The sequence below is a fragment of the Pseudomonas lini genome (assembly GCF_030812475.1).
In the GTDB taxonomy this organism is placed as follows: Bacteria; Pseudomonadota; Gammaproteobacteria; order Pseudomonadales; family Pseudomonadaceae; genus Aquipseudomonas; species Aquipseudomonas lini_A.
Window position 1 is genome coordinate 1 of sequence record NZ_JAUSSR010000010.1, and the last position, 115,343, is coordinate 115,343.

A 115,343-nucleotide genomic window follows, 5' to 3' on the forward strand; every position below is an offset into this window, starting at 1 on the left:
ATTGGTGCCCAGAAGAAGACTCGAACTTCCACGACCTTGCGGTCACCAGCACCTGAAGCTGGCGTGTCTACCAATTTCACCATCTGGGCAGTATCGACAACGCTAGTGCGTCGTCGATGGCGCGCACTATACGGAGCGTCTTTTTAACTGTAAACCCCTGGCATCAAAAAAACCTGTATTTTTTTACCAGTGGCATTTAAATCAGCTTCGCGGTGTCGATTAAGGGCTTTAGACAGGCTGTCATAGCCTGAAATTTCCCGTTTCATTAAGCCTATGCCAAACTAACCCGCATATAGACAAGGTGAAAACTCTCTAATGGCCGATTGGCAGTCCCTCGATCCCGAGGCCGCTCGTGAAGCGGAAAAATATGAAAACCCTATTCCTAGCCGCGAACTGATCCTTCAGCACCTTGCTGATCGGGGTTCGCCTGCTAACCGCGAGCAGCTGGTCGAAGAGTTTGGTCTGACCACGGAAGACCAGATCGAAGCCCTGCGCCGCCGCCTGCGCGCCATGGAGCGCGACGCTCAACTCATCTATACCCGTCGCGGCACTTATGCGCCGGTGGACAAGCTCGACCTGATCCTGGGACGCATCAGCGGTCACCGTGACGGCTTCGGCTTCCTGGTCCCGGACGACGGCAGTGACGACCTGTTCATGAGCCCGGCGCAAATGCGCCTGGTGTTCGACGGCGACCGTGCCCTGGCCCGTGTTTCCGGCCTGGACCGACGCGGTCGCCGTGAAGGCATGATCGTCGAAGTGGTCTCCCGCGCTCACGAGACCATCGTTGGTCGCTACTTTGAGGAGGGCGGCATCGGTTTCGTGGTGGCGGACAATCCGAAGATCCAGCAGGAAGTGCTGGTGACGCCGGGCCGCAATGCCAACGCCAAGATCGGTCAGTTCGTCGAAGTGAAGATCACTCACTGGCCGACGCCACGCTTCCAGCCGCAAGGCGACGTGGTTGAAGTCGTGGGCAACTACATGGCGCCGGGCATGGAAATCGACGTTGCCCTGCGTACGTACGACATTCCTCACGTCTGGCCTGAGGCTGTGCTGAAAGAAGCCGCCAAGCTCAAGCCGGAAGTCGAAGAGAAGGACAAAGAGAAGCGCATCGACCTGCGTCATCTGCCGTTCGTGACCATCGACGGTGAAGATGCTCGCGACTTCGACGATGCGGTCTACTGCGAAGCCAAGCCGGGCAAGCTGCGCCTGTTCTCCGGTGGCTGGAAGTTGTACGTGGCGATTGCCGACGTTTCCAGCTACGTGAAAATCGGTTCGGCCCTGGATAACGAATCCCAGGTTCGCGGCAACTCGGTGTACTTCCCCGAGCGCGTGATTCCGATGCTGCCGGAGCAGTTGTCCAACGGCCTGTGCTCGCTGAACCCGCACGTCGATCGCCTGGCCATGGTTTGCGAGATGACCATCTCCAAATCCGGCGAGATGACCGACTACTGCTTCTACGAGGCCGTGATCCACTCCCACGCGCGCCTGACCTACAACAAGGTCAGTGCCATGCTGGAAACGCCGAAACTCACCGAGGCGCGTCAGCTTCGTGGCGAGTACAACGACGTTCTGCCGCACCTCAAGCAGCTTTACGCGCTGTACAAAGTGCTGCTGGCCGCTCGTCACGTGCGTGGCGCGATCGATTTCGAAACCCAGGAAACCCGGATCATCTTCGGCACCGAGCGCAAGATCGCCGAGATCCGTCCGACCGTTCGCAACGACGCCCACAAGCTGATCGAGGAATGCATGCTGGCGGCCAACGTGGCCACCGCCGAATTCCTGAAAAAGCACGAGATTCCTGCGCTGTATCGCGTTCACGATGGTCCGCCACCGGAACGCCTGGAAAAATTGCGCGCATTCCTCGGCGAGCTCGGCCTGTCCCTGCACAAAGGCAAGGACGGCCCGTCGCCGAAGGATTACCAGGCACTGCTGGCGAGCATCAAGGACCGTCCGGATTTCCATCTGATCCAGACCGTGATGCTGCGTTCGTTGAGCCAGGCGGTCTACAGCGCCGACAACCAGGGCCACTTCGGCCTGAATTACGAAGCCTATACCCACTTCACCTCGCCGATCCGTCGCTACCCGGACTTGCTCACGCACCGGGCGATCCGCAGCGTCATCCATTCGAAAATGAACACCCCGCACGTTCGCCGTGCCGGTGCGATGACCATTCCGAAGGCGCGCATCTATCCGTACGACGAAGCGATCCTGGAGCAGCTCGGCGAACAGTGCTCGATGAGCGAGCGCCGCGCCGACGAAGCCACCCGCGATGTGGTGAACTGGCTCAAGTGCGAGTTCATGAAAGATCGTGTGGGCGAGTCGTTCCCGGGTGTGATCACCGCCGTGACCGGTTTCGGCCTGTTCGTCGAGCTGACCGATATCTACGTCGAAGGCCTGGTGCACGTCACCGCGCTGCCGGGCGATTACTACCATTTCGATCCTGTGCATCACCGCCTCGCCGGTGAGCGTACCGGCCGCAGCTTCCGACTTGGCGATACTGTTGAAGTGCGCGTGATGCGTGTTGACCTCGACGAGCGCAAGATCGACTTCGAGATGGCTGAAAAGACCATCAGCGCGCCGATCGGTCGCAAGAAACGCGGGACTGAAAAAAACGAGCCGGCTACCCAATCGGCTGCTAAAACCGCAGCAGAGCCGGCACCGGCGAAAACCGGTCGTCGCCCTGCCAAGGAAAAGGCTGTCGAAGCCTATCGCCCGAGCGACGCGGCGGCGAAAAATGCCGAGCTGCGTAAAAGCCGCGAAATGAAGCAGGCATTGTTGTCTGAAGCAAAAAGCGGCGGTAAAGCGGCGTCTGGGGGAAAGACCGGACGGTCGGCGCCTGACAAGGCCCCCGGCGGCAAGCCAGCAAAACCGAGCAAACACCGTAAAGGCCCGCCCAAGGCGGGTTCCGCTCCAGCTGCCAAAAGCGGCGGGGTACGTAAACCTAAGGCCAAGCCATGAGTCAGTTGGAAAAGATCTACGGCGTGCATGCGGTAGAAGCGTTGCTGCGTCACCACCCCAAGCGCGTCAAGCAGATCTGGTTGGCCGAAGGCCGCAGCGATCCGCGGGTTCAGACGCTGATCGAGCTGGCCAGCGAAAATCGCGTAGCAGTCGGCAATGCTGAACGTCGTGAGCTCGATGCCTGGGTCGAAGGCGTGCACCAGGGCGTGGTCGCGGAAGTGAGCCCGAGCCAGGTCTGGGGCGAAGCAATGCTCGACGAGCTGCTCGACCGCACCGAAGGCGCACCGTTGCTGCTGGTGCTCGACGGCGTGACCGACCCGCACAACCTCGGCGCTTGCCTGCGTTCGGCCGATGCGGCGGGTGCGCTTGCGGTGATCGTGCCCAAGGACAAGTCGGCGACCTTGACCCCGACGGTACGTAAGGTCGCGTGTGGTGCAGCAGAAGTCATTCCTTTGGTGGCCGTGACCAACCTGGCGCGCACCCTGGAGAAGCTAAAGCAGCGCGGATTGTGGGTCGTCGGTACGGCGGGCGAGGCTGAGCAGAGCCTGTATCAGCACGACATGACCGGCCCGACCATCCTGATCATGGGGGCGGAAGGCAGCGGCATGCGTCGCCTGACTCGCGATCTTTGCGACTATCTGGTGCACCTGCCGATGGCGGGCAGTGTCAGCAGTCTCAACGTATCCGTGGCAACCGGCGTGTGCCTGTTCGAGGCGCAGCGCCAGCGCAGCGTCAAGGCCGCCGGAACCGCCAAGAAGTCCTGATTGAAACACCCACCTGTAGGAGCTGGCTTGCCAGCGAAGGCGTCCTCAAGTACGCCATCGCCAGCAAGCCGGCTCCTACAGGTACGAGGTCAATGGTGATTGTTCAAATAATCACCAATTGCCTTGCACCTCTCCCGTCCCTTCTCTACAATTGCGCCCCTTGCTGTGACGGCAGGCACGCATGTGTCTATCGCAAGCAAGTCCATAAGTGTCATTCACTCCTTGTCTGACCGCTTTTGAGCGGCAGGCTACAACCCGTAAGGAGCATTCATGCGTCATTACGAAATCATCTTTTTGGTCCACCCGGATCAAAGCGAGCAAGTCGGCGGCATGGTTGAGCGTTACACCAAGCTGATCGAAGAAGACGGCGGCAAAATCCACCGTCTGGAAGATTGGGGCCGTCGTCAACTGGCCTATGCAATCAATAATGTTCACAAGGCTCACTACGTGATGCTGAACGTTGAGTGCACTGGCAAGGCCCTGGCCGAGCTGGAAGACAACTTCCGCTACAACGATGCAGTGATCCGTAACCTGGTCATCCGTCGCGAAGAAGCCGTTACCGGCCAATCCGAGATGCTCAAGGCTGAAGAAAACCGCAGTGAGCGCCGTGAGCGTCGCGACCGTCCTGAGCACTCCGACAGCGCCGATGGCGTTGATGGTGATGACAGCGACAACAGCGATAACGCTGACGAGTAATCCACGGACCTTTTGAGGAGCCTATTACATGGCACGTTTCTTCCGTCGTCGTAAATTCTGCCGCTTCACCGCTGAAGACGTGAAAGAGATCGATTACAAAGATCTCAACACCCTGAAAGCTTATGTATCCGAGACCGGCAAAATCGTTCCAAGCCGCATCACCGGTACCAAAGCACGTTATCAGCGTCAGCTGGCCACCGCTATCAAGCGCGCCCGCTTCCTGGCCCTGCTGGCCTACACCGACAGCCACGGCCGCTGAGACCGGGCAGTCGACACGTAGCAAAGGATTGAAAGCATGCGTGCCATAGCTGAGTTCATCATGCGCGGCCGTATGCAGGCCACTCTGGTAGTGGCTGGATGCGCGGCATTGCCGTTGTTGTATTGGTTGGGTGCTGCCGCTGGATGCTTCGTGCTCCTGCGGCGCGGATGGAAGGACGCCTCGAGCGTTCTTGCCCTGGGATTGCTGCCGGCGTTGATCTGGTGGCTTTACGCCGATGACCCACGCTCACTTCTGGTGCTGCTGGGGTCTTGGAGCCTTGCGTTGGTTTTGCGCGCAAGCGAGTCCTGGAACCGCGTGCTGCTGGTCAGCATAGCGATGGGAGTGGTGTTTTCAGTGGTGCTGGGGACGGCTTTTGGTCCCCAGATCGAGATGCTGGCGCAGGCTTTGATAAAAGTCATGCCGTCGCTACTCGGCGATGTCTACCAGAAGTTGTCGGTAGACGAGCAAGCGCATTTTGCGTCCCTGATTGCACCGGTCCTGACCGGCCTGATTGCGGCCTTGTTGCAAATCGTCAGTGTGCTGAGCCTGATTGTCGGGCGCTACTGGCAGGCGTTGTTGTACAACCCGGGTGGTTTTGGTCGCGAGTTTCGCGCCACACGCTTCCCGCTTGGGCTGGCGATGTTGCTGCTGGCGTTCATGCTTCTGGGACCGAACCTCGGTCCGCAGATGGCCATGTTGACGCCGTTGTGCAGTGTACCGCTGGTGTTCGCCGGGCTGGCCCTGATTCATGGGCTGGTGGCGCAAAAGCGACTGGCCAGGTTCTGGCTGGTGGGGTTGTACGTCACGCTGTTGCTGTTCATGCAGCTGATCTATCCGTTGCTGGTGGTCTTGGCCATCGTCGACAGCCTGATTGATTTTCGCGGTCGTTCGACGCCGAAAGACGTCGATAGCGCGAACGGTGAAGGTTAAAAGTTAAGAGGATTTTCACATGCAACTGATCCTTCTGGAAAAAGTCACCAATCTGGGCAACCTGGGTGACAAAGTGAACGTTAAGGCTGGTTATGGTCGTAACTACCTGCTGCCTTACGGCAAAGCTACCGCTGCGACCGCTGCCAACCTGGCTGCGTTCGAAGAGCGTCGCGCTGAGCTGGAAAAAGCCGCAGCAGATCGTAAAACTTCGGCTGAAAGCCGCGCTGCCCAACTGGCTGAGCTGGAAGTGACTATCACTGCCACCGCTGGCGACGAAGGCAAGCTGTTCGGTTCGATCGGTACTCACGACATCGCCGATGCACTGACCGCCTCTGGCGTTGAAGTTGCAAAAAGCGAAGTTCGTCTGCCGAACGGCACTATCCGCAACGTAGGCGAATTCGACGTAGCCGTGCACCTGCACGCCGAAGTTGAAGCCACCGTACGCGTTGTCGTGGTAGCAGCTTAAGCAGCACTTGTCGGCTGGCACCCTCGGGTGCTTGCCGGTAACATCGGGCACGATCCTGTTTACAGGTCGTGCCCTTTGTCTTTCTGCAGTTCCTGTTTTTCACACCCTGCTTTTCTAATATAACCAAGTGGCCATGAACGATATCTCCGCTCCCGAGCAATATGACCTGCAAACCGCGTCGCTGAAGGTGCCTCCGCATTCCATCGAGGCCGAACAGGCCGTGCTCGGTGGTCTGATGCTGGACAACAACGCCTGGGAACGCGTGCTTGATCAAGTCTCCGACGGCGATTTCTATCGGCATGACCACCGTTTGATCTTCCGTGCAATTGCCAAACTGGCCGACCGGAACTCGCCGATCGACGTCGTGACCCTTGCCGAGCAATTGGACAAGGAAGGTCAGACTTCGCAAGTCGGTGGTCTTGGTTACCTCGGCGAGCTGGCGAAAAACACGCCGTCCGTCGCCAACATCAAGGCCTATGCGCAGATCGTTCGCGCGCGGGCGACCCTGCGACAACTGATCGGCATCGCTACCGAGATCGCCGACAGCGCCTTCAATCCGGAAGGCCGCACCGCGGAAGAGATTCTCGACGAAGCCGAGCGGCAGATCTTCCAGATCGCCGAGGCTCGGCCAAAAACCGGCGGCCCGGTGAGCGTGAATGACCTGCTGACCAAGGCCATCGACCGCATCGACACCTTGTTCAACACTGACAACGCCATTACCGGTTTGTCCACCGGCTACACCGACCTCGACGGGATGACCAGCGGCCTGCAGCCGTCCGACCTGATCATCGTTGCCGGCCGTCCGTCCATGGGTAAAACCACCTTTGCGATGAACCTGGTGGAAAACGCCGTACTGCGCAGTGACAAGGCCGTGCTGGTTTACTCACTGGAGATGCCAGGCGAATCGCTGATCATGCGTATGTTGTCGTCCCTCGGCCGCATCGACCAGACCAAGGTCCGGGCCGGTCGCCTGGACGACGACGATTGGCCGCGCCTGACCTCGGCGGTCAACCTGCTCAACGATCGCAAGCTGTTCATCGACGACACGGCCGGCATCAGCCCTTCGGAAATGCGCGCGCGGACCCGGCGCCTGGTGCGTGAACATGGCGACATCGCCCTGATCATGATCGACTACCTGCAATTAATGCAGATACCGGGTTCCGGCGGTGATAACCGGACCAACGAGATTTCCGAAATTTCTCGCTCCTTGAAGGCATTGGCCAAGGAATTCAACTGCCCGGTCGTGGCGCTGTCCCAGCTCAACCGCTCTCTGGAGCAACGGCCGAACAAACGCCCGATCAACTCCGACCTACGGGAATCGGGAGCGATCGAGCAGGATGCCGACGTGATCATGTTCGTGTACCGGGATGAGGTGTATCACCCGGAAACCGAGCATAAAGGCATCGCCGAGATCATCATCGGCAAACAGCGGAACGGCCCGATCGGTACGTCGCGGCTGGCATTTATCGGTAAGTACACCCGCTTCGAGAATCTGGCGCCGGGTAGTTACAACTTCGACGACGAGTGACGGCTGGCCGGGATCACCCGGCCAGCCGCACCCAGGCGTGATTCACGTTTTAATCCGTTTGGGCAGAGGCCTCGTCGCCAGCGGGGTTGCTGGCAGAAGGCTCCTCGTTCGGTGAGCGAGGTTGAAGTTCTTGCCGCGTCAGCGCCTGAATCAATGTCGCTTCTTCAATCGCAAGCAGTGCCTGCAGATCATTGGTCTGAGCTTTATATTCCGCCTCTGTGAGTTGCTGTTGCGAAGCCCGGCTGTCCAGAATTGCTTGTTGATCCTGAAAGGGCTGGCGGCAATCTTCGAATTTCTTCAGGTATTTGTGGGTGATGTAGTCCTGCCAGAGATCCAGGGCTACCAGGGCCTGAAACTCTTCGGGTGAGTCGTCCAGCGCAACGATCTTTCTATACGCGGCATCCAGCATTGCAGGGGTCACATCCGCCATGCCGATATAGTTGAGTGCCTCGGGTTGAAACGGCAATTGGAGCCGGTCCTTGAGACCGAAACGGTAGGCCATCACCATTTCGTGTGGATCGTGTATACGATTACGATGGTGTCTCTTCTGCTGCGCGGAAGTCGCGGGATTGTTGATTATCGCCCTGCTCGACTCGAGGTCTGCCGCCGCGATATCGTCGACATGCCTTAACCGGAACAGGCTTCTGGAGAAGCTCACCAGCGGCGTGCCGTTCAATTCATTCCTGGCCTGGGTGCGCGCTCTGTGCGTAGCGGTCAGGATTTGCAGGTCTGTGAAGGTGGCAGCGGCAAGATCGGTGCAGCCCGCTTCGCATGCGCGATCAAACACTTCCCTGCGCATGACAAGGGACTCGGGATTGTCTTCGGTAATGGCGTCGATCACATCCCAGACCTGTCGCCGAAAATCCTGATGACGGGTGCGGCTCTGAATGATGTTGAAGAAGCCGTCTGAGCCCTGATCTTCACGTAACGTTCGCCATTGCGCTCTTCTGACTAATGTCTGGTCGGGGGGTAATCCCTCGGTCCAGCTGGCTTTCGAGTAAATCCAGATCCTGAGCGCGTCGGGCCAGTTTCGCTTCTGCTTCATCACCCAGTCCGATGAAAAACGCCCTGGCCTCTTGCGTGTTCTTGTCCGGGTAAAGCCGCTGCACCATGGCTATCTCGGGCCTATCACCATCAAGCCTGAACGCGCCGGTCAGGGCGTTCGTGTTCAGTTCGGGATGATCGGCAGCCACGCGCTGCCAGTATGCTTCAAGCTTTTTCCAATAGCCGGCAGGGAAGGAATTGCCTTCAAGCAGCGTGACGCTGTTGATTCGGGCGTACGCTTTGAATGGATCGGCCGAGGGGTCGAGTATTGCCGCCGGAACCTCACGCAGTCGGTTGTTGCGCAAGTCCAGGCGTTTTAATCTGGTCTGATTTTGCAAACCCGTTGGCCATTGATCCAGTTGCGCATTGTTCAGGTTCAGCGTCTCGAGTTCGGACAGGCCGGCGAAATCAGGCGTTTTGCCCAGTGGATTACCCGACAGGTCAATGTTCTGCAGTTTGCTGAGTGTGCTCAGTTTTGCGGCCGTTTGCTCATTGAGCTGAATAAGGTTCGAACTCAGATCCAATGTGCTCAGGTTGGACATTTCAGCTACTGCTGCGGGCAGGTTATCCAGGGTGGAGCGGGTCACAGCCAAACGTTCCAGGCCGGAGAAGCCCGAGAGGAATGTGTTGGCGCTGTCTGACCAGGTGACGGCGTCCAGCTCCAACGCCCGGACATGGCTGAAATCCGCTTTCAACGCCGGAAGTGGTTCATTTCCGAGGGCAAGCCTGAGCGTTGAGCCGGTCTGCTGGCGCCAACAGCGCTTTATCTCTTCGGCAACTCGTAGCGTCGAGTCTTTCGCTGTTCCGAAAGCCGATGAAGTGGTGGATTGTTTGATCCAGGACTTCAGTTCGGCCTTGAGCGTGTTGTACTCGGTTTCGCGGCGGGTCAAACGGCCTCTGACGTCGTCTCCCAGTGATCGGATAAAGTCGCTGATCTGATCATCGGTGTGATCCGGGAACAACTTTCTGGCTCGGGATTCAGCGCCGCGCAGTCGACTGAAAGCCGAGGAAAGCCTGTCCAGCAGTCCCGGACGAGCCGGCTGATCGGCATCGCCACGCATCATCCCGCCTGCACCGGCCACCCCGGTTCCCACCCAGCCCTGTACGGCATCGAAAACAATCGGTTCCGACCTTCCCGGGCGTGTCGGGACATACCGGTTACGGTTGTCGATGGCCACGGGATCTTCACTACGGACGATGCGCATCACGGCCGCCAATGGAGTTGACGCGTCAAGGTCATGCAGTACCTGATAGGCGTGGTTGTCGATCTCTACGTACAGTTTGCCGTCGAACCGATGAAGCCCGTCGCTGCCGGGTTCTGCGTCGCTGAAATCCAGGCCCGTGCGAAAAGCCGCCAGGCGGGTGTCGGTCAACGGGAAGGTGATCGGTTCGAAATCTTCAAGCTTGTGCCACCGCCCGCTATGGGGATCGCGCAGCAGCACCGGTCCGGAGGCGGTCAATTCGCTGGGAAGTCTGGCGCGGTACAGTCCCGTTTCCGGATCCGTCCCGACCAGTGCGACGCCGCCATCGGCCAGGTCAACGTACCGGCGTCCCTTGTGAATCCTCAAGCCATCGGCGTTAACGTCCGGCAACCCTGTCGCAGTGCTGAGCCGGTAACGCTCCAGCGACTGATTGACCGGCGTCAGGGGGGCAACGCTGGTCATTGTTCCAATGGTTTCGTGAACCGTTACCACCGGTGCCGGCGTGATTGCGTCAAGGTCGGGATCTCCGTTTGTTCTGCCCGGCCGCGCCGGATTGCCATCAGGGCGCAAGGTCGGCGAGCCAAAGTCGATGCGGGGCGCAATGTCGGGGCGCGGTGTGCTCACGTCCGACGGTTGATTTGGGTGAATGTGGACATCGGCGGAGCCGTTGCCTCTAGTGGGAGGTTTTGGTGACATGGGTTTTCATCCTTGAAAAGTTGCCGCATCAGCGCCCATCAATGGTTTGCTGAACTGCGTTTGGGCTTCATTGCCCATTTTGGTTTATTGAGGGTCAGGGGTTGCGGCGCAGCGGCGGCTCGAAGAGCGCGACATCCAGAAAAACGCCGGCTGGCGCTCCCGCCGGCCCGCCGCAATTGCTTCACGACGCCAGCTCGAAGATCTTCTGTGCCGTCCGGCCATCAATCGTTTCGCGCCAGATGGCCACGTGTGGCAGTCCAGCCTGTTCATCCCGGCGCTGGGATTCAATGCCCCGTCCGGCCTGCTCGAGCGTTTTGAGATGCCCCCCCTTTACCTTGAAGTTCAACGCTGGGCTGTCCTGCTTGTCATATTTAAAATGGGCCTCCCAAAGAGGCTCGCCGGTGTGCGCGTCGTTCAACCTGTAGATGTCCAGAAAGTGTTTGTCCTTGCCCTTGCCCCGCTGCAGCCGAACGTGGGTCTGTCTGACGCTGAGGTGTTCGTGGCTGATCAAATACGCCAGTCGGCCCGCGCTCAGACAGGATTTGTCCTTGTAGAGCCGGATGCGAATGTTCTCGCCTTCGCTTCTCAGGCGCTGACTGTCTTGCGTCAGGCGCTGGACGAGCACGCCGATGTTGTGCCCGGTCGGATTTGGAGCCTGTTCGAGCTGTCGGGCCAGGTCGTCGAGCGCTTCGGCCTTGCTACCGAGAAACTCGACGATGTTGGTGGCATTGATTTTTCCCCGCTCATCTTGCCAGGCGCTTCTCAGGTACGATTCGGACTGATCCAGGTGTTGGCTGGCTTCGGCCATGAGCGCGGTCAGGGGCTTGTTTTGTGCAAATTGTACCCGGCGCCATTCTCCCTCCCTGCGTTCGTAGGTTCGCAAGACCCGGGCCGGGTTGTTGGGATCCAAGACATCGATCACCTCTTCGTTCGTCACGGTCCGACGCGGTTGACCAACACTGACTTTGTCGACCCCGTGGTGTTTGACGCGAAAGATTCGTCTGGGCGTCGGTGCCGGCCCGCTTCTGTCTTGTGCAGGGATGAAGTCGAAATCAATGGGCTGCTCGTGCGCCGGTAGCGCCGAGGTGTGTTCCAGATCTCGGTGAAAACGCGCCATCTGGTTCTCAAGTGCGTTTTCGAAGACCTGTATGGCCTCTGCAATTTCGCGCCGGGAGTTGGCCTGAAGTGAGTCTGCCGGGAGGTCCAGGTTCTCGTACGAGGACCTGATTGCCCCGCTTTGGTCGAGCAGGCCGGTCAACGCCGCGATGCGAGCGGCCTCGGGAATGCTCTCGATCCCTCGGAATGCGGACGCAGCCTCAATAAAAGAGTGCGCCAGTTGTACCGCTTCGGAGTCACTGTTGCCTGGGTCCTCCGTCAGCAGTCGGCTTCGGGCTTCGACCCAGCCGGAGGTTACTTCATGAATCTCCTTCGGGTCATAACCCAGTTCAGCCAGCTCGAGCTCCGAGGAGCGCGAGCTGGACCGGATTTCATTTGCAACTTGCTGGACCTTTTCCAGAATGTTGCGTTTATTCATCAGGTGTTCGGCGATGGCTTGATAGGCAGTCGCCGAGTCATTGATTGGCTGAATCTCCAGCATTTTGCGGGCATCGCTGACAACAATGAGACGGTTGTAACCCGCGACTTTAAATTCCCGAAGTTCATGCAGTTCGTTTCTATAGACGCCATTTGCTTTAACAAGAATCAACCAGTCGCGTTCGTTCACGTACTTGGTGGCCAGATTTTCCAGCAAAGCGAGTTCTCTGCGAATTTGCACTTCCAGGAGTATCAGAGCGGTTCTTTCACCTTCTGTACCGATTGCTCTCTCCCAGCTGGACGTCAGTGTGAGTCTCCTCTGCCTGGTCGCCTCCAGCATGCGGGCCTCTGTTTGCAATTGGCCGATCGGTTCGGCGAATTGCTTTTGCAATGAGCTATTCAGTCCCGTCGGCATCCCGCCCGCGCCGCCCACACGGGTTCCCACCCAACCATTTTGCCGATCAAAAACAACAGGCTCCGACCTTCCCGGGCGCGTCGCAACGAAAATGTTGTTATCGTCCAGGGAAACGGGATCTTCTGCCCGGACGATGCGCATCACTGAAGCCCACGGCGATGTTGCCCCAGGATCATGCAGGACCTGATAGGCGTGGTTCTGAATGACCACGTAGAGTTTGCCATCCAGTCGATACAGCCCGTCGCTGCCCGGTTCGACTCCTGTGAAGTCCAGGGGGGTGCGAAAAGCCTTCAGGCGGGTCTCGGTCAATGGGTAGGTCGTTGGCGTGGTGACATCAAACGGATGCCAGATTCTGCTCTCGGGATTGCGCACGAGCACCGGGCCAGAAGGGGTCAGCTCGTTCGGCAGTCTGGCCCGGTACAGGCCGGTTTCCGGATCCTTTGCGACATGCACGATGCCGCCGGGGACGTCGACGTACTGGCGGCCCTTGAAGATTCTGAAACCCTGAGCGTCGGCATCCGGAAGATGGGCTGAAGCGGTGATCCAATAAAGCTCCAGCGGACGTTGCGCAGGCGTTGGAGTCGTTTCAGACACGGAAGATGTCTCGCTGACCGTTATGGGCGGCGCCGGCGTAATTGCATCAAGGTCGGCGTCCTCCGGTGTTCTGCCTGTCCCCGTGGGTTCCGGATGTCTCCCGGTTGACAGGACAAAATCGACATGTGGCACAGTGTCAGGGTGCGGTGTGTGCTCGTTCGAGGGGCGCGTGGGGCGGGTGTGAATATCAACTGTGGTTGTGCCTCTGGGAGGCGGTTTTGGTGACATGACTTTTTCATCCTTGAATGGTTTTCGCATCAGCACCTGTAAACGGAGGCTGAAGGGGCATTTGGCGTCATTGCCGGTTTTTCGCTTCGCGGATTTGCAAAGCGTGTAAGTATTCAGGTCCGGTTCGGGTTGTATGCGGCATCGGATCAAATAGAAACCGACCACTGTCGTCGGAATTGGTCAAATTTTGTGCTATATTCCGCGCCCGCGATTTTTCATCTCAACACCGGTCATCGACATGCAAGCAGCCAAGCCGTTATTTGACTATCCAAAATATTGGGCCGAATGTTTCGGGCCAGCGCCATTCCTGCCAATGAGCAGGGAGGAGATGGATCAGCTCGGCTGGGATTCATGCGACATCATCATCGTCACCGGTGATGCCTACGTCGATCACCCGTCGTTCGGCATGGCAATCATTGGCCGGTTGCTGGAGTCCCAGGGCTTCCGCGTCGGGATCATTGCCCAGCCGAACTGGCAGTCCAAAGACGACTTCATGAAGCTCGGCGAGCCGAACCTGTTTTTCGGTGTCGCGGCCGGCAACATGGACTCGATGATCAACCGCTACACCGCCGACAAGAAAATCCGTTCCGATGACGCCTACACCCCCGGTGGCATGGCGGGCAAACGTCCGGACCGTGCGAGCCTGGTTTACAGCCAGCGCTGCAAGGAAGCCTACAAGAACGTGCCGATCGTGCTCGGTGGCATCGAAGCTTCCCTGCGCCGCATCGCCCACTACGATTACTGGCAGGACCGGGTGCGCAACTCGATCCTGATCGACGCCTGCGCCGACATCCTGCTCTACGGCAACGCCGAGCGTGCGATCGTCGAAGTTGCCCAGCGTCTGTCCTACGGTCACAAGATCGAAGATATCACCGACGTGCGCGGCACCGCATTCATTCGTCGCGACACGCCGAAAGACTGGTACGAAGTCGATTCCACGCGCATCGATCGTCCGGGCAAGATCGACAAGATCATCAACCCGTACGTGAATACCCAAGACACCCAGGCCTGCGCCATCGAGCAGGAAAAGGGTCCGCTTGAAGATCCGGAAGAAGCCAAAGTCGTTCAGATCCTGGCCAGCCCGAAGATGACGCGAGACAAGACCGTGATTCGTCTGCCGTCGGTTGAGAAGGTCCGTGGCGACGCCGTTCTGTATGCCCACGCCAACCGCGTGCTGCACCTGGAAACCAACCCGGGCAACGCCCGTGCGCTGGTGCAGAAGCATGGCGAAGTCGACGTCTGGTTCAACCCGCCGCCGATTCCGATGACCACCGAAGAAATGGACTACGTGTTCGGCATGCCCTATGCGCGCATCCCGCACCCGGCGTACGGCAAGGAAAAGATTCCTGCCTACGACATGATCCGTTTTTCGGTGAACATCATGCGTGGCTGCTTCGGCGGCTGCACCTTCTGCTCGATCACCGAGCACGAAGGCCGGATCATCCAGAACCGTTCCGAAGAGTCGATCATTCGCGAAATCGAAGAGATCCGTGACAAGGTCCCAGGTTTCACCGGCGTCATTTCCGACCTCGGCGGCCCGACCGCGAACATGTACCGCATCGCCTGCAAGACCCCGGAAATCGAATCGGCGTGCCGCAAGCCGTCGTGCGTGTTCCCGGGTATCTGCCCGAACCTGAACACAGATCACTCGTCGCTGATCCAGCTTTATCGCAGCGCCCGTGCCTTGCCGGGCGTGAAGAAGATCCTGATCGCTTCCGGCCTGCGCTACGACCTCGCGGTCGAGTCGCCGGAATACGTCAAGGAACTGGTGACCCACCACGTTGGTGGTTACCTGAAGATCGCCCCGGAACATACCGAGGAAGGTCCGCTCAACCAGATGATGAAACCGGGCATCGGCAGCTATGACAAGTTCAAGCGCATGTTCGAGAAGTACTCCAAGGAAGCCGGGAAAGAGCAGTACCTGATTCCATATTTCATCGCCGCCCACCCGGGCACTACCGATGAAGACATGATGAACCTGGCTCTGTGGCTCAAGGGCAACGGCTTCCGCGCCGATCAGGTGCAGGCGTTCTACCCGTCGCCGATGGCCACCGCCACCGCGATGTATCACTCGGGCAAGAACCCGTTGCGCAAAGTGACGTACAAGAGCGACGCGGTGACCATCGTCAAGAGCGAAGAGCAGCGTCGTCTGCACAAGGCCTTCTTGCGTTACCACGACCCGAAAGGCTGGCCGATGTTGCGTGAAGCGCTGACCCGCATGGGCCGCGCCGACCTGATCGGGCCGGGCAAGAACCAGTTGATCCCGCTGCACCAGCCAGCGACCGACAGCTACCAGAGTGCCCGGCGCAAGAACTCGACGCCGGCCGGAAGCCACAAGGTCGCGGGCGAGAAGACCACCAAAATCCTGACCCAGCACACTGGTCTGCCACCCCGTGCCAGCGATGGCGGTAACCCGTGGGACAAGCGTGAACAGGCCAAGGCTGCGGCGTTCGCCCGCAATCAGCAGGCGGCCAAGGAGCGTAAGGATGCGGCTAAAGGCAAGGGGCCAAAGCCTGCGCGCAAGCCGGTCGTACCGCGCTAAGCCTCGTTTGAGCTGAACAGAACGCCAACCTTCGGGTTGGCGTTCTGCGTTATGGAGCTAATGGTGATCCCTTGTAGGAGCTGGCTTGCCAGCGAAGGCGTCCTCACTCGCGCCAAAAGCTTCGCTGCGGTGCGGCGATCCGACAAGCCAGCTCCTACAAGTCCTATGTTGAGGCAACCGGCCCCTTCGCGGGCAAGCCCGCTCCCACAGTGTTTCGAGGTGTACCCAAATTTAATGGTCGCAGCAGATCCCTGTGGGAGCGGTTATACGGGGATCCGACTTGCCCGCGACGGGCCCGAAATTGGTGGCGACAATTCAACTGAACGCCACAAATCCGTGCAACGCTGTCAAACCAATTTCCCGCATCGCCCGATTTTGGTGCTGTACTGCCTCAAGCAATCGAAGAAAGCGCCAGCGCCGCTGGATGGCATAAGTCTTGCGCCGCTTTCGATAACGTCCAGGCTCGCAGGAGGCACGCCGTGTCGATTCATGTCGCATTGCATCACGTTACGCATTACCGCTACGACCGCGCTGTCGAACTCGGACCGCAGATCGTTCGCCTGCGTCCGGCCGCCCACAGTCGCACGCGAATTCTGTCCTACGCGCTCAAGGTCTCGCCCGGGCAGCACTTCATCAACTGGCAGCAGGACCCCCAGGGCAATTACCTGGCGCGCTTGGTGTTTCCTGAGAAAACCGCTGAGCTGCGGATCGAGGTCGACCTGCTGGCCGAGATGGCAGTGTTCAATCCGTTCGACTTCTTCCTCGAGCCCTACGCGGAAAAGATCCCGTTCACCTACGCGGCGGACGAGCGCAAGGAATTGGCGCCGTACCTGGAAACCTTGCCCCTGACCCCGAAATTCCAGGCTTATCTGCAGGGCATCGACCGCACACCACTGCCCAGCGTGGATTTCCTTGTTGCGCTCAATCAGCGTCTGAGCGAAGACATCGGCTACCTGATCCGCATGGAGCCGGGCGTGCAGACCCCGGAATACACCCTCGAACAGGCCTCAGGCTCCTGCCGCGACTCGGCGTGGCTGCTGGTGCAGTTGCTGCGCAATCTTGGCCTGGCGGCGCGTTTCGTCTCCGGCTACCTGATCCAGCTCACCGCTGACGTCAAAAGCCTCGACGGCCCGTCGGGCACTGACGTGGACTTCACCGACCTGCACGCCTGGTGCGAGGTCTATCTGCCCGGTGCGGGCTGGATCGGCCTGGACGCCACCTCCGGGCTGTTCGCCGGCGAAGGACACATTCCGTTGGCCTGTAGTCCCGATCCGGGCTCTGCGGCACCGATCAGTGGCCTGGTGGAGCCGTGCGAGTGCGAATTCACCCACGAAATGTCCGTGGAGCGAATCTGGGAAGCGCCGCGGGTGACCAAGCCCTACACCGAAGATCAATGGTTGGCGATCCAGGCGTTGGGGAGGCAGATCGATGCCGACCTGCTGGACGGTGACGTTCGCCTGACCATGGGCGGCGAGCCGACCTTTGTGTCCATCGATGACCCCGACGGCGCCGAGTGGAACACCGCCGCGCTCGGGCCGGACAAGCGTCGGCTGTCCGCCGAACTGTTCCAGCGCATGCGCAGGCACTATGCGCCCCAAGGCCTGGTGCATTTCGGCCAGGGCAAGTGGTACCCCGGCGAACAATTGCCGCGCTGGTCGTTGAACTGCTACTGGCGCCGCGATGGTGTGCCGATCTGGCACAACAGCGCCTTGATCGCTGATGAGCAGGAAGACTACGGTGCCGATAGTGAGTTGGCCGGGCGTTTTCTGGCGAGTGTCGCCGAGCGCCTGAAAATTCCGACACGCTTTGTGTTTCCGGCCTACGAAGACAATTTCTATTACCTCTGGCGCGAGGGGGCTTTGCCGCAGAACGTCAGCGCCGAAGACTCACGCCTGGAAGAACCACTGGAGCGTGCGCGACTGCGCAAAGTCTTCAGTCAGGGCCTGGACAAGATCATTGGCCAGGTCCTTCCCCTGGCGCGCACAGCCAAGGGCGATCAATGGCAGAGCGGGCGCTGGTATCTGCGTGACGAACACTGCCGGCTGGTACCGGGGGATTCGCCGCTGGGCTATCGCCTGCCCCTCGGCTCGCAGCCTTGGGTGAAAGCGGCAGAGTATCCGTTCATCAACCCCAATGATCCGAACCAGGATTTCCCGCCGCTGCCTGAAACCACGCAGCTGCGCAGCCATGGCGACCCTGCGGTGGCTGACGAGCGCGTGCCCGGGATCGACGAGTCCGCAGACTGGCTGACCCGTACGGCATTTTGCGCCGAGGCGAGGGAAGGCCGGCTGTACCTGTTCATGCCACCGCTGGAACGGGTCGAGGATTACCTGGAACTGGTCAGCGCCATCGAGGCCACGGCTGAAGAGCTGCATTGCCCGGTGTTGCTGGAAGGCTATGAGCCTCCGAGCGATCCGCGCCTGAGCAACTTCCGGATTACGCCGGACCCAGGCGTCATCGAGGTCAATGTGCAGCCGTCCGCCACCTGGGATGAGCTGGTCGAACGCACCGAATTTCTTTACGAAGAGGCACGCCAGACTCGACTGACCACAGAAAAATTCATGATCGATGGGCGGCACACCGGCACCGGTGGCGGTAACCATTTCGTCCTGGGTGGCGCGACACCGGCTGACTCTCCGTTTTTGCGCCGTCCCGATCTGCTGCGCAGCCTGATCAGCTATTGGCATAACCATCCGTCCTTGTCCTACCTGTTTTCCGGACTGTTCATCGGCCCGACGTCCCAGGCGCCGCGTGTCGATGAGGCGCGCAACGACGCGTTGTACGAGCTGGAAATCGCTTTTGCACAAATGCCCGAACCGGGCGAGGAGTGCGCGCCATGGCTGGTGGATCGGCTGTTGCGCAACCTGCTGATCGATGTCACCGGCAACACGCATCGCGCTGAATTCTGTGTCGACAAGCTGTATTCGCCGGACGGCGCTACGGGACGCCTTGGACTGCTGGAACTGCGCGCCTTCGAAATGCCGCCGCATGCACGCATGAGCCTGGCGCAACAGCTGTTGTTGCGGGCGTTGGTGGCGAAGTTCTGGCGCGAGCCTTATGCGCCGCCGAAGCTGGCGCGCTGGGGCACCGAACTGCACGACCGATTTTTGTTGCCGCACTTTATCGAGCAGGATTTCGCCGATGTGATGGTCGATCTCAATGCTGCCGGCTATCCCGTGCGGGCCGAGTGGTTTGCAGCGCATCTGGAGTTCCGTTTTCCCAAGGTCGGTGATTACGCGGTCAGCGGTATCGAGCTGGAAGTACGCCAGGCGCTTGAGCCTTGGCATGTGCTGGGCGAGGAGGGTGCGGTCGGTGGCACGGTGCGCTACGTGGATTCGTCCCTGGAGCGCTTGCAGGTCAAGCTCACGGGCTTGCCGCCCCAGCGTTATCTGCTGACCTGCAATGGCATTCCCGTGCCATTGCAGCCTACCGGTCGGGTTGGCGAGTTTGTGGCAGGCGTGCGTTTTCGCGCCTGGCAACCGGCCAACTGCCTGCAGCCCACCATCCCGGTTCATGCGCCACTGGTGTTCGACCTGCTCGATACCTGGATGCAACGCTCGCTGGGCGGCTGCCAGTACCATGTCGCCCATCCGGGCGGGCGCAACTACGACAGCTTGCCGGTGAACGCCAACGAGGCCGAGAGCCGGCGGATGGCGCGTTTCTTCCGCATCGGACACACGCCGGGGAAACTTCCTGTACCGAATGTGGAAATTAACGACGAGCTACCGATGACGCTCGATTTGCGACGTTTCTAAATCGTACGCGACGCTCGGATTTTTCGTCTATCCGGGCGTCATGAGCCTGCGTTAGTCTGACCGTTCCTGCTGTCTGCCGAGCTTTCCATGCCTGATCTGCTTGACCGCTACCCGCTGACGGCGGGCACTTATCACGAACTGCTTGATGGCAGTGGAGCCGTGCGCCCGCACTGGCGACGGCTGTTCGAGCAATTGCAACGCAGCACACCCGCGCAGTTGGTGCAGCGTCAGGCGTTGCTGACCCGGCAGATCCAGGAAAACGGCGTGACCTACAATGTCTATGCCGACCCCAAGGGGGCTGACCGGCCGTGGGAACTCGACCTGCTGCCCCATGTCATTGCGGCTGACGAGTGGGAGCAATTGTCGGCTGGCATAGCGCAACGGGCGCGCTTGCTCAATGCCGTGCTGGCGGATCTCTATGGTCCGCAACGCTTGATCGCCGAGGGGCTGCTACCCGCCGAACTGGTATTTGGCCATAACAACTTCCTCTGGCCCTGCCAGGGCATTACACCACCCAACGGGGCCTTTCTGCATCTGTACGCGGTGGATCTGGCGCGCACGCCCGATGGTCGTTGGTGGGTGACGGCGGATCGGACCCAGGCGCCGTCCGGGGCTGGTTATGCTCTGGAAAATCGCACCATCGTGTCTCGGGCCTTTCCCGAGTTGTACCGTGATCTGAAGGTGCAGCATCTGGCCGGGTTCTTCCGCACGCTTCAGGAAACCCTGGCCCGTCAGGCGCCGAGCGATGATCAAGCGCCGTTGGTGGTGTTGCTGACGCCAGGACGATTCAACGAAAGCTATTTCGAGCACCTGTACCTGGCGCGTCAGCTGGGTTATCCATTGGTGGAGGGCGGTGACCTCACGGTGCGGGATGCCACCGTCTACCTGAAAACCTTGAGCGGCCTGCGCCGGGTGCACGCAATCATGCGCCGGCTGGATGATGACTTCTGCGATCCGCTGGAATTGCGTACCGACTCGGCGCTTGGCGTGCCAGGCCTGCTCGAGGCCGTGCGGCAAGGGCGAGTGCTGGTGGCCAACGCCCTCGGCAGTGGCGTGCTGGAGTCGCCGGGGTTGCTGGGCTTTCTGCCGAGGATCAATCAATTCCTGTTCGGTGAAGCCTTGATCCTGCCTTCCATTGCCACCTGGTGGTGCGGAGAAGCGCCAGTGCTGGCCCAGGCCTTGGAAAAATTACCGGAGCTGTTGATCAAACCGGCATTCCCATCCCAGAGCTTCACTCCGGTGTTTGGTCGTGATTTGAGTGAAAAACAGCGCCAGGACCTCGCCGAGCGTATGCAGGCACGGCCTTACGCCTATGTGGCGCAAGAACTGGCGCAGCTTTCTCAGGCACCGGTCTGGCAGGCTGAAGACGGACAGTTGCAACCCCGTGCCATTGGCATGCGCGTATATGCCGTAGCCAGCCGCGATGGGTATCGGGTGCTGCCCGGTGGCCTGACCCGGGTGGCCGCCGACGCCGACGCCGAAGAGGTGTCGATGCAGCGCGGCGGTGCGAGCAAGGACACTTGGGTGTTGGGGGATCGCCCACCCAGCGGCGAACAATGGAAAACCCGACGCAACATCGGGGTGCGCGATCTGGTGCGGCTCGATCCGTATCTGCCGTCACGGGTGGTGGAAAACCTGTTCTGGTTCGGCCGTTACTGCGAGCGTTGCGATGGCAGCGCACGGTTGCTGCGGATCATGCTGGCGCATTATGTCGACGGTGACGATCCCCAGGCCTTGCAGGCGGCAGTCGATCTTGGCGAGCGCCTGAATCTGTTGCCGGATGAAGGTGAGTTGCCGGAGCGCTTGTTGGCGGCGCTGCTCGGCGATGACTGGCCGTTCAGCCTGCGCTCCAACCTGCAGCGTTTGCAGTGGGCGGCCTCCCAGGTGCGGGGCAAGCTCTCCCGGGAAAACTGGCAGGCGCTGGTGGAATTGCAGCGCGAAGCCATGGCGCTGGAAACCGATGAAGCGGATTTTGGCGAGCTGCTGGATTTTCTCAACCGTCTCGTGATGTCCTTGGCGGCGTTGTCCGGTTTCGCCCTGGACGACATGACACGGGACGAAGGCTGGCGCTTCCTGATGATCGGTCGTCGGATCGAGCGCCTGCAATTTCTCAGCAGCAGCCTCGCCGCATTTCTGCGGGGTGCCGGCGCCTTCGACCAGGCCGGGCTGGAATGGCTGCTGGAGCTGGGAAACAGCAGCATCACCTACCGTTCGCGGTATCTCGCGGTGGCGCAATTGATACCGGTCCTGGACCTGTTGCTGCTGGATGAACAAAACCCCCATGCGGTGCTGTTCCAGCTGAAGCTGGTGACTCGCACCCTGAAGCGCTTGAACAATGACTTTGGCGTACCTCGTGAAGCAGCCCTGCCGCAATTGGTGGACCGCCTGGCGCGTTTTGATCTGGGGTGCCTGGAGAATTCGCTGTTTGGTGAATCCAGCCTTCGCGCCGCCCTCAATGGTCTGGCTGATTTGCTTCAAGAGATCGCCGATATCAGCGGGCAAATGTCGGATCGCCTGGCCTTGCGCCATTTCGCCCATGTCGATGATGTCAGCCAGCGCACGGTGTCCGTCTGATGAACGCCCATTACCGGATTCTCCACGACACCCATTACCAGTACGACAGCCCGGTCTCCCTGGCCCAGCAACTGGCTCACTTGTGGCCGCGAGCCTGTGCCTGGCAGCGTTGCACCGAGCAGCAATTGCAAATCAGTCCGGACCCGACTACGCGCCGGGACGAACTGGACGTATTCGGCAATCCCCTGACCCGGCTGGCGTTCGAGCGGCCCCACGATGAATTGCTGGTCAATGCCCGGCTCACCGTTGAAGTGCTGGCGCGGCCTGCGCTCGATTTCAATCAATCTCCCGCATGGGAGCAAACGCGCAATGCGCTGACCTACAGCAGTCAGCCGCTGTCTCCTGAACTGCTGGATGCCTGCCGTTTTCGTTTTGAATCGCCTTATGTGCATTTGAAGCGCAACTTCGTCGAATTCTCGCAAAGTTGCTTTCCCCAGGGGCGGCCGCTGTTAATTGGCGTACAGGCCCTGATGGAAAAAATCTTCAGCGAATTCACCTTCGACGCCGAAGCAACCCAAGTAGCGACGCCATTGGTGGAAGTGCTGGAGCGTCGGCGGGGGGTTTGTCAGGATTTCGCGCACCTGATGCTCGCCTGCGTGCGCTCTCGTGGATTAGCGGCGCGGTACATCAGCGGTTACCTGCTGACCCAGCCACCGCCGGGGCAGCCGCGATTGATCGGCGCCGATGCATCCCACGCCTGGGTCTCGGTATTTTGCCCGGTGCTGGGCTGGGTCGATTTCGATCCGACCAACAATGTGCAGCCGGCGCTGGAACACATCACCCTGGCCTGGGGCCGGGATTTTTCCGATGTTTCTCCGTTGCGCGGGGTAATTCTGGGGGGCGGCAACCATGATCCGGAGGTTAGGGTTACCGTGATGCCCTTGGAATAACAGGGATTCAGTTGATGGGAACGTACTTGCAGAGCGTACCGACCCTATCAGATCTGATAGCTAGGCACCTCCATACAGCCAAGTGATACTGGCCCCAGAGTTGAGATATTTCAGGGAGCCATGTTCATGCCGAAGAACGAAGACGCACTGCTCTGCACCTACCATTACGATCCACTGGGCAGGCTGGTCGCTAGTACGCTTGCGCAGGACGACAGCTCCGAGCGCTTTTACATGAAAGACCGTTTATCCACCGAAATCCAAGGCACGGTGCGGCAGTCGATCATGCAGCACGGAGAGCAGCTGTTGGCGCAGCAATTGCACGAGAGCAACAACGTGGAAACCAGCTTGCTTGCCACTGATCAGCATCGTTCGGTGCTGAATGTCGTGGATACAACCGAAAGCCATTCCCTCCAGTACACCCCCTACGGTCATCGTACGTTGGAGAACGGTTTGCTCAGCCTGCTCTGTTTTAACGGAGAACGACCTGATCCGGTGACAGGGCATTATTTGTTAGGCAAGGGCTATCGGGCGTTTAGCCCGGTGTTAATGAGGTTCAACAGCGCGGACACCTGGAGTCCGTTCGGAAAGGGGGGATTGAATTGTTATGCTTATTGTCTAGGGGATCCGGTCAATTACGATGATCCGACAGGGCACATGCGTCGGTTCTTGAAATTCGTGCGCAGGTCGCGGTCTCGATCTCCCAGTCCGCCGAGAACACCGGTGCCGGCAGATCAGGTCACCCGTAGCGCAAGAGGCCAAACGCATGGCGGCGCTTGGGAACCAGCGCAGAGAGTTCCACGGGGAAGGGGTAACACTGCGGGATTACCCCATACAAGTGGTGTACCTAAGCCAGCTGATCAAAGGGCTGCCCGCGAGGCGCAAAGGGAACGTGCAGAGTTTAGAAGGCTCGTTAGGCGTGCGAATGCCTCTTTACCCGATATGCCGCCTGTGGCGCGGAGCATGTCGCCCGAAAATCAGATTCATGCACCGAGTGCACCACCGCTACAGCAAATGAATGAGATGGGCGTAAATCCGCCTCGTTATACGGATGTAGTCGCCACTTTACATAGCTCTGAGGCGGCTCCACCGTCCTATGAGAGGGTAATGCTGGAGCCCTACAAAATCGCGGCCGCAGCGAGAAAACATCCTTTGCCTTCTGACAGTAATCGTCAGATCAGGGACAGCTGATCGATCAGGCTTTGTTCCTGGCTGAAAAAACTCAGGGTCAGCAGCCGCGCTGCCAACCCTGGACACAGATCCGGTGGGCCTGATCAGATCATCCGGCCCTGAGGGTCTCAGGCGTCGGGCGCCTGATCTTTCGGTGTTTCGGTTTCGTCTGTAGCCACTTCGCCTTCGGCATCCGGGTTCAGTGCTGCTGCTTCTTCTTCAGCGGTAGCTTTCTTGCGCTGAAGCTTTTCCTCTTTCTTCTGCTCCTTGGCCAAGTCTCTTTGACGTTTGGCGAAGGAATAATTGGGTTTAGCCATGGGCGATCCTCTGGGGTCGAAGGTGAGGTTGAGCGGCGCGTATTCTGCCTTGTATCGATGCCGAGCCGTTAGCTGGGTTTTTGCTCTGTCCACTTTGGCACTATTGTCGGCTGCCAGGCATCCAGGGCATCGAGCAGGGTTTGCGGCGATTCGCTCACTTGCAGCATGTCACGGTGCGCCTCGCGAACGAAGCCTTCGCCGACGATATGATCAAGAAAACCGGTCAGTTTGCTGTAGAAACCGTTCACTTCCAGCAAGCCTAGCGGTTTGCCGTGATAGCCGAGCTGGCCCCAGGTCCAGACTTCGAACAGTTCCTCCAGGGTGCCCAGGCCGCCAGGCAGGGCGATGAAGGCGTCGCTGAGCTCGGCCATCCGCGCCTTGCGTGCGTGCATGCCGTCGACCACTTCCAGGCGGGTCAGGCCGCTGTGGCCGATTTCCTTGTCCATGAGGCTTTGCGGGATGATCCCGATCACTTCACCACCGGCCGCCAGCGCAGCATCGGCGACGACGCCCATCAGCCCGACGGCGCCACCGCCATAGACCAGTGTCAGCTTGCGCTCGGCCAGTGCTCGCCCGAGGGCGATAGCTGCTTCACGATAAGCCGGGTGAGTGCCGGTACTGGCACCGCAAAATACACAAACGGACGCTAAAGACATGCCTTGCTCCACGATCAGAATGATCACAGAGTAACGGCAGGCGAGCGGCGCTCCAAGGTCTAAACGTCGCGATCAGGTGTTTCACAGGTGCCGCTGGCGCCACAGGCATAAGCGGCGAGCAAACTGCGCAACAGGCTGTTAAGGGACATGACAGGCGCTCCAGATGAGGGATGACGGACTGATGATAGGGCCGGACCAGACGTCTGGCTGGTAGATTGTCTCGATAGGTGTCATAGCCCGAAAGTTGTATACAATTTTTGATTCAGGTCATAGGAACTTGCGAAGTTTTCAGGCAGTCTTCTGTTCATTCGCACTTTTGTTAACCCTGCCTTGGAGATTCACCATGTTTGCCAAACTTGTTGCGGTATCCCTGCTGACACTGGCCAGCAGCCAATTGATGGCTGCCGAGTGCAAGGTCACTGTCGACTCCACCGATCAGATGTCCTTTAGCACCAAGGCCATTGAAATCGACAAGAGCTGCAAGACATTCACCGTCGAGCTGACCCATTCCGGCAGCTTGCCGAAAAACGTCATGGGTCATAACTGGGTGCTGAGTAAAGAGGCTGATATGCAGCCGATCGCTACCGATGGCCTGGCGGCCGGCATCGACAAGAACTACCTGAAAGAAGGTGATGCCCGCATCATCGCCCACACCAAACTCATCGGCGCCAAGGAAACCGACTCGGTGACCTTCGATGTGGCGAAGCTCAATGCTGGCGAGAAGTACGGATTCTTCTGCTCGTTCCCGGGCCATATCTCGATGATGAAAGGGACTGTTACCCTGAAGTAATCGAATCGAGACATAAAAAAAGCGTCCCTCGAAGGACGCTTTTTTGTGCCTGACATTTGACCGAGTCATCGTTCTTCGCGGGCAAGCCACGCTCCCACATGATTTGTGTCGTGCCCATTACCGGCGTCCGACAACAAATCCTGTGGGAGCGGGCTTGCCCGCGAAGGCGTCGGCACAGACGCCGACGTTCTTATGGTGCGAACGGCATCACTCGCTTGTGATGAGTCTTTTTGTACGTATTGCAAATGATCTTGAATGCTTCTTCGCGCACCGGCTCGCCGTGCAGGAACGCGTCGATCTCGGCGTAAGTCACACCATGGGACGCTTCGTCCGGCTTGCCCGGTGACAGGTCTTCAAGGTCGGCGGTCGGGATTTTTTCCACCAGTGACTCCGGCGCGCCGAAGCTGCGAGCGATGTCCCGAACCTGATTTTTCACCAGGCCACTCAACGGTGCCAGGTCACACGCGCCGTCACCGAATTTGGTGAAGAAGCCCATCACCGCTTCCGCCGCGTGGTCGGTGCCGATCACCAGCCCATGTGCTGCGCCGGCAATGGTGTATTGGGCGACCATGCGCATCCGCGCCTTGGTATTGCCGAGTACGAAATCCACCGATACCGCTTGCTTGCCTTCGAACGCTGCCACTTCACTGGCCAGGGCCTTGACCGCCGGGCCGATGTTGACCGTGTGGCGTTCGTCCGGAGCAATGAAATCCAGCGAGGCCTGGGCGTCGTGCTCATCGAACTGGGTCTGGTACGGCAGGCGCACGGCGATGAACTTGTAGCTGTCGTCGCCGGTGCGTGTGCGCAGCTCGCGCATGGCGCGCTGGGCCAGCAGCCCGGCGGTCAGGGAATCGACACCGCCGCTGATGCCGAGCACCAGCGTCTTGAGGCCGGAATTGACCAGGCAATCCTGGATGAAGGTGATCCGTCGGGCGACTTCGGCCTCAAGGGCGGCCTGGTCGGCGAACGGCGGTTGAACCTTGAGCTGCTCAGCAATCTCACGCTGTTCGGCTTGCATGAATTCACTCCTTGCTTGAAATGCCTGCCGTACTGGAAAGGGCGGCAGGTACCTGGAAAACGTGTCGCAAATAGGCGACGAAATTCGGATCTTTGCAATGGGTCTTGCCTGGCTCGTCGGAGATCTTCGCCACCGGCTGGCCGTTGCAGGCGGCCATTTTAAGCACGATGCTCATCGGTTCGACACCCGGAATATCACACGTCAGGTTGGTGCCGATACCGAAGCTGACATTGATCCGACCACGTAGCGCCCGGAAAATCTCAAGGGACTTGGGCAGCGTCAGACTGTCGGAGAACACCAGCGTCTTGCTCATCGGATCGATGCCCAGCTGGTGATAATGAGCAATGGCCTTTTCCGCCCAGAGCACAGGATCACCGGAGTCGTGGCGCAAGCCGTCGAAGAGTTTGGCGAAATACAGGTCGAAATCACTGAGGAAGGCATCGGTGGTGATGCAGTCGGTCAGGGCGATGCCGAGCAGGCCGCGATATTCACGGACCCAGCAATCGAGGGCGGCGATCTGGCTGTCGATCAGTCGCGGCCCAAGTTGCTGATGGGCCATGATCCACTCGTGGGCCATGGTGCCCAGCGGTTTCATGTCCAGCTCACGCGACAGGTGCACGTTGCTGGTGCCGACGAAGCGCCCGGGGAAATCGTGTTTGAGCACGTTCACCACTTCTTCCTGCACGCGGAACGAGAAGCGCCGGCGCGTACCGAAATCGGCGACCTGCAATTCGGATAATTCATCGCTGCCGGCATTGGCGGTCAGCCAGTCGAACTTGCGATAGAGCTGCTCGCGCGCCTGCTCCAGGACGATTTCCCTGTAGCGATAGCGGTTTCGCACTTCACTGACGATCGCCAGCAGTGGCACTTCGAACAGGATCACATGCAGCCATGGTCCACGCAGGCGGATGAACAGTTCGCCGTTTTCAATCCCCGTATGGACGTAGCGCAGGTTGAAGCGGAACAACCCGAGGAAACGCAGGAAATCCGGTTTCATGAAGCTGATGCGCTCCATGAAACTCAACTGATCGGCACTCAGGCTCAACTCGGCCAGGCGCTCTATCTGGAAGCGGATCTCCGCCAGGTAAGGGCGCAGATCTTCACTGTTTCGGCAACGGAACTCCCATTCGACTTCCACATTCGGGTAGTTGTGCAGCACCGCCTGCATCATCGTCAGTTTGTAGAAGTCGGTGTCGAGCAGGTTCTGCACGATGCGATCGGCAAACACACTCTCGCTCATAATGGGGTTCTCCAGGCTGGCCGCGGCCTGCGGCAGCGACGTTGCAGCTGTTTCAATGAATGGGGCTAGTGGCGCATATCGGTGGTGAGGATTGCCAGCGATTTTTTAGACCGCAGCAGATCCTTGTGGGAGCGAGCTTGCTCGCGATGGCGGTATTTCATTCAATATCAATATTGACTGACCCACCGCCATCGCGAGCAAGCTCGCTCCCACAGGGGCTGGGGGCAACCCTAAATAGATGACATTTGCGGACTATCAATCTGCTCCAACATCCACTTCACAAAATCCCGCACTTTCGGCACATCCGCCGCATGCTCCGGGTACGCCAGGTAATAGGCATCGGTACTGGGCATCGCGTGCTTCCAGGGTATGACCAGCTTGCCGTCGGCCAATTCCTCTTCCACCAGAAACTTCGGCAACAGCGCCACACCGCAGCCGACCTGGGCAGCGCGGATGCACATGTAGAAGGTTTCGAAGCGTGGGCCGTGGTAACTGTGTTCGGTATGGTAGCCCTGGCTGTCGAACCAGTCATGCCAGGCCTGGGGGCGGGAGGCGTTTTGCAGCAGGACCAGGTCGGTGAGCTGCGTAGGATCGGTGAATGGCGTGTCCGGCAGGCTGCCTGGTGCACACACAGGAACAAGCTCTTCGCTGAACAGCTTCAGGCATTCGGTGCCGGGGCGCGAACCCTGGCCAAAATAGAAAGCCAGGTCGCTGCGACCCTGCAGCAGATCGTCGGCTTCCTGTTCGCTGCACAGGTCCAGGTGGATCGACGGGTGGCGCAGGCGCCAGCCTTTCAACCGTGGCACCAACCAGCGAGCGCCGAAGGTCGGAGGCGTGGAGACGCGCAGGACTTCGGTTTCACCGCCGTAGGAGCGCAGGTAATGGGTCGACATCTCGACTTGGGTGAGGATTTTTCGTACTTCTACCAGGTACAAATCTCCGGCCGGGGTCATTTGCAGGCGGCGGCGTACCCGACGGAACAGTAGGTGCTGCAATAACTCTTCGAGTTGCGCGACCTGTTTACTCACCGCGCTCTGGGTGAGGTTCAGCTCTTCTGCGGCCCGGGTGAAACTCAAATGCCGGGTCACAGCCTCGAAACACTGCAGTGCGGTGATCGACGGCAGATAGCGTTTGTTCAGCATGGGCGGTCCTTTCTTCTTGTCTCTTTATTGCCAGCAATGCACAGCATGAATAAACGGAATGATATCTCTCTTAAAGGTCGTTTGTTGAGTAACCTCGGGGGCGCTAAAACTACAGGTCTGATCAGTCGTGATTTTCCGGCTGCCCACTTTCTGTTTTTTGCTTGAGGAGTGACCCATGGTTGCCGCATTGCTTGATCGTCTTGGTGTGAACCCGGCCCTGTATCAGAACGGCAAAGTGCCGGTGCATTCGCCAATCGATGGCAGCCGCATCGCCGCCGTGAACTGGGAAGGCGCCGCCGAAGTCGAGCAGCACATCAGTCGCGCAGATCATGCGTTCGAACTGTGGCGCAAAGTCCCGGCGCCGCGCCGTGGCGAACTGGTGCGTCAACTGGGCGACATCCTGCGTGAGTACAAGGCCGACCTCGGCGAGCTGGTGTCCTGGGAGGCCGGCAAGATCACCCAGGAAGGCCTGGGTGAAGTTCAGGAAATGATCGACATCTGCGATTTCGCCGTCGGCCTGTCCCGCCAGCTGTACGGCTTGACCATCGCTTCCGAGCGTCCAGGCCACCACATGCGCGAAACCTGGCACCCCCTGGGCATTGTCGGCGTGATCAGCGCGTTCAACTTCCCGGTCGCGGTCTGGGCCTGGAACACCACGCTGGCGCTGGTCTGCGGTAACCCGGTGATCTGGAAACCGTCGGAGAAAACCCCGCTGACCGCCCTGGCTTGCCAGGCGCTTTTCGACCGCGTGCTGAAAAACTTCAGCGACGCACCCCCGCACCTGAGCCAAGTGATCATTGGCGGTCGCGATGCCGGCGAAGCGCTGGTCGATGACCCGCGTGTCGCCCTGATCAGCGCCACCGGCAGCACCCGCATGGGTAGCGAAGTGGCACCGAAGATCGCCGCACGTTTTGCCCGCAGCATTCTCGAACTGGGCGGCAACAACGCGATGATCCTCGGCCCGAGCGCCGACCTGGACATGGCCGTGCGTGCGATCCTGTTCAGCGCCGTCGGCACCGCGGGCCAGCGTTGCACCACGCTGCGTCGCCTGATTGCCCATGAATCGGTGAAGGAAGAAATCGTCACCCGACTCAAGGCCGCTTACTCCAAAGTGCGCATCGGCAACCCGCTGGAAGGCAACCTGATTGGTCCGCTGATCGATAAACACAGCTTCGAAAACATGCAGGACGCACTGGAACAGGCCTTGAGTGAAGGTGGCCGGGTATTCGGTGGCAAGCGCCAGCTGGAAGATAAGTTCCCTGGTGCCTATTACGTCTCGCCGGCGATCGTTGAAATGCCGGAGCAGAGCGATGTGGTGTGCAGCGAAACCTTCGCACCGATCCTGTACGTGATCGGTTACAACGATTTCGAAGAGGCGCTGCGCCTGAACAATGCCGTGCCACAGGGCCTGTCATCGTGCATCTTCACCACTGACGTGCGTGAAGCCGAGCGGTTCATGTCGGCAGTGGGCAGCGACTGCGGCATCGCCAACGTCAATATCGGCCCGAGCGGCGCGGAAATCGGCGGCGCGTTCGGTGGCGAAAAAGAAACCGGCGGTGGTCGTGAATCGGGCTCCGATGCATGGCGCGGCTATATGCGTCGTCAGACCAATACCGTGAACTATTCCCTGGAGCTGCCGTTGGCTCAGGGCATTACGTTCGACTGATCGGTGATCCCCTGTAGGAGCGAGCCTGCTCGCGATGGACTTAAGAACGCCGCGTTTAGCCAGTAAACACGCGTTATCGTTAACGACCATCGCGAGCAGGCTCGCTCCCACATTTGAAGTGTGTGTTGGTTAGGTTTCGGTTGGAGTCTGGCAATGCCGTTACACGAAGAGTGTCTGTGGGAAAAACTGACGCCGCAAAGGCCGGACAATTCGGCGCTCAAGGGCGAAGTGAGGGTCGATGTCTGTGTCATTGGCGCCGGTTTCACCGGTTTGTCGGCGGCGGTGCATCTGCTGGAACAAGGTAAAAGTGTCTGCGTGCTGGAAGCCCATCGTGCCGGTCATGGCGGTTCCGGACGCAATGTCGGGCTGGTCAACGCCGGGATGTGGATTCCACCGGACGAGATCGAAGAAGGGTTTGGCGAAGCGGTGGGCAGTCAGCTCAATCGCATGCTCGGTGCGGCACCGTCCCTGGTGTTCAGCCTGGTCGACAAATACAACATCGATTGCCAGTTGCGCCGCGAAGGCACGCTGCACATGGCGCACAACGCTCGCGGCGAGGCAGACCTGCGCAGCCGTGAACAACAATGGAAGCGTCGCGGCGCGCCGGTGGAACTGTTGACCGGTCAAGCCTGCGAACAAGCGACGGGCACCAAAAAGATCGCCGCCGCACTGCTCGATCGGCGTGCCGGCACCCTCAACCCGATGGCCTACACCTGCGGCCTGGCCAACGCGGCCATCGGCCTTGGCGGTCAATTGTTCGATCATTCCCCGGTGACCCGACTCGAACGTCAGGGCCAGCGCTGGTCGGTGCAGACGGCCCAGGGTTCGGTGCTTGCCGAGCAAGTGGTGATTGCCTCCAATGCTTACACCGAAGGCGACTGGACCGAGTTGCGGCGCAATTTCTTCCCCGGTTACTACTATCAGGTGGCTTCGGTCCCACTGACCGAGGACGCGGCGCAACACATTCTTCCCGGTGGCCAAGGTTCCTGGGATACCCGCCAGGTCCTCAGCAGTATTCGTCGGGACAAGGACGGACGCCTGTTGCTGGGCAGTCTGGGCAACGGCAATAAGAAGCCGACCTGGTTTCTCAAGGCCTGGGCCGACCGGGTTCAGCAGCACTATTTTCCCTTCCTGAAAACGGTGGAGTGGGAGTGCACCTGGACCGGCTGCATCGCTTTCACCCCGGACCATTTGATGCGTCTGTTCGAGCCGGCGCCCGGACTGGTGGCTGTCACTGGCTACAACGGGCGGGGGGTGACCACGGGTACGGTCGTCGGCAAAGCCTTTGCCGATTACTTGTGTAACGGAAATCCTGATGCTTTGCCGATTCCGTTCGCGCCGATGCAGCCATTGGCGGGGGCAGGATTGCGCAGCTGCCTGTACGAGGCCGGCTTTTCGCTGTATCACGCAGGCCAGTGCCTGCGGATCGTTATTTGATTGTTGAAATATGTTGCTGAAAGCGGCGATTTTGCGCGCAGCGACTAGCCTGTAGTGGTGCGGGTTGTAGCAGTTGCGCACCGGCAGTGTGCACTTCGGTGACGCACGTTGTTACAGGCTGGTTGCACTTCGTTTGTCGCCGCGGTTGCAATGATGGCGCATGCGGGTTGCGCCTTTGAAAATAATTGGTTTCACCTCCCGCGGTTTAGACGGTTGCACACCCAATGAAAATGGGATCGAAACAGTCGAAAGAACAATAAGGTAGCGGCTTTTCTCAGAATAAAAAAACCGATGGCACGGCCCTTGCTCTGAGCATTCGGAGAAGTCGCAGTGCCAACTAAAAAAACCATGGAGCACCACCTCATGTCCCAGACGTTTTACAAAAAAGGCTTTCTGGCCCTCGCAGTGGCAGCTGCGTTGGGTGTTTCTGCGTTTGCACAGGCTGACGTAAAAATTGGTGTGGCGGGTCCGATGACAGGTGCCAACGCGGCATTTGGCGAGCAGTACATGAAGGGTGCACAGGCGGCGGCCGATGCGGTCAACGCAGCGGGCGGCGTCAATGGGGAAAAAATCGTACTGGTCAAGGGCGACGACGCCTGCGAACCGAAACAGGCTGTGACGGTCGCCAAGGACCTGACCAACCAGAAAGTCGTTGGCGTGGTCGGTCACTTCTGCTCCTCGTCGACCATCCCGGCTTCCGAGATCTACGATGAAGCGGGCATCATTGCGATCACTCCAGGTTCGACCAACCCGGCGGTAACCGAGCGCGGACTGAGCGCCATGTTCCGTATGTGCGGGCGTGACGACCAGCAAGGCATCGTGGCCGGCGACTACATTGTCGACGTGCTCAAGGGCAAGAAAGTCGTGGTCCTGCACGACAAGGATACCTACGGCCAAGGCCTGGCGGACGCTACCAAGGCCCAGCTGGAAAAACGCGGCGTGAAGCCGGTGCTGTATGAAGGCCTGACCCGGGGCGAGAAAGATTTCAGCACCATCGTCACCAAGATCCGCGGCGCTGGCGCCGACGTCGTCTACTTCGGCGGTCTGCACCCGGAAGCCGGTCCTCTGGTGCGTCAACTGCGTGAGCAAGGTCTCAAGGACGTCAAGTTCATGTCCGACGACGGCATCGTGACCGACGAACTGGTGACCACCGCTGGCGGTCCGCAATTCGTCGACGGCGTGCTGATGACCTTCGGCGCCGACCCACGCATGCTGCCAGACAGCAAGACCGTGGTGGATGAGTTCCGCAAGAAGGGCACCGAGCCTGAAGGCTACACCCTGTACGCCTATGCTTCGGTCCAGACCTTGGCCGCTGCCTTCAACGGCGCCAAGTCCAACAACGGCGAGAAAGCCGCCGAGTGGCTGAAGAGAAACCCGGTCAAGACCGTGATGGGCGAGAAGACCTGGGACGCCAAGGGCGACCTGAAAGTCTCCGACTACGTGGTTTACCAGTGGGACAAGGACGGCAAATACCACCAGCTGGAAAAACAGAAGTAAGGGCTGACTCGATCGGCTGATCCCCACAGATCCCCTGTAGGAGCGAGCTTGCTCGCGAAAAACGTCAACGATAACGCGTACTTGCTGATTAAACGCATTGTCCTCGGGTTCTTCGCGAGCAAGCTCGCTCCTACAGGGGGCGGTGGCGGCCAGGCCGATCGCGACTGACATTGCTCATCTGTATTTTCCTTAGAAGAACCGCACACCCCCCACAGGTGTGCAGGTTCTCACTGCGTGAGATTGCGTTATGGATGGTATTTTCCTGCAGCAACTGGTCAACGGTCTGACCCTCGGGTCGGTCTATGGCCTGATTGCCATCGGCTACACAATGGTCTATGGCATCATCGGCATGATCAACTTCGCCCACGGCGAGGTTTACATGATTTCCGCTTACCTCGCGGCAATCAGTCTGGCTCTGCTGGCATACTTCGGTATTGAATCCTTCCCCCTGCTGATGCTTGGCACACTGGTCTTCACCATCATCGTCACGGCGGTGTATGGCTGGGTCATCGAGCGCGTCGCCTACAAACCGCTGCGCAATTCAACCCGACTGGCCCCGCTGATCAGCGCCATCGGTATTTCCCTGATCCTGCAAAACTATGCACAGATCGCTCAAGGCGCCCGGCAACAAGGCGTGCCCACACTGCTGACCGGCGCATGGCGAGTGGAAGTCGGGACCGGCTTCGTCCAGCTCACCTACACCAAGATCTTCATTCTGGTCGCAGCGTTTGCCGGGATGGCCCTGCTGACCTACGTCATCAAGTACACCAAGCTCGGCCGCATGTGCCGCGCCACCCAGCAAGACCGCAAGATGGCCTCGATCCTGGGGATCAACACCGATCGCGTGATTTCCTACGTGTTCATCATCGGTGCGGGGATGGCGGCCCTGGCCGGCGTGCTGATCACCATGAACTACGGCACATTCGACTTCTACGCCGGCTTCATCATCGGCATCAAGGCGTTCACCGCCGCGGTGCTGGGCGGGATCGGTTCGCTGCCCGGGGCAATGCTCGGCGGGATCATTCTCGGGATCTCCGAGTCGCTGTTCTCCGGATTGGTCAACTCGGACTACAAAGACGTCTTCAGCTTCTCGCTGCTCGTTCTCGTTCTGGTCTTTCGGCCCCAAGGCCTGCTCGGCCGTCCTCTTGTGTCGAAGGTGTAAGCGATGTCTTCAACCACTAAAAAAACCATTGATCTGAAAAGAAGCCTGGTTGACGCGATTCTTGCCGGTCTCGTGGCCCTGATTGTGTTCGGCCCGATTGTCGGCGTGGTCCTGGACGGCTACGGCTTCAACCTGGAAACGACCCGGGTGGCATGGATTGTCGCCATCGTCATGGCCGGCCGCTTTGCCCTGAGCCTGTTCCTGCAAACCCCCAAGGGCCTGAGAATCCTCGAGGGCTTTGAAAGCACCGGCTCCGGGGTGCATGTATTGCCTCCTGACTACAAATCCCGGTTGCGCTGGATCATTCCGGTGTTGATCGTCGTCGCCGTGGTGTTCCCGTTTTTCTCCAACTCCTACCTGCTGGGCGTGGTCATCCTCGGGCTGATCTACGTGCTGCTGGGCCTGGGGCTGAACATCGTGGTCGGCCTGGCCGGCTTGCTCGACCTGGGTTACGTGGCGTTCTACGCCATCGGAGCCTACGGACTGGCGCTGGGTTATCAATACCTGGGGCTGGGTTTCTGGACGGTGCTGCCGCTGGCGGCGATAACGGCTGGCCTGGCCGGTTGCATCCTGGGTTTCCCGGTGCTGCGACTGCACGGTGACTACCTGGCGATCGTGACCCTGGGCTTTGGTGAAATCATCCGCCTGATCCTCAATAACTGGCTATCCCTGACCGGCGGCCCGAACGGGATGGCGGCGCCGTTGCCGACCTTCTTCGGCCTCGAGTTCGGTAAACGAGCGAAGGAGGGGGGAGTTCCGTTCCATGAGTTTTTCGGCATCGCCTATAACCCGGACGTGAAGTATTACTTCATTTATGCGGTGTTGTTCCTGGTGGTATTGGCCGTGCTGTACGTCAAACATCGCTTGACCCGCATGCCGGTCGGCCGCGCCTGGGAAGCCTTGCGCGAAGACGAAATCGCTTGCCGTTCCATGGGCCTGAACCACGTACTGGTCAAGCTCTCGGCGTTCACCATCGGCGCATCGACGGCTGGCCTGGCCGGCGTGTTCTTCGCCACCTATCAAGGCTTCGTCAATCCAACCTCGTTCACCTTCTTCGAATCGGCACTGATCCTTGCCATTGTAGTACTGGGCGGCATGGGCTCGACCATTGGCGTGGTCATCGCCGCATTCGTGCTGACCGTGGCCCCTGAACTGTTGCGCGGCTTCGCCGAATACCGCGTATTGCTGTTCGGCATCCTGATGGTGTTGATGATGATCTGGCGACCGCGCGGCCTGATTCGGATCAGCCGTACCGGTGTGACCCCGCGTAAAGGAGTAGCGCCATGAGCGAAGTCGTACTCTCGGTCGAGAAATTGATGATGCACTTCGGCGGCATCAAGGCGTTGAGCGATGTCAGCCTCAAGGTGCACCGCAACTCGATCTTCGCCCTGATCGGCCCCAACGGTGCCGGCAAGACCACCGTGTTCAACTGCCTGACCGGGTTCTACAAGGCCTCTGGCGGCAAGATCGAACTCAATACCCGTGGCGAGCGAACCGACGTGATCCAGCTGTTGGGCGAATCATTCAAAGCCGTCGATTTCGTTTCACCGAAAAGCTTTATCACTCGGCTGCGCTTCAAGATGTTTGGCGGTACCCACCTGGTTAACCGGGCGGGCCTGGCGCGCACGTTCCAGAACATTCGCCTGTTCAAGGAAATGTCGGTGCTGGAAAACCTGCTGGTCGCCCAGCACATGTGGGTCAACCGCAACCTGATGGCCGGTATCCTCAACACCAAGGGCTACCGCAAGGCCGAAAGCGATGCGCTGGACCATGCGTTCTACTGGCTGGAAGTGGTGGACCTGGTGGACTGCGCCAACCGTCTGGCCGGCGAGCTGTCCTATGGGCAACAACGCCGCCTGGAAATCGCCCGGGCCATGTGCACCCGGCCACAGATCATCTGTCTCGACGAACCGGCCGCCGGCCTCAACCCTCAGGAAACCGAAGCGCTGAGCGCGATGCTCCGGCTGCTGCGTGACGAGCACGATCTGACCGTGGTGCTGATCGAACATGACATGGGCATGGTAATGAGCATTTCCGATCACATCGTGGTATTGGACCACGGCATCGTCATCGCCGAAGGCGGGCCTGAAGCCATTCGCAACGATCCCAAGGTCATTGCCGCCTACCTGGGCGCCGACGAAGAGGAGGTGGTATGACTCAACCCATCCTCGAGCTCAAGGAACTGGACGTGTTTTACGGGCCGATCCAGGCCCTGAAGAAAGTATCGCTGCACATCAACGAAGGGGAAACCGTCAGCCTGATCGGCTCCAACGGCGCTGGAAAATCGACCTTGCTGATGTCGATTTTCGGTCAGCCGCGGGCGTCAGGCGGGGAGATCGTCTATCAAGGGGTGGACATCACCCACAAATCGTCCCATTACATCGCTTCCCACGGCATTGCCCAGTCGCCGGAAGGTCGCCGGGTGTTCCCTGACATGACAGTCGAGGAAAATCTGCTGATGGGCACCATCCCGATCGGTGACAAGTACGCCACCGAAGACATGCAGCGCATGTTCGAGCTGTTTCCACGGCTCAAGGAGCGGCGCACTCAGCGGGCCATGACCATGTCCGGTGGCGAGCAGCAAATGCTGGCCATCGCCCGGGCGCTGATGAGCCGGCCGAAATTGCTGTTGCTCGATGAACCGAGCCTGGGGCTGGCGCCGATCGTGGTGAAACAGATCTTCGCCACTCTGCGGGAGCTGGCGAAGACCGGCATGACCATCTTCCTGGTCGAGCAGAACGCCAACCACGCCCTCAAGCTGTCGGACCGGGCCTATGTGATGGTCAACGGCGAGATCCGCATCACCGGTACCGGCAAGGAGCTGCTGGTCAACGAGGAGGTGCGTAACGCTTATCTGGGCGGGCACTGAGTTCCCCTGCTGTAAAAAACAGGCCCCGACGAGCAATCGCCGGGGTTTTTTTACGTCCTCAAACACCGCAAATTCCTTGTGGGAGCGGGCTTGCTCGCGAAGGCGGTGTTTCAGCCACTTTGATGCTGGATGTGCTGCCGTCTTCGCGAGCAAGCCCACTCCCAGAAGGATCTCCATGTGCTTTTTGGAAATTGTGGAAAACAATATTCACGACCTCCCAAAGCGCGACATAAAGTCGCTGCAAATAGTTGTTTTGTCACAGTTTTGACTTGTCCCCGTTTGCTGTGGAACTGGCTGTGAATAACGTGGGAGTAGGTGGCTGAAAGCCTTTGAAAACGCGGCCTGCAGCGATGTGGTTGTTTTTTGATCAGTCGTTTTTGTCGGGCGTGAAGCCGCCGTTGTCAACCTTTTTAATGATGGCGAAAGCGGGTCGAAATCATAGAAGGCAGCCTGTGGATAAGTCTGTGACTAAACTCTGGAAAGACCCGGCTGGAGGCCGTAGTTACTGGCTTGGCGCCATCGTTGGTTTTACCTGAATCGTGCAAATTGCCTTAGCGCTGCACGGGAGGGCGGCCAGGGTCAAGCGGAAAAATTTCAAAACTGCTCTTAAAGCCTTGTGCACAGCGGGTTTCAGCTTTTTCACTTGCCCCCTGAATGTGTGGATGGGGTTGTGGATAAGGTGCGTGCACATGGCTGTAACCCAAGCAGGGCAAGGCTTAGCCATGATTGATCAGTTTTCATCCAAAAACGCGATCTCGTGTTGCCGGTGGAAGCCGGTCGGGGCATGCTGCCAGCTGATTTTTTCTATCTCACTGGCTGCCCGTCAGCCGAAGCAAGGAGAACACGATGTCCAACACCCTGTTTATTACCGGCGCGACCTCCGGTTTTGGTGAGGCTTGCGCCCGTCGTTTTGCCGACGCCGGCTGGAAACTGGTGCTGACAGGCCGTCGTGAAGAGCGCCTCCACGCCCTGTGCGCCGAGCTGTCGAAGCAGACAGAGGTCCATGGCCTGGTGCTCGACGTGCGTGATCGCAAGGCCATGGAGGATGCGATAGCCAATTTGCCGCCTGCGTTCGCTAAACTGCGCGGGCTGATCAACAACGCCGGCCTGGCCTTGGGCGTCGACCCTGCACCCAAGTGCGACCTCGACGATTGGGACACCATGGTCGACACCAACATCAAAGGCTTGATGTACAGCACTCGCCTGCTGTTACCGCGCCTGATCGCCCATGGCCGTGGCGCCGGGATCGTCAACCTTGGCTCCGTCGCGGGTAACTACCCATATCCGGGCAGTCACGTGTATGGCGCGAGCAAGGCGTTTGTCAAACAGTTCTCCCTGAACCTGCGTTGTGACCTGCAAGGAACAGGCGTGCGCGTCAGTAATATCGAGCCGGGCCTGTGCGAGAGCGAGTTCTCGCTGGTGCGTTTCGCGGGTGACCAGGATCGTTACAACGCGACCTACGCCGGTGCCGAGCCGATCCAGCCACAAGACATCGCCGATACGATCTTCTGGGTCCTGAACGCCCCGGCGCATATCAACATCAATAGCCTGGAGCTGATGCCGGTGAGCCAGAGCTGGAGCGGGTTTGCCATCGAGCGTAATGCTGACAAGGCGTAAGACCGTGTAACGGCCAATCGCGGGCAAGCCACGCTCCCACAGGTTTTATGTCGAATCGCCTTTGCGCGAACGACACAAACCCTGTGGGAACGGGCTTGCCCGCGATTGCGATCTGGCAGTCAGCCCAGATAGTCGACCAGCCCGCGATAGCAGGTCGCCAAGTGATAAGGCGTAGTCGAAGGCATGTCCTGCCGACTCACTTCACCCTGCTCATCCCGACACTCATACCAGCCGCCTGCATGCAGATGGCGCTGCTGCAATGCCTGTAACTGCTGTAGCACTGCATCCTCGCCGTTCGGGCGCAGGGTCAGGGCTCGCAGGTATTCAGCCTGGGCCCAGATTCGTTGGGTGCCATCCTTGGAGTGCCCATCCAGGTCGAGCATCGCCCGCACTGCGCCAGTGTGTGGATCAACGCCCAGTCGCTCGGTGAACGCGAAAGCGCGTTCCAGCGACGTGTGCAGTGCCGAGCCGCGCAGTAACGGTGAAGACTCCAGCAGGAAATACCACTCGAACTGATGTCCCGGTTCAAACCAGTTATCCACAGACCCCAACGGTTTTTCCATCAACACATCGTGTTGCGGATCAACGAAACGCTTGTGCATGGCTGTGCATAAATCGACGAGCGCGTCTTGCATGGCATTGTCCGGGCGCACCGACAACGCGGCAAGGAAAGCTTCGGCCAGGTGCATCAGCGGATTCTGCAGCGGCCCGGTGTTAAGCGACGACCAATCGCGATCGAGGCTGGCTTCGTGCAGGCCGTCACCCGTGGCGAAATGCTGCGCAATCACTTGCAATGTTGCGTTGAGTACCGATTCCACCTGCGGCTCGCGGACCTTGTCCCAGTAATGAGCGCAGGCGAACAGGATGAATGCGTGGGTGTAGAGGTCTTTGCGCTGATCCAGCGGCGTCCCCTGCGGATCGATGCTGTAGAACCAGCCACCGTATTCGGCATCGTGAAAATGCTGCTGCAAGGAGTGAAACAATGCCGCGGCACGTTCTTGCGCGTCTGGCACCTGGCCGATCAGGCTGGAAAACAGATACAACTGCCGCGCGCAGGCCATGGCCCGGTAGCGTTGAGGTGGCAGCGGTTGATGACTGGCGTCCAGCGCCTCATAGGGCAACCCTAACTCGGGGTTCCAGCCGGGTCCTTGCCAGAGCGGCACGATGACATCCTGAAAATGCTGTTGCACCGAGGCGAACAGCGCGGTCAATTCAGGTTGGAAGGCGGAGCGGGGAGGATGCGGCATTGGCTGGCGTCGTCACGGCAGGGTTGATTGCGCGACATGTTAGCAGGCCTGAGAGATGCGGTGTCTGTAAGGCCGCCTTCGCGAGCAAGCCCGCTCCCAGAGTGGAACTGTGAACGCAGGACAAATGTGGGAGCCTTCCACAGTGGAGCTGTGAGCGCAGGACAAATGTGGGAGCCTTCCACAGTGGAGCTGTGAGCGCAGGACAAATGTGGGAGCCTTCCACAGTGGAACTGTGTACATAGAACAATTGTGGGAGCGGGCTTGCTCGCGAAGAGGCTATAACAGGCGATACAAAAATCAGCCTGCCAGCAACCACACACCAGCCGCCGCCGAACCCGCACCCGCCAGTCGAACCAAGGGTGCCGCCGCTTGAGGCAACACCCGCACCACTGCATAACCCGCCGCGTGCAAAGCCGCCGTCGCGACTACAAACCCCGCCGCATACGCCCAGGGACTCGACATCTCCGGCAACTCCAACCCATGCGCCACACCATGGAACAGCGCAAACAATGCCGTTGCACCCATCGCCAGGCTCAACGGCGGACGTACCGCCAAAGCAACCGCCAGCCCCAACGCAAGCACTGTCGCTGCAATCCCGTTTTCCAGCGCCGGCAAGTTCAGCCCTTCAAAACCCAAGAGTCCACCCAACAGCATGGTGCCGACGAAGGTGCACGGCAACGCCCACCGCGCAGTGCCTTTCTGCTGCGCGGCCCACAGTCCGACTGCAACCATCGCCAACAAGTGGTCGAGGCCGCCGATCGGGTGGGTGATGCCAGCGATCCAGCCATTATCGCCATGACCCGGGTGGGCGAAGGCAACGGCAGGAGTGAGCAGCAGGGCCATGGCGCCCAGAATGCGTTTAAGTGTCATGGATCAGCTTCCTTGTTAATAACAGTTGGCGAGATCAGGCCGCGGTCAGCAAGCCCTGGCGTTCGATGAAGGCGATGATTTCCTCCAGGCCCAGGCCGGTTTTCTGGTTGCTGAACACAAACGGCTTGCCGTTGCGCATGCGCTTGGTGTCGCTGTCCATCATCTCCAGCGACGCGCCTACCAGCGGTGCGAGATCGATTTTATTTATCACCAGCAGATCGGACTTGCAGATCCCCGGTCCGCCCTTGCGCGGTAGCTTGTCGCCAGCCGACACGTCGATCACGTAGATGGTCAGGTCGGACAGTTCCGGGCTGAACGTCGCCGAAAGATTGTCACCACCGGACTCCACCAGAATCAGGTCGAGCCCGGGAAAGCGGCGGTTCAGTTGATCCACGGCCTCCAGGTTGATCGACGCATCTTCGCGGATCGCCGTATGCGGGCAGCCGCCGGTTTCCACACCTATGATCCGTTCCGGTGCCAGGGCCTCGTTGCGCACCAGAAAGTCGGCGTCTTCGCGGGTGTAGATGTCGTTGGTCACCACGGCCAGGTTGTATCGGTCGCGCAAGGCCAGGCACAGGGCCAGGGTCAGCGCCGTTTTACCTGAACCGACCGGACCGCCAATGCCGACACGCAGAGGTTGTGTGTTCATGTGATTCTCCAGATTGAAAGGCCCTAGGAACGGAACAGGCGGCTGTACTGGCGCTCATGGGCCATGCACGCCAACGACAGGCCGAAAGCGGCGCTGCCACAGTGTCCGGGGTTGATTCGGGTAGCGTCTTGCTGAGCCTGTTGCAGCAATGGCAGCAGTTCGCTGGTCAGGCGTTGTGCGGCTTGCTGGCCCAGGGGCAGGGTTTTCATCAACACCGCCAGCTGGTTTTCCAGCCAGCTCCAGAGCCATGCCGCCAGCGCGTCTTGCGCATTGATGTGCCACGCGCGAGCGGCCAGCGCCCAACCGAGGGCCAGGTGCGGTTCCGGCTGTTGGTCGAGAAAGGCGCGGGCCGGGGCATCCAGTTCCGGCAAGCCATTGAGCAGTTGCTGCAAGGAATAACCCATTTGCCGGCTTTCCTGGTGCAACTCACGAGTTTCCCGGCTGGCGCGGTGTTCTTCACAACGTTGTAGCAAGTCGGCCCAGTTTTCGTCGGTCGCGGCCGTGCAATGGGCGAGCAGGAGCGGCGCTTCGAAGCGTGCCAGATTCAGCAGCAGTTGATCGCTGATCCAGCGTCGCGCACTCTGGGGATCATTGACGCGGCCGTTATCCACTGCCTTTTCCAGGCCTTGGGAATAGCTGTAGCCACCAATCGGCAACTGCGGACTGGCCAGACGCAGCAGTGCCCAGGCTGGATTCATGAACGCACGCCGAACTGGTGCAGTTTCGGCGGATAATTGAAATCTTCGTCGCCATGGCGTGAATGATGATGGCCACCGCCGTAGGCGCCGTGTTCCGGCTGGAACGGCGCTTCGCTGGCCTCGACCCTGGCCCCCAGTTGTTCGAGCATGGCCTTGAGCACATAGTCATCGAGCAGGCGCAGCCAGCCATCCCCGACTTGCAGGGCCACGTGGCGATTTCCCAGGTGATAGGCGGCGCGGGTCAGTTCAAAAGCATTGGCGCAGGTGACGTGCAGCAGTTGTTCGGCCCGGGCGCGGACACGGACGATGCGCCCGTCTTCGGCCTGCAGACATTCGCCGTCATACAGCGGCGGTTGACCTCGCTCCAAAAACAATCCGACGTCTTCACCGTCAGCACTGAAACAGCGCAGGCGGCTTTTGCTGCGGGCTTCGAAGGTCAGATGCAACTCGGCGGCCCAAACGGGTTGAGGGTCGATTCTGCGATGAATCACCAGCATCGGAAGGCTTCCAGCAATGAACGATAGTCAGGGCTAGAGCAAGGGGCTTGCCAATGAAGCGATGTGTAGGAAAAAGGCGCCAAAGCCTGTAAGACTTTTGGATGCGGCCCAGAGATTTGATTTCATTTGGTGCGGTGGAGGAGTGCAATGCACCAATTTGCAGCGCACATGGAAAGCTCGACCATAAACCACGGATCTACTCGGTACTTCCCAAACCCTGCCAATGTTTCAATCCGATAAAGATGAACCTCAGCTGCTGGGTGATCTTCGCTTGCGGTGTCAGGTGTTCGGGCAGCGCCTGCGCCGGCGGATCAATGATGTCCGGCAGTGTCGCAAACACACTCTTGACGATCAGGTCGGCCATTACGCCAAGGGCGGCGATGTCCAGATGCTGCAATTTCGGCATCAGCGACAAATCGGCTGCCAGGTCCGAGCTGATGTCTTCGCGCAAACGACCGATGGCCAAGCGCACCGGCAATGAGCCACCATATTGCTCGCGGGCCAGAAACAGGAATTGCGACCGGTTTGCTGACACCACGTCGAGAAAGATTCGCACAGAGGCGTCAATGATGCCGCCCATGACGAATTCGTTGTGGCGCACCAGGCGGATGGTTTCGCGGAACGTCTGACCGACTTCACTGACCAGCACCAAACCCAATTCATCCATGTCGGCGAAATGCCGGTAGAAACCGGTTGGCACGATGCCGGCGGTCCGTGCCACTTCGCGCAGGCTCAGGCTGCCGAATCCTCGGCCGCATTCCATCAAGTGGCGGGCAGCGTCCATCAGGGCGTGGCGGGTCTGTTGTTTTTGTTCGGCGCGGGGCAGCATCGCAGGGCGTTTTCTGGACAGGGACAGCGACGCACTCTAGCAAATCGTCTTTGCCTGCGTCGAACGACTATCGGGTGATCATGGGGGAAATGCGGCGTGAGCAAGGTGAAACACTATAAAGTCAAAAGCCCAATCCGTGGATTGGGCTTTTTTTCAGGGCCGCCATGGGCTTAGCTCAAGGCGCTGTTGCGTTCGATGACGCGGTCACCACCACCTTCAGCCAGGGTCTGGCCTTGTGGGGTGCGGTCGGAACCGTCAGCCGCCAGGGTCTGGCCTTGTGGGGTGCGATCGGAACCGTCAGCCGCCAGGGTCTGGCCTTGTGGGGTGCGGTCGGAACCGTCGGCCGCCAGGGTCTGGCCTTGTGGGGTGCGATCGGAACCGTCAGCCGCCAGGGTCTGGCCTTGTGGGGTGCGGTCGGAACCGTCAGCCGCCAGGGTCTGGCCTTGTGGGGTGCGATCGGAACCGTCAGCCGCCAGGGTCTGACCTTGTGGTGTACGGTCCGAGCCGTCTTGAGTGATCAGGCCTTTTTCTTTCAGGCGATCATTGCCACCTTCGGCGACGGTTTGGCTGAATACCGAATGGCTGGATTTCACTTGCGGAGTAGCCTGGTCGGCCGCCGGCAGGGCAAAAGCAGTGCTGGCCAGCATTGAGAGGGTAAGGCTAAGCAGTAATTGACGTTTCATGATTGGATGCTCCGTAGGAGGGCGATAAAGTGGGTACGAAGGCAATGCTACTCTCGATAAGTCGATATAAAAGTTCATAAACGCAATGGTAATAATCAATGGAATTGATTGTTCGTTGAAAAGGCTCTAGATCGGGTGTTTCCGAAGGACGGTTTTGCACCGGGGTGGGTATTTTCGACTCACTCGCGTCACGCAAAAGTGCGGGTGCGGTAACGCTGAAGCGGGAGTACGTCAGTGGTCGAACGGCTATTTGTGTGCGAATCAGACTTTCCATTAAACCTGGGGCCGGTTTTTCAGTCGTAGATCTCATGGCAGGCCGGTTCTGGCCTAACGTTTCACACGTGCGTCGCAGTCAGGGCGCTCAGTCGTATCAGGAGCTCTGTGCAATGACGCGCACTCGTAAAATTCTTCTCTGGACGGTCGCCAGCCTTGTTGTCCTGCTGGCCCTACTGGTTCTGGTCATCGCGTTCTTCGATTGGAACCGGATCAAACCGCCACTCAATGCCAAAGTATCTGAAGAGCTGCACCGCCCGTTCGCCATCAATGGCAACCTGGCGGTCATCTGGCAGCGCGAACCCGACGAAGGCGGCTGGCGGGCTTGGGTGCCGTGGCCGCATGTAGTGGCCGAGGACTTGAGCCTGGGCAACCCGGACTGGTCGAAGCAACCGCAGATGGTCACTCTCAGGCGCGTCGAACTGCGCATCTCACCCTTGGCTTTGTTGGCACAACGGGTGGTGATCCCGCGCATCGACCTCACCGAACCCTCTGCCGAGCTGCAGCGCCTGGCTGACGGCCGCGCCAACTGGACATTCAAGTTCGATCCCAAGGATCCGGACGCCGAGCCATCGAACTGGGTGGTGGACATTGGCGCGATCGGCTTTGACAAGGGTCACGTCACCCTCGACGACCGGAGCCTGAAGACCCGGCTCGACCTGATCATCGACCCGCTGGGCAAACCGATTCCATTCAGCGATATCGTTGGCGACAAGGCGGCGAAAACCGCGCAGGAGAAGGGTGGCGCACCCCAGGATTACGCGTTCGCCCTGAAGGTCAAAGGCCAATACCACAACCAGAGCGTGGCGGGCGAAGGCAAGATTGGCGGCCTGCTGGCCCTGCAGGATGCGGCCAGGCCGTTTCCGCTTCAGGCTCAGGTCAGGATCGCCGACACCCATGTCGAGCTGGCCGGTACGCTGACCGACCCACTGAACCTGGGGGCGCTGGACTTGCGGCTGAAACTGGCCGGTACCAGTCTCGGCAATCTGTATCCGTTGACCGGCGTCACCCTGCCGGATACGCCACCCTATGCCACAGACGGCCATTTGATCGCCAAGCTGCATGAGCCTGGTGGCGCCGTGTTCCGCTATGAGGAATTCAACGGCAAGATCGGCGCAAGCGACATTCAGGGCAGCCTGGCCTACGTCGCCAGCCAGCCACGGCCGAAACTCAGCGGCTCGCTGGTGTCCAACCAATTGCTGTTTGCCGACCTGGCGCCATTGATTGGTGCAGATTCGAACGCCAAGCAAAAAGCCCGTGGCGGGGAAAGCAAGCAACCGGCGGACAAAGCATTGCCGGTCGAAGAGTTCAAGACCGAGCGCTGGCGCGACATGGATGCCGACGTCGAATTCACCGGCAAGCGCATCGTCCACAGCGAAAGGCTGCCGTTCAATGACCTTTATACCCATTTGGTGCTGACGGACGGCGTGCTCAGTCTGGAACCCCTGCGTTTCGGTGTGGCGGGTGGCAAGCTGGATGCGCAGATTCGCCTCAACGGACACACTGAGCCGCTGGAAGGCCAGGCGAAACTCACTGCTCGCGGATTCAAGCTCAAACAGTTGTTTCCCACGTTCGAGCCGATGAAAACCAGTTTCGGTGAACTCAATGGTGATGCCGATATAACCGGTCGTGGCAACTCTGTAGCGAAATTGCTGGCGACTTCCAATGGCAACCTGAAAATGCTGATCAATGACGGCGCCATCAGTCGCGAATTGATGGAACTGGCCGGGCTGAATGTCGGTAACTATGTGGTCGGCAAGATCTTTGGCGACAAGGAAGTGAAGATCAACTGCGCGGCAGCCGACTTCGACATCAAGACCGGTCTGGCGAGCATTCGGCTGTTTGTCTTCGATACCGAGAACGCGATTATCTATATCGATGGCACGGCGAATATGGCAACCGAGCAACTGGACCTGACCATCTCCCCGGAATCCAAGGGCTGGCGTTTGATCTCGTTGCGTTCGCCGCTGTACGTGCGGGGCAAGTTCATCAAACCGGATGCTGGTGTGAAACCCGTGCCACTGTTACTGCGTGGTGCCGGGATGGTTGCGCTGGGTGTCATTGCCGCGCCGGCGGCGGGACTGCTGGCATTGATAGCGCCGAGTGGGGGCGAGCCTAACCAGTGCGCACCGTTGCTGGAGCAGATGAAGGCGGGCAAGGCGCCGAAGACAGTCAAGGGGTAAACAGGCTCTGTAGCCTGTCTGTTGTTCGCAATGGATGGGCCGCGCCTTGGGTCTATATGCGGATTTTTCGAACGTCAAAGGAACCACTCCTTATTACGGCTTCGTTGATTAGTCTGATTGACGTTGATCCAATAACTGGCGTTCAGGTAATAATGTGACACGCATGAAGTTTGGTAAGTGAAATGCAGGCTGGTAAATTGCCATTGTCAGCCGGACGGCTGGTCTAAAAATACCCCATATGGATTTGGAGATTTATATGAACATGTTAGTGCCGAGCATCGCAGAAAGCCGAGCTTTTTTTGATAATACGCAACTCTTGCCTTCAGTAAAAAAATTACCTGGCATCAGGTCTTTCTCTGGATCAAGTGAGTTGGCAGTGGCCAAGTCTGACCTGCTGTTGGGCGAGAGTGTGCCGGCCGCAATCGGCTTTACCGATAATATCGACGAAGATAAAAAGCAAGCGGCGGCGGATAGCATTCATTTTGCCGAGCGCTACGCTGATTCTTATTCGGATAAAGATGAAAAGCCAATGGAGTGGCATGGGAAGTACGCTCAAGCACTGAAGCATTGTGGCTGGTCATTGACTAATCATAAATACCAGGATCAGGTGAGCAAGCAAACAGCCATCACCATGGATGCCATTGTACTGGATATCATCAAGATAACGGCTGGCAGGAATGCTCCAGCGCTAACGAATTTGTTGAAGGCTAGCTTTGATAAAATTAAAGGCGATGAGGAGCTTCTTACACTTTTCGATAACAATAGTTCGAAAGCTAAGGACAAGGACTTTAGGCTAATACCCTGCTTGCAATCGCCTGGAGGTACGGCAATCGCCACGCTTGTTGCGTTTGATTGTCAGCTTTCGACGTCGCAAGGTGGTGCCTGGTTCTGGAAATGGAAATTAAGTAATGTGAGAATGAAGCGAGTGGCGTCTGTAATGGAGCTTAATATGGCCCAGCATGAGCGCAGGCGAGATCAGATTATCGAGCTGCTGGATCAAAACTCGGATGATTTTTTCAAAGGCGTTAAATTGAAATAACTCTGTTGCTAATCGGGATGAGCAGTTGGCCTCCCGATTCTGAGCTGATCGAGAAGGATAGTACTATGGATAAGGATATCGTTTTATCAGTGGCAGGAAATTTTTCTTCTGTTTCTGTTGAGCTCGCTGAAGTATGGAGAAAAGACGTAATTGATTCAATGTTGTTTGCGCGATTGTATGCGGACTCAAATGTAGACAGGTTTGCCCAGCCGCAACAGTGGTATAAATATCACTCCGAAGCGATGAGCAAGTCGAAGTGGGAAGTTGGAAGTCACCGGTTTTCCAGTTTTGAGTCGGGCGAAAATACTTCCTTTGTCCTGAAACAGCTTATTCGGAACAGGTTAAGCCTGGACTTGGCCCAGGCGAAGCAATACGAACGGCTGATGAACTGTTTTCAACAAGCCTCTGCCTCAGAGTTAATCGCCTCATCTGCGGTAAAGCATGCGCTGGACTACCAAGGCGAGGACCAAATTTCTACGGTTTCAACCATTGCTCTGCAAGTCAGCTTGGTGGTGCGAGGGCCTGCTTTATACACTGGATTTGTCTGCTTCAAGACTGGTCAAGCGGTTTGCGATAATCTTTTCAACCAGGAATTCAAAAGTGAGCTGGTTTCAGGTGAGGTCATTGTTGGAGTCACCAAGCTTGTGCTGAATAAGTCAAGCTATGAAAGAGCCCGGATGCGAGAGAAAATTCTTGGCAGTCTTCCTGAAATGACTGCTCCGCTAGTAGTGAATCTCTTCGCTGATGACGAGCCTCACTGCAGTAGCTGAATTGGCACGTCGATGAGGTGCGAGACATGACTGCCCTTCTGAAAAGCCAATAGTGTTGGATTAGTCCAACGGTCTTTTCGTATTGTAAGGAATGCAGCCTTATGGCGTTATTTATGCGCAACAAGGCTGCGTGGCCGTTACAGATCTTTCAAAATATCAGCCATGTCATCCGCATGCTCTTCTTCCTGGGCCAGGATGTCTTCGAAGATACGGCGGGTAGTAGGGTCTTGTTCGCCAATGTACTGAATAATCTCGCGGTAGCTGTCGATGGCAATGCGCTCGGCGACCAGGTCTTCATAGACCATTTCCTTGAGCGAATTGCCGGCCACGTACTGGGCGTGGGAGTTTTTCGACAGCAGGTCGGGGTTGAATTCGGGTTCACCACCCAGTTGCACGATACGTTCGGCCAGGCGGTCGGCGTGTTCGGCTTCCTGGGTCGCGTGCTCGAGGAATTCGTCGGCGGCCACGTGGGCCTTGAGGCCGTTGGCCATGAAGTAATGGCGCTTGTAGCGCAACACACAGACCAGTTCGGTGGCCAGCGATTCGTTGAGCAGGCGCAGTACTTCTTCGCGGTCGGCGCTGTAGCTTTCGGTAACTGCGCCGTTTTCGACGTTCTTGCGGGCACGCTCGCGCAGGGTAGTGACATCAGACAAATGCATATCGCTCATCTCGATCTCCTGGAGGCTAATCCGTTTTGCGCCACGCCTCTTGGGACGTGATCGCTACTTAAGCTGTGAGTGATGGGCGCAGCGAAAAGTTTTATGCAAATGATCAATCGCAAAATCCGGTGAGGCAGATGTCATAGACTGGTCGTCGAATTGTCACCTTCGATGTCGACGCTTGGCGGAGGTATTGCATCGCGCCTTGCTTCGTCTCACCGATCACAAGGATGTTTGCCCATGTCGCAAGGTTCTGCCACGCGCTATCCGTTGGTCCTGGTTCCGGGAATGCTCGGGTTTATCCGTCTGTTGCTCTATCCGTACTGGTACGGAATTGTTTCGGCGCTGCGCCGGGATGGGGCAACGGTGATTGCGGTGCAGGTCTCGCCGCTTAACTCGACCGAGGTGCGCGGTGAGCAGCTGCTGGCGCGGATCGAGGAAATTGTGCGCGAAACCGGCGCCGAGAAAGTCAACCTCATCGGCCATAGTCAGGGCTCACTCACCGCCCGATATGCCGCCGCCAAACGCCCCGATCGAGTCGCCTCGGTCACGTCGGTGGCGGGGCCCAATCACGGTTCTGAGCTGGCGGATCACTTGCACAAGCATTACCCGGCAGACAGTGCCAAGGGTCGCCTGCTCGCTGTGTTGCTGCGGCTGATCGATGCTTTGATGAGCTTGCTGGAAACCGGCTATCGCGGGCCGAAGCTGCCAATGGATATCCCGGCCTCGCATCAATCGCTGACCACTGAAGGCGTGGCACTGTTCAATCAGCGTTATCCACAGGGGTTGCCGCTGACCTGGGGCGGGCAGGGCCCTGAAGAGGTCAATGGCGTGCGTTATTACTCCTGGTCCGGGACCTTGCAACCGGGGAAAACCGATCGGGGCGCCAACCTGTTTGACGGGACCAACCGAAGCTGCCGCTTGTTTGCCAGAACCTTTGTGCGCGAAGCCGGGCATTGCGACGGGATGGTCGGGCGATACAGTTCGCATCTCGGGACGGTGATTGGCGATGAGTACCCGCTGGATCACTTCGATATCGTCAATCAGTCGCTGGGATTGGTGGGCAAGGGCGCGCAACCGGTACGATTGTTTGTCGAGCATGCGGCGCGGTTGAAAGCGGCCGGAGTTTAGCAGTACGACCGAGTTATCTTTCTTCGTCGGATCGCCGCCCGGAGCCGGCTCGCTCCCGCAAAAATGGATGGCGAACACAAAATCGGTGGCGACCGAGACCCATGTGGGAGCGAGCCTGCTCGCGAATGACGTCAGATCAGGCGGTACGAGCCCTACGACCCAATACGGTGGTCCAGCGTTCCGAAACGATCACTCCGGCCAGGGTCAGCACCCCACCCACCAGGTGGTACATCGCCAATTGCTCTTGCAGTACCGCCGTTGCAATCAGTGCCGTCATCAATGGCAGCAGATTGAAAAACAGTGTGGTCCGGCTTGGCCCCAGGCGAACCACCGCCTGCATCCACGCCAGCGGCGCAATCATCGAGGCGAGCAGGCAGGCGTACAACACCAGCGGAATGTTCTGCAGGGTCGGGCCGATTTTCGGCGAGGCGATGAACAGTGGAAACAACACGACAACTGCCACCAGCACCTGCAAATACAACAACACCAGCGGCGGCAAGCGCAATTGCCACTTTTTCAGCAGGGTGCTGTAGATCGCATAGGCCAGGGTGGCGATCAGCATCATCGCATCGCCCAGATTGACGCCATGTTCCAGCAATGCCGCGAGGTTGCCCGAGGAGATAACCACCACCACACCGGCAAACGATAGTACCGCCCCGGCCAATGCCCCGGCAGTCAGGCGCTGGCCCAGGCTGACGATGGCCATGACCAGCGACATCAGCGGCATCAGTGACAAGATGATCCCCATGTTGGTGGCCGAGGTCAGCGTCGCGGCGAAATACGCCAGGCTTTGATAGACCGCCATGCCTAACACGCCAAGGATGAAGATCTTGCCCAGGTTCGGGCGGATCGCCGGCCAATGGGTGATAACCGGTTTGAGCATAAATGGCGTGAACAGGATCCCGGCCAGCAGCCAGCGATAGAAGCCGATCTCGGCGGGGAAGATCGATCCAGCCGACATTTTGGTGATCACGGTGTTACCGGCCCAAATGAAAATGGCCAGCAGTGGATAAGCGTATTGCATGGGGAAAACCATAACGTTGATGAGGGGGGATTATCGCCTGTCTGGATGCAAGCCTATACTTCGATCCAGACAACCTGCCCCTGATGACGGACACCATGAACAGCAAACACATCGACTTGCTGGATTTCAAAGAACTGCCGTCGCCGGTGTACTTTCGTTACGCCGACTTTGATGCGCACCGCTACGCCTCGGCTCACCGCCATCCCTGGGGCACGCTGGAATATTCGGCCCACGGCGTGCTGCACATGGAAATCGGCGGCAGCCGTTTCATGTCACCGCCGCAATACGCAGTGTGGGTGCCGCCGCAGACCGAGCACAGTTTCTGCAGCAATCAGCCAGTGAATTATCGTGCGGTCTGCCTGGCTCCGATCTTGTGCCATAACCTGCCGCAACAGGCTTGTACGCTGGCGATAAACGATATTCTCAAAGCGATTCTCAAGGATTTTGCCACCCGGGATGTAAAAATTCCCGAGAATGAAGCTGACAAGCGACTGGCCCAAGTGCTGGTGGACCAGCTGCAACTGGCTCCGGTGCATGAGTGTTACTTGCCCTATGCCAGCAGCCCCGGATTGCTCGGGATACTGGAATCCTTGCAGGCGGAGCCGGGTGACAATCGACCGTTGGTGCATTGGGCGGGTCAAATTCACGTCAGCGAACGGACCCTGGCGCGGCAGTTCGTGCGCGAGTTGGGCATGAGTTTTGGCGAGTGGCGCCAGCGTTTGCGCTTTCTGACGGCGATTGAAGCGCTGGACAGCCATCGCAGCATCCAGGAAATCGCATTCGATATGGGCTATAGCACCGGGTCGGCGTTTATCGCAATGTTTCAGCGCCAGGCCGGATGCACGCCGGAGCAATATCGACGCAGCCATCTGGAGAGCCGGTGAAGGTGTAACAGGTATTGTCTACACTGCAAAACGAGCCCGCGCCCCTCGTTGCGGCAACCAGGAGAAAACTCCATGAAGATGTTGCATGTCCCTTTGTTGATGATCGGTGTACTGATGTGCGCCCAAGGGTTCGCCGCCACTGACCAGCAGAACAAGATGACCACCTGCAACGCCGACGCCACCGCGAAAAGCCTCAAGGGCGATGAGCGCAAGGCCTTCATGAGCACTTGCCTAAAAGCTGCGCCGGCAGCGGATGCCGCCAAACCCATGACTCCCCAGCAAGAAAAGATGAAAACCTGCAACGCCGATGCCGCGACTAAAGCCCTCAAGGGTGATGAGCGCAAGGCGTTCATGAGTGACTGCCTGAAGAAAAAATAATGAATGGGGTCATGCCTGGGATAGGGAATTTATGGGGCTGTAAGGGCCCCTTCGCGAGCAAACCCGCTCCCACATTTGACCGAGTTCCTCCAGATGAAATGCGATCGAATGTGGGAGCGGGCTTGCTCGCGAAGGGGCCGGCACGGGCGCCGCATAAAGCCGCCTGGGCACCCGACAACTGTCGACCCACACAATCCCTAGTGCTGTCACCGGAACGCTGGCAGACTGCCAATCCTTTTACGCCGTTCGTTTTGAGGCTGTATGCCAACGTTTTCTCAACGCCAAGTCTTGCTGGTAATCAGTTGGGTCATCATCTTCGGTGGGCTGCTGCTGGTTCTGCCGTTGCGGCTGCTGCCCAGCCTGCTGGCGGGGTTGCTGGTGTTCGAACTGGTCAACATGCTCACCCCGCAACTGCAACGGCTGATCGAAGGCCGGCGTGCACGTTGGCTGGCGGTGGCGTTGCTGGGCACATTAGTGGTGAGTGTGCTGGCGTTGATCTTCGCCGGGGCCATCAGCTTCCTGTTACACGAGGCGGAAAACCCTGGCGCTTCCCTCGACAAGTTCATGGGCGTGGTCGACCGGGCGCGCGGGCAACTGCCGCCGTTCATCGATGCCTATCTGCCCGCCAGTGCCGCCGAATTCCGCGTGGCGATCGGCGAGTGGATGAGCAAGCACCTGAGTGACTTGCAACTGGTGGGCAAGGACGCGGCGCACATGTTCGTGACGCTGCTGATCGGCATGGTGCTGGGGGCGATCATCGCCTTGCAGCGGATACCGGATGTGACCAAGCGCAAGCCTCTGGCCGCCGCACTGTTCGATCGTTTGCACCTGCTGGTCCAGGCATTTCGCAACATCGTATTCGCCCAGATCAAGATCTCCCTGCTCAATACCTTCTTCACCGGGATTTTTCTGGCAGTGGTCCTGCCAATGTTCGGCATCAAGCTGCCGCTGACCAAGACCCTGATCGTGCTGACCTTCCTGCTCGGCTTGTTGCCGGTGATCGGCAACCTGATGTCGAATACCCTGATCACCATTGTCGGTTTGTCGCTGTCGATCTGGGTAGCGGTAGCAGCGCTGGGTTACCTGATCGTTATCCACAAGCTCGAATACTTTCTCAATGCACGCATCGTCGGCGGGCAGATCAGTGCCAAGTCGTGGGAGTTGCTCCTGGCAATGCTGGTGTTCGAGGCCGCGTTCGGCCTGCCGGGGGTCGTGGCGGGGCCGATTTATTACGCGTATTTGAAGAGTGAGTTGAAGCAGGTGGGGATGGTTTGATCAGGTAGAGATGTATTGCCTGATCTGACGCTATCGCGGGCAAGCCGCGCTCCCACAGGATTCGTGTCGTTCGCTGCATTGGGTACGACACAAATCCTGTGGGAGCGTGGGTTGCCCGCGATGGGCGCGACGCGGTTCAGGATTAGTCCATGTTGCCGTAACGCTTCATGGCCTCAATCGCCAAACCGCTGCCGATGCTGCCAAAAATGTTCCCTTCCACATGCCGCGCATTCGGCAACATCGCCGACACACTGTTGCGCAGCGCCGGAATCCCGCTAGAGCCACCGGTGAAGAAAACCGTATCTACCTGATCGACCCGCACATTCGCATCGTTGAGCAATTGCGTGACGCTGTTGCGCACGCGCTCGAGCAGATTATCGATGGCCGATTCGAACAGCGCCCGGCTCAATTCCACGCTAAGTCCAGGCTCGATGCGGTCCAGCGGCACATGGCGGCTATGGGCGTGGGTCAGCTGGATCTTGGTTTCTTCCACTTCCATGGCCAGCCAATGCCCGGCGCGCTGCTCGATCAGCTTGAACAGCCGGTCGATGCCGCCCGTGTCTTCGATGTCGTAACGCATGCTGCCCAGGGCCAGGGTCGACTTCTGCGAGTACACCGAGTTGATGGTGTGCCAGGTCGCCAGGTTCATGTGGTGGCTGGTGGGCATGTAGGCGCCGCTCTTCATGCGGCTGCCGTAGCCGAACAGCGGCATCAAGCCCTGCAGGCTCAGTTGCTTGTCGAAATCGGTCCCGCCGATGTGCACGCCGCCAGTGGCGAGGATGTCATCATGACGGTTGTCGTGGTTGCGGCGCTCGGGCGACAGGCGAACCAGCGAGAAGTCGGAGGTACCACCGCCGATGTCGACAATCAGTACCAGCTCTTCCTTTTCGATGGTCGACTCATAGTCGAACGCCGCCGCAATCGGTTCGTACTGGAACGACACATCCTTGAAGCCGATGGCGCGGGCCACATCCACCAAGGTGTTTTCCGCTTCCTGGTCGGCCATTTCGTCGTCGTCGACGAAGAACACCGGACGACCCAGCACCACCTCGTCGAACTCCCGACCGGCGGCCGTTTCCGCGCGCTTCTTCAATTGGCCGATAAACAGCCCGAGCAGGTCCTTGAACGGCATCGCAGTGCCGAGGACGCTGGTATCGTGCTTGATCAGCTTGGACCCCAGCAGGCTCTTGAGCGAGCGCATCAAGCGGCCTTCATAGCCTTCGAGGTACTCGTGCAGCGCCAGCCGACCGTACACCGGGCGACGTTCTTCCATGTTGAAGAACACCACTGACGGCAAGGTGATCTTGTCGTCCTCCAGCGCGATCAGCGTTTCCACGCCGGGACGCAGCCAGCCGACGGTGGAGTTGGACGTGCCGAAGTCGATACCACAGGCACGGGCTGGAGATGCGTTTTTCATGTCTTTCAGGTTCCGGTTAAAAAACGGCCGCGCAGTGTATGCCACTGCGGCACAGATTCGAAGGCCGACTATCCGCTAAATCTCAGCTATTAGCGCCTTGAAAGACTATCCTTTGCCCCAAACTTGTCTGCATTAGGCCTGGCAGCCACAGGACGGTCGCACGAACCGCCCGCTGCTGCAGATAAACTTCTGATGCGCTGCCCGGTCACAACCTTGAGATCGGTCAAATCCTTTGCTGCAAAACAAGTGCATGCTCTGGCAGGTGGCGCGATATCGATAACGGATGGTGATTCCCACGATGGACTTCAAAGACTATTACAAGATTCTCGGTGTGGAACCGACCGCGGACGATAAGACGATCAAGGCGGCTTATCGCAAGCTGGCGCGTAAATACCACCCCGATGTCAGCAAGGAAAAGGACGCCGAGGCTAAATTCAAGGATGCGTCGGAAGCCTATGAAGCGCTGAAAAGCGCCGACAAGCGCGCCGAATATGACGACTTGCGCAAATACGGCCAGCATGGCCAACCGTTCCAGGGCCCGCCAGGTTGGCAGGGGCGAGGCGCGGGTGGTTTTGGTGGTGGTCAGGACACGGGCGACTTTTCGGACTTCTTCAGTTCGATCTTCGGCGGTCGTGGACCTGGTTTCGATGGTGGACAGTCGCGTCGCAGCACCGGACGTCGAGGGCAAGACGTGGAAATGGAATTACCGGTTTTTCTGGAAGAAACCCTCTCGAACGAGTCAAAGAAGGTCACCTTCCAGGTGCCGCAGTACAACGCTGCGGGCCAGCATGTCAGCAACACCAGCAAAAGCCTGAACGTGAAGATCCCGGCCGGCGTGGCCGACGGCGAACGTATCCGCCTTAAAGGCCAGGGTGCGCCAGGTGTCGGTGGCGGCGCCAATGGCGACCTGTACCTGATCATCCGTTTTGCGCCGCATCCGAAATACGACGTTGAAGGCGAAAACCTGATCATCACCCTGCCACTGGCTCCGTGGGAGCTGGCGCTGGGCGCTGAAGTCGCGGTACCGACCCTGACCGGCAAGATCAACCTCAAGGTCCCGGCCGGCAGCCAGAACGGTCAGCGCATCCGCGCCAAGGGTCACGGCCTGCTTAACAAGGCCGGCGAGCGCGGTTACCTGTTCGTGCAGTTCAAGGCCGTCATGCCTAAAGTCGCGAGCGATGAGGTCAAGGCGCTGTGGCAGGAACTGGCGAAAAAAGCCGCGTTCAATCCGCGAGAAAACTTCTGATCCAAGAGACGGAGTAGCCCATCATGAGCAACCCCCTGATCGTTCAACTGGACATGGCAGAATTCTGTGAGGCGACTGATTTATCTGACGTCTACGTGATCGAGATCGTCGAGCACGGCATCCTCGAACCTCAGGGCAAGCAGCCCAAGGATTGGCGTTTCAACGATTACGAGCTGGCGCTGGCCAAGCGTGCCGCCAAGCTGCGGCACGACCTGGAGCTGGAGTGGGAGGGGGTTGCCCTGGCGCTGGACCTGCTTGAAGAGGTCCAGCAGCTAAGGGCGGAGAATCGGATGTTGAAGCAGCGGTTGGGGCGGTTGGTGGTGGAGTAACCCTCTCTCTCTAATCAACTTGTCTGCCTGCGGCAGCTCCTGCACAAGCCCTAGATCCGCCGGGGCAACACCACGGTAAACAGCGTGCCATCGGCCTCACTGGAGCTGACCTCGATCGTCCCGGAGTGGGCGTTGACCACTTCCTTGACAATAAAAAGGCCCAGGCCGAGGCTGGTGGAGGGCTGGCCCAGTTCTTCGTCGGCACTGCGCACCAAGGGATCGAAGATAGTGCCAATGGCATTCTCGGGAATCGGCGTGCCGTAGTTGTGCACCGTGAGACGAACCGAATCTGGCTCGCCAGTGAGCCTTATCGTCACATCCCGCTTGTTCGAGCCATGCTGCAACGCATTGCCGATCAGGTTCCGCAGGAGTTGATCCAGGCGTCCGGTATCCCAGACACCTCGGGTGTCTCCCGATACGTTCAGTACCGGATCGCACTCCGGGTTGCCGGCACAGGCTTCGGCAATCGCGGCATGGGCCGCGTCCGCCAGATCCATGGGGACAGGCTCGATCGGCAAGCTCTTGCCCAGGCGACTGCGCACCAGCTCCAGCAAATCGCTGACCATCACCGCCATGTGCCGCGCGCCGCGCTTGATGTTGATCGCGCAGGTCAGCGCATCGCCTTCGAGCGTCGCCTTGCGCAGCAGCAGCTCGGTGGACATGCTCACCGCTTGCAGCGGCGCTCGCAGGTCATGGCCGAGGATCGCCAGGAAGATGTCCCGCGAATGATTGACCTGTTCGGCATAAGCCGCGGTGGACTCGGCAAGGGCTTCGTCGATGGCTTCGTTGAAGCGGATCATGTCCTGGAAATACGTCATGTCCGGCGATTCCAGGCTGTCGACCCACAGTCGAATCACGCAGGCGCGCAAATGGCGGAACTCGGCCGTCATTTGCACCAGATCGAAACCGACGGTGTGGCGCAATTCCCCATGCCAGGCGGCGGCCAGGTCCAGATCAGGCGTTTTTTCCACGCCTTCCCCTTTGGCTTTGGCCGTCTGTTCGCTGGCAGTCTGTGCCGTGCACATATCGGCTGCCGAGGCCAGCAGGATTGACTTTGCGTGATCGCGCAGCGTCGCGCGGTCCAGCGACTCGTCGGCGCTAATGGCCTCGGCGAAATTTTCCCACTCGTCAACGATGCGATCTACGTGCTGCACGATGAATTCAGATAAACGCATGGCTGGGCGTCTGCTTGGCAATGATAGCCAATGAGTGTGGCCCATCCTGGCGCCTTTGTCGTGTGCCTGCTGCCAGCGCCGATGAAGAGGTGCTGATCTGTGTGTCAGGTGTTATTTAGTTATTTATTCATGCAGTTAATTGAATGGATTTGGCGGTGTGCTCAGGCATTGGCCGGTGGATTATCGATTTGTTGTTTAGAGTGGGTAGTGAGTAAATTGAAAGTTCAATTGAATGGCATACGGATTATGCGACATGACTGAATCTACAATGGAAAAAACTACAATTGATGAGCCCGGTGGTTTTGAAAAGGGTGATCACTTCGACTTCATCAAAAACACTATTCCCGAATGCCTTATCCAAGCCTCGCCACTACGGCGAAAAGTGCTCAAGGCCACTAAACCCACGCTTCCGCAATGGTATGAAAACAGTTCAGCGGATCAGCGCAGTGCCCTGAAAACATTAATTGAAGCTGACTGTCACGCGCAAAATAAATGGGACAAGACAGTGGCTGGCCTGGAAAGTGTCACCGCCTATGCCAAGCCCTTGTTGATCAAGGCGTTGGCTGAGGCGGACATTGAGCTGGATGTGGAGAAAACCTGGGTGCGACTTTATTACCCGGTAGATTACAAGTTTTTTGGTATTCCGACGGGCGTGAACACCGGTGATGTGCGCAGCAGAACCTTTTCCCTGCTGCAAGCGGCATTGCATAATTTTGAAACTTTCGAGGCTGAGGTAAATTACTTCGATAGTGATTCTTCATTTATTACGGAACCCGATGCGCAGGGGCGATTCGACGTTCTGCCGCTCGCCTTGAAAGTACCGCAATTCGTGACAATTTGCCGAAGTCTGGATATCGGTGGTCAGTATGAAAAATACATCAAGGACTTTCTTTATGAGGGTGAAACTGCACATCAGCAGGGGTTGAGCCTGGCCTTCATCGATTGCAAAAAAACAGCAATGAAGGCCGCGGCTTATGCAGCCTTCATGAAAAAGGATATTGAACTTAAAGATTACGAAATATTGCTCGAGCTGATCAACGAACAGGAGATCGTCAGGGACAAGGACAGTCGACGGCGCATCAGCTATAGCCCTCTTCAGCTGATGGGGTACGAAGTCGCCGAATGTGCAGTGTTCTTTCCAACCCACGCCAATCGTTACGATGGCAGCTATGTCATTGCCTACATTCCGGACGATCCCGAGCATGAGATAAAAAAGTACGCCTCGTTCGCCGAGTTCGAAGAGCAACTGACCCATCAACTGATGTACCGACCACCGGGCAGCAGAATCGATAGCGCCAAGGACGCGCTTACCCCCTATCAACAGTTTTTCAGCCGGTTCATTTGCGAAAAGGACCGGGGCCGTTTTTTTCTTCGATTTACCCAGAAGGTTCTGGATGCACCGTCCGGTACATACTGGAAAGACCAGGTGCGTGGTTATCTGAAGTACTTGAGCCCGGTTTCAAGACTGGTCGGTCCCATAGCCGATCGGCACTGGCGGCGAGACCCTTTGGAGAATATCGATCTGCATGCCGAACTTTCGCTGAATTTTCAGTGGGTCGGCATGGCTGGCATCTGGACTGAAATGTTCCGCCAGAAACGTCGGCATATGCGTGAGGATGCGCAGGTGCTTGCGGTTTCAACCGCCGCCGAGGATGACATCACCCGCGAGCGTCGGCTCGCCAACTACCTGAACATCGGCCTGTCTGTCATCGGCATCGCCGCGTTCTTTGTACCGCCTGCAGGCGCCGCCTTGCTGCTGGTCACGGCGGACCAGTTGTTGTTCGAGACGATCGAGGGTGTGCGCGAGTTGAGCCAGGGCGACAAGGAAGCGGGCTGGGCCCACATCACCGATGTCGTGGAGAATCTGGCGACGATGGCGGCCCTGGCGCCGGTGTTTCACTACACGGTTTCGCCGTTCATCGAAGGCTTGAAATCCGTCATCCTGCCCAGTGGCAAGACGCGTTTGTGGAAGCCGGATCTCAAACCCTACGAGCGAAATATCAGGCTGCCAGCAACCTCCAGGCCCAACGGGTTGGGGCTGCATCGATATGGCGGTGAGGATATTTTGCCGCTGGAGGGAAAGCATTATTCATTGAAAAAACCAACGGACTCCGGGGAATACCGGATGCAGCACCCTGCTCGGGAGGATGCCTACCAACCGCCGTTGAACCATAACGGCAGCGGGGCCTGGAATCACGAGGTGGACGCGCCACTGGGGTGGCCGAAAAACACCTTGTTACGACGTCTTGGGCATTCGGTGGATGCCTTCACTGAGATTGAACGCAAAAACATCCTCAAAGTCAGCGGCACTCCAGAAGAGGTGCTGCGCAGAATGCATGTCGAGGGTGAGCCGACACCGGCACTGCTGGCCGACACCGTCACGCGGTTTCAAGCCTATGCCGATGCCGGTGAAGTGGGGTCGCAGATTCGAGCCGGACAGCTGCAGGATGATCTTTGCGGCTATGCCGCTTCCTTGATGGTCGAGTTGCCGGGCTGGCCGCGCTACAAAGCGATAGAGGCGTTCGAGGGCTCTGATTTGAGCGGCAAGGCCGTCAAGTATGGGGATGTCGCTGCACCGGCTGCAGACGTCATCAACGTCAGCCGGGCCGAACTCAAATCGGGACTATTGGCGGAGCGTGTCCTGCCCTTCCTCAGCGAGGAGCAAATCCAGGGTCTGGTCGGTCAACATGTCATACCGGACAAACGGGTCCAGACCTTGCAGGCCCGACTGGCCGACCATGCAGATCAGAGCAGGGCGCGGATTTTCCAGAGTTTGTCCCAAGACCGGGCGGAAGCGGGGAATCCTCGGACTCAACTGCTCCAACGCAACTTTTCCTCGATATCGACCAGGCTCGCCAGCGAGCTTATGGACGATGCGACCCCCAGCGAACTGCGCCAGATGAAAACCACCCGGCGCCTGCCGTTACGGCTGGCGCAAAAAGCTCGTCTGGCACAGCAGGAAGTGCGTTTGTCGCGAGCTTATGAGGGGCTTTTCCTGGAGGCGCTGGCTGCGCCGGACACTGAAAGCCTGGTCCTGCATACACTGGGAAGATTGCTCGGCGAGCCTGGCGATTTGCGCATCGAGGTCCGGGATGGCTCCATCACCGGAGCGATACGAGCCAGCGTCGGCCCCGAAGATGCCCTTGAGCGCAAAGTGCTGCTTCGGACCGGAGAAGGGCAGTATGAGGCACGTAGCGCCAGCGACACTCATCTTCATGGAAGGGATGACCTCTACGCCGCCCTTCAGCACGCCTTGCCGGATGCTCAACGTCGGGCGCTGGGTGTGCCCCATGTGAGCCAGGGTGCCGACCTCAAGGCATTGATCCAACGGCGCGCACTCGCGCGTGATGAACTGCGCCCGGTTCTGAAGATGCAGGCGCAGCGTCAACCGTTTTTCAAGCCGCTGACGCTGTTGCCCGATGGTCGGCGCGGCTACCCCTTGAGCGGTCGCGGCCAGGGTGTATGGGAGCAGATTGTCGAGGAGCGGGTCAGAAAGCTCTATCCCGAATTCACCCTTGAGGAGGTCGATGATTTCGTTGCGACCCTGAATGCTCAAGATGACTCGCCAGACCGCCAGCTGAAGCGGCTCGAGCGGGAGTACAAGCAATTCAATCACAGCCTGCAAACCTGGTTAAGGACGCCGAACGAATGGTCAGGCGTCAGAGACAGCCCGCAGTACGTCAGGGAGTGGGGCGCGAGGATCAAAATCGTCAAAGTCCTCAAACAGGCCTGGCAAAGGACCGGTCCGAAAGACTATGACGCCTATGGCAACTATCGCGGCCAGAGCATTGATCTGAGTGACACTTCGCTGCAATGGCAACTGCGCAGCTTGCCGCCGCTGGAGGCCAATTTCGATCATGTCACCCGGCTGAAATTGAGCCGTTCGCAATTTGGCGATGAAGTAGAGGGGTTTCTTGGACATTTCCCCCAGCTTCGTGCCCTGAATCTGGCCGATAACCAACTGACCCGACTTCCTGCAGCGATCAGCGACATGCGGCATCTGCTTGAACTGCATCTGAGCAGTAACCAGATCACGTTGACCGGGCCGGCAATCGAGAGCATCAAGAACCTGACCCGGTTGAAAATCCTCGGGATGGAAAACAATCCACTGGGCTTGCCGCCCGACGTCAGCCAAATGCCTGACTTGCACATACTGAACTTATCGAACACCGGCCTCGCCACCTGGCCTACCGGGACCTTTGCCCTGCCCCGGCCCCGGCACTTCGACTTGAGGTTGGCCGATAATCCGATTACCCAGTTACCCGAGGTAGCCCCGGGTTCCATCCGGGCTGAAATAGTGGCGCGCACACTGATCAGTCGCGATCGGCTTTCATCGGATAATCTCACAACGCTCAAAACCTACATCGAATCGATCGGGCTCGATCCTGACCGGCGAACGCCCAATGCGGTGATGTCCGATAGCCGTTTCTGGATCAATGCGTTGGCACCGTCCGAGCGAGCCACTCCTGAATTACGAGCGTTAAAGCGTGATCTCTGGGGGGCGGTTGCAGACGAGTTCGGTTCTGAAGCCTTTTTTGCTGAAATCCAGAAACTCGCCAACTCCTCGGATGCTTTCCCCGAGTACAAAACCGAGCTTGCCGGCAAGATCTGGCGAATGCTCGAAGCAGTCGCTGCCGATGCCGAGCTGCGAGATAAACTGTTCAGCGAGGCGCTGGTTCCCTCGTCGTGTGTCGATGCCGGTGCGCAGCTTTTTAACGCCATGGGCGTCGAAGTGCTGATTTATGAGGCCTATCACCTTGTCAGCAAAGACTTGGTGGAAGCGGAGCTGATGAGTCTGGCCAAGGGCAAGTCGCGCCTGAATGAACTGGGCAGGATTGCCCGAGCCAGAGTCAAGGAACTGCTCAAGCAAGGCCGCAGACTTCCCGAATATGATCAGGATGGCGACCTGATTGTGCACAGGGATGAAGAGGGGAACTTCGTCAGGTCCATTGATGAAGTGGAAATTCATCTGGCCTACGTGACAGCCCTTGCCGAGCGCCTGGATTTGCCTTGGCAGTCGCGCAGCATGATGTTCGAGGAGGCGGATGTCACGCCGCTGAGGATAGAGGCCGCTTACCAGCAAGTACTTGCGCTCGAGGAAGGTGATTTTCTGAGGGATTCGATTATCGAGCTGGACTTCTGGAATCGGTATATCCAGGGTGCCAACCGCAGCGTGTTCAAAAACATCCGGCGTCGAATCGACGCTGCGTTAGAGCTGAAAATGGCTCAAAAGACATGGACGGAAACCACCGATGCATCAGTGCGAACCCAGTTGCGCGGAAAAATCACGACACTCGCTTCGGTACTTGGCAAACAACCAACCGATGTCCCTCCCGGTCGTGTAATGACGGATGCCGAGTACACGGCAGAGATGGATTTGATCAATGCCGAAAAGATCGAGCTGCTGAAGAAACTGACCCGGGAAGCGATGGACAGGGCCAAACTTCAAAGGGTCGAAACTCCTTTTACGGTGCAGTCGGATAACCGTTGAATCGACTTTGAGTCAAACGCCTGAGTGCAGATTTTTGCAATCAGGCCTTGTATGCCAGGCATTTCAGAACAGGAAATACCGCTGGGCCATCGGCAGCACATCCGCCGGTTCGCACCACAACAGCACACCGTCGGCCTTGACCTGATAGGTCTGCGCATCGACTTCGATGTTCGGCAGATAATCATTGTGGATCAGGTCGGTTTTCTGCACGTCGCGACAGCCTTTGACCACGGCGATTTTCTTCTTCAGACCCAATGCTTGTGGCAAGCCAGCCTCCTGCGCCGCCTGGCTGATAAAGGTCAGGCTGGTGGCGTGCAGCGAGCCGCCGTAACTGGCGAACATCGGACGGTAGTGCACCGGTTGTGGCGTCGGGATCGAGGCATTGGCGTCGCCCATCAGGCTGGCCGCGATGGCGCCGCCCTTGAGGATCAGCGTTGGCTTCACGCCAAAAAAGGCCGGGCGCCAGAGCACCAGGTCCGCCCATTTGCCGACTTCGACCGAGCCCACTTCATGGCTGATGCCGTGGGTGATCGCCGGGTTGATGGTGTACTTGGCGATGTAGCGTTTGGCGCGGAAGTTGTCGTTGCCTTCACCATCTGCGGGCAATGGGCCTCGCTGCTTTTTCATCTTGTCTGCGGTTTGCCAGGTGCGGGTGATGACTTCGCCGACCCGGCCCATGGCCTGGCTGTCGGAGCTGATCATCGAGAACGCGCCGAGGTCGTGCAGGATGTCTTCGGCGGCGATGGTTTCACGGCGGATCCGGCTTTCGGCGAATGCCACGTCTTCGGCGATGCTCGGGTCCAGGTGGTGGCAGACCATCAACATGTCGAGGTGTTCGTCGATGGTGTTGCGGGTGAACGGCCGGGTCGGGTTGGTGGAGCTGGGCAGTACGTTGGGGAAACCGCAGGCCTTGATGATGTCCGGCGCATGACCGCCGCCCGCGCCTTCGGTGTGGTAGGTGTGGATGGTGCGGCCCTTGAAGGCGGCGAGGGTGGTTTCGACGAAACCCGACTCATTCAGGGTGTCGGTGTGGATGGCTACCTGCACGTCGTATTGGTCGGCGACGTTCAGGCAGTTGTCGATGCTCGCCGGTGTGGTGCCCCAGTCTTCGTGCAGCTTGAGGCCGATGGCGCCGGCCTTGACCTGTTCGATCAAGGGCTCGGGCAGGCTGGCGTTGCCCTTGCCGGTGAAACCGATGTTCATCGCGAAGGCATCGGCGGCCTGGAGCATTCGTGCCAGGTGCCAGGGCCCGGAAGTGCAGGTGGTGGCGTTGGTACCGGTGGCCGGGCCGGTGCCGCCGCCGATCATGGTGGTGACGCCACTCATCAGCGCTTCTTCGATCTGCTGCGGGCAGATGAAGTGGATATGGGTGTCGATGCCGCCGGCGGTGAGGATCATGCCTTCACCGGCGATCACTTCGGTGCTGGCGCCGATCGCTATGGTGACGCCGGGCTGGATGTCCGGATTACCGGCCTTGCCGATGCCGGTAATGCGCCCGTCCTTGAGGCCGACGTCGGCCTTGACGATGCCCCAGTGGTCGATGATCAGCGCGTTGGTGATCAGGGTATCGACGACTTCGGCGGCCAGTAATTGGCTTTGGCCCTGGCCGTCGCGGATGACTTTGCCGCCGCCGAATTTCACTTCTTCGCCGTAGGTGGTGAAGTCCTTTTCCACTTCGATCCACAGCTCGGTGTCGGCCAGACGGACCTTGTCGCCGACGGTGGGGCCGAACATGTCGGCGTAGGCTTGTCTTGAAATCTTCATGTGCTTGCCTTGGGATTCAATTGTTTTCGAGACCGCTCGCATAACTCGCTATCGCAGGCAAGCCAGCGCCTACAGGGGAGATTGCGTTTCGTCAGACACAATGCAGAACCCTGTAGGAGCCGGCTTGCCGGCGAAGGGGCCGGTGCAGGCACTACATAACTTAAAGGTCGCCCATGATCCGCCCGGCGAACCCGAACACCCGACGATGCCCGGCCAGATCCACCAGCTCGACCTCGCGGCTCTGCCCCGGTTCGAAGCGCACGGCGGTGCCGGCGGGGATGTTCAGGCGCATGCCGCGGCTGGCGGCGCGGTCGAAGGTCAGGGCGTCGTTGGTTTCGAAAAAATGGTAATGCGAGCCGACCTGAATCGGCCGGTCACCGCTGTTGGCCACCTTCAGGCTGAGCGTGCGGCGGCCGACATTGAGCTCGATGTCACCGGGCTGGATCTGGTATTCACCGGGAATCATCAATGGGCTCCCTGGAGAATCTTGTAGTAGAGCGCGGTGGGTTTGTAGCGGCCGCTCGGATCGCAGGCGTAGTCGGGGATCTCACCGGCGCGGGTGTAGCCCAGCGCCCTGTAGAAATCCTCGGCGGGGGAGCCGGCTTCGGTGTCGAGGTAGAGCATGCCGCGCTTGTGCTGGAGGGCGGCCGTTTCCAGAGCACTCATCAACTGCTGGCCCAGACCCCGGCGACGCGCATCTTCGCGTACCAGCAGTTTCTGCACTTCGGCACGGTTCAAGCCATTGGCTTTCTGGCACAGGGTCAGTTGCACGCTGGCCTGGACCTGTTCGTCCTTGACCACTACCCACAGCAGCACATTGCCTTGGTTCAGGTTTTCTTGAACCTCATCAAAGTAGGCGCGCGCCTGCGTGGCGTCGAGATTGGCCATGAACCCAACGCTGGCGCCATAGCCCACCGCATCGAGCAGCAGATCAATCAGACCCTGGCGATAGTGCGCAAAGCTTTCAACATTGACGCGGCGCAATTGGGCAGCGTTCATCGGACGTTACTCCTTGTGGGCGGCAGGGGGCTGCGCGCCAGGATTGAGGGTCAATTGCATGAAGGTCAGGTCCAGCCAGCGGCCGAACTTGGTGCCCACCTGGGGCATCTGGCCGGTGGTGACGAAACCGGCTCGTTCATGCAGGCGTATGGACGCTGCATTGCCGCTTTCGATGGCGGCAACCATCACGTGCTTGTCGCAGCCTCTGGCGCGGTCGATCAGTACCTCCATCAGTTGAGGGCCCAGGCCATTGCCGCGCTGATCGCTGCCTACATAGACCGAATGCTCGACGGTGTGACGGAAACCTTCGAACGGTCGCCAGTCACCGAATGAGGCGTAGCCCAGCACCGTGTTATTGCTGTCGACGATCACCAGAACCGGATAACCCTGGGATTGCCGGGCGCTGTACCAGGCCTGGCGGTTGTCCAGGTCTACGGTCTGTTCGTTCCAGATGGCCGTGGTATTGAGCACGGCATCGTTGTAGATATCGCGGATCGCCGGCAGATCGTCCTGCACTGCATCGCGGATGTGGTAAGTCATGGCGCGACCTCAGGCGATCGGTTGGTGGACGGTGACCAGTTTGGTGCCGTCGGGGAACGTCGCCTCCACCTGGATCTCCGGGATCATTTCCGGGATGCCTGCCATTACTTGTTCGCGGCTAAGCAGCGTGGTGCCGAAGTGCATCAGGTCGGCCACGGTCTGGCCGTCACGGGCGCCTTCGAGCAATGCCGCGGAAATGTAGGCCATGGCTTCCGGATAATTGAGTTTCACGCCGCGCGCCAAACGCCGCTCGGCCACGAGGCCGGCGGTGAAGATCAGCAGCTTGTCTTTTTCGCGTGGGGTCAGGTCCATCGTTTGGAATCCATAATCGGCAGTAAAAAGGTGTTGGAACTGTTAATACGGACCCCTGTAGGAGCTGGCTTGCCAGCGAAAGCGGTGTGTCAGTCGCCATGTTTATCGACTGAAAGGACGCCTTCGCTGGCAAGCCAGCTCCTACAGTGGGGCGGTGTTCAGGTGGCCCATATTCGTGGTGGGACAGCTTCTCGGCCCAGTAACGCCGGGCGCAACAACCGCCACAAATCAATCAACCAACCCCGCGCCAACAGCGCCTCACTGGCCAGGCATCGAGCCACCAGAAGCCCCGGCAGCTGGGTCAGGTCTCCCCGCACCTCATTGGGCAGCGATCGGCACTTTTCCAGCACATCACTATCAATTTCGCCGGTCACCAGCAAGGTTGCAAACACTGGCTGCCCATCCAGGCCAATTGGCGAATCGAGCAACCCATCCCCGCCGACAATGCGCTGACGTTCGTGCCAGAGCAACCGGCCGTCGCGACGGATGTCGAGGTGCGCTTGAAAATGCCCGAGGTCGAAGCGCTCGCCGCTGGCCGGTCGGCCCAGCGCCACTACGTCCCAGTAAAACAGCCGCGCGTCGCCTTCAAGGTCGATACAGGTGCTGAGTTCGGCCTGCGCAGCACTGAAAATGATGGTCTCCTGCGGCAACCATTCCAGTGTCGCACCGCTCGCCACTTTCAAGGTCAGCTGCTGATAAGCGGGTCCGGCCGCGCGATACCACTTGGCCGCGCCGGGACTGGTGATTTGCGCCCAGGCATCGCGGCCAACATTGGCCGAGATGTCCAGTCGGTCACCCCCCGCAATCCCCCCCGGCGGGTGAACGATGATGTGCTGGCAAACTTGCGATCCTTCGGCATACAGATGCTTCTGCACCCGCAGCGGGCCTTTGTGCCGACGCTGGACCGGGCGCGTGCTGTCGCCGAATCGGGCGTAGCCCAGTTCCAGCTCGGCGTGCCAGCTCGGGGTAAACAGGGCAGTGGGGACAGGTAGGTTCATGGTTTCCAGTGATCGTCAGGACGCCGCAGATTTGATCAAAGCCTTGTATCGAAGTCATGTGCCACAGATTTATATCGTAACCAGGCCGCGAACACCCTCGGCTTCCATGTTTTCGCCGCGACCCTGCTGCACGATTTCGCCCCGGGACATCACCAGGTACTGATCCGCCAGCTCGGCGGCAAAGTCGTAGAACTGCTCCACAAGTAAAATCGCCATGTCGCCACGGGCTGCAAGTGTCTTGATGACGACACCGATCTCCTTGATCACCGAGGGCTGAATGCCTTCGGTGGGCTCGTCGAGAATCAACAACCGTGGACGGCTGGCCAACGCCCGGCCAATCGCCAGTTGCTGCTGTTGACCCCCGGACAAGTCCCCGCCGCGCCGTTGCTTCATCTGCAGCAGTACCGGAAACAGCTCATAGATGAATGCCGGGACCTCCTTGGCGTCTGATCCGGGAAACCGCGACAGGCCCATCAGCAAATTCTCTTCCACGGTCAGCCGGCCGAAGATCTCGCGCCCCTGGGGTACGTAGGCGATCCCTGCGTGAACCCGTTGGTGCGGCTTGAACGTGGTGATCGGTTTGCCTTCCCAGTTCACCGCGCCTTCCTTGGCCGGCAACAGACCCATCAGGCACTTGAGCAGGGTGGTCTTGCCGACTCCGTTGCGCCCCAGCAGGCAGGTGACTTCTCCGACCTTCACGTCGAATGTCAGGCCCCGCAGGATGTGGCTACCACCGTAGTACTGGTGCAGCTTGTCGACTTGCAGCATGTTCAAATTCTCCTCAAACCCTTGTAGGAGCTGGCTTGCCAGCGAAAGCGGTGGATCAGTCGACGTATTTATCGCCTGAAAGGACGCTTTCGCTGCGGTGCGGCGATCCGACAAGCCAGCTCCTACAGGTTCTGTGTTTGCAGGTCTATCGGCCGAGATACACTTCGATGACGCGCTCGTTGTCCTGCACCTGTTCCAGCGACCCTTCGGCCAGTACGCTGCCCTGATGCAGCACGGTGACGTGGTCGGCAATCGACCCGACAAAGCCCATGTCGTGCTCCACCACCATCAGCGAATGCTTGCCGGCCAGGCGTTTGAACAGCTCGGCAGTGAATTCGGTCTCGGCATCGGTCATGCCCGCCACCGGCTCGTCGAGCAGCAGCAGTTGCGGGTCTTGCATCAGCAACATGCCGATCTCCAGAAACTGCTTCTGCCCGTGGGACAACAAGCCCGCCGGGCGATTGACCGAGGTAGTCAGGCGAATGGTGTCCAGCACCTCGCTGATGCGATCTCTCTGTTCGCCACTCAGCCGAGCGCGCAGGCTGGCCCAGACCGACTTGTCGGTTTTCTGCGCCAGCTCGAGGTTTTCGAAGACGCTCAAGGCTTCGAACACCGTCGGCTTCTGGAACTTGCGGCCGATCCCGGCCTGGGCGATCTGCACTTCGCTCATCTGCGTCAGATCGAGGGTTTCGCCGAACCAGGCCTTGCCATGACTGGGCCGGGTCTTGCCGGTGATCACGTCCATCAGCGTGGTCTTGCCTGCACCGTTGGGGCCGATGATGCAGCGCAATTCACCGACGCCGATGTACAGGTTCAGATTGTTCAGGGCCTTGAAACCGTCGAAGCTGACGCTGATGTCCTCCAGGGTCAGGATGGTGCCGTGGCGGGTGTCCAGGCCGGGGCCGACGCTTTGGCCAAGGCCGATGACGTCGCGGCTGCTGCCGGCGTCCTTATTGGGCTCCACCGGGAAAAACGCCGGTTCGAGCATGAATTCAGCCGTCGCAGTGACTCTCATTGCTCACCTCTCTTTTTCAGCAGGCCGATCACCCCTTTGGGCAGATACAAGGTCACGACAATGAACAGCGCGCCGAGGAAGAACAGCCAGTATTCGGGGAAGGCCACGGTGAACCAGCTCTTCATGCCGTTGACCACTCCGGCGCCGAGAAGCGGACCGATCAAAGTGCCACGACCACCCAGTGCCACCCAGACCGCCGCCTCGATGGAGTTGGTCGGCGACATTTCACTCGGGTTGATGATCCCGACTTGTGGCACATACAGCGCGCCGGCCAGGCCACACAGCACCGCGCTCAACACCCAGACAAACAACTTGAAGCCACGCGGATCGTAGCCGCAGAACATCAGGCGGTTTTCCGCATCGCGCAGGGCGGTCAATACCCGGCCAAACTTGCTCCGGGCCAGACGCCAGCCGATAAACAGGCTCGCCACCAGCAACAGCACGGTGGCGAAAAACAGCACCGCGCGGGTGCCGGGTTCAGTGATGCCGAAACCGAGAATGGTGCGGAAATTAGTGAAGCCGTTGTTGCCGCCGAATCCGGTTTCGTTGCGAAAGAACAGCAGCATCCCGGCGAAGGTCAGGGCCTGGGTCATGATCGAGAAATACACGCCCTTGATCCGCGAACGGAAGGCGAAGAAGCCGAACACCAGCGCCAGTAATCCCGGGGCCAACACCACCAGGCACATCGACCAGAGGAAGCTGCTGGTACCGGTCCAGTACCAGGGCAGTTCGGTCCACGACAGGAAGGTCATGAACGCTGGCAAACCATCGCCCGAGGCCTGGCGCATCAGGTACATGCCCATCGCGTAACCGCCGAGGGCGAAGAACAGGCCGTGGCCCAGGGAGAGCAGGCCGGCGTAACCCCAGACCAGATCCAGCGCGAGGGCGACGATGGCATAGCACAGAATCTTGCCCACCAGCGTCAGGGTATAGGCCGAGACGTGAAACACGCTGTCCGGCGACAACAGCGAAAGCAGCGGCAGCGTCAGCAGCAGAACGAGGACCACCGCGCCGACAGCGATAGTGACCTTGGGGCCGGCCTTTTGGCTGGCGGTGAGCATCAGGGGCTGGTTCATCAGTCGATCACCCGTCCTTTCAGTGCGAAGAGGCCTTGCGGACGTTTCTGGATGAACAGAATGATCAGCGCGAGGATCAGGATCTTGCCGAGCACCGCACCGATCTGCGGTTCGAGAATCTTGTTGGCTATCCCCAGGCCGAAAGCGGCCAGGACACTGCCGGCCAACTGACCGACGCCGCCGAGCACCACCACCAGGAACGAGTCGATGATGTAGCTCTGGCCGAGGTCGGGGCCGACGTTGCCGATCTGGCTGAGCGCCACACCGCCGAGGCCGGCAATGCCCGAGCCGAGGCCGAAGGCGAGCATGTCGACGCGCCCGGTGGGCACCCCGCAGCAGGCAGCCATGTTGCGGTTCTGGGTGACGGCGCGCACGTTCAAACCGAGGCGCGTCCTGTTCAGCAGCAGCCAGGTCAGCACCACCACAAACAGCGCGAAAGCGATGATGACGATGCGGTTGTAGGGCAGCACCAGGTTCGGCAGAACCTGGATCCCGCCGGATAACCAGGCCGGGTTGGCCACTTCGACGTTCTGCGCGCCGAACACCAGTCGCACCAACTGGATCAGCATCAGGCTGATGCCCCAGGTGGCGAGCAGGGTTTCCAGCGGCCGGCCATAGAGATGGCGGATGACTGTGCGCTCCAGTGCCATGCCGATCGCGGCCGTGACGAAAAATGCCACCGGTAGTGCTATCAGCGGATAGAACTCGATGGCTTGTGGGGCGAAGCGCTGAAACATCAACTGCACGACGTAGGTCGAGTAGGCACCGAGCATCAGCATCTCGCCGTGGGCCATGTTGATCACGCCGAGCAGGCCAAAGGTGATCGCAAGACCGAGGGCTGCGAGCAGTAGAATCGAACCCAGCGACATGCCGCTGAAGGCCTGGCCAAGCATCTCGCCGATCAGCAGTTTGCGCTTGACTTGGGCCAGGCTGGTTTCGGCAGCGGTACGCACCGCGGCATCGGCTTCGACGCCGGATTCGAGCAAGCCTTCGAGGCGGGTGCGGGCCAGCGGGTCACCGGTTTCACCCAGCAGCCGGACGGCGGCGAGGCGCACGCCCGGGTCGGTAGCGACCAGTTGCAGGTTAGCCAGCGCCAGGCTTAGCGCCGCGTGAACGCTTTCATCTTTTTCCCCCGCCAGTTGCCGATCGAGGAACATCAGTTGCGCCGGTTTGGCGCTTTTCTGTAATTGCTGCGCGGCGGCCAACCGGACGTTGGCGTCGGCGGCGAGTAATTGGTGACTGGCTTGCGCGGTGTCGATCAGACCCCGCAGGCGATTGTTCAGGCGCAGTGTTTTCAGTTGGCCATCGAGGGTCAGTTCGCCTTGTTGCAGTGCATTGATCAGTTCGACCCGGGCCGTGTTGGGCTGCGCGGCCCAGGATTCCAGAAGCTTGGCTTGCTGCACGGGATTGGCCGCGACGAAGTCTTCGGCGTCGCCTGAATGTGCGGCCATCGGCAGTAAAAGCGCGAGTGCAAAGATAAAACGGTAAAGGGCGGTGTGCATGTCGAGCGTCCTGGTCATACGCGGACCTTGTAGGAGCCGGCTTGCCGGCGAAGGCGGTGGGTCAGCTGCATCGATGCTGGATGTGCCGCCGTCTTCGCTGGCAAGCCAGCTCCTACAGGTGTTGTGTCGGGCCCAGGTGAGAGTCTGGGCCCGGCATCGCGGGGCTTAGTTGCTCTTCACCGCATACTCCGGCTTCTTGTCGTTGCCCGGAATGAACGGGCTCCACGGTTGGGCGCGGATCGGGCCTTCGGTCTGCCACACCACATTGAACTGACCGTCAGCCTGGATCTCGCCGATCATCACCGGCTTGTGCAGGTGGTGGTTGGTCTTGTCCATGGTCAGGGTGTAGCCGGATGGCGCCGCGAAGGTCTGGCCAGCGAGGGCTTCGCGGACTTTGTCGACGTCGGTGGACTTGGCTTTTTCGGCCGCTTGCGCCCACATGTGGATGCCGACGTAGGTGGCTTCCATCGGATCGTTGGTGACCGCTTTGTCGGCGCCCGGCAGGTTGTGTTTCTTGGCGTAGGCTTTCCAGTCGGCGACGAACTTCTTGTTCGCCGGGTTCTCGACCGACTCAAAGTAGTTCCATGCCGCCAGGTTGCCCACCAGCGGTTTGGTGTCGATGCCGCGCAGTTCTTCTTCACCGACCGAGAACGCCACGACCGGAACGTCGGTCGCTTTCAGGCCCTGGTTGGCCAGTTCTTTATAGAACGGCACGTTGGAGTCGCCGTTGACGGTGGAGATCACTGCCGTCTTGCCCCCGGCGGAGAATTTTTTGATGTTGGCCACGATAGTCTGGTAATCGCTGTGGCCGAACGGGGTGTAGACCTCTTCGATGTCCTTGTCGGCCACGCCTTTGGAGTGCAGGAACGAGCGCAGGATCTTGTTGGTGGTGCGCGGGTAAACGTAGTCGGTACCCAGCAGGAAGTAGCGCTTGGCACTGCCGCCTTCTTCGCTCATCAGGTATTCCACCGCCGGGATCGCCTGTTGGTTCGGCGCGGCGCCGGTGTAGAACACGTTTGGCGACATCTCTTCTCCTTCGTATTGCACCGGGTAGAACAGCAGGCCGTTGAGTTCTTCGAACACTGGCAATACCGATTTGCGCGACACGGAGGTCCAGCAACCGAACACCACGGCCACTTTGTCCTGGGTCAGCAACTGCCGCCCTTTTTCGGCGAACAGCGGCCAGTTCGATGCCGGATCGACGACCACAGGTTCGAGCATCTTGCCGTTCACGCCGCCCTTGGCGTTGATCTCGTCGATGGTCATCAACGCCATGTCCTTGAGCGAGGTCTCGGAGATCGCCATGGTTCCGGACAACGAATGCAGGATACCGACCTTGATGGTCTCGGCGGCCTGGACAGTCCAGGTCATGCCCATCGCGGCAATGCTTGCCGATAGTGTGAAAGCCTTGATCAAGCTGCGACGCTTCATTGTGCGATCTCCATGAACATGAATTTATTTGATTGGCAGCACTGAGGGGGTATTAGCAAGGGTTGTGCCCAGTCGGAGAAAGGCAAGGAAATGTCGTATTGGCGGGGAAGGGACAAAGGTGTTGCGCACCATGAATGGACAGACTCAGTGGGCTGATGCGCAGGATGCGCCAGATTGGTGCTTGTGACGTGTCGCGCTGGAAATGCAGCGCTGCGCGGCCGCCCGTCTGTATCAATGCATTGCTAAAGACATATATATCGCACCGAGGATCGAACAGCGTTTTAAATTGATGCTGCTCATTAGGAATGAACTCAATGAGTGATAGTTGATTATTTCTTTCGTCCTATTAATAGGTGAACCATGGATGGCATACCAGATCGAGACAAAGGTGTAGCGAAGTCAATGGTTGAACTGCCTTCGCTCAGTCCTCCACTTATAACTGCCAGCGACGCGGGCCGGCCAGTGTTGAGCCCAGCATTTCAGAGTCATGCCTCAGCTATGAATTAATTTTTACATATGGAGTTTCACACTATGGAAGGATTCTCCCAGCAAATCGAGTTGCCGCCAGAGAAGGTTTCAGCGCCTGCGTTGAGCCGGGCGTTTCTCTCGGCGGATGACGCCGCGCGTTATGCGCATGAACAGGTTGGAAAACAGCGTGACCATGAATACATCGGTTGCATTTTCAAGCGTGATGATCAGCGGTTTGTAGTGACCGAGCCCAGGGCATCCGGGAAAGGCTCAATGGATGGCCGACAGTTGTATCCGGTGGACGGGCAGGGGATGCCGGTATTTCCCGACAACCATGTCTTGCAGGGTTTGTTCTATTCGCATGTAGCGCTCTCGACACTCGATGCACAGAAAGTGTACGACCTGGGTTGGTCCCCCGACGACGCCGCACTGAGTTTGCTGATGTTCAGTGTCGCCGAGTTACGCCACATTCTTAAGGGTGAAGAAGTGGCCTATCTCTCGGGGGCCGAAGACAGCTTGATCCGGTTCAAACCCGATCGTTCGCTCGCGAAGCAGTTCCTGGATCAGCTGGGAACGGCCGTTGCGCCTGGAAAACTGGCCTCGGATCTAGAAGCGGGTGTTGTCAAACCCGGCAAACTCGTCAGGGAAGCGGTGGCCGCCGGAGATTTGCAGGTGGTGATCAGCAACGGCCGTTGGTGGCCTCGGGGGAAAGTCACGGATGCCATCATCGTCGGGCCATGGGAGCGGAGCGTGCCGGAGCAGGTGTCTCATGGTGCGATTTTCGGTTCGGCAGACGAAGCGGCGCTGGACCGATATGCCAGGGGCGTCGAGCAACATGAGGATGAGCGGACCTGGTTTGGATTCATCTTGAAACAACAGGGCAAGGAGGAGTACATCGCCTCAGAACTGGTGCCTGCCAGTGGGGTGCGGGACAAACTGTACTCCCTGAACAGCCTGTATGGCCTCTCAGACAAGACGAGGGAGCGTCTGTACCCGGAGTCGTTCGTCCCGCACTCCTATTTCTATTTGCGCCAGCGAGTCAAGTACGTGCCAAACCAGGCTGAAAACTGGTTGGCGCAACATTTCATCGTGCCCAGAGACTTGTTTGTCGTGCGGTACAACTCGAAGCGACGTCCGGTTGTGGAAACGGACGCACGCATTCCTCTTTATGTTTCGACTCAAGACGGAGCCCTTCTGAAATATGTTGCTCGCAAGGACAGCAAACTGTTTGACGACGACTCGGAGCTCTTGTCGGCGGTGACTATCCAAGACAACCTGATGAGCGGCAAGCTGAGCTCGACCGGTTTTGTCAGAGTGGTGGCCAACAGCGGTGAGTTAAGCATCATGCGCACCAGTCTCTGCTGGGACAGGCGTGGAGTGGTTGACATCAACTGGTCACCGAGCGCGAGCCTTCAACGCCGCTCTCTGGGCCCTGTCTTTCTGACAGCCGACGACGCGTCTTTGTACGCTCGCTCGCAGTTGCCCTCCGACAGCACAAAAAAGCTGTATGGCGGCTTGATACTGAAGCGTGCGGACGGCTTGTTTGTGGCGACCGAACCGGTTGGCGTCATACAGGAAGACTTTGATACCAAATGGATTTTTCCGGATGAAAGTGTCACCTATGGCCAATTCCCCGCAGGCTGCAGCATCGTTGCGCGGTATCGCTCGCGGGTATCCCGGGAGTTGCCTGTGCTGTTTTCCCCGACCGACAAGCAGGTGTACCTCAACATGCTTTCGGTCAATTGCGTTTACACGGCGTTCATGCGCCAGGCGCAACATCTGGACGAGTATTTGTTCAACCCGGATGGCTCTGTCATTCGCTATCGCACGGGTCTCTGGAGTCGCTTCAAGGCCGACCTGGCCAATGCGTTGAATGACTTCAAAAGTCTGCCCCATGATCTTGATGGCGCCTGGATCAAGCAACGCATTCACAGTTGGCAGTTGACGCCGACGGCTTGGGTGAAAAGCCTGGTGAAGACAGGCTCTCTGCAAGTAATAGCCGGGAGTCGGCTGTGGGGGCAGCCCGGTGCGGTGACAACTTTTGAGCCTTATCCGGTGGTGGCTACCCAATCCGTTTACGCGTTGGCTGTCGCGGATCCGGCCTACAGCCCGGTGTTCGCGCAGGAGGAGGATGCTGCACGCTTCGTCCATGAACAGGCCGGCAACCGCGCAGCACTGAGCTTTGGATTCATTCTCAGTCATACCCGGGATGGTTCCTACACCGCGAACCTGCCGACTGAAGTGCAAGGCTCGCAGTTGGCGTATGACCGTATTTTCCCTGGTGCTCTACCTTACCGCTACATTGCCAGCGGACTTTACCTGTGCGCTGCGCAGATACCGCAGGGTCTGACTGACGAAGACTACCGGCATTTCTTCTCACCGATGGATATGCATCTGGCACGGACTCGTGCGTGGACACCCCAAGGGTTCAAGCCGATGTATTTCTCTTGTGCCGATGGTGCCTTACTGAAGCTGGCGCTCAGTGCATTCGACCCTGTTCCGTCGCTCGACAAATTCGGTCAGATTCAGTTAAGAGAAAATCCCTTCGCCTCACGGGAACAGGCGAGCAGTGACTGGGGCGATGTTGGCAAGGGTCAATTCAAACTGAGCAGCTATGTTCGGCGAATGGCCAAGGCCGGCAAGCTGGAAGTCCTGATAACCAGCGCATACTGGTCCCGCCTGGGTGAAGTGGGGGAGGACTGGCAGCCGCGTATGCCCGCGGTCTCTGCCGAGCAGTTGTGGTCACATAAGCAGGTGTTGGCCCTGGGGCCGATTTTTCAGCATAGCGACGATGCTGCTTGCTATGCCCAACGGCGAGCAGGTAGCGCTTATGAGCAAGAGACAGTGTATGAAAGCGCGATCCTGGCTAAGTCCAGCAGTCACTCCTACATTGCCCTGGAGCCCTTGGCGAACCCGAACCCTTCCAGTGACGCCGTTGACCTGATTTTCCGTACGGCGAGCAATGCGCCAGCGACAAAAAAACCGCCGAAGTTTCCCGGTGGCTACTCGCTGATGGCTGGCCACCAGCTCTATCAATCGGGAAACACGACACTGGCTACCGATATCGAAGAGGTTTATGTAAATTTTTCCTCGCCAGCGCTGCTCCATGCGCACACTTATCAGCTCAAGGCCAAAGGGTTCGGTATTACGGCTTACTACTATTCCACGCCTCACGGCGCATTGCTCAAATACACCCCCGCCTATACGAAAGACGAAGAGGCTTTACTGTTGACGAAGACGGTTCAATTCGTCGGCGGTCAGTGGGTCACAATTCTCTCTCCCGGGGAGTTTATTTCCAGACTGATGAATATCGGTGAATTACGGGTGTTGAAGGCTGCACATTACTGGAATCAGACCGGGCGACTGGGGGTCAACTGGCGTAATACCCGTCTGGAGAAGGAGCGTTTGACGCTGAAGCGTCATGATGAGCTTTAGCGTGTTGACTGGATCGAATTGACGATAATTTGAGCAGCGCCTTCTGACTCCGGGGTCAGAGGGCGTTGCTCGTCGCTTGCACATCAATCCGATGGAAATCAGCCCGCCGGTTGCTATAGGTTCGGCGGGGGGCGGCGAAGGTATATTGGGTGTTTCATGACGAAGATGAGACCGATTCAGTTTGCCGGTTGAATCGCGACAGCAGCCGATCCAGCAGCCACACCACCACCAGCGAAGCGCCCACCAACGGAAACGCCACCGCCAGTGCGAACATGATGACCATCGCGGTTTTCCATTTCGGCAGGTCGTGACGCAGGGGCGGAACCCCGAGCTTGCCTTGCGGGCGACGCTTCCACCAGATCACCACACCACTGACGGCGCTGAGCAGAATCATCAGGCAGATCAGTAGCACAATGATCTGGTTGAACACTCCGAACATCTTGCCTTCGTGCAGCATCACGCCCATTTCCGTGGCGCGGGCGACATTGCCGTAATGCTCCCAGCGTACGTCGGCGAGGACGTCGCCGGTGTATTGGTCGACGTGCAGGGTGGCATCGTTGCGCGGGTCGTCGGCGAAGACGGCGATGGTGAAGACACCGGTAGCCGTGGTCGGGAAGGTGATGCTGTAGCCCGGTTCGACTTTGCGTTGTTCGGCGATATCCTGCACGTCTTGCAGGCTGATGGTGGGTGCGGCAGGGCCGGCCTGCGCGCCGCCGTGGGCCATGTGTTCGGCGTGGTCGCCGGACATCGGCATCGGCGTGTTTTCCATCGCCCATGGCACAGTCTGGCGCGTGGCGCTGTTGAGGCTGCGCGCCTCGACGTCGGACTTGGGCATGTCATTCCACATCGCATCCGGGAACACGTTCCACACGCCGGCGTATTGCTTGCCCCAGAACCCGGTCCAGGTCATGCCGCTGAGCAGCATCACCAGCAGAAACGCCGCGCCCCAGAAGCCGGTGACCGCGTGCAAGTCACGCCAGAGCACTCGACCGCGACTGCTCAGGCGCGGCCACAGGATGCCGGCGGCCTGGCCTCGTGGCCACCATAAAAATACGCCGGAAACCACCAGCACGATGCCCCAGCCAGCGGCGAGTTCGACCAGTCGATCACCGACCGTGCCGATCATCAATTCGCCGTGGATGGCGCGCGCCACCGCTTGCAGATTCATCTTGGCGTCCTGCTCACCGAGGATGTCCCCGTGGTAGGGGTCGAGGAACACGTTCAGTTCGTTGCCGGCATCGAGTACGACAAACTGGGCGCTGCGTTCGGCGTTCACCGGTGGCAGGTACTGCTTGATCGTTGCTTGTGGATAAGCATCTTTCACCCGCTTGAGCAGCTCGTCGGCCGGAACGTTGTGGTGCCCGGCCGGGACGTTCAGCAGGCTGCCGTACATCAATGGGTCGAGTTGCGGCTTGAACAGGTAGATGACGCCGGTCAGCGCCAGCATCACCATGAAGGGCGCGACGAACAGACCGGCATAGAAATGCCAGCGCCAGGCCAGGTTGTAGAAATTCACTTTGGGCTGTTTCATCGGTTGTGCTCCGCTTGGCTTGGTTCTTTGTTGTTGTCTGGTGACTGCAGCGCAGTCATTGGCGAGCAGGCTCGCTCCCACAGGTTCAACACTGTCCATGTGGGAGCGAACCTGCTCGCGAAGCGCTTAAAAGCTCATATCGACCTTGGTCCAGAGCGTTCGCCCCGGTTCTTTAATGGCTTGCGGGTCATTGGCCGGATAGCCAAAACCCGCGTTCCCGGCCAGGTTCAAATGCTCGGCGTAAGCCTTGCCGAACAGGTTGTCGACGCCGCTGCTGACCTTCCAGTGCTGGTTGATCCGATAGGCGCCGTTGAGCGAAAACACGCCGAAACCCGAGGTGCTGTCGAAGTCCTTGCCGACCACGTTGCCTTTGTTTCGATCGATCCGGTTTTGCGCGGCGACCACTCTCCACAGTGCCCCGGCGCTCCAGTTGTCTGCGCTGTAAGTCAGGCCGAAACGTGCATCCAGCGGTGGCATTTGCGGCAACGCAGTGCCGTCGCTACTGTTCTTGCCCCAGGCGTAGGCCAGGGTCGCATCGGCTTTCCAGTTGTCGGTCAGCATGTAGGCTGCGCCTAGTTCGCCGCCCATGATCCGTGCGTCGATGTTCTCAGCCTGCGAGGTCATGCCCATCATTGCGGGCGTGTAGTTGAACAGGATGTAATCGCGCACCTGTCCGACGTAGCCCGAAGCCCAGGCCTCCAGGTCTTCGGTCTTGTACTGCAAGCCAAAGTCGAGCTGAGTGGTTTTTTCGGGCTTGATCGAATCGAAGGCGTTCACCGAGCCTGTGGGACCGGAATTGGGCGAAAACAGCTCCCAGTAATCCGGGAAACGCTGGGTGTGGCCGAGGCCGGCATACAGCGTGGTCGGGCTGTCGGCCAAATCATGCTCGTAACGCACGAAGCCGCTCGGCAGGGTGTCTGCGCGGGTATCGTCCGCGGTGGGATTGGGGCGCGTCATCATCCCGGAACCGATGGTCTGTCGATAATCCCTTGCGGAAGCCCGGTCCAGGCGCGCACCGGTAATCAGCCGGTCACGGTCGGCGGCGTACCAGGTCAGTTCGCTGAACGCGCCGTAGTTGTGGAAGTCGGCGTCCTTGTTGCGGGGCAGGTCCTTGTAGACGTCGATCCCCATGGCGCTGCGCTGGCGATGCTCGTTGGTTTGCGCATCGATGCCGCTGATCAACTGCACATCGGCCCAGCGCCAGGTGGCTTTGATCCGTGCGCCGAGGGTCCGGCGGTCGACATTGGACGCCATGGGGCCGGCCATCATCCCGGTGCCGGACGGCGTGCGCAGCGTGTAGTTGTCCATCACATGGTCGGCATAGTTGTAGTAGATCTGCGCTTCGACCTTATCCAGCACGTCGCCGATACTGGACCGCTCGAAGCGCAGGCCGAGGCTCTCGCGCTTGAACTGTGAGCCGTCCATGCCACGCCCGGCGTAACGCGCTTCGCCGTCGCCCTTGCCGGCGGTCAGCTCCAGCAAGGTATCGGCGTCCGGCGTCCAGCCAAGTGCCACGTCGCCATTCCATTTGTCATAGCGCGACGGCACGGTGTCGTTGTTGCCATCCTGATAGTCGTCGGAATGTGCGGTGTTGCCGATCACCCGCGCGTAACCCAGAGGCCCGCCAGCTGCGGCGTCCAGCACTTTGTCGAAACGCCCGTTGGAGCCGGCCAGTACGCTGGCATTCACTCGCGTTCCGAGCTCGCCGAAGCTTTCGGGCTCGCGGTCGAACAGGATGGTCCCGGCCGAAGCCCCCGGTCCCCAGAGCACCGTCTGCGGCCCTTTTATGACGGTGAGTTTGTCGTAGGTTTCCGGCGAGATGTACGAGGTCGGCGCATCCATCCGGCCGGGGCAGGCGCCGAGCATCATGCCGCCGTCGGTGAGGATGTTCAGTCGCGAACCGAACATGCCGCGCAGCACCGGATCACCGTTGGTGCCACCATTGCGCACCAGGGCAAAGCCGGGAATGGTCTTCAGGTAATCGCCACCGTCGCTGGCCGGCACCGGTTGGCGCGGGTCCTTGGGGTTGGTGACGATGGTCAGGGGCGAGCTGGGGGCGATGGCGGTGATGACCGTCGGGCTCAGTTCTTCGCTGTGACCGGCGTGTTCATCGGCCAGCGCCATGGGGGTAAACAGTGCTCCGCAGAGGAATGCGGTGGCGTGCCTGAAACGAATGCTGGATTCGTTCAGGACAAAAGTGGCTTGGGCAGCGCTCAAGCATGTGTCAGCAGAAAACCTGGACATGACAATTTCCATCGAACAGTCGTAAACGACACGGCCGGCAGCCTGGGGCTGTCTTCTGAACCGTGTGAGATCGGGGGCGGGTGTTTACGCGGCGATGGGCGGGGCGCGGGTGCGGGCACCGGGGAAAACGGTTGCCCGGGCGTGACCCAGGCGGGGGGAGGGGGTGGTGTAGGTTGTGGCTTTGAGCGTGTCGAATGCGACGCAGGACTGGCCGCCGGTGAGTGCCGGGCAGTTGAACAGCAGGCTGCAATAGCCGCACTTTTCCCACAGTGCGTGATGGTCTGCCTGGGGTGGGCAGTGCTCGGCATCGGGTTGCTCGCCGTGGTCGGCGTGCGCCATGGCCGGGCTGTCCAGGCCCATGTCCATCGACATGCTCATCAGTGCGGACGCGCGTTGATCCATCGGCATCGACTGAGAAATCAGCGGGCCGATAAAGATCATCAACATGGCAAACAAGCCGATCCAGCGGCCGCGGGTCAGGCTCAATGGCTGACGACGGCTTGCGGATGACCTGGCGCTAAGCGGGCGCATGGACCTGTTCAGCTCTGCTGCTTACTGGACGTGCGCGTGTGTTTGCATGCCATCCGGGGCCTTCTTCTGTACCGTGACTTCGACGGTCACATCTGCGGACTTCTCGAAATGCATGGTCATCGGGAATCGTTTGCCATCGCTCAGCAGGCTGCGGTCTTTGAGCTCCAGCAGCATCACGTGATAGGCCATGGGGGCGAAAGTGACTTCGCCACCCGCGGGGATTTCCACGCTCGGCACCTGCTGCATTTTCATCAGGTCGTTCTGCTTCACGTGTTCGTGCAACTGGGCGATACCCGCAATGGGCGAGTCGACGCTGAGCAATCGGTCAGCGGTTTTACCTCTGTTATGGATCACGAAGTAAGCCGCGACGGTCGGCGCATTGGGCGGCAATTCCTGCGACCAGGGATGAGCGATTTCCAGCTCTGCGGCCTTGTATTCGTGGGCATTGGCAAAGCAGGCAGGCAGCAGCAACGCAGCCAGAACGATGAGTTTGTTCAACATGGCAGTTCTCCGGAACGATTCAAGACGCAGTCAATTGCGAGAAAGAATCACACCGGGGGAGAAGCGCGGGGGTTGAGACTCGGCCATTGCTGGCGGGGAGTGGGGGCTTCAAGCGTGGCCGCGGGACGGCTTCGATTGGCCTCGAAACGCGTGTAATACAGCTGCGGCATATGCCCGGGCAAGGCCACCAATGGTGCCGAACCGGAGCAGCACCAGCAATGCTGCATGTTGGAATGATCGTCGCCCTGCGGGGCTTTCTGCTGGATATCGCCCAGGGAAATCGCCACCATCTTCGTGCCGCTGGACGAGCAGAAACTGCCCCACAGCATCTGTTCGGCAGGCGATTTCGCCGTCTGCGCCATCGCTCCGGTCATCGGCATGGCGAGCATGTTGAACAGCACTGCGAAGCAGGCGATCCAGGCAATTGCGAGCCGTTGTCGGGACATGGGACGAATCCGGTGGGTGGGCGATCAGGCGCGGCTATTTAGCCTGATCAGGGCCGATAAGTAAAAAAGCGGCGTGCGGTGTGGTGTCGCAGTAAAAGCTGCTGACTTTTCACGCCTTCAATGGGCACGCACCGCATGCACTTGTATATCCACTCCCAGCGTAGCGCGAACCACCGCGAATATTGCAGCCAGATTGTCCATGCTTGGGTTGCCTTTGGCAGACAACATTCGATGAAGGCTCTTGCTGGGTTTTGCAGTCTCCTTGGCCAATTCTTCGAAACCAACGGTGGCATTAACGAGATCGCGCAAAATGATTCGGGCCATTTCAGGTTCACCATTAAGAAACAGAGTAGCAGCCTCATCCAGCAATGCCTGGGCGAACTCCGGGTCGCGTTGGGCACGCTCGGCAATGGTGTGTTTATAGCTTCGGGTGAGCGCCATGACTTATCTCCGGTTTCGTTCGGCTTTTTTTCGGGTTCGAAATTCGGCTATGAGTGTTTTTGCCCGCTTGATATCGGATTTTTGAGTGGACTTATCGCCTCCACCAAAAAGAATGATCAGGCGTTTCCCCTCTTGCACCAGGTAGATTCTGTAACCTGGCCCCCAATTTATTCGATATTCGCCAAGGCCATCGAACCACTTGATATTTGATGTGTTCCCTAGCTCCAATCGGACCAGCGCGCTGGATACCTTGAGCGCTGCCTGCACATCCAGGGTGGAAAGCCAGCGTTTGAAGGGGCTTGTTTCGTTTTCCAGCAAATATTCTTCAAGTATGATCACAGGCGGCCCTGAAGGTAACAAATAGGTTACTGTTCATGCAAGCCGTTAATTTGCCTCACTGGGTGCGAGTCGCCAACGCGTTAAGTGTTTCTTCAAGCGTCAATAGCTCCCGATCAACCCCCGGCAACACCGGCCGCTTCAGAACCATCACCGGCACCCCGCGCTCCCGCGCCACTTCCAGCTTCGGCTCGGTGGCCGTGCTGCCGCTGTTCTTGCTGATCAGCACATCAATCTGCCGGCGTTCAAACAGCTCGCGTTCATCTTCGATCAGGAACGGCCCACGCGCGCCGATCACTTCGCAGCGCTCGTTGCCCGGATAAACCTCCAGCGCGCGCAAGGTCCAGAATTGCTCCGGCGGGATTTCATCCAGGTGTTGCAAGGGTTCGCGACCGAGGGTGAATAGCGGTCGCTGGAAAGGTTTGAGTGCCTGGATGAGCTCGGCCCAGTCGCCGACTTCGCGCCAGTCATCCCCGGCTTGTGGTTTCCAGGCCGGACGCCTCAGCGCCCAGCAGGGAATACCGCTTGAACAAGCGGCGGTCGCCGCGTTCTGACTTATTTGTGCGGCGTAGGGGTGAGTGGCATCCAGCAACAGATCGATCCCTTCATCGCGGATGAACTGCGCCAGCCCCTCTGGACCACCATAGCCGCCGACACGAACCTGGCAGGTCAGGTCGGCCGGTACGCGACCGACCCCGGCCAGGCTGTAAATGTGTTCCGGTCCAAGGGTGCGGGCGATGGCCAGGGCCTCCGTCACACCGCCCAGCAACAAAATGCGTTTCATCGAAAGGCTCCTGCGTGGCCGACAATCCCGCCCTGGCGATCGATGGCAAATACTTCGGCCTGAACCTGCGCCGGCACAACGCTTCGGGCGAAGTCCAGGGCGTGCTGACAGACTGCGTCGCCGAGAGCGATCCCGGCGGCGCTGGCCATGGCCAGGGCTTGCTGGCTGGTGTTGGCTTCGCGGATCGCTTGTTGCAATGCCTCATCGGCGCCGATGGCAGCAGCCCATTCGGCCAGCTGTGGCAAGTCGATGCTCGAATGCCGACTGTGCAGATCCATGTGCCCGGCCGCCAGCTTGCTGATCTTGCCGAACCCGCCGCACAGGCTGAGCTTGGCCACCGGTACCTTGCGCAAGTGCTTGAGCACGGCGCCAACGAAGTCGCCCATTTCGATCAGGGCGATTTCCGGCAGGTCGTAGACCCGGCGCATGGTGTCTTCGCTGGCATTGCCGGTACACGCCGCGATGTGCAGGTAGCCGTTGGTTTTGGCCACATCGATACCCTGATGGATCGAGGCAATGTAGGCGGCGCAGGAAAATGGCCGGACGATGCCGCTGGTACCGAGAATCGATAGCCCACCCAGAATGCCCAGGCGCGGGTTCATGGTTTTCAACGCCAGCGCTTCGCCGCCCTCGACGCTCACCGTGACCTCGAAGCCGCCGCGATAATCGAGTTCCTCGGCGAGCAGGGTCAGGTGGTCGCTGATCATCTTGCGAGGCACCGGGTTGATCGCCGGCTCGCCGACGCCCAGCACCAGGCCTGGCCGGGTGACGGTACCGACGCCACGGCCGGCATTGAAGCGAATGCCCGGCGCAGCATCGAGGCGTACCTGCGAATACAGCAGGGCGCCATGGGTGACGTCCGGATCGTCCCCGGCATCCTTGAGGGTTCCGGCTTCGGCGCCCTCATCCAGCAGCCGACAGAATTCCAGGCGCATCTGTACCTGCTTGCCTTTAGGCAAGACGATTTGCACCGCATCCGCGCTCACTCCGCAGAGCAGCAGGCGAGCCGCCGCGAGGCTGGTGGCGGTGGCGCAGCTGCCGGTGGTCAGGCCGCTGCGCAGCGGTGCGGGTTGTTCGGCGGTTTCGTCACGCATCGAAAGGCTTGACCACGTCCAGCAAGGTAATCGGCAGCGCCTGGCGCCAGGTATCGAAGTCGCCCAACGGCTGCGCCTGGGCGATATGGATGCGCGTCAGCTCGCCGCCGTGCTGCTCGCGCCAGGCCATGAGGGTCATTTCGCTCTGCATCGTGACCGCGTTGGCGATCAGTCGTCCGCCAGGTTTCAACCGGGCCCAACAGCTGTCCAGCACGCCATCGCGGGTCACGCCTCCGCCAATGAAAATCGCATCCGGGCGTTCGAGGCCGTCCAGCGCTTGCGGCGCACTGCCGCGAATCAGTTGCAGGCCGGGCACGCCGAGGGCATCGCGATTGTGCTCGATCAATTGCTGGCGCCCCTCATCGGCTTCAATCGCCAGTGCGCGGCAACTGGGGTGGGCGCGCATCCACTCGATGCCGATCGATCCACTGCCGGCGCCGACGTCCCATAACAGTTCGCCGGGAACCGGGGCGAGACGGGCGAGGGTGATGGCGCGTACGTCGCGCTTGGTCAATTGGCCGTCGTGCCTGAAGGCCGAATCCGGCAGGCCGGCCAGTCGCGACAGGCGCGGCGTGGTCGATTCGGCGATGCAATCGATGGCGATCAGGTTCAAGTCGGCGATTTGCGGATCGGTCCAGTCGTTGGCGACTCCGTCGATGCGTCGCTCGGCTGCACCGCCCAGATGTTCCAGCACGCTCAGGCGACTGGGCCCGAACCCGCGCTCGCGCAACAGCGCAGCGATTGCGGCAGGGCTTCGGCCGTCGTTACTCAATACCAGCAGGCGAGCGCCGCTGAATAATTGTGCGTTGAGCGCGGCGACAGGACGGGCGACCACCGACAGCGTCACCACATCTTGCAATGGCCAGCCCAATCGCGCCGCGGCCAGAGAGCAGGAAGAGGACGCCGGCAAGATCAACATTTCATCGCTCGGCAATTGCCGGGCGAGGCTGGCGCCGACGCCGAAGAACATCGGATCGCCACTGGCCAGCACGCAAACCGGCTCGCCTCGCATGGCCAGCAACGCATCGAGGGAGAACGGACTGGGCCAGGTGTGGCGCTCCCCGCGGATGCAGGGTGGCAACAGGTCCAACTGTCGTTGGCTGCCGAAGATCTTCGACGCGGCCAGCAACGCATGCCGGGCAGACTTGCCCAAACCGGTGAAGCCGTCCTCACCAATACCTGTCACGGTCAGCCAGGGTGCCATAGGTGTTCTCTATTCATCTGCATAAAGCGGCACATGATAACGCGGCGGCAGTGAATTCGAGTAATGGAATGTATGAAGTTAACTGCGCTGGTCAGTGGCTGGTGGATCTGAAGTTGTATAGCCTGATTCTTACGAAAGGATTTATTAATAGTCAAATGGATGAACTATGGATCTCAAGAAAATAGCAGGCCTGGACTTGACGGCTTATTCTGAAGCGTTTGAACGTGATTTTGCACCCGGAAATATAAAGGCCGTTCAAAGTCGTGCCTTGCTGGATCAACGAGCGGCTGCCGGATCGCTGTTGGGCGGTAATCTGATCAGTACGGCAAGGGGCATGACACGACAGGACAAGCGAGACGTCAACTCAAGCGTGCGGTACGCCCAGTGGTATGCAAGTCAGGAACGCAATCGTGATACAGACGCTCAGGGCTGGTTTTCCTTGTTTGCCGTCGTGCTAGGAGACATGGGTTGGGAGGTCGACGAAAAAAGGGTCGTCGAGCAAAGTTACGATAACTTTTCAGGCAGGGTAAGTCAGACTTACTTACACCGGATTGCAGCGATTAACAGCCAGATGGCGAAAGTTGCCCAAGAGATGTTTGAAGCGCTATTGGTTAATACTTCGGTGCTGGGGGCATTGTCCACGGAAAGTCGGCGTGGCAGGGAGTTTGCGATCGCCCCCGCTGAATATGATAACCAGGGGCGGTTGTCACTGGATTTGAGTGATTTCTCCTTGAGGGCGCGATCCCGGCGCGAGAATTTTCTGTTTTGGGACTGGAACGAGGGCCATGTGACGCTCATGCATCGAGCGGCACCTTTCACCCTGAACAGAGTGAGATTTGAACAAGTCCGATCGCCGTTGAGTGACCGGCTCGATCGGATCGCAGACACCTTGTTCGAGTTCTATCAGGAGCGTCTGTGAGGGAGGCCGGAGCATTTGCGACACGCGGACTTATGATGCCGCGCGGTAAAGCAGGCATAATACGGCTCGCCTCCGTCAGGAGGTGCGTCCACTTCTGATCCGGTCATCCCCTTTGAACAAACTCCCTGTGTCCCGCGCTTTACGCCCCTCGGCTTGTCCGGGGTTGCTGCGTATCGTACAGGCCAGAGATGGTGGTATCTGCCGGATAAAACTCGCAGGCGGCGCCATCAGTGCAGTGCAGGCCAATGCCGTTGCCGAGGGTGCGCAGCGTTATGCCCGTTCAGTGATCGAGGCCACCAACCGGGCTAACCTGCAGATTCGCGGCATCGCCAACGAGCAGGCAGCGTTGATCGAAAGTCTGCTCGCCGCAGGCCTTGGCCCTGCGAATGCGGCGGGCGACGATGTGCGTAATCTGATGCTGAGCCCGAGCGCGGGAATTGATCGCCAGATGCTGTTCGATACACGTGACCTGGCCCGGCGGATCCTCGCCACCCTGCAAGGACATGCCCCCTTTCACGCGCTCAGCGCCAAATTCGCGGTGCAACTCGATGGCGGCGAAAGTCTGGCGATGCTCGAGCATCCCCATGATCTGTGGTTGTCGGCCGTCGAGCATGAGGGCGAGCGGCGGTTGGCTTTCGGCCTGGCGGGATGTCCCACGGATCGGCCGGCGGGTTCTGTTGCACTCGAAGATGGCCATGCTGTGGTGGTCGCAGTACTCGAATTGTTCCTGGAACTGGCGGCTCCCGATCAAACGCGGATGCGGCATTTGCTGAGCAGTATACCGGCCGCCGAGTTCCTCGCCCGGCTGGCCGAGCGTGTGTCCTTCGAGCCTGTTGCAAAGTGGCAGCGTTCATTGAGTTCAAGCGTTTTGCACATTGGCGCTCATCCGCAGGCGCAAGCCGGTCATGTCTATGTCGGCGCCGTGCCGCCGCTGGGCCGGCTCGATTGCGCCATGCTCCGAGGCGCCGCTCGACTGGCGCAGGAATACGGTGATGCAACGCTGCGGTTCACGCCATGGCAAAGCCTGCTGTTGCCGAACATTCGCAGCGAAAACGCCGCCGAAGTCATCCGCCGCCTGCATCAGTTGGGGCTGTTGTGCGAAGCCGATCAAGCCTTGTCGCGGTTGATCGCCTGCACCGGTTCGACAGGGTGCGACAAAGGCCTGGCCGACACCAAGGGTGATGCCCTGCAACTGGCGGCTCTGCTGCAGGGCCATGCTCAAGTCTCAAACGTTCATCTGTCCGGTTGCTCGCGCTCCTGTGCCGCTGCGCATGTGGCTCCGGTCACGCTGCTGGCTGCCGGCCCCGGTCACTACGACCTCTATTTTCGCGATGCGCGGCAGCCGGGTTTCGGCGCCCTGCACGCACGCAACCTTACTATTGAAGCGGTCGGCGCCTTGCTCGACGCCCGTTCACGGAGCCCCCTTGATGCTTGATTACATTCGCGACGGTCAGGAGATCTATCGCAATTCCTTCGCTATTATTCGCGCCGAGGCCAATCTCGACCGGATACCGGCCGATCTGGAGAAACTTGCGGTACGGGTGATCCACGCCTGCGGCATGGTCGATGCGATAGACGGTCTGCAGTTTTCCGCAGGCGCGGGCAAGGCCGGGCGTGAGGCGCTGGCCGCCGGCGCACCGATTCTGTGTGATGCGCGGATGGTGTCTGAAGGCGTGACCCGCACCCGTTTGCCAGCGAACAACCAGGTCATCTGCACCCTGCGCGATGACAGCGTCCCCGAACTGGCCCGCGAGTTGGGCAACACTCGATCCGCCGCCGCGCTCGAACTGTGGCGACCGCACCTGGAGGGCAGCGTGGTGGTGATCGGCAATGCACCGACCGCGCTGTTTTATCTGTTGGAAATGCTCGATGCCGGCGCCCCGAAACCCGCGCTGATCCTTGGCTTTCCAGTGGGCTTCGTCGGCGCCGCCGAATCCAAGGCTGCGCTGGCGGCGGACAGTCGCGGCGTGCCTTTCGTCATCATGCAAGGCCGGCTGGGCGGTAGCGCCATGGCCGCCGCCGCCGTCAATGCCCTCGCTACGGAGATCGAATGATGCAGGCACCTGGACGATTGATCGGCCTTGGCGTCGGCCCCGGTGATCCGGAGTTGATTACTGTCAAAGCCCTGCGTCTGCTGCGCGAATCGCCAGTGGTGGCGTACTTCGTCGCCAAGGGCAAGAAGGGCAACGCGTTCGGGATTATCGAAGCGCATCTGCAGGACGCTCAAACCTTGCTGCCCCTGGTGTACCCGGTGACCACCGAAGCGTTACCGGCGCCGCTGTCTTATGAGCAAGTGATCAGCGATTTCTACGATACGGCCGGCCAGCAACTGGCCGCGCATCTCGACGCCGGCCGTGACGTCGCGGTGATCTGTGAAGGTGACCCGTTCTTCTACGGTTCCTACATGTACCTGCACGATCGTCTGGCCGAGCGTTACGAGGCTGAAGTCGTGCCGGGTGTCTGTTCGATGCTCGGCGGCGCTTCGGTACTCGGTGCGCCGTTGGTGTATCGAAATCAGAGCCTGTCGGTGCTGTCCGGCGTGTTGCCGCACGATGATCTCAAGCGACGCCTGGCGGATGCCGATGCGGCGGTGATCATGAAGCTGGGGCGCAACTTCCCGAAAGTCCGTCAGGTATTGAAGGAGCTCGGCTTGGCCGACCGCGCGCTGTACGTCGAACGCGCGACCATGGCCAATCAGAAGATCGTGCCGCTGGATCAGGTCGAGCCGATGTCGTCACCGTACTTCTCGCTGATCATCGTCCCTGGTGAAAGGTGGCAAGGCTGATGACTCGTCCAGCTCCGGCGATTGTCATTCTCGGCAATGGCAGCCTCGCGACCGCGCGTAAAATTCAGCAGGCTTACCCCGGCGCGTTGATCCATGGTCTGGCCGCACGGGTCGAGGGTGCGGATCGTGAATATCACGAATTCGGCACCACCCTGCGCGAACTCTATCAGCAGGACACTCCCATCATTGCCCTGTGCGCAGCCGGCATCGTGATCCGCACCCTGGCGCCGCTGCTGCTTGAAAAGGGCGCCGAGCCGCCGGTGCTGGCCGTTGCCGAAGACGGCAGCGCGGTGGTGCCGCTGCTCGGTGGTCTGGGCGGCGTGAATGTCCTGGCACGAGAAATTGCGACTGTGCTGGACGTGGCGGCAGCCATCACCACCAGTGGTGAATTGCGTTTCGGCACGTGCCTGCTCAATCCGCCAAGCGGGTATGCCCTCGGCGATCTGGAACTGGGCAAGCGCTTCGTTGCCGATTTGCTGGCGGGTGAAACAGTGCGCATCGAGGGGGCGGCCCCATGGTTGGCGCAAGCACAGTTGCCGGAAAATCCGCGAGCACGGCTGGCGGTGCATGTCGGTCATGCCGAGCGCGAGCCTGCGGCCAACGAGCTGTTGATCTATCCGCGTAACGTAGTGGTCGCGGTGAGTGCCTGCGCAGTCAGTGTGCCCGGCGCCGTTCGCGACGCGTTGCATCGGGCAAAGGTCGCCGTGCAATCGGTGGCCTGTCTGCTGGCTGCCGACACCGAAATGGCCAGTCCGACGCTGCGTGAAGCGGCGCTTGAGCTGGGCGTGCCGTTGCGCTTTGCCGACGATGTCGGTGCGCTCAGCACGTTGGCAAGCAACGCCATCGAGCAGCCTGTATTGATCCTGGGTGATGAGGCCATTGCCATCGCGGTAGCCGAGAAACCTGTGGATCCCTTGACGATTGGCCGTCTGCGCGGCCGACTGGCGGTGATCGGACTTGGCCCTGGCGCTGCCGAACTGATGGTCCCGGCGGTCAAGGCCGAGCTGGCTCGCGCCAACGACGTGCTGGGTTACGAAACCTATGTGCGCATGGCCGGCCCATTCCGCGCCGACCAGGTGATGCACTGCACCGACAATCGTGAAGAGATGCAGCGTGCGCGTCACGCATTCGCGCTGGCGGCGCAAGGGCGTTCGGTAGTGGTGGTTTCATCGGGCGACCCGGGTGTTTTTGCCATGGCTGCGGCGGTGCTGGAAGCCCTGCACGAGTCCACCGATCCGGCGTGGCACAACGTCGATCTGGAAATCTTGCCGGGCGTTTCCGCGTCCCTGGCAACAGCCGCCCAGGCCGGTGCCCCCTTGGGTCATGACTTCTGTGTGCTGTCGCTGTCTGACAACCTCAAGCCGTGGGACATTATCGAGAAGCGCCTCGATCTGGCGTCACAGGCTGACCTGGCGCTGGCGTTCTACAACCCGATTTCGCGTTCCCGTCCATGGCAGCTTGGCCGGGCGCTGGAAATCGTCGCTCGACATCGTACGCCTCAGACGCCGGTCGTCCTGGGGCGCGACATCGGTCGCCCAGGACAGACGCTACGAGTGACGACGCTTGGCCAGTTGACTCCGGACCAGGTGGATATGCGCACCATGGTCCTGGTGGGATCGTCTACTACCTGCGTATTTGCACGTCCAGGCGGCGGCGATTGGGTGTACACCCCGCGCTGGTACGGAGAGAAACCCACCTCCTGAGCCGTGCTCGTTATTGAAAAAGCCATGGCGACGAGTGTTTACTCGAGTTGCCGTGGCTTTTTATTTTTGGTCTCGTGAAAAAAGGCGCCAGAGTATGTAGGTTAATTCCTTAAGTTAATGGTTTGTTCTTTTTTGATTTTGATAATGTTGAAGTTCTTTGTTGGGTGCGATAGGTTTTAGTGGAGAGCTAATTCAGGCTGTCGTGAATATTCAAATAAAAGGATTTATTGAAATGAATAGGATGAATGAAGTAGAAGCGAGTGCTTATTTCGATCAATGTCTTGAACAGTGTCGAGCCAAACTTGAACGTGTCGGTCCGAAAGCTCGTGTGCGTTCGGCGGCTACGTTACCGATTGATAGGGATGAGCTGAATGCCGCAGTCATGGGTGGCGCTGTAGTTGGTTTTCTGGAGGGAATGACCCGGCGTAACAAACGTATTGTAAAAAACACGTACGCGTACGCCGATATTGCTTCAAGGTTCTTATACCCAGGTAAAGCAGCGAAAGTGGCTCGTTATGAATGCTTCAAAAAGCTAATGTTTTCGATGGGCTGGACCGAATATTACGGCGCTTTCACTGAATACAAGTCCAGCACCGCTAAGCTTACAATGGACAATGTAGCCTTGGATATTGTTCATTCTGCTGTCGGTGGTTTGGCGGGTTCCGCGGCGAGTGCGCTGAAAGTTGTCGCGGACAAAACCGTTGAGGCGCTAAAGAAACAACCTGATGCCGTCAAGCTTCTCGAGCATCATGCGGCCGAAGCCAACGGTGCAGGCTTTGGTGTGTCTGCGTGCAAACAGGACGATGATGCTGAAGTGACGATGGTCGTGGGTACGTTGCGTTATGACTCATCGGCGGGTAATACAAAAATTCTTTTTGTGGAATGGGACAGTGCCGATGTCGAAATCCATCAAGGTAAAGCTCACTTCAGTATTCACGAGGACGACCTGAGGAAAGAGGCTGAGTGCATCCAGTATCTCGACGATCTCAGAGAAGTTATTTTCATGGAATTCTCGCCGGTTTAAATGACGTTCAGTTGCCAGAGGCGTCCAGCTCGGGCCTCTGGCTTTAAGTCGCGGCTGCCGCTAAGGCACCAGATACCCTTTCACCCCGGTAAAAATAATCTGTGCTGCCAACGCACACACAAACAACCCCATCAATCGACTGACAATCTGCAATCCCTGGTCACCCAGAATACGTTCGATGCGGTTGGACAGATAAAGCACCACCCCCACGGTGAAACTGGCCAGGGCAATACTGACAATGGCCATGAGCTTGTCGTCCCAGTGCGGCTGGCTCACGCCCATCACCAGCAGGGCGCCGATGGTGCCGGGGCCGACTGTCAGAGGAATGGTCAGCGGAACGATGGTCACGTCCTGTTGCACGTTGTCGGTCTGCACCGCCGACTTGCCCTGGGCCATGCCCAATGCCGAGATGAACAGCACGCTGCCGGCACCGATGCGGAAGGCGTCCACGGTGATGCCGAAGACATTGAAAATCACCCTTCCGAACAGATACAGCAAGACGCTGGAAACCAGCGTGGCAGTCGCCACTTTCCAGGCCAGCCGGCGTTGTTCCTTGCGCGAATAGCCGCGGGTCAGACTGATGAAGCAGGACAACACGAAGAACGGGCTGTAGAGCACCAGCATCTTCAGGTAAACGCTGAATAACACGTGGAGCATGGTGCAAGCTCACTGGCGAGGGAAGTCGAGGGCGAGTCTATCAGGCACTGCGGAGTCTGTCGGCTCAGGACGTTTGCGTCGCCGCGCGGTTCTGCTCATCGCGCTGGGCAACCCAGTGCTCGATCAGCTCGCGCAACTGCGACAGCTCGACCGGTTTGGCCATGTGTCCATCCATGCCGGCCTGGCGCGCGCGTTCCTTGTGCTCGGCGAGGATGTGCGCGGTCAGCGCGACCACGGGGGTGCGGGATCGCTGATTGCCGGCCTCCCAGGCACGCAATTGCTGGGTGGCGGAGAAACCGTCGAGGATCGGCATTTCACAATCCATCAATACCAGGTCGTAACGCTGGGCTTTCATCGCCTGCAAGGCTTCTTCGCCATTGCTGGCGGTATCGGGTTGCAGATTGAGCTTGCCCAGCATGCCGCGGATCACCTTGGTCGAAATGCTGTTGTCTTCGGCCACCAGAATGCGGAAGTCGCTGGGCACCTTGACCGGCAGGGCAGGGCCGGGAGGCAGATGATGCGAAGTAACGAGCCCCTTGTCGCGCTGGTTCAGTTCGTCCGCCAGCGTCGTCTTGAGGGTATAGCCGGCCACCGGCTTGGCGAGGATGCGTTTGATCCCGGAATTGCGCGCAATGATCTTGCTCGGCGCATTGCTGATGCCGGTGAGCATGATCAGCAGGATGTCGTGGTTGAGGCTCGGGTCTTCCTTGATCTTGGCCGCCAGTTGCATGCCGGTCATGCCGGGCATGTTCTGGTCGAGCAGGACCACGTCGAAGTAATCACGCAGGTGGGCCTTGGTGCGCAGCAGCGCGAGGGCCTCCTTGCCGGAGGGTACGGCGCTGACGTTCAGGCCCCACGCACTGCACTGCTGTACCAGTACCTTGCGACAGGTGTCGTTGTCGTCCACCACCAACACCCGTGCGCCTTGCAGCGGACTATCGAGGTCGGAGGTCGGGTGTTCGAGGCGGTCAGGGTCCAGCGGCAAGGTCAGCCATAAGGTGCTGCCTTGGGTGCTGCCGCTCTTGATGCCGAACTCGCCGTGCATCAGACGGATCAGCTGGCGGGCGATCACCAGACCCAGGTTGCCCCCTATGCGGGGTGCCGAGAGAAAGTTTTTGCTGTGCAGTTCGGCGTGCATCAGCGCATCCCGCTCTTCGGTGTCCATGGGCTCGCCGCTGTCCTGTACGGCAATGCGCAAGCGTGGTTTGGCGCTGCGTTCGTCGAGGGCGACGACGATCAGTATTTCGCCTTCATCGGTTTTCTTCAGGGCGTTTTCCAGCAGGCTCAACAGGGTCTGGCGCAGACGCGTCGGATCACCGCTGATCACCCGCGGTACTTGCGGCTGGATAAAGCTGATCAGCTCGACGTTCTGTTGCTCGGCCTTGGCGCGGAAGATGCTCAGGCAGTCTTCGATCAGCGCGTTGAGATCGAACTGGACGTCATCCAGCTCGATCTGCCCGGATTCGAGTTTGGAGATGTCGAGGATTTCGTTGATCAGTGTCAGCAGTTCGTTACCGGCACTGTGGATGGTTTGCACATAGTCGCGCTGCTTGACCGAGAGTGGTGTGCCCAGCAACAGCTCGGTCATGCCCAGCACGCCATTCATCGGGGTGCGGATTTCGTGGCTGATCTTTGCCAGGAATTCCGCCTTGGCATTGATCTCGGCATTGCTGGCGGCCAGATCGCGACTGAGGCTGAAACGGTCCTCGGTGATACTGCGCTGGCGTTCGCTCAGGGCAATGCTCATCAGCAGGCCGCTGATGCAGATGAACACCAGCAGGGCGGTGATCAGGCCTTGCGGCTCGACCAGGGTCAGCCCCAGCAGGGCGGGCAGGATAATCAGCGTGCCGACGTTGAATACACCCATCGCCGCCACGAACAGGCGTGCGGGACGATAGCCTTTTTGCCAGTGATGGGCGCTGACGAACAACATGCTCAGACCCGCCAGTGCGACCAGGGCGTAGGTGATGATGTTCAGCGGCAACGTGTTGACGAACAACAGCAACAGGCCACAGGCGATGATGAGCACGATGTCGCCCAGCAACAGTTTGTTCAGTGGGTGCGGACCGAGCGGGGCGAAAAAGCGATAGGCGAACATCAGGCCGCACGGGGCGGTCAGCAACAGGGCGATGTAAGCGCCAGGCGTCTGTATCGCATGCCAGTCCGGCAACCAGGGGCCGGCAAGGTTCAGCAGCAACACGAGGCTGAGCATCAACAACGCTTCACAACCAGACAACCACAGGCAGCTGCGCGACCGGGTGTACGCGTAGCGGATCAGGTTGTGCAGGATCAGCATCCCGAGGCAGCCGAACAGAAGGCCGTAGATCAGGGTCTGGTTCTGATTGGCCGCGGTCATGATGGCTGACTGCAGGGTGACGTAAGGCCGCATCTGGTGTTCGGACACCAGGCGCAGGTAAACGTCGAGAGGTTTGTCGCTTTGGGGTAACGGCAACATGAAGTCGCTGTTGGGCAGTGGTCGCTCAGCCAGAGGCTGATCCGCGCCGCCATCCAGCTCCTCGATCAGCCTGTCGCCTTCCAGAACATACAGGTCGAGGTCCGAAAGGTCGGGAGCGAATACCCGCAGCAACTGTTCATGCTTGCCGGGCGCAAGCCTGAAACGCAGCCACATCGCACCATCGGGCTCGGCCGCGGTGAGATGATCGAGTTCAATGGGGCTGAATTGATTGGAGTAGCGAGCGGAGCGGATATCGCTCAGTTGCAGGTCGCCCTGTTCATCGAGCAATACCGCCCAGCCACTGCCTTGCGCGGCCTGGGCCGGTAGCATGCAGAGCAGCGTCATCAGCGTGACGGTGAAACCTATGGCAATCCTGAGCCAGCGCACGGCGAAATCCCTTCGTAGGTTGAAGCCAGAATATAACTATGCGCGGCGCCGGAATAGCCCGGCAAGGGCCTGAGGCCCTTGCCCTGCCGAATGGATAGCTTATTCCTGATTTGCGCCACGCTCGCGGGCAATGGCGCGGTAGCCAATGTCCTTGCGATAGAAACAGCCTTCCCAATCAATCCGTGCCGCCAGCGCGTAAGCCTGTTGCTGTGCAGCATCGACGCTGGCGCCCATGGCAGTGGCGCAGAGCACCCGACCACCGGCCGTCACCACTTGACCGTCCTTGAGTGCGGTACCGGCGTGGAAGACTTTGCCTTCCAATGTCGCGGCTGCATCCAGACCCTTGATGGCCTCGCCTTTGGCGTAGTCACCGGGATAGCCGCCAGCGGCCAGCACGATGCCGACGCTCGGACGTGGATCCCATTGTGCTTCCACCTTGTCCAGGGCTTGCGCCAGGGCGGCTTCGACCAGCAACACCAGGCTTGACTGCAGACGCAGCATGACCGGCTGGGTCTCGGGGTCGCCGAAGCGGCAGTTGAATTCGATGACTTTCGGGTTGCCTGCCTTGTCGATCATCAGGCCGGCGTACAGGAAGCCGGTGTAAACGTTGCCTTCCTCGGCCATGCCGCGCACGGTAGGCCAGATCACCAGGTCCATGACGCGGTTGTGCACTTCGCTGGTGACGACCGGTGCAGGGGAGTAAGCACCCATGCCGCCGGTGTTCGGGCCGGTGTCGCCGTCACCGACGCGTTTGTGGTCCTGGCTGGTGGCCATTGGCAATACATTCTTGCCGTCGACCATGACGATGAAGCTGGCTTCTTCGCCGTCCAGAAACTCCTCGATGACGACGCGCGAGCCGGCGTCGCCGAATGAGTTGCCGGCCAGCATGTCACGCACGGCGTCTTCGGCGTCGCGCAGTGTCATGGCCACGATCACGCCTTTGCCGGCGGCCAGGCCGTCGGCCTTGATCACGATCGGTGCGCCTTTTTCACGCAGATAAGCCAGGGCTGGCTCGATCTCGGTGAAGTTCTGGTAATCGGCTGTCGGAATCTTGTGGCGGGCCAGGAAGTCCTTGGTGAAGGCTTTCGAACCTTCCAGCTGCGCAGCGCCGGCGGTTGGACCGAAGCAATCCAGGCCGCGGGCGCGGAACAGATCGACGACGCCGGCGACCAGCGGCACTTCCGGGCCGACGATGGTCAGGGAAACGTTCTTCTCGGCGAAGTCGGCCAGTTGCTCGAGGGCCAGCACGTCGATAGCGACGTTCTCGCACTTGGCTTCAATGGCGGTGCCGGCATTGCCAGGGGCCACGAAAACCTTCTGCACGCGGGGATCCTGGGCTACTTTCCAGGCCAGGGCGTGTTCACGGCCACCGCTGCCAATGATCAAAACATTCATTTCAAAAACCTCGGGTGACGCTGAATTCTGGAACCTCTGTAGGAGCGAGCTCGCTCGCGATGGTGGTTAACGATAACGCGGGGTCTCTGAAACAACGCGGCGCCGTATCGTTCATCGCGAGCAAGCTCGCTCCTACAGGGGGATCGGTGTATCAATGACGGAAGTGGCGCATGCCCGTAAAGACCATGGCGATGCCGGCTTCATCGGCAGCAGCTATCACTTCATTGTCACGCATCGAGCCGCCCGGCTGGATCACCGCAGTGATGCCGACCTTGGCCGCATTGTCCAGACCATCGCGGAACGGGAAGAAAGCGTCGGAGGCCATCACCGAGCCTGCTACCTGCAGCCCGGCATGTTCAGCCTTGATTGCAGCGATGCGCGCGGAGTTCACGCGGCTCATCTGGCCAGCGCCGACACCGATGGTCTGGCGGTTCTTGGCGTAGACGATAGCGTTGGACTTGACGTACTTGGACACTTTCCAGGCGAAGATCAGGTCGTTGATCTCTTGCTCGGTCGGTGCGCGTTTGGTTACGACTTTCAGGTCGTCGGCGCCAATCATGCCGATGTCGCGGCTCTGTACCAGCAAACCGCCGTTGACGCGTTTGTAATCCCAGGCAGCAGCGCGATCAGCCGACCATTCGCCGCAGACCAGCAGGCGCACGTTGGCTTTGGCAGCCACGATGGCGCGAGCTTCTTCGCTGACGCTTGGGGCGATGATCACTTCGACGAACTGGCGCTCGACGATGGCCTTGGCTGTTTCAGCATCCAGCTCGCGGTTGAAGGCGATGATGCCGCCAAACGCCGATTCGGTGTCGGTGGCGTAGGCCAGTTCGTAGGCCTGGCGGATGCCGCCTTCGGCGTCCGGGCTGACGGCCACGCCGCACGGGTTGGCATGCTTGACGATCACGCAGGCCGGTTTGACGAAGCTCTTCACGCATTCCAGCGCGGCGTCGGTGTCGGCCACGTTGTTGTAAGACAGCTCTTTGCCTTGCAGTTGGGTTGCGGTGGCAATGCCGACTTCGGCAGGCCTGGCTTCAACGTAGAACGCCGCGCTCTGGTGCGGGTTCTCGCCGTAGCGCATTTCCTGAGCCTTGACGAACTGGCTGTTGAAAGTGCGCGGGAATTCGCTGCGACCTTCGGTGCTCAGGGTCTCGGCGGCCTGGTTCACGGTGCCCATGTAGTTGGCGATCATGCCGTCATAGGCAGCGGTGTGCTCGAAGGCCTTGAGCATCAGGTCGAAACGCTGAGCGTAGGTCAGACCGCCGGCCTTCAGGCTTTCCAGCACGTTGGCGTAGTCGCTGGCGTTGACCACGATGGCCACGTCTTTATGGTTTTTTGCCGCCGAACGGACCATGGTCGGGCCGCCGATGTCGATGTTCTCGATAGCGGTCGGCAGGTCGCAGCCTGGCTTGTTGATGGTGGCTTCGAACGGGTACAGGTTGACCGCGACCAGGTCGATCGGCTTGATGCCGTGCTCGTTCATGATGGCGTCGTCGATACCGCGACGACCGAGGATCCCGCCGTGGATTTTCGGGTGCAGGGTTTTCACCCGACCGTCCATCATTTCTGCGAAACCGGTGTAATCCGCGACTTCCACTGCGGCAACACCGTTGTCACGCAGCAGCTTGAACGTCCCGCCGGTGGAGAGGATTTCGACGCCCAGGGCTTCAAGCTCCTTGGCGAATTCGAGGATCCCGGTCTTGTCGGAAACGCTGATCAAAGCGCGGCGGATCGGCAGGCGGGTAGTCTGGTCGGTCATTTCAATTTCCATCAAAAGCAAAGGAGTCAGCAAAAAAGGCGACCGTTTTTACGTGGGCGCCTTTCTGGTTTGATTGAATGCTTACAGCAAATCGTACTGCTTGAGTTTCTTGCGCAGGGTGCCTCGGTTCAGTCCGAGCAGCTCGCTGGCCTTGGTCTGGTTGCCCTTGACGTAGTTCATCACGCACTCGAGCAGGGGCGCCTCGACTTCGGACAGCACGAGGTTGTACACATCCGTGACGGCAGCGCCCTCAAGGTGGGCGAAATAATTGTGCAGCGCCTTCTCGACACTCCCGCGAAGGGTCTGGCCTTCTTCGCTCGGCGTGTTGAGGTGCTGTTTCAAATTCACGTTGTCGCTCACGGGTGTTGTTCCACTCACTAAAGTCTCGGTCATCATCGTCATGCGGCCACCTCGTCTCCGTCCCCTGTCAGGCTCTTGTAACGTTCGGCGAAGAAGCCCTGAACGTTGGCGCATTGTGCTTCCGTATCTTCCAAACGATTGAAGTGGGCGCGAAACTCCCTGGCGCCCGGCAAGGTTGCGAGATACCAGCCCACATGCTTTCGAGCGATGCGTACGCCCATGACGTCTCCGTAGAAAACGTGCAGCGCGGCCAGATGCTCAAGCAGAATGCGTTCCACCTCGATCAGGTCCAGTGCCGGGAGTTTCTCGCCGGTACGAAGGAAATGATCGATCTCACGAAAAATCCATGGCCGCCCCTGGGCAGCCCGGCCTACCAGCAGGCCATCGGCACCGGTCGCGTCGAGCACGTACCGGGCCTTCTCGGGTGAATCTATATCGCCGTTGGCGAAGACCGGGATCGACACCGCCTGCTTGATCGCGGCAATGGTGTCGTACTCGGCAACGCCGGTGTACAGATCAGCCCGGGTGCGGCCATGAACCGCCAACGCCGTGATGCCTGCCTGCTCGGCAATCTTCGCCACTGTCAGGCCGTTCCTGTTGTCCCGGTCCCAGCCAGTGCGGATCTTCAGGGTGACCGGCACATCAACCGCGGCCACCACGGCCTGCAGGATCTCGGTTACCAGTGCTTCATCCTTCAACAGCGCGGAACCGGCGGCCTTGTTGCAGACCTTCTTGGCCGGACAGCCCATGTTGATATCAATAATCTGCGCGCCCAGTTCGACGTTGGCCCGGGCCGCATTCGCCAGCATCTGTGCATCGCCACCGGCGATCTGTACCGAGCGGGGCTCGGGATCACCTTCGTGGATCATGCGCATGCGCGATTTGCGGGTGTTCCACAAACTCATGTCGCTGGTGACCATTTCCGAGACGACTAACCCCGCGCCCAGCCGCTTGCACAGCTGACGAAAGGGCTGGTCCGTGACGCCCGCCATCGGGGCGAGAATCAAGCCATTGTGTAATGTGTATGGACCGATGCGTACCGCCGACATAGGGCTTCCCTGTTGTGGGGCCGGATCATTAGACTTCGAAAAAGGGTTGGCATGATACCCGCTCTCGATGACTGGATAAAGGCTGAATTGAACAAAATCTGAACAGCGATTCTGTTATTGCCAGCGGTTTGGTACGAGCGGTCAAAGTCAGAAATATGCCGTCAAAGCCGTAACACTGAACCGTTTCACTCGGGCGAGTGGAAGCTCAGGCTATAGTTCACTGCCTTGGGGCCTGGATCGAGAATATCCAGCGCGATGTGGATCGGCGTTTGCGGAGGCATTTCCAACAGGCCTTCCAGATCGCCATTGAGGTACTCGCCAGGCTTGAAACGACGGCTGGCGATCAGGTGACCATTGAGGTCGGCAAAGCGCAATTCCAGCAACGGGAATGGCTGGGAGAAGGGGGCGCGGTTGTAGATGATCGCGTCGACCACCAGTGCACCGCTGAAATCCGGATGGCTGCGCACCACCAGGTTGCTGCTTTTGATTTTCGCGATGTCGACTTTGGATGGCACGGTGCAGCCAATGTGCGGGCACACTTGCTGGAGCCATGGCCGGTACTGGTCCTGGCGCGCCAGTTCTTCGAAGTGGTAAGCGATGTACTGGCCGGCGAGCGCGGCGGCACCCAACAGGACCAGCAGCAGCCAGAAAAGCCGTCGTCCCCAGGGGGCGCGACGTTTCTGCCAATCCAGTTGCAGCGGGTCGTCGGTCAGGTCCTGCAAAGCCTCGACACGTTCGGTCGACTCGCTGCGTTCGTGTCGCTTGCGCAGGGGGGCAATTGGGGGCAGGTCGTCGTCAGGTGCATCGGTTGCCGACAGGCGATTATGGCGCAGGGGCATGTCGAGCGGATCATTCAGGCGCAGTTGCGGCACCTGGGGCTCGTCGTCCAGATCAACCGGTTCCAGCGAGAACGAAGGTTCTGTGCGCGAGTGCTTGCCCCGTTCTGACTGCGTTTGCCGTTCGTCGTCTTCGACCGCCTGGGCGCGATCGGCTGCCGATTCGCTGAAGAGACTGTCGGACCAGGGTTCATCGTCGTGCCCGACAGCGTCGCGGCGAGCACTGAGGCCGTTTTCGCGATGCCGGCCAAATTCCGTGATCGGCTGGATTTCCCTTTGTTCAAGCCGGGCGAGTTCTTCGTCCAGGTCCAGGCTGTCCAGATCCATTTCCGTTGCGGACCACTGCTTCTGGCTGATGGCGCGCGGTGCCGGCGGTTTGACAATGGTCGGCGCTGCAGGTGTGACGGCTTCCTTGCCGGACCGTTGCTCAAGCAATTGCTTGGCGGCGTTGAACACCTGCAAGCACGAGCCGCAACGAACCACTCCGCGGGCGACGCTCAATTGAGCATGGCTGACGCGGAAGCTGGTTTGGCAATGCGGGCACTGAGTGACGAAACTGTCGGTCATGCGGCGGTCCGGTTCATGCAGAGGCTCATTCTAGCGCCGACGGCCGGTAATGCGCACCCAGCCATCGCGATTGGCGATCGGGTCCAGGTCGAAGTCTCGGGCGTAGGCGTTGGCAACGTCTTCACCTTGTTCGGCGAGGATGCCCGACAGCGCCAGGCGACCGCCCGGCTTGATCAGGCTGGACAATTGCGGCGCCAGGGAAACCAGCGGGCCGGCAAGGATGTTGGCCACCAGGACATCGGCTTTCACCTGAGGCAAGTCTTCCGGGAGATACAGCGGGAAACGTTCAGCCGCAATGTTGTTGCGGCCGGCATTGTCGCGGGAGGCTTCCAGTGCCTGCACATCGATGTCGGTGCCCACGGCTTCGTTGGCACCGAGCAGCAGGGCGGCGATCGCCAGGATCCCCGAGCCACAGCCGAAGTCCAGGACGTTGCAACCTTTGAGGTCCTGGCCATCGAGCCATTCCAGGCACAGCGCAGTGGTCGGGTGAGTACCGGTGCCAAACGCCAGGCCCGGATCCAGCAGCAGGTTCACCGCGTCGGGCTCAGGTGCTGCGTGCCAGCTCGGGACGATCCACAAGCGCTGACCGAAACGCATCGGCTGGAAACCATCCATCCAGCTGCGTTCCCAGTCCTGGTCTTCGATGACTTCGCTATGATGCTCGGGCAGCGGACTGCCGGTCAGCAATTCGAGATGAGCCAGTACGCTGGCGGCTTCGGTGCCACCTTCGAACAGGGCCAGCAGGTGCGTGTGCGACCACAATGGCGTGGTGTTGAGTTCCGGTTCGAAGATCGGCTGGTCTTCGGCGTCCATGAAGGTCACCGACACAGCGCCCACTTCGAGGAACGCGTCTTCGTAGGTTTCGGCTTGATCTGGGCTGATGGCGAGACGGACTTGCAGCCAAGGCATGGCGGGCACCTTTGAAAAATATTGATTGCAGCCTGGCGGGCTGCGATAAGCGCGCAAGTTTACGCGAGCGCGCAGTGTTTGTGGGAGTGGCTTGGCCCTGCATCCACCGCGCGGGTCCTGAGTACACCGTACCCTGTAGGAGCTGGCTTGTCGGATCGCCGCACCGCAGCGAATGCGTCGTGTCAGGCGGCACAGTTGGTGTCTGACATGGCGCCTTCGCTGGCAAGCCAGCTCCTACAGGGGGGTGGCGGCAGGGCGGGTGAAATGTCCAGAAACAACAAAGCCGCCCGAAGGCGGCTTTGTCGGTCGGGCTAAAGCTTAGTGCTTGTCGCCAGCCAGCTTGTGCTCCAGGTAGTGGATGTTGATTCCACCTTTGCAGAAGCCTTCATCGCGGACCAGGTCGCGGTGCAGCGGGATGTTGGTCTTGATCCCGTCGACCACGATTTCGTCCAGCGCATTGCGCATGCGCGCCAGCGCTTCGTCACGGGTTGCGCCGTAGGTGATCAGCTTGCCGATCAACGAGTCGTAGTTCGGCGGAACGGCATAACCGCTGTACAGGTGCGAATCGACGCGAACGCCGTTGCCGCCTGGAGCGTGGAAATGCTTGACCGTGCCCGGGCTTGGCATGAAGGTTTTCGGGTCTTCGGCATTGATCCGGCATTCCAGCGCGTGACCGCGGATGACCACGTCATCCTGGGTGTACGACAGCTTGTTGCCAGCGGCGATGCTGAGCATCTCCTTGACGATGTCGATGCCGGTGACCATTTCCGAAACCGGGTGCTCAACCTGAACGCGGGTGTTCATTTCGATGAAATAGAACGCGCCGTTCTCGTACAGGAACTCGAAAGTACCTGCGCCACGGTAGTTGATGTCGATGCACGCCTTGACGCAGCGAGCCAGAACTTCAGCGCGTGCTTTCTCGTCGATGCCCGGTGCCGGTGCTTCTTCGAGAACCTTCTGGTGACGACGTTGCAGCGAGCAATCGCGGTCGCCCAGATGGATCGCCTGGCCCTGGCCATCGGACAGGACCTGGACTTCCACGTGACGTGGGTTGGTCAGGAACTTTTCCAGATAGACCATCGGGTTGCCGAACGCCGCGCCCGCTTCGGAGCGGGTCAGTTTCGCCGAGGAGATCAGGTCTTCTTCCTTGTGCACCACGCGCATGCCGCGACCACCACCGCCGCCAGCGGCCTTGATGATCACCGGGTAACCGACTTCGCGACCGATGCGCAGCGCGGTTTCTTCGTCTTCAGGCAGCGGGCCGTCGGAGCCCGGAACGGTTGGCACGCCAGCGGCGATCATGGCGTGCTTGGCCGATACCTTGTCGCCCATCAGGCGGATGGTCTCGGCTTTCGGACCGATGAAGGCGAAGCCGGAGTTTTCCACCTGTTCGGCGAAGTCGGCGTTTTCCGCAAGGAAGCCGTAGCCTGGGTGAATGGCAGTGGCGCCGGTCACTTCAGCCGCGGCGATGATTGCCGGAATGTGCAAGTAAGATTGGGCGGCCGATGCCGGACCGATGCAGACGGATTCGTCAGCCAGGCCCAGGTGCATCAGTTCCTTGTCGGCCTTGGAGTAAACGGCGACCGTCTTGATGCCCATTTCTTTGCAGGCGCGCAGGATCCGCAGGGCGATCTCACCGCGGTTGGCGATCAGAACTTTTTCCAACTTCGCAGTCATCAAAGGCTCTCCGCGGTTCAAACGATGGTGAACAGCGGTTGGTCGTACTCAACCGGCTGGCCGTCTTCGACGAGGATGGATTCGATCACACCGCTGGATTCAGCTTCGATGTGGTTCATCATCTTCATGGCTTCAACGATGCACAGGGTGTCGCCTTTCTTCACGGTCTGGCCGACTTCAACGAAAGAAGGCGAGGATGGCGAAGACTTGCGATAGAAGGTGCCGACCATCGGAGAACGGGCAACGTTACCGTTCAATGCCGGGGCGGCCGGGGCTGCCGGTGCGGCGGCGGCAACGGGCGCTGCAGCAGCAGGTGCCGGGACCGGAGCGTGCATTGGAGCGGGTGCGTAGTACTGCTGAGCTGGCGTCTTGCTGTGGCGGCTGATGCGTACGGACTCTTCGCCTTCCTTGATCTCGAGCTCGTCGATGCCGGACTCTTCCAACAATTCGATCAGTTTCTTAACTTTACGGATATCCATGAATCATCAACTCCCAAGGGTCGGTCAGGGGCGTTTAACGCTTGTTGTTCAAGTCGTTGCCTGTCTTTCAAGCTGCTCTAGTGCGGCCTCCAGGGCCAGTCGATAACCGCTGGCGCCAAGGCCGCAGATCACTCCCACCGCTACGTCGGAGAAGTAAGAGTGATGGCGGAAAGGTTCGCGTTTGTGCACGTTGGACAAATGCACTTCGATGAATGGGATGCTCACTGCCAGCAGCGCGTCACGTAATGCGACACTGGTGTGCGTAAAAGCTGCCGGATTGATCAAAATGAAGTCCACGCCTTCGCTGCTGGCAGCGTGGATGCGGTCGATCAATTCGTACTCGGCGTTGCTTTGCAGGTGCAGCAAATGGTGCCCGGCTTCACGGGCACGGCGTTCCAGGTCCTGGTTGATCTGCGCCAGTGTCGTAGCGCCGTAGGTGCCCGGTTCACGGGTGCCGAGCATGTTCAGGTTGGGGCCGTGCAGAACCAATAGCGTCGCCATCTGCTGTTCCTTTGTGAACTGTATGCAATTGTCAAAACCCGGCGACTATGCCGCAAAGCCTTTGTGACTGTCCAGTTCTATGCAATAGCCCGCATGATGGCCGATGTTTGCGCGAAATAAATGACCGGGGATTTAAATCCGGTCATTTGCTTTGGTAACACGTTCGGCGAAGTCCACCGCGTTGATCTCGCCGATCACCCGCACATCGGCCTGTTCGGTACCGTCTTTGCCAAAAAACATCAGCGCCGGCGGGCCGAACAGTTTGTAGCGGTCGAGGAGGGCACGTTGCCCCGCATTGCTTTCGGTGATGTCGAAGCGAATCAATCGATAGCCCTCGAGCCGCTCCATGACCGTGGCATCGTTGAGCACCTGATGTTCGATGACTTTGCAACTGATGCACCAGTCGGCGTACCAGTCCAGCAGCAACGGGGTGCCGGAGGATTTGGCTTGGGCGAGCACACGATCGAGCTCTGCCGGGGTACTGATGGTTTGCCAGGCGCTGCTGCCCCGCGCTTGCTCGTTGTTCGTGACAAGGCGCGGCTGGCCGATCGGGTTGAGCGGGTCGGTCTGGCCACTGAATGCGCCATACCAGCAGGCCAGCGCGTAAAACAGCAGGAACAACCCGAGTAATTGCCCCAGGCGTTTTCGCGGAGGTTTGTAGACGAATTCCAGCGCGCCCATGAACAAGCCGACACCGCCGGCGAGCAAACCGATCAGCAGCAAAGTGATCTGGCCGGGCAATACACGGCTGAGCAGGCCGATCGCCAGCCCCAGCAACAATACCCCGATCGCGTTTTTCACATGGATCAGCCATGGCCCGCTTTTCGGCAGCCAGGCAGCGCCTCCGGTTGCCACCAGCACTAACGGTGCGCCCATGCCGAGGCCGAGCATGAACAGTTTCAAGCCGCCGCCCAGTGCATCGCCGCTGGCACTGATGTACAGCAGCGCACCGGCCAGTGGTGCCGATACGCAAGGCGAGACCAACAGGCTGGAGACGACGCCAAGCACCGCCGCGCCCCACAGCGAACCGCCTTCGGTGCGGCCGGCGATTCGGTCGAGTCGACTGCTGATGGCGTGCGGCAGCTTGAGTTCGAACACCCCGAACATGGCCAGGGCAAAAAGTGCAAAGAACGTCGCGAACGGCACCAGCACCCAGGCCGATTGCAGGCGCGCCTGAAGATTCAGTTGCGCGCCAAACAGGCCCATCAAGGCACCGAGCAGGGCGAAACAGATGGCCATGGGCAGAACGTAGGCCAGCGACAGGTTGAAGCCGCGTAGGCCGCCGACCTGGCCGCGTAGCACCACGCCGGAAAGGATCGGCAGCATGGGCAGTACGCAGGGGGTGAACGTCAGGCCCACACCGGCGAGGAAGAACAGGGCGAGTTCCCGCCAGCCCCAGCTTGTCGCGCCGGCGCCGCCCTCTATCTCCAGGCGCTCGGTCTCGGGCGGATAGCACAGGCCTTTATCTGCGCAGCCCTGATAGGTCACCGCCAGGGTGAAGGCGCGTTGATCGGTGCGCGGCACCTCTACCTCGAGAATGCCGTGGTAGACCTCGACATCGCCGAAATACTCGTCGTGCTTCTGTTCGCCCTTGGGCAATTGCGCAGCGCCGAGGCCGACATCGGCGGGTTCGGCGCGAAACTGGAAGCGGTGGCGGTAGAGGTAGTAGCCCTCGGTGGCGACAAATCGCAGTTTGATCGACTGCGGCGTGCTGTCTACCAGGTTCAGCTGAAAGGCTTCGCGTACCGGCAAAAAGTCGGCGCTGTTGTTGATCGAGCCCAGGGTGGAACTGGGCCGACTCTCCAGCAAACCGGCGGCGGAAGCCGGCAGGGCGAGCATGAAAAACAGCAGGCAAAGCAAGCGGCGCATGACAGTCTCGCGTGTGGAAAGTGCTGGCATGATAGCGGACAGCTGGCAGGAGTGCAGGGCCTGGAATTCTCTGGTGGTTGTTCTGGCGCCTTCGCTGGCAAGCCAGCTCCTACAGGGACACCACCGGACCCTGTAGGCGCTGGCTTGCCAGCGAAAGCGATCTTTCAGACGCGGAAGGCCTGAACGGCTGTATGCAACCGGCCGCCCAGCACCAACAAATGCTCGCCTTGCTCCCGCCCCTGGCCGATGCGCAGCAAGTTATCCCCACCCAGCTGGTGAATCCGCTCGCTGTGATCACGGATTTCGCTGACCGCACCGCTCTGCTGAGCGGTGATATCGGCGATGCGCACGGCGGTCTCGGAAATGGTCTGGATCGCCCCGACGATTTTATCCAGCGCACCGTCCGCCGCCTGCGCCTGATTGGCCGTCGCTTCGGCATGTTCGACCTGGGCGCGCATGCCGTCCACCGAGTGCCGCGCGGCGGTTTGCAGGCCGGCGATCAAGGTTTGAATCTCTGCGGTCGCCCGGGCAGTGCGTTGCGCCAGTGAGCGGACCTCTTCGGCCACCACCGCAAATCCGCGACCCATTTCTCCGGCACGGGCGGCTTCGATGGCGGCGTTAAGGGCCAGCAGGTTGGTCTGGTCGGCAATGGAGCGGATCACCGTCAGCACGCCACCGATGGTTGCCGATTCCTCGGCCAGGTGTTCGATCATCTGCGCGTTGCCCTGCACTTCACCCACCAATGCATGCAGCCCGGTGAGGCTCAGGCCGATGACCTTCTGCCCGTGCTCCACCGCCATTCCGGCATGACGACTGGCGTCGGCGGCCTGGCTGGCATCGCCGGCGACCTGTTGAATGGTCGCTTCCAGTTCACCGAGGGAGTCGCGTATCAATGCCGTGTCGCCCGCCTGATGCTCGGCGCCGCCATGCAGGTTGCTGCTCAACTCGGCCAGGGCTCGGCTGCTGTCGGCGACCTGCTCGGCGTTGACGCGAATGGTGCCCACCAGATCCACCAGATAGGCCCGCAGGCGATTGAGCGAGGCTTGAATGTCATGCAGTTCGCGATTGGTCTTGCCCAATTCAATGTCCTGGCTGAAATCGCCCTCGGCCCAGGTCGACAGGGCCGGCGCCAGACTGGTCAGGGTCCGCGCCAGGCGTCGCTGCAGGGTATCGATGAGCAAGGCAATCAACAGAATCAGGCCGATCATCACCCCTTGTATCAACCGTACTTCCCCCTGGATCTGCCCGTGCTGGGCGCGGACCACCGGTTCCAGTCCGGCAATGGCCTGTTGCACGGCGGCGATTTTCAGGTGAGTGGCGGCGCTGAGGTCGGCGCGTTTGCGGATCTGGTCGCGGGTGCGGGCAAGCTCCGCAGGATAACGGGTCAGCAGGCTATTGAATTCACGCTTGAGGCTGACGCCAGCATCTTCTGCGACAGTTTTTTCGGTGTTTTCCAGGCCCATCATCGCCGCGAAATCATCCGTGCCGGATTCGCTACTGGCAGGTACGCCCAGTAATGGCAAAGCGCCCAGTCGTTCGCCTTGAATACGAATGTTGGCGACTTCATGCTCGACATCGGCGGCCAGTTCGCTGCGTCCGCTGCTGACCAGCTTGTCCCGTGCCAGCGACAGTTTGCCCAGGTGCCGGGACGCGGAAAGCAATGGCATCAGGTAAGCCACGTTACCGCTGGCGTACTGGGTGAGCTGGTCAAGGCTGGCCCCCAGTTCGCGTTCGGCTTGCAGCAGCAATGCCTGCGGATCACCCGCGAGCTTGCCGGCAGCCAACAGCTCGGTTTTGCTGTATTCATCCAGATTCGACAGGCTCGGGCGCAAGGTCTCGGCCAATGCCGGCGGTAACTCGCCGAGTGCCTTGTGCAGGCTGTCGATAGCCTGAGCGGCGCTGCTAAGGCGCAGGGCATCACCGCTGGCAAGGTAATCCTCGATGTTGCGTGCGACGTCATCCTGAAATTGCCGGGACAGGCCCAGATAGCGTTCCATCAATAGATAGGGACGTTCCAGGGCCTTTTGCGACCACCACAGGGTGGCGCCAAGGGCCACGCACACGGCGACTAACAGAAAGGTATTGAGATTGGTCAGCAACTTCAGGTGCATCACGGCACTACCAACGGCAGGTAAGTGCCTGAAGTTATTGCGTTTGTGTTACAGGGTAATGACCGATTCAGTCCATTCCGCGGAAAAGATGGCACTTTGCTTTGACGTTCGCGCCGCCTGTACGCGGTTGCGTCCGGCATGTTTGGCACGGTACAGCGCCTCGTCAGCCTGACTGGCCATCATCAGGCCGTCGGCGTTTTCGCACAGCTCGACGACCCCGGCACTGAAGGTGCACCAGAGGTCCTGGGGTTGGGCCGGGTAATGGATTTCGGCAAAACGCTGACGGATTTCCTCGAGCACTTTATAAGCCGATTCGAGGTTGGTGTCCGGCATCACGATGGCGAACTCTTCACCGCCATAACGGCCGATGAAGTCCGTCTTGCGCAAGCGTTGCTTGAGGAACAGTGCCAGGCTTTTTATCACCCGGTCGCCCATGGGATGACCGTGGCTGTCGTTGACCCGTTTGAAGTGGTCGATATCGAGCATTGCAAAGCTCAGGGGCTTGCTTTCACGACGGGCGCGGAAGCTGCAGTCTTCGAGCAGTTGCAGGATGTGCGTGTGATTGTAGAGGCCGGTGAGGCTGTCGCGAACCATCCGCGCCTTGAGATTGCGCGCCCGCACCGCGCGATTACGCACGGTGGTGATCAGGTGTCGGGGCTTGATTGGCTTGGTCAGGAAATCGTCGCCGCCCTCGCTCATGGCATCGAGTTGCTTGTCCAGATCGTCTTCGGCGGACAGGTAAATGATCGGCACGCTGACGTAGCGATCATTGTGACGGATCACCTTGGCCAGTTCAGTACCGGTGCAGGCCGGCATGTACATGTCGAGGATGATCAGGTCCGGCTGGAAGTCTGCCAGCTCGGCCATTGTCTGGATCGGCTCGATCAAGGTCCGGGTGACGATCCCGGCGCTGTTGAGCAAGCGTTCGGTGTGCAATGCCTGGGCGCGGGAGTCATCGATGATCAGCACTTTGTAAGGTTCGTACTGGGCGACGCAGGTCAGGACTTCGATTTTTTCCAGCAGACTCGACGCTTCGAGGGTGCCGGTCAGGAACTCTTGGCCGCCGGCGCGCACCGCGGCGAGGCGGGTAGGCGTGTCGGTTTCCTGCACGCTGAAAAACAGCAGCGGCAACGGTTCGTCCAGCCCGATCTGGGCTTCGGCGGCCAGTTTCAGGCCCATGCCGGCACCACTGAAGTTTACGTCCATGACGATCGCCGCGGGCAAGCGCTCGACCAACGAGGCGCGAAAAGCCGCCACGCTGTCCAGGGATTGGGCGCTGAGCCCGAAAAACTCCAGCTGCCTGGCCAGGCGCTCGGCGCGATCGTGATCCTGCAGCGCCACATAGATCGGCTTGCGCAACGGCGGCAGGAAGGTTTGCTCGAACTGGTCACCATGGCGCAGGCCGGTGCGCGACAAGCGCTGCATCAGGTGATTGAGGTCATTGATCAGATCACTGTTCAGGCGTCCGCGATTGGCGTCGACCGCCTGCAACGACTGGCCGATGAGGCGTGCCAACTGGATATGTTCCGGTTGTTCGAAGCGCTCGGCAAAACGCAGCAGGCGCAGGTTGGCCTCGCTCAGTTCCGATAAGTCGGTGTTGGACCACTCGTTGCGTTGCAGACGCTGCCATATTTCAAGAATTTGACGTGCCTGATGAATCACCCGCTGGGCAAAGTGCTGCTTGAGGCGCTCACGGCTAGGGTCTTCTGGCTCGGTCATATCCTGACTACTAGTGAAGGGGCACGCTGAGGTCGATGGTGGCTCTATGCTAGCACCACTTTTCATGTGGATGAGTGTCGCACGTCAATAATCTGCAAAGCGACCTCATTCAGTTTGTGGCCGACTGGTCGGATAGGCTCGCAGCCGTGCTTCATTTATAGTGGCCGCTCGATCGCGCCCGTTGCGCGGCTCGCCTCTTGCTCTGGATTTAATGCACGGCAAACGAGGCACGATGGCGTAGGGTTGTGGTCGAACCGATGAACTCAAGTGATTGAAAGGATATCGCCATGCTGGACTGGAAGAACCGCGCGGGCAGCGCGCCTGAACGTGCCGCTGAACCGAAATCGGCCACCCGCAGTTATTTTGGCGGCCTGTTGTTCAGCCGGGCGCTGGCCACGCTGATCGGCCTGTACCTGCTGGTTACGATTGTGTTGGGTTGGTACTGGAGCCAGGAACCTGCGCTGTTCCCGGTTCAACAGAATGCCCAGGTGGCTGCCGAGAAAGAAGGCAAGCAGATGGTCATCGGCTATACCACGGTGGAAACGCTGAAGACCGTCGCCGATACCTTACTGACCAAACCGGGCGGTTATATTTCCAATGACCGTTTCCCGCCGGGCCTGTGGATGGATAACACGCCTAGCTGGGAATATGGCGTGCTGGTCCAGGTTCGTGACCTGAGCCGCGCGCTGCGAAAGGACTTCGCCCGCTCCCAGTCGCAGTCTACCGAAGACGCCGATCTGGCCAAGGCCGAGCCGCGTTTCAACTTCGACAACAGAAGCTGGGTACTGCCCTCCAGCGAGTCTGAATATCAGGAAGGGATCAAGTCCCTGAGCCGTTATCAGGCTCGCCTGTCCGATCCGAGTCAGAAAAGCGCGTTGTTCTATGCCCGCGCCGACAACCTGAACAACTGGCTGGGCGATGTCGGCACCCGTCTGGGGTCGTTGTCGCAAAGGCTGTCGGCCAGCGTTGGCCGGGTCAAACTCAATACCGCGCTGAAAACCGAAGTGGTTGCGCCAGGTCAGGTTCCGCAGGTCGACGAAGAAATCGTCGAAACCCCGTGGATGCAGATCGATAACGTGTTCTACGAAGCCCGCGGCCAGGCCTGGGCACTCTCCCATCTGCTGCGCGCGATCGAAGTCGACTTCGCCGATGTGCTGGCCAAGAAGAACGCCACGGTGAGCGTGCGCCAGATCATTCGTGAACTGGAAGCCTCGCAAGAAGCGGTCTGGAGCCCGATGATCCTCAACGGCAGCGGTTTTGGGGTGCTGGCCAACCACTCGCTGGTCATGGCCAATTACATCTCCCGGGCCAACGCCGCTGTCATCGATTTGCGGCAATTGCTCAATCAGGGCTGAGTCATGGTTGATAGCTCCATCGATGGACTGCGCGAGGCCGCCCATCGCGCGGCCTCGGATGCCGAACAGATCGCCTGGGTCGACGAGCAGGACAACCTGCTCGGTGCCCTGGTCCGTTCCGAGCTGCGCGAGCGCGGGCTGATCGGGCGTGGTACTTACATCATGCTGTTCAATAGCGCCGGTGAACTCTGCGTGCATCGGCGCACGTTGAGCAAAGCGATTTACCCGGGCTACTGGGACGTGGCAGCCGGCGGTATGGTGCTGGCCACCGAGACATACGCCGAATCGGCGGCCCGTGAGCTGGAAGAAGAGCTTGGGGTGAGCGGTGTGGAGCTGGCGGCCCATGATCACTTTTTCTTCGAGGACACCGGCAACCGACTCTGGTGTTCGGCGTTTTCGGCGGTGTGGGACGGTCCCTTGATCCTGCAACCGGAGGAAGTGCTCGAAGCGCACTTCATGCCCATCGATCAGGTCCTGTTGGAAATCCAGCAAAAGCCTTATTGCCCGGACTCTCTGGCGGCCTTGCAGCGCTATCTCCGTTCCCGTGGGCCGCACGTCGCATAAGCGGCATAAATTGGCGCCGATTGGCTCTTAGCAAGTCGGCTTTTTGCCGTTACACTGCGCGACCTTTTCAAGCTGAACCGGTATTGCTTATTGTAGGAGCGAGCTTGCTCGCGAAGAACGCAAGGACGACGCGTGCTGCCTGATGCCGCGCGTTATCGTTGACGTTTTTTCGCTGGCAAGCCAGCTCCCACAGGGGTGTACAGGTTCAGTAGCGCTGCCCCTGCCTGAGTGGGGTTTCGCGGTCGATGGCACAGCTGCCGCGACCAGTCTTTGTCCTCCCGAGAGGATTGCCGGTGGCCAAAAAAGCCGCATCCTTCGCCGCCCTTGGTGGCCTGGTATTTTCCACCGACGCAGGTCGTCATTGCCCGGATTGCAGTAAACCGGTGGATGCCTGCATCTGCAAACAGACCGTTATCCCGGCCGGCGACGGCATCGCTCGCGTGC

General features: G+C 59.5%; 95 protein-coding genes and 1 tRNA gene (1 of these 96 running past the window's edge). 41 read left to right on the forward strand and 55 right to left on the reverse strand.

Annotated elements, in window-relative coordinates; translation table 11 throughout:
- Nucleotides 1-2: 2 nt before the first annotated feature.
- A tRNA-Leu gene (locus tag J2W17_RS19370) sits at nt 3-89 on the reverse strand.
- A gap of 226 nt (nt 90-315) precedes the next feature.
- On the opposite strand from J2W17_RS19370, the gene rnr reads away from it, so the two are divergent.
- From rnr to dnaB, 7 genes are all read left to right on the forward strand, one after another.
- Complete coding sequence (rnr, locus tag J2W17_RS19375) at nt 316-2,958, forward strand: ribonuclease R (protein WP_307337713.1); 2,643 nt, start codon at nt 316-318, stop codon at nt 2,956-2,958.
- The gene (gene rlmB, locus J2W17_RS19380) at nt 2,955-3,722 is read left to right on the forward strand and encodes a 23S rRNA (guanosine(2251)-2'-O)-methyltransferase RlmB (protein ID WP_307337716.1); all 768 of its coding nucleotides are present in this window, start codon (nt 2,955-2,957) and stop codon (nt 3,720-3,722) included. The genes rnr and rlmB overlap by 4 nt, the downstream gene beginning before the upstream one ends.
- 270 nt (nt 3,723-3,992) lie before the next feature.
- A complete protein-coding gene (gene rpsF, locus J2W17_RS19385) occupies nt 3,993-4,418 on the forward strand; it encodes a 30S ribosomal protein S6 (protein WP_150743927.1) in 426 nt (141 codons plus the stop codon).
- A gap of 28 nt (nt 4,419-4,446) precedes the next feature.
- Complete coding sequence (gene rpsR / locus J2W17_RS19390) at nt 4,447-4,677, forward strand: 30S ribosomal protein S18 (RefSeq protein ID WP_002551829.1); 231 nt, start codon at nt 4,447-4,449, stop codon at nt 4,675-4,677.
- A gap of 36 nt (nt 4,678-4,713) precedes the next feature.
- A complete protein-coding gene (locus J2W17_RS19395; protein WP_307337723.1) occupies nt 4,714-5,607 on the forward strand; it encodes a hypothetical protein in 894 nt (297 codons plus the stop codon).
- Between the two features lie 19 nt (nt 5,608-5,626).
- On the forward strand, nt 5,627-6,073 hold the full coding sequence (gene rplI / locus J2W17_RS19400) for a 50S ribosomal protein L9 (RefSeq protein ID WP_003197251.1): 447 nt from the start codon (nt 5,627-5,629) through the stop codon (nt 6,071-6,073).
- 133 nt (nt 6,074-6,206) lie between these two features.
- Nucleotides 6,207-7,601 carry a replicative DNA helicase gene (gene dnaB, locus J2W17_RS19405; RefSeq protein WP_064675625.1) on the forward strand — a complete coding sequence of 465 codons (1,395 nt, stop codon included), beginning with the start codon at nt 6,207-6,209 and terminating at the stop codon, nt 7,599-7,601.
- Between the two features lie 49 nt (nt 7,602-7,650).
- On the opposite strand, the gene J2W17_RS19410 is transcribed toward dnaB, so the two are convergent.
- The 3 genes from J2W17_RS19410 to J2W17_RS19420 all read right to left on the reverse strand — a co-directional run bounded on the left by J2W17_RS19410 (nt 7,651) and on the right by J2W17_RS19420 (nt 13,085).
- A complete protein-coding gene (locus J2W17_RS19410; RefSeq protein ID WP_307338527.1) occupies nt 7,651-8,610 on the reverse strand; it encodes an NEL-type E3 ubiquitin ligase domain-containing protein in 960 nt (319 codons plus the stop codon).
- Complete coding sequence (locus J2W17_RS19415) at nt 8,522-10,543, reverse strand: leucine-rich repeat domain-containing protein (RefSeq protein ID WP_307337729.1); 2,022 nt, start codon at nt 10,541-10,543, stop codon at nt 8,522-8,524. Before J2W17_RS19415 ends, J2W17_RS19410 begins: the two co-directional genes overlap by 89 nt.
- Before the next feature lie 181 nt (nt 10,544-10,724).
- On the reverse strand, nt 10,725-13,085 hold the full coding sequence (locus tag J2W17_RS19420) for a hypothetical protein (protein WP_307337732.1): 2,361 nt from the start codon (nt 13,083-13,085) through the stop codon (nt 10,725-10,727).
- 466 nt (nt 13,086-13,551) lie between these two features.
- On the opposite strand from J2W17_RS19420, the gene J2W17_RS19425 reads away from it, so the two are divergent.
- From J2W17_RS19425 to J2W17_RS19445, 5 genes are all read left to right on the forward strand, one after another.
- A complete protein-coding gene (locus tag J2W17_RS19425) occupies nt 13,552-15,855 on the forward strand; it encodes a YgiQ family radical SAM protein (protein WP_307337735.1) in 2,304 nt (767 codons plus the stop codon).
- A 479-nt stretch (nt 15,856-16,334) separates the two neighbouring features.
- The gene (locus J2W17_RS19430; protein WP_307337738.1) at nt 16,335-19,610 is read left to right on the forward strand and encodes a transglutaminase family protein; all 3,276 of its coding nucleotides are present in this window, start codon (nt 16,335-16,337) and stop codon (nt 19,608-19,610) included.
- Between the two features lie 87 nt (nt 19,611-19,697).
- Nucleotides 19,698-22,184: a circularly permuted type 2 ATP-grasp protein gene (locus tag J2W17_RS19435; RefSeq protein ID WP_307337741.1), complete on the forward strand. Its 2,487-nt coding sequence runs from the start codon at nt 19,698-19,700 to the stop codon at nt 22,182-22,184.
- Entirely contained in the window at nt 22,184-23,074 is an 891-nt protein-coding gene (locus J2W17_RS19440; RefSeq protein WP_307337745.1) for a transglutaminase family protein, read from the forward strand. The genes J2W17_RS19435 and J2W17_RS19440 overlap by 1 nt, the downstream gene beginning before the upstream one ends.
- Before the next feature lie 126 nt (nt 23,075-23,200).
- Nucleotides 23,201-24,262 carry an RHS repeat-associated core domain-containing protein gene (locus J2W17_RS19445; RefSeq protein ID WP_307337748.1) on the forward strand — a complete coding sequence of 354 codons (1,062 nt, stop codon included), beginning with the start codon at nt 23,201-23,203 and terminating at the stop codon, nt 24,260-24,262.
- Nucleotides 24,263-24,369: 107 nt separating this feature from the next.
- Here J2W17_RS19445 and J2W17_RS19450 read toward each other — a convergent pair whose 3' ends face one another.
- Nucleotides 24,370-24,558 (reverse strand): hypothetical protein, encoded by a 189-nt coding sequence (locus tag J2W17_RS19450; protein ID WP_128874310.1) that lies wholly within the window; start codon nt 24,556-24,558, stop codon nt 24,370-24,372.
- A gap of 68 nt (nt 24,559-24,626) precedes the next feature.
- Entirely contained in the window at nt 24,627-25,214 is a 588-nt protein-coding gene (locus tag J2W17_RS19455; protein WP_307337753.1) for an LOG family protein, read from the reverse strand.
- A gap of 343 nt (nt 25,215-25,557) precedes the next feature.
- Between J2W17_RS19455 and azu the strand changes: the two genes are divergently transcribed.
- A complete protein-coding gene (gene azu, locus J2W17_RS19460) occupies nt 25,558-26,004 on the forward strand; it encodes an azurin (RefSeq protein WP_307337756.1) in 447 nt (148 codons plus the stop codon).
- Nucleotides 26,005-26,194: 190 nt separating this feature from the next.
- Here azu and nadE read toward each other — a convergent pair whose 3' ends face one another.
- The 3 genes from nadE to J2W17_RS19475 form a co-directional block, all read right to left on the reverse strand.
- Entirely contained in the window at nt 26,195-27,022 is an 828-nt protein-coding gene (gene nadE, locus J2W17_RS19465; RefSeq protein ID WP_307337758.1) for an ammonia-dependent NAD(+) synthetase, read from the reverse strand.
- A 4-nt stretch (nt 27,023-27,026) separates the two neighbouring features.
- Nucleotides 27,027-28,262: a nicotinate phosphoribosyltransferase gene (gene pncB, locus J2W17_RS19470; RefSeq protein ID WP_307337761.1), complete on the reverse strand. Its 1,236-nt coding sequence runs from the start codon at nt 28,260-28,262 to the stop codon at nt 27,027-27,029.
- Nucleotides 28,263-28,492: 230 nt separating this feature from the next.
- The gene (locus J2W17_RS19475) at nt 28,493-29,404 is read right to left on the reverse strand and encodes a LysR family transcriptional regulator (protein WP_307337764.1); all 912 of its coding nucleotides are present in this window, start codon (nt 29,402-29,404) and stop codon (nt 28,493-28,495) included.
- A 175-nt stretch (nt 29,405-29,579) separates the two neighbouring features.
- Here J2W17_RS19475 and amaB point away from each other — a divergent pair, with 175 nt between their 5' ends.
- The 8 genes from amaB to J2W17_RS19515 all read left to right on the forward strand — a co-directional run bounded on the left by amaB (nt 29,580) and on the right by J2W17_RS19515 (nt 39,652).
- Nucleotides 29,580-31,070 carry an L-piperidine-6-carboxylate dehydrogenase gene (gene amaB / locus J2W17_RS19480; RefSeq protein ID WP_307337766.1) on the forward strand — a complete coding sequence of 497 codons (1,491 nt, stop codon included), beginning with the start codon at nt 29,580-29,582 and terminating at the stop codon, nt 31,068-31,070.
- A 153-nt stretch (nt 31,071-31,223) separates the two neighbouring features.
- The gene (gene amaA, locus J2W17_RS19485; RefSeq protein ID WP_307337769.1) at nt 31,224-32,507 is read left to right on the forward strand and encodes an L-pipecolate oxidase; all 1,284 of its coding nucleotides are present in this window, start codon (nt 31,224-31,226) and stop codon (nt 32,505-32,507) included.
- 363 nt (nt 32,508-32,870) lie between these two features.
- Nucleotides 32,871-34,004 (forward strand): branched-chain amino acid ABC transporter substrate-binding protein, encoded by a 1,134-nt coding sequence (locus J2W17_RS19490; RefSeq protein ID WP_307337772.1) that lies wholly within the window; start codon nt 32,871-32,873, stop codon nt 34,002-34,004.
- A 247-nt stretch (nt 34,005-34,251) separates the two neighbouring features.
- Nucleotides 34,252-35,166, forward strand: coding sequence for an ABC transporter permease subunit (locus J2W17_RS19495; protein ID WP_307337775.1), 915 nt, complete (start codon nt 34,252-34,254; stop codon nt 35,164-35,166).
- Nucleotides 35,167-35,169: 3 nt separating this feature from the next.
- The gene (gene livM, locus J2W17_RS19500) at nt 35,170-36,453 is read left to right on the forward strand and encodes a high-affinity branched-chain amino acid ABC transporter permease LivM (protein ID WP_307337778.1); all 1,284 of its coding nucleotides are present in this window, start codon (nt 35,170-35,172) and stop codon (nt 36,451-36,453) included.
- Complete coding sequence (locus J2W17_RS19505) at nt 36,450-37,322, forward strand: ABC transporter ATP-binding protein (RefSeq protein ID WP_307337781.1); 873 nt, start codon at nt 36,450-36,452, stop codon at nt 37,320-37,322. Before livM ends, J2W17_RS19505 begins: the two co-directional genes overlap by 4 nt.
- Nucleotides 37,319-38,035 (forward strand): ABC transporter ATP-binding protein, encoded by a 717-nt coding sequence (locus tag J2W17_RS19510; RefSeq protein WP_307337784.1) that lies wholly within the window; start codon nt 37,319-37,321, stop codon nt 38,033-38,035. The genes J2W17_RS19505 and J2W17_RS19510 overlap by 4 nt, the downstream gene beginning before the upstream one ends.
- Before the next feature lie 846 nt (nt 38,036-38,881).
- Complete coding sequence (locus tag J2W17_RS19515) at nt 38,882-39,652, forward strand: SDR family oxidoreductase (RefSeq protein ID WP_307337787.1); 771 nt, start codon at nt 38,882-38,884, stop codon at nt 39,650-39,652.
- Nucleotides 39,653-39,771: 119 nt separating this feature from the next.
- On the opposite strand, the gene J2W17_RS19520 is transcribed toward J2W17_RS19515, so the two are convergent.
- The 7 genes from J2W17_RS19520 to J2W17_RS19550 form a co-directional block, all read right to left on the reverse strand.
- On the reverse strand, nt 39,772-40,899 hold the full coding sequence (locus J2W17_RS19520) for an AGE family epimerase/isomerase (RefSeq protein ID WP_307337790.1): 1,128 nt from the start codon (nt 40,897-40,899) through the stop codon (nt 39,772-39,774).
- A 297-nt stretch (nt 40,900-41,196) separates the two neighbouring features.
- Nucleotides 41,197-41,769: a HupE/UreJ family protein gene (locus J2W17_RS19525; protein WP_307337794.1), complete on the reverse strand. Its 573-nt coding sequence runs from the start codon at nt 41,767-41,769 to the stop codon at nt 41,197-41,199.
- Between the two features lie 34 nt (nt 41,770-41,803).
- Nucleotides 41,804-42,418: an urease accessory protein UreG gene (ureG, locus tag J2W17_RS19530; protein WP_307337797.1), complete on the reverse strand. Its 615-nt coding sequence runs from the start codon at nt 42,416-42,418 to the stop codon at nt 41,804-41,806.
- A gap of 23 nt (nt 42,419-42,441) precedes the next feature.
- Entirely contained in the window at nt 42,442-43,116 is a 675-nt protein-coding gene (locus tag J2W17_RS19535; RefSeq protein ID WP_307337800.1) for an urease accessory protein UreF, read from the reverse strand.
- Nucleotides 43,113-43,613 carry an urease accessory protein UreE gene (ureE, locus tag J2W17_RS19540; RefSeq protein ID WP_307337802.1) on the reverse strand — a complete coding sequence of 167 codons (501 nt, stop codon included), beginning with the start codon at nt 43,611-43,613 and terminating at the stop codon, nt 43,113-43,115. The genes J2W17_RS19535 and ureE overlap by 4 nt, the downstream gene beginning before the upstream one ends.
- Before the next feature lie 196 nt (nt 43,614-43,809).
- Nucleotides 43,810-44,442: a TetR family transcriptional regulator gene (locus J2W17_RS19545; RefSeq protein WP_307337805.1), complete on the reverse strand. Its 633-nt coding sequence runs from the start codon at nt 44,440-44,442 to the stop codon at nt 43,810-43,812.
- Nucleotides 44,443-44,612: 170 nt separating this feature from the next.
- A complete protein-coding gene (locus J2W17_RS19550) occupies nt 44,613-45,125 on the reverse strand; it encodes a hypothetical protein (protein ID WP_150743955.1) in 513 nt (170 codons plus the stop codon).
- Between the two features lie 386 nt (nt 45,126-45,511).
- Here J2W17_RS19550 and J2W17_RS19555 point away from each other — a divergent pair, with 386 nt between their 5' ends.
- From J2W17_RS19555 to J2W17_RS19565, 3 genes are all read left to right on the forward strand, one after another.
- Nucleotides 45,512-47,581, forward strand: coding sequence for an AsmA family protein (locus tag J2W17_RS19555; protein WP_307337810.1), 2,070 nt, complete (start codon nt 45,512-45,514; stop codon nt 47,579-47,581).
- Nucleotides 47,582-47,837: 256 nt separating this feature from the next.
- The gene (locus tag J2W17_RS19560) at nt 47,838-48,620 is read left to right on the forward strand and encodes a hypothetical protein (RefSeq protein WP_307337813.1); all 783 of its coding nucleotides are present in this window, start codon (nt 47,838-47,840) and stop codon (nt 48,618-48,620) included.
- 65 nt (nt 48,621-48,685) lie between these two features.
- On the forward strand, nt 48,686-49,390 hold the full coding sequence (locus J2W17_RS19565) for a hypothetical protein (RefSeq protein ID WP_307337816.1): 705 nt from the start codon (nt 48,686-48,688) through the stop codon (nt 49,388-49,390).
- Between the two features lie 137 nt (nt 49,391-49,527).
- On the opposite strand, the gene J2W17_RS19570 is transcribed toward J2W17_RS19565, so the two are convergent.
- On the reverse strand, nt 49,528-50,058 hold the full coding sequence (locus tag J2W17_RS19570; RefSeq protein ID WP_307337819.1) for a ferritin-like domain-containing protein: 531 nt from the start codon (nt 50,056-50,058) through the stop codon (nt 49,528-49,530).
- Between the two features lie 231 nt (nt 50,059-50,289).
- Here J2W17_RS19570 and J2W17_RS19575 point away from each other — a divergent pair, with 231 nt between their 5' ends.
- Nucleotides 50,290-51,180 carry an esterase/lipase family protein gene (locus J2W17_RS19575; RefSeq protein ID WP_307337822.1) on the forward strand — a complete coding sequence of 297 codons (891 nt, stop codon included), beginning with the start codon at nt 50,290-50,292 and terminating at the stop codon, nt 51,178-51,180.
- Between the two features lie 136 nt (nt 51,181-51,316).
- Here J2W17_RS19575 and J2W17_RS19580 read toward each other — a convergent pair whose 3' ends face one another.
- Nucleotides 51,317-52,204 carry a DMT family transporter gene (locus J2W17_RS19580; RefSeq protein ID WP_307337826.1) on the reverse strand — a complete coding sequence of 296 codons (888 nt, stop codon included), beginning with the start codon at nt 52,202-52,204 and terminating at the stop codon, nt 51,317-51,319.
- A 95-nt stretch (nt 52,205-52,299) separates the two neighbouring features.
- Between J2W17_RS19580 and J2W17_RS19585 the strand changes: the two genes are divergently transcribed.
- The 3 genes from J2W17_RS19585 (at nt 52,300) to J2W17_RS19595 (ending at nt 54,741) form a co-directional block, all read left to right on the forward strand.
- Nucleotides 52,300-53,088: an AraC family transcriptional regulator gene (locus J2W17_RS19585; RefSeq protein WP_307337831.1), complete on the forward strand. Its 789-nt coding sequence runs from the start codon at nt 52,300-52,302 to the stop codon at nt 53,086-53,088.
- A 72-nt stretch (nt 53,089-53,160) separates the two neighbouring features.
- On the forward strand, nt 53,161-53,466 hold the full coding sequence (locus J2W17_RS19590) for a PsiF family protein (protein WP_150797069.1): 306 nt from the start codon (nt 53,161-53,163) through the stop codon (nt 53,464-53,466).
- Nucleotides 53,467-53,727: 261 nt separating this feature from the next.
- Nucleotides 53,728-54,741 carry an AI-2E family transporter gene (locus J2W17_RS19595; protein ID WP_307337836.1) on the forward strand — a complete coding sequence of 338 codons (1,014 nt, stop codon included), beginning with the start codon at nt 53,728-53,730 and terminating at the stop codon, nt 54,739-54,741.
- Nucleotides 54,742-54,883: 142 nt separating this feature from the next.
- On the opposite strand, the gene J2W17_RS19600 is transcribed toward J2W17_RS19595, so the two are convergent.
- On the reverse strand, nt 54,884-56,158 hold the full coding sequence (locus J2W17_RS19600; RefSeq protein WP_307337839.1) for an Hsp70 family protein: 1,275 nt from the start codon (nt 56,156-56,158) through the stop codon (nt 54,884-54,886).
- 298 nt (nt 56,159-56,456) lie between these two features.
- On the opposite strand from J2W17_RS19600, the gene J2W17_RS19605 reads away from it, so the two are divergent.
- The gene (locus J2W17_RS19605; RefSeq protein WP_307337842.1) at nt 56,457-57,404 is read left to right on the forward strand and encodes a DnaJ C-terminal domain-containing protein; all 948 of its coding nucleotides are present in this window, start codon (nt 56,457-56,459) and stop codon (nt 57,402-57,404) included.
- 23 nt (nt 57,405-57,427) lie between these two features.
- Entirely contained in the window at nt 57,428-57,733 is a 306-nt protein-coding gene (locus J2W17_RS19610; protein WP_064675666.1) for a chaperone modulator CbpM, read from the forward strand.
- A gap of 50 nt (nt 57,734-57,783) precedes the next feature.
- Here the strand turns inward: J2W17_RS19610 and J2W17_RS19615 are convergent, their stop codons facing one another.
- A complete protein-coding gene (locus J2W17_RS19615) occupies nt 57,784-58,908 on the reverse strand; it encodes a sensor histidine kinase (protein WP_307337846.1) in 1,125 nt (374 codons plus the stop codon).
- A 253-nt stretch (nt 58,909-59,161) separates the two neighbouring features.
- Between J2W17_RS19615 and J2W17_RS19620 the strand changes: the two genes are divergently transcribed.
- On the forward strand, nt 59,162-64,399 hold the full coding sequence (locus J2W17_RS19620; protein ID WP_307337849.1) for an NEL-type E3 ubiquitin ligase domain-containing protein: 5,238 nt from the start codon (nt 59,162-59,164) through the stop codon (nt 64,397-64,399).
- 63 nt (nt 64,400-64,462) lie between these two features.
- Here J2W17_RS19620 and ureC read toward each other — a convergent pair whose 3' ends face one another.
- From ureC to urtA, 11 genes are all read right to left on the reverse strand, one after another.
- Nucleotides 64,463-66,163, reverse strand: a complete 1,701-nt coding sequence (gene ureC / locus J2W17_RS19625) for an urease subunit alpha (protein ID WP_307337852.1) — start codon at nt 66,161-66,163, stop codon at nt 64,463-64,465.
- A 160-nt stretch (nt 66,164-66,323) separates the two neighbouring features.
- Nucleotides 66,324-66,629 (reverse strand): urease subunit beta, encoded by a 306-nt coding sequence (locus tag J2W17_RS19630; protein WP_030128285.1) that lies wholly within the window; start codon nt 66,627-66,629, stop codon nt 66,324-66,326.
- Entirely contained in the window at nt 66,629-67,162 is a 534-nt protein-coding gene (locus J2W17_RS19635) for a GNAT family N-acetyltransferase (RefSeq protein WP_307337857.1), read from the reverse strand. The genes J2W17_RS19630 and J2W17_RS19635 overlap by 1 nt, the downstream gene beginning before the upstream one ends.
- Nucleotides 67,163-67,168: 6 nt before the next feature.
- Nucleotides 67,169-67,702, reverse strand: coding sequence for a GNAT family N-acetyltransferase (locus tag J2W17_RS19640; RefSeq protein ID WP_307337861.1), 534 nt, complete (start codon nt 67,700-67,702; stop codon nt 67,169-67,171).
- A 9-nt stretch (nt 67,703-67,711) separates the two neighbouring features.
- Nucleotides 67,712-68,014 carry an urease subunit gamma gene (locus J2W17_RS19645; RefSeq protein ID WP_307337864.1) on the reverse strand — a complete coding sequence of 101 codons (303 nt, stop codon included), beginning with the start codon at nt 68,012-68,014 and terminating at the stop codon, nt 67,712-67,714.
- A gap of 158 nt (nt 68,015-68,172) precedes the next feature.
- Nucleotides 68,173-69,012, reverse strand: coding sequence for an urease accessory protein UreD (locus J2W17_RS19650; protein WP_307337867.1), 840 nt, complete (start codon nt 69,010-69,012; stop codon nt 68,173-68,175).
- 69 nt (nt 69,013-69,081) lie between these two features.
- Complete coding sequence (urtE, locus tag J2W17_RS19655) at nt 69,082-69,780, reverse strand: urea ABC transporter ATP-binding subunit UrtE (protein WP_307337871.1); 699 nt, start codon at nt 69,778-69,780, stop codon at nt 69,082-69,084.
- A 145-nt stretch (nt 69,781-69,925) separates the two neighbouring features.
- Nucleotides 69,926-70,795, reverse strand: coding sequence for an urea ABC transporter ATP-binding protein UrtD (gene urtD / locus J2W17_RS19660; protein ID WP_150797079.1), 870 nt, complete (start codon nt 70,793-70,795; stop codon nt 69,926-69,928).
- Nucleotides 70,792-71,871, reverse strand: coding sequence for an urea ABC transporter permease subunit UrtC (gene urtC / locus J2W17_RS19665; RefSeq protein WP_307337879.1), 1,080 nt, complete (start codon nt 71,869-71,871; stop codon nt 70,792-70,794). The genes urtD and urtC overlap by 4 nt, the downstream gene beginning before the upstream one ends.
- Nucleotides 71,871-73,373 carry an urea ABC transporter permease subunit UrtB gene (urtB, locus tag J2W17_RS19670; RefSeq protein ID WP_307337882.1) on the reverse strand — a complete coding sequence of 501 codons (1,503 nt, stop codon included), beginning with the start codon at nt 73,371-73,373 and terminating at the stop codon, nt 71,871-71,873. Before urtB ends, urtC begins: the two co-directional genes overlap by 1 nt.
- Nucleotides 73,374-73,538: 165 nt before the next feature.
- Entirely contained in the window at nt 73,539-74,804 is a 1,266-nt protein-coding gene (gene urtA / locus J2W17_RS19675) for an urea ABC transporter substrate-binding protein (protein ID WP_060542799.1), read from the reverse strand.
- Nucleotides 74,805-75,335: 531 nt separating this feature from the next.
- Between urtA and J2W17_RS19680 the strand changes: the two genes are divergently transcribed.
- Nucleotides 75,336-78,707, forward strand: coding sequence for a hypothetical protein (locus J2W17_RS19680; RefSeq protein WP_307337887.1), 3,372 nt, complete (start codon nt 75,336-75,338; stop codon nt 78,705-78,707).
- Nucleotides 78,708-78,861: 154 nt separating this feature from the next.
- On the opposite strand, the gene J2W17_RS19685 is transcribed toward J2W17_RS19680, so the two are convergent.
- The 10 genes from J2W17_RS19685 to cbiE all read right to left on the reverse strand — a co-directional run bounded on the left by J2W17_RS19685 (nt 78,862) and on the right by cbiE (nt 87,819).
- Nucleotides 78,862-80,238 carry a PepSY-associated TM helix domain-containing protein gene (locus J2W17_RS19685; RefSeq protein ID WP_307337890.1) on the reverse strand — a complete coding sequence of 459 codons (1,377 nt, stop codon included), beginning with the start codon at nt 80,236-80,238 and terminating at the stop codon, nt 78,862-78,864.
- A gap of 126 nt (nt 80,239-80,364) precedes the next feature.
- Nucleotides 80,365-82,482 (reverse strand): TonB-dependent copper receptor, encoded by a 2,118-nt coding sequence (locus J2W17_RS19690; RefSeq protein ID WP_307337893.1) that lies wholly within the window; start codon nt 82,480-82,482, stop codon nt 80,365-80,367.
- Between the two features lie 84 nt (nt 82,483-82,566).
- A complete protein-coding gene (locus tag J2W17_RS19695) occupies nt 82,567-83,013 on the reverse strand; it encodes a DUF2946 domain-containing protein (protein WP_307337896.1) in 447 nt (148 codons plus the stop codon).
- 21 nt (nt 83,014-83,034) lie between these two features.
- On the reverse strand, nt 83,035-83,514 hold the full coding sequence (locus J2W17_RS19700) for a copper chaperone PCu(A)C (RefSeq protein WP_307337901.1): 480 nt from the start codon (nt 83,512-83,514) through the stop codon (nt 83,035-83,037).
- Between the two features lie 47 nt (nt 83,515-83,561).
- Nucleotides 83,562-83,960 (reverse strand): DUF2946 domain-containing protein, encoded by a 399-nt coding sequence (locus J2W17_RS19705; RefSeq protein ID WP_307337904.1) that lies wholly within the window; start codon nt 83,958-83,960, stop codon nt 83,562-83,564.
- Between the two features lie 117 nt (nt 83,961-84,077).
- Complete coding sequence (locus tag J2W17_RS19710) at nt 84,078-84,401, reverse strand: helix-turn-helix domain-containing transcriptional regulator (protein WP_064675685.1); 324 nt, start codon at nt 84,399-84,401, stop codon at nt 84,078-84,080.
- A gap of 3 nt (nt 84,402-84,404) precedes the next feature.
- Complete coding sequence (locus J2W17_RS19715) at nt 84,405-84,740, reverse strand: type II toxin-antitoxin system RelE/ParE family toxin (protein WP_064675686.1); 336 nt, start codon at nt 84,738-84,740, stop codon at nt 84,405-84,407.
- A 55-nt stretch (nt 84,741-84,795) separates the two neighbouring features.
- Complete coding sequence (locus J2W17_RS19720; protein WP_307337910.1) at nt 84,796-85,521, reverse strand: cobalt-precorrin-6A reductase; 726 nt, start codon at nt 85,519-85,521, stop codon at nt 84,796-84,798.
- On the reverse strand, nt 85,518-86,615 hold the full coding sequence (locus J2W17_RS19725) for a cobalt-precorrin-5B (C(1))-methyltransferase (protein WP_307337912.1): 1,098 nt from the start codon (nt 86,613-86,615) through the stop codon (nt 85,518-85,520). Before J2W17_RS19725 ends, J2W17_RS19720 begins: the two co-directional genes overlap by 4 nt.
- On the reverse strand, nt 86,608-87,819 hold the full coding sequence (cbiE, locus tag J2W17_RS19730) for a precorrin-6y C5,15-methyltransferase (decarboxylating) subunit CbiE (RefSeq protein ID WP_307337915.1): 1,212 nt from the start codon (nt 87,817-87,819) through the stop codon (nt 86,608-86,610). The genes J2W17_RS19725 and cbiE overlap by 8 nt, the downstream gene beginning before the upstream one ends.
- Before the next feature lie 166 nt (nt 87,820-87,985).
- Here cbiE and J2W17_RS19735 point away from each other — a divergent pair, with 166 nt between their 5' ends.
- From J2W17_RS19735 to J2W17_RS19760, 6 genes are all read left to right on the forward strand, one after another.
- Nucleotides 87,986-88,738, forward strand: a complete 753-nt coding sequence (locus tag J2W17_RS19735; RefSeq protein ID WP_307337918.1) for a hypothetical protein — start codon at nt 87,986-87,988, stop codon at nt 88,736-88,738.
- 127 nt (nt 88,739-88,865) lie between these two features.
- On the forward strand, nt 88,866-90,173 hold the full coding sequence (gene cobG, locus J2W17_RS19740; protein ID WP_307338530.1) for a precorrin-3B synthase: 1,308 nt from the start codon (nt 88,866-88,868) through the stop codon (nt 90,171-90,173).
- Entirely contained in the window at nt 90,166-90,792 is a 627-nt protein-coding gene (locus J2W17_RS19745) for a precorrin-8X methylmutase (RefSeq protein WP_128874366.1), read from the forward strand. The genes cobG and J2W17_RS19745 overlap by 8 nt, the downstream gene beginning before the upstream one ends.
- Nucleotides 90,789-91,523 carry a precorrin-2 C(20)-methyltransferase gene (locus tag J2W17_RS19750; protein WP_371916843.1) on the forward strand — a complete coding sequence of 245 codons (735 nt, stop codon included), beginning with the start codon at nt 90,789-90,791 and terminating at the stop codon, nt 91,521-91,523. The genes J2W17_RS19745 and J2W17_RS19750 overlap by 4 nt, the downstream gene beginning before the upstream one ends.
- Complete coding sequence (cobJ, locus tag J2W17_RS19755) at nt 91,523-93,226, forward strand: precorrin-3B C(17)-methyltransferase (protein ID WP_307337925.1); 1,704 nt, start codon at nt 91,523-91,525, stop codon at nt 93,224-93,226. Before J2W17_RS19750 ends, cobJ begins: the two co-directional genes overlap by 1 nt.
- A gap of 232 nt (nt 93,227-93,458) precedes the next feature.
- Nucleotides 93,459-94,250 (forward strand): hypothetical protein, encoded by a 792-nt coding sequence (locus J2W17_RS19760; RefSeq protein WP_307337928.1) that lies wholly within the window; start codon nt 93,459-93,461, stop codon nt 94,248-94,250.
- Between the two features lie 60 nt (nt 94,251-94,310).
- Here J2W17_RS19760 and J2W17_RS19765 read toward each other — a convergent pair whose 3' ends face one another.
- From J2W17_RS19765 to J2W17_RS19830, 14 genes are all read right to left on the reverse strand, one after another.
- A complete protein-coding gene (locus J2W17_RS19765) occupies nt 94,311-94,907 on the reverse strand; it encodes a MarC family protein (RefSeq protein ID WP_064675696.1) in 597 nt (198 codons plus the stop codon).
- A 64-nt stretch (nt 94,908-94,971) separates the two neighbouring features.
- Nucleotides 94,972-97,749 (reverse strand): hybrid sensor histidine kinase/response regulator, encoded by a 2,778-nt coding sequence (locus tag J2W17_RS19770; RefSeq protein WP_307337932.1) that lies wholly within the window; start codon nt 97,747-97,749, stop codon nt 94,972-94,974.
- Nucleotides 97,750-97,848: 99 nt separating this feature from the next.
- Entirely contained in the window at nt 97,849-99,144 is a 1,296-nt protein-coding gene (gene purD, locus J2W17_RS19775) for a phosphoribosylamine--glycine ligase (RefSeq protein ID WP_307337936.1), read from the reverse strand.
- 151 nt (nt 99,145-99,295) lie between these two features.
- Nucleotides 99,296-100,903: a bifunctional phosphoribosylaminoimidazolecarboxamide formyltransferase/IMP cyclohydrolase gene (purH, locus tag J2W17_RS19780; protein ID WP_307337939.1), complete on the reverse strand. Its 1,608-nt coding sequence runs from the start codon at nt 100,901-100,903 to the stop codon at nt 99,296-99,298.
- Between the two features lie 81 nt (nt 100,904-100,984).
- A complete protein-coding gene (gene fis / locus J2W17_RS19785; protein ID WP_007907419.1) occupies nt 100,985-101,305 on the reverse strand; it encodes a DNA-binding transcriptional regulator Fis in 321 nt (106 codons plus the stop codon).
- Nucleotides 101,302-102,312 (reverse strand): tRNA dihydrouridine synthase DusB, encoded by a 1,011-nt coding sequence (dusB, locus tag J2W17_RS19790; RefSeq protein ID WP_307337944.1) that lies wholly within the window; start codon nt 102,310-102,312, stop codon nt 101,302-101,304. Before dusB ends, fis begins: the two co-directional genes overlap by 4 nt.
- A 185-nt stretch (nt 102,313-102,497) precedes the next feature.
- Entirely contained in the window at nt 102,498-103,715 is a 1,218-nt protein-coding gene (locus J2W17_RS19795) for a DUF3426 domain-containing protein (protein ID WP_307337947.1), read from the reverse strand.
- A gap of 30 nt (nt 103,716-103,745) precedes the next feature.
- Nucleotides 103,746-104,624 (reverse strand): 50S ribosomal protein L11 methyltransferase, encoded by an 879-nt coding sequence (gene prmA / locus J2W17_RS19800; protein ID WP_307337951.1) that lies wholly within the window; start codon nt 104,622-104,624, stop codon nt 103,746-103,748.
- A 318-nt stretch (nt 104,625-104,942) separates the two neighbouring features.
- Nucleotides 104,943-106,301: an acetyl-CoA carboxylase biotin carboxylase subunit gene (gene accC / locus J2W17_RS19805; protein WP_307337954.1), complete on the reverse strand. Its 1,359-nt coding sequence runs from the start codon at nt 106,299-106,301 to the stop codon at nt 104,943-104,945.
- Between the two features lie 17 nt (nt 106,302-106,318).
- Entirely contained in the window at nt 106,319-106,780 is a 462-nt protein-coding gene (gene accB / locus J2W17_RS19810; protein ID WP_307337958.1) for an acetyl-CoA carboxylase biotin carboxyl carrier protein, read from the reverse strand.
- Nucleotides 106,781-106,828: 48 nt separating this feature from the next.
- A complete protein-coding gene (aroQ, locus tag J2W17_RS19815) occupies nt 106,829-107,281 on the reverse strand; it encodes a type II 3-dehydroquinate dehydratase (protein ID WP_307337960.1) in 453 nt (150 codons plus the stop codon).
- 132 nt (nt 107,282-107,413) lie between these two features.
- Nucleotides 107,414-109,150 carry a protein-disulfide reductase DsbD gene (locus tag J2W17_RS19820; RefSeq protein ID WP_307337963.1) on the reverse strand — a complete coding sequence of 579 codons (1,737 nt, stop codon included), beginning with the start codon at nt 109,148-109,150 and terminating at the stop codon, nt 107,414-107,416.
- A 164-nt stretch (nt 109,151-109,314) separates the two neighbouring features.
- Nucleotides 109,315-111,261: a methyl-accepting chemotaxis protein gene (locus tag J2W17_RS19825; protein ID WP_307337966.1), complete on the reverse strand. Its 1,947-nt coding sequence runs from the start codon at nt 111,259-111,261 to the stop codon at nt 109,315-109,317.
- 48 nt (nt 111,262-111,309) lie between these two features.
- The gene (locus J2W17_RS19830; RefSeq protein WP_307337969.1) at nt 111,310-112,980 is read right to left on the reverse strand and encodes a response regulator; all 1,671 of its coding nucleotides are present in this window, start codon (nt 112,978-112,980) and stop codon (nt 111,310-111,312) included.
- Nucleotides 112,981-113,267: 287 nt separating this feature from the next.
- Here J2W17_RS19830 and J2W17_RS19835 point away from each other — a divergent pair, with 287 nt between their 5' ends.
- The 3 genes from J2W17_RS19835 to J2W17_RS19845 all read left to right on the forward strand — a co-directional run.
- On the forward strand, nt 113,268-114,335 hold the full coding sequence (locus tag J2W17_RS19835) for a DUF2333 family protein (RefSeq protein WP_307337972.1): 1,068 nt from the start codon (nt 113,268-113,270) through the stop codon (nt 114,333-114,335).
- A 3-nt stretch (nt 114,336-114,338) separates the two neighbouring features.
- Nucleotides 114,339-114,899, forward strand: a complete 561-nt coding sequence (locus J2W17_RS19840) for an NUDIX hydrolase (RefSeq protein WP_307337975.1) — start codon at nt 114,339-114,341, stop codon at nt 114,897-114,899.
- Between the two features lie 293 nt (nt 114,900-115,192).
- Nucleotides 115,193-115,343, forward strand: partial view of a translation initiation factor Sui1 gene (locus J2W17_RS19845; protein WP_033059567.1) — the 5' end (the start) only. The gene runs 221 nt beyond the window's last position; only the first 151 of its 372 coding nucleotides appear in the window; it begins with the start codon at nt 115,193-115,195; its stop codon lies off the right edge, out of view.

Coding starts and splice junctions, on each gene's coding strand:
- J2W17_RS19710 (WP_064675685.1), bottom strand. CDS start 84,401: ATGGCGCTCACCCGAAGCTATAAACACACCATTGCCGAGCGTGCCCAA.
- J2W17_RS19450 (WP_128874310.1), bottom strand. CDS start 24,558: ATGGCTAAACCCAATTATTCCTTCGCCAAACGTCAAAGAGACTTGGCC.
- J2W17_RS19720 (WP_307337910.1), bottom strand. CDS start 85,521: ATGAAACGCATTTTGTTGCTGGGCGGTGTGACGGAGGCCCTGGCCATC.
- J2W17_RS19745 (WP_128874366.1), top strand. CDS start 90,166: ATGCTTGATTACATTCGCGACGGTCAGGAGATCTATCGCAATTCCTTC.
- purD (WP_307337936.1), bottom strand. CDS start 99,144: ATGAATGTTTTGATCATTGGCAGCGGTGGCCGTGAACACGCCCTGGCC.
- aroQ (WP_307337960.1), bottom strand. CDS start 107,281: ATGGCGACGCTATTGGTTCTGCACGGCCCCAACCTGAACATGCTCGGC.
- J2W17_RS19555 (WP_307337810.1), top strand. CDS start 45,512: ATGACGCGCACTCGTAAAATTCTTCTCTGGACGGTCGCCAGCCTTGTT.
- J2W17_RS19825 (WP_307337966.1), bottom strand. CDS start 111,261: ATGCACCTGAAGTTGCTGACCAATCTCAATACCTTTCTGTTAGTCGCC.
- J2W17_RS19395 (WP_307337723.1), top strand. CDS start 4,714: ATGCGTGCCATAGCTGAGTTCATCATGCGCGGCCGTATGCAGGCCACT.
- pncB (WP_307337761.1), bottom strand. CDS start 28,262: ATGAGCGAGAGTGTGTTTGCCGATCGCATCGTGCAGAACCTGCTCGAC.
- J2W17_RS19520 (WP_307337790.1), bottom strand. CDS start 40,899: ATGCCGCATCCTCCCCGCTCCGCCTTCCAACCTGAATTGACCGCGCTG.
- J2W17_RS19645 (WP_307337864.1), bottom strand. CDS start 68,014: ATGGACCTGACCCCACGCGAAAAAGACAAGCTGCTGATCTTCACCGCC.
- J2W17_RS19590 (WP_150797069.1), top strand. CDS start 53,161: ATGAAGATGTTGCATGTCCCTTTGTTGATGATCGGTGTACTGATGTGC.
- J2W17_RS19525 (WP_307337794.1), bottom strand. CDS start 41,769: ATGACACTTAAACGCATTCTGGGCGCCATGGCCCTGCTGCTCACTCCT.
- rpsR (WP_002551829.1), top strand. CDS start 4,447: ATGGCACGTTTCTTCCGTCGTCGTAAATTCTGCCGCTTCACCGCTGAA.
- J2W17_RS19580 (WP_307337826.1), bottom strand. CDS start 52,204: ATGCAATACGCTTATCCACTGCTGGCCATTTTCATTTGGGCCGGTAAC.
- J2W17_RS19445 (WP_307337748.1), top strand. CDS start 23,201: ATGCCGAAGAACGAAGACGCACTGCTCTGCACCTACCATTACGATCCA.
- accB (WP_307337958.1), bottom strand. CDS start 106,780: ATGGATATCCGTAAAGTTAAGAAACTGATCGAATTGTTGGAAGAGTCC.
- J2W17_RS19600 (WP_307337839.1), bottom strand. CDS start 56,158: ATGAAAAACGCATCTCCAGCCCGTGCCTGTGGTATCGACTTCGGCACG.
- J2W17_RS19750 (WP_371916843.1), top strand. CDS start 90,789: ATGATGCAGGCACCTGGACGATTGATCGGCCTTGGCGTCGGCCCCGGT.
- urtD (WP_150797079.1), bottom strand. CDS start 70,795: ATGAGAGTCACTGCGACGGCTGAATTCATGCTCGAACCGGCGTTTTTC.
- J2W17_RS19700 (WP_307337901.1), bottom strand. CDS start 83,514: ATGTTGAACAAACTCATCGTTCTGGCTGCGTTGCTGCTGCCTGCCTGC.
- J2W17_RS19535 (WP_307337800.1), bottom strand. CDS start 43,116: ATGAATCCAGCCTGGGCACTGCTGCGTCTGGCCAGTCCGCAGTTGCCG.
- J2W17_RS19820 (WP_307337963.1), bottom strand. CDS start 109,150: ATGCGCCGCTTGCTTTGCCTGCTGTTTTTCATGCTCGCCCTGCCGGCT.
- J2W17_RS19630 (WP_030128285.1), bottom strand. CDS start 66,629: ATGATTCCCGGTGAATACCAGATCCAGCCCGGTGACATCGAGCTCAAT.
- cobJ (WP_307337925.1), top strand. CDS start 91,523: ATGACTCGTCCAGCTCCGGCGATTGTCATTCTCGGCAATGGCAGCCTC.
- rpsF (WP_150743927.1), top strand. CDS start 3,993: ATGCGTCATTACGAAATCATCTTTTTGGTCCACCCGGATCAAAGCGAG.
- J2W17_RS19695 (WP_307337896.1), bottom strand. CDS start 83,013: ATGCGCCCGCTTAGCGCCAGGTCATCCGCAAGCCGTCGTCAGCCATTG.
- azu (WP_307337756.1), top strand. CDS start 25,558: ATGTTTGCCAAACTTGTTGCGGTATCCCTGCTGACACTGGCCAGCAGC.
- J2W17_RS19650 (WP_307337867.1), bottom strand. CDS start 69,012: ATGAACCTACCTGTCCCCACTGCCCTGTTTACCCCGAGCTGGCACGCC.
- ureE (WP_307337802.1), bottom strand. CDS start 43,613: ATGCTGGTGATTCATCGCAGAATCGACCCTCAACCCGTTTGGGCCGCC.
- J2W17_RS19685 (WP_307337890.1), bottom strand. CDS start 80,238: ATGAAACAGCCCAAAGTGAATTTCTACAACCTGGCCTGGCGCTGGCAT.
- J2W17_RS19725 (WP_307337912.1), bottom strand. CDS start 86,615: ATGCGTGACGAAACCGCCGAACAACCCGCACCGCTGCGCAGCGGCCTG.
- J2W17_RS19840 (WP_307337975.1), top strand. CDS start 114,339: ATGGTTGATAGCTCCATCGATGGACTGCGCGAGGCCGCCCATCGCGCG.
- J2W17_RS19595 (WP_307337836.1), top strand. CDS start 53,728: ATGCCAACGTTTTCTCAACGCCAAGTCTTGCTGGTAATCAGTTGGGTC.
- J2W17_RS19795 (WP_307337947.1), bottom strand. CDS start 103,715: ATGACCGACAGTTTCGTCACTCAGTGCCCGCATTGCCAAACCAGCTTC.
- ureC (WP_307337852.1), bottom strand. CDS start 66,163: ATGAAGATTTCAAGACAAGCCTACGCCGACATGTTCGGCCCCACCGTC.
- accC (WP_307337954.1), bottom strand. CDS start 106,301: ATGACTGCGAAGTTGGAAAAAGTTCTGATCGCCAACCGCGGTGAGATC.
- J2W17_RS19560 (WP_307337813.1), top strand. CDS start 47,838: ATGAACATGTTAGTGCCGAGCATCGCAGAAAGCCGAGCTTTTTTTGAT.
- J2W17_RS19505 (WP_307337781.1), top strand. CDS start 36,450: ATGAGCGAAGTCGTACTCTCGGTCGAGAAATTGATGATGCACTTCGGC.
- J2W17_RS19735 (WP_307337918.1), top strand. CDS start 87,986: ATGGATCTCAAGAAAATAGCAGGCCTGGACTTGACGGCTTATTCTGAA.
- J2W17_RS19455 (WP_307337753.1), bottom strand. CDS start 25,214: ATGTCTTTAGCGTCCGTTTGTGTATTTTGCGGTGCCAGTACCGGCACT.
- purH (WP_307337939.1), bottom strand. CDS start 100,903: ATGACCGACCAGACTACCCGCCTGCCGATCCGCCGCGCTTTGATCAGC.
- urtB (WP_307337882.1), bottom strand. CDS start 73,373: ATGCACACCGCCCTTTACCGTTTTATCTTTGCACTCGCGCTTTTACTG.
- J2W17_RS19515 (WP_307337787.1), top strand. CDS start 38,882: ATGTCCAACACCCTGTTTATTACCGGCGCGACCTCCGGTTTTGGTGAG.
- J2W17_RS19605 (WP_307337842.1), top strand. CDS start 56,457: ATGGACTTCAAAGACTATTACAAGATTCTCGGTGTGGAACCGACCGCG.
- rnr (WP_307337713.1), top strand. CDS start 316: ATGGCCGATTGGCAGTCCCTCGATCCCGAGGCCGCTCGTGAAGCGGAA.
- J2W17_RS19615 (WP_307337846.1), bottom strand. CDS start 58,908: ATGCGTTTATCTGAATTCATCGTGCAGCACGTAGATCGCATCGTTGAC.
- prmA (WP_307337951.1), bottom strand. CDS start 104,624: ATGCCTTGGCTGCAAGTCCGTCTCGCCATCAGCCCAGATCAAGCCGAA.
- J2W17_RS19640 (WP_307337861.1), bottom strand. CDS start 67,702: ATGACTTACCACATCCGCGATGCAGTGCAGGACGATCTGCCGGCGATC.
- J2W17_RS19835 (WP_307337972.1), top strand. CDS start 113,268: ATGCTGGACTGGAAGAACCGCGCGGGCAGCGCGCCTGAACGTGCCGCT.
- J2W17_RS19425 (WP_307337735.1), top strand. CDS start 13,552: ATGCAAGCAGCCAAGCCGTTATTTGACTATCCAAAATATTGGGCCGAA.
- J2W17_RS19635 (WP_307337857.1), bottom strand. CDS start 67,162: ATGAACGCTGCCCAATTGCGCCGCGTCAATGTTGAAAGCTTTGCGCAC.
- J2W17_RS19760 (WP_307337928.1), top strand. CDS start 93,459: ATGAATAGGATGAATGAAGTAGAAGCGAGTGCTTATTTCGATCAATGT.
- J2W17_RS19435 (WP_307337741.1), top strand. CDS start 19,698: ATGCCTGATCTGCTTGACCGCTACCCGCTGACGGCGGGCACTTATCAC.
- dnaB (WP_064675625.1), top strand. CDS start 6,207: ATGAACGATATCTCCGCTCCCGAGCAATATGACCTGCAAACCGCGTCG.
- rlmB (WP_307337716.1), top strand. CDS start 2,955: ATGAGTCAGTTGGAAAAGATCTACGGCGTGCATGCGGTAGAAGCGTTG.
- J2W17_RS19475 (WP_307337764.1), bottom strand. CDS start 29,404: ATGCTGAACAAACGCTATCTGCCGTCGATCACCGCACTGCAGTGTTTC.
- J2W17_RS19575 (WP_307337822.1), top strand. CDS start 50,290: ATGTCGCAAGGTTCTGCCACGCGCTATCCGTTGGTCCTGGTTCCGGGA.
- ureG (WP_307337797.1), bottom strand. CDS start 42,418: ATGAACACACAACCTCTGCGTGTCGGCATTGGCGGTCCGGTCGGTTCA.
- urtA (WP_060542799.1), bottom strand. CDS start 74,804: ATGAAGCGTCGCAGCTTGATCAAGGCTTTCACACTATCGGCAAGCATT.
- rplI (WP_003197251.1), top strand. CDS start 5,627: ATGCAACTGATCCTTCTGGAAAAAGTCACCAATCTGGGCAACCTGGGT.
- J2W17_RS19415 (WP_307337729.1), bottom strand. CDS start 10,543: ATGTCACCAAAACCTCCCACTAGAGGCAACGGCTCCGCCGATGTCCAC.
- nadE (WP_307337758.1), bottom strand. CDS start 27,022: ATGCAAGCCGAACAGCGTGAGATTGCTGAGCAGCTCAAGGTTCAACCG.
- amaA (WP_307337769.1), top strand. CDS start 31,224: ATGCCGTTACACGAAGAGTGTCTGTGGGAAAAACTGACGCCGCAAAGG.
- J2W17_RS19550 (WP_150743955.1), bottom strand. CDS start 45,125: ATGAAACGTCAATTACTGCTTAGCCTTACCCTCTCAATGCTGGCCAGC.
- urtE (WP_307337871.1), bottom strand. CDS start 69,780: ATGCTGCAAGTCGACAAGCTGCACCAGTACTACGGTGGTAGCCACATC.
- cbiE (WP_307337915.1), bottom strand. CDS start 87,819: ATGGCACCCTGGCTGACCGTGACAGGTATTGGTGAGGACGGCTTCACC.
- J2W17_RS19565 (WP_307337816.1), top strand. CDS start 48,686: ATGGATAAGGATATCGTTTTATCAGTGGCAGGAAATTTTTCTTCTGTT.
- J2W17_RS19690 (WP_307337893.1), bottom strand. CDS start 82,482: ATGTCCAGGTTTTCTGCTGACACATGCTTGAGCGCTGCCCAAGCCACT.
- J2W17_RS19830 (WP_307337969.1), bottom strand. CDS start 112,980: ATGACCGAGCCAGAAGACCCTAGCCGTGAGCGCCTCAAGCAGCACTTT.
- J2W17_RS19705 (WP_307337904.1), bottom strand. CDS start 83,960: ATGTCCCGACAACGGCTCGCAATTGCCTGGATCGCCTGCTTCGCAGTG.
- amaB (WP_307337766.1), top strand. CDS start 29,580: ATGGTTGCCGCATTGCTTGATCGTCTTGGTGTGAACCCGGCCCTGTAT.
- J2W17_RS19585 (WP_307337831.1), top strand. CDS start 52,300: ATGAACAGCAAACACATCGACTTGCTGGATTTCAAAGAACTGCCGTCG.
- J2W17_RS19570 (WP_307337819.1), bottom strand. CDS start 50,058: ATGAGCGATATGCATTTGTCTGATGTCACTACCCTGCGCGAGCGTGCC.
- urtC (WP_307337879.1), bottom strand. CDS start 71,871: ATGAACCAGCCCCTGATGCTCACCGCCAGCCAAAAGGCCGGCCCCAAG.
- J2W17_RS19620 (WP_307337849.1), top strand. CDS start 59,162: ATGACTGAATCTACAATGGAAAAAACTACAATTGATGAGCCCGGTGGT.
- J2W17_RS19510 (WP_307337784.1), top strand. CDS start 37,319: ATGACTCAACCCATCCTCGAGCTCAAGGAACTGGACGTGTTTTACGGG.
- J2W17_RS19680 (WP_307337887.1), top strand. CDS start 75,336: ATGGAAGGATTCTCCCAGCAAATCGAGTTGCCGCCAGAGAAGGTTTCA.
- J2W17_RS19765 (WP_064675696.1), bottom strand. CDS start 94,907: ATGCTCCACGTGTTATTCAGCGTTTACCTGAAGATGCTGGTGCTCTAC.
- J2W17_RS19610 (WP_064675666.1), top strand. CDS start 57,428: ATGAGCAACCCCCTGATCGTTCAACTGGACATGGCAGAATTCTGTGAG.
- J2W17_RS19545 (WP_307337805.1), bottom strand. CDS start 44,442: ATGCTGCCCCGCGCCGAACAAAAACAACAGACCCGCCACGCCCTGATG.
- J2W17_RS19495 (WP_307337775.1), top strand. CDS start 34,252: ATGGATGGTATTTTCCTGCAGCAACTGGTCAACGGTCTGACCCTCGGG.
- J2W17_RS19490 (WP_307337772.1), top strand. CDS start 32,871: ATGTCCCAGACGTTTTACAAAAAAGGCTTTCTGGCCCTCGCAGTGGCA.
- dusB (WP_307337944.1), bottom strand. CDS start 102,312: ATGTCGGCGGTACGCATCGGTCCATACACATTACACAATGGCTTGATT.
- livM (WP_307337778.1), top strand. CDS start 35,170: ATGTCTTCAACCACTAAAAAAACCATTGATCTGAAAAGAAGCCTGGTT.
- fis (WP_007907419.1), bottom strand. CDS start 101,305: ATGACGATGATGACCGAGACTTTAGTGAGTGGAACAACACCCGTGAGC.
- J2W17_RS19440 (WP_307337745.1), top strand. CDS start 22,184: ATGAACGCCCATTACCGGATTCTCCACGACACCCATTACCAGTACGAC.